This window comes from Pseudomonas sp. efr-133-TYG-103a, assembly GCF_030209235.1.
GTDB lineage: Bacteria > Pseudomonadota > Gammaproteobacteria > Pseudomonadales > Pseudomonadaceae > Aquipseudomonas.
Genome location: NZ_JARVSK010000004.1, coordinates 57524 through 170473 on the forward strand (window position 1 = coordinate 57524; position 112950 = coordinate 170473).

Sequence of the window (112950 nt, forward strand, 5' to 3'; positions counted from 1 at the left end):
GGCACGCTGATGAAGCCGTAACACCCCGGCCAATCGGGGCAGCCCAGACCTGCATGGGTGAGCCGGGTGTAGGCACCGAGCAACACGACCACCAGCGCGACTACCGTGGCGAGCAGTGCGAGACGAAATCCTGGCCGGGTCATGGCGCCTGCTCCTTAGCCGATGTTCGACAGTTTCAGCAGTTGACGAAGGTCGATGAGCACATCCTTGCCTTTGACTTGCGCGCCATAGCGCAACACCAGATTGCCATGGGGATCGACGATCCACAGTTGCGGCAGCTCGACACCCGGTGCCATGCGCCGATACCGCTTCACGTCCAGCGGGTAGCGCTGGAGCTGCGGGTATTCGCGCGCAAGCGTTGCCTCAAACTGCGCCGTAAGCGGTTGCGCCGCGCTCAACGCATGGCTGGCACGCGACGCGTCTCGGCCCAGGCCGATCTGGATTTGCCGCGCCAGGTACACCAACTGCTGGCAATCGGCGTCGCACTGTTGCGGCGCAGTCACCAGCATCTGCCAGCGCTTCTCGTCCGACTGCACGCCGAGCTCGACGCGGCTTTCGCCATTGCCGATGAGTTCGCCATGAAAACTGCGGCTCTCCGGAACCCAGAACTTGAACGTGTACATGCAGGTGGCGAGCACCATCGGCCCGACCGCCACGAGCAGCACGAGGATCAACTGCAATCGACCCCGGCGACGTCTGATCGATGAGCCAGCGTCAGACGTGCTGGCTGGATTCATGGTGGTCCCCATGCGGCGTCTCCTTGTTCTTTTTGTGTCTGGCTGTTGCCGTCTGGTTGAAGCCCAGATAGAGATAAAGACCGAACAAAGCCGTGGCCATCGCGAACCACTGCACGGCGTAGCCCACATGTTTTTCCGGCCCCATGGCGACCACAGGCCAGTCGGTGCGATAGGCCACAGGTCCCGCTTCGAGACGCAGCTCATGGGCATAGCCGTCCCGATGCAACTCAGACCAGACCGCCGCAGGATCAAGGGCCGTGATCAGCTTTGGCCAGCGCTCGCTCCTGGCGTCCGGATGCAGCTGGAAGGTCGCTCCCGGCGCCACATACACCCACGCGTCGAGGATGTAACGCTGAGCCGGCGTGTCGAACTGCGCGGGCAGCCGCCGATCCGGCCAGGGCAACCACCCTCGATTGACCATCAGCCACAGACCACTCGGCTGATCATGGAACGGCTGAATCAGCTCTACCCCGGCCTTGCCATCGCGCGTGCTGTTGTCGAGCAAGACGGTGTGTTCGGCATCGAATGTGCCGCGAAGCTGCACATGCCGATACGCCGGATCCGCCACCCCGGGCAGCAGATCGACAGCAACCGGAGGTGACGCCCGGCGCTCGGCGTAGCTGGCGAGCATCTGGCGTTTCTCTTCACCTCGGCCCAACTGCCAGAAACCCAGCCAGACCAGCAGCGGCAACAGCGCAAAAACGACCAGCGTCGGCAGCACCCCAGGGCGAAAGCGTTTCATCACGCCTCCGGTTTCCATGGGTGAGCCGCACCTATACTCCGTTGCATAGCGTTTGCTCCTGGAGTCGCACCATGCTCAAAGCCGCGATTGTTCTGATGCTCGTTGCCACAGTGGTCAGTCTGTTCAGCGGCCTGTTCTTTCTGGTCAAGGACGACGCTTCATCGACCCGCCTGGTGAAAGCCCTGACTGTGCGCGTGTGCTGCGCAGCGATCACGCTGGCGCCGATTGCCTACGGGTATTTCAGCGGGCAACTGGTCTATCACACGCCGTGGTGAGCGCGTTCACGCCTGCGGTTTTCGCGTCAGCTCAGTCACCCGGCATTCACAGCACGTAGACGAAAACGAATAACCCCACCCACACCACGTCGACAAAATGCCAATACCAACTGGCGGCCTCGAATCCGAACTGGTGCTCAGCATCGAAATGCCCGCGCAGAATGCGCATCAACATCACGAACAGAATGATCGTGCCGATGGTGACGTGTGCGCCGTGGAAGCCGGTGAGCATGAAGAACGTTGCGCCGTAGATGCCTGAATCCAGCGTCAGGCCGAGCTCTGTGTAGGCTTCGTGATATTCCATCGCTTGCAGCGCAAGAAACGCGACGCCCAACAGGATGGTTGCCGCCAGCCACAGCCTCAGCGCGCCACGATGGCCTTTTTTGAGCGCGTGATGGGCGATGGTCACGGTCACACTGGAGCTGACCAGCAGAACGGTATTGATCAGCGGCAGATGCCAGGGATCGATGACTTCCTTGGGAGGCGCGAACATCGCCGGGTCGGGGGTATGCAGCAGCGGCCAGGCGTACTGGAAGTTCGGCCAGAGCATGTGTGCGATGCCTTTTGCCCCTTCACCGCCCAACGCGGGGCCTGCAATCACACGCACATAAAACAGCGCGCCGAAGAAGGCCACGAAGAACATCACTTCCGAGAAAATGAACCACCCCATTCCCCAGCGGAACGAGCGATCCATCTGAGCGCTATAAAGCCCGGACCGACTCTCTTTGATGACGGTGCTGAACCAGCCGAACATCATGTATGCCACGATCAGCCCGCCGATGGCGAAAATGACAGGGCCATGGGAGTCACGTGCGGCCTTCATGTCGATGAACCAGGTGCCCAGCCCATACATCGTGGTGAACATGCCGATGGTGGCGATGATCGGCCATTTGCTCTGCGCGGGGACGTAATAATGCTCGTGGGTTGCCATCGTCTGTCTCTCCTGGCCTGAGGCCTAGCCGCCATTGCCCGCCGCCGTTTTAAGAACCGGCGGCATGCGAGCGGTGATATCGAACAGCGTGTAAGCGAGCGTCAGATGCTTCACGTCCGCGGGCAGATCGCGGTCGACAATGAAACGCACCGGCATTTCGATCCTCTCGCCCGGCTGCAGCATCTGCTGGGTGAAGCAGAAACATTCGGTCTTGTGGAAATACACGGCGGCGGTGCTGGGCGAAATGCTCGGCACTGCCTGCGCGGTCATCGGCCTGTCGCTGGGGTTCTGGGCCACGAACAGCATTTCGCTGACCGCACCGGGATGCACGTTCATCTCCTCGGCCTTGGGGAAGAACCCCCAGACCATGTCGGCGGAATTGGTCGACACAAACTGCACGCGCACCTGTCGGCTCTCATCGATTTGCTGCGCCTGGGTGTAGCGTTCGCCAGTCTTGCCATTGATACCCAGTGTCTTGCACATCACGTCATACAGCGGCACCAGCGCGAAACCGAACGCGAACATCGCGACCGCCAGCAGCAGCAGGCGGGTCACCAGTCGCTTGTTCGGCTGCAAGGCATGGCTCATGTCATTTCACTTCCGGTGGCGTGACGAAAGTGTGATAGGGCGCCGGCGACGGCACGGTCCACTCCAGGCCGTCGGCTCCGTCCCAGGGTTTGGCCGGAGCAGGCGGACCACCGCGAATGGTCTTGATCACGATGAACAGGAAGAAAATCTGCGTGGCGCCAAAGGTAAATGCACCGATCGAGGACACCATGTTGAAGTCGGCGAATTGCAGGTTGTAGTCCGGCACCCGACGCGGCATCCCGGCCAACCCGACAAAATGCATCGGGAAAAAAGCCATGTTCATGCCGACGAACGACAACCAGAAATGCAGCTTGCCCAGGGTTTCGTCGTACATGTGGCCCGTCCATTTCGGCAGCCAGTAGTAGGCCGAAGCGAAGATGCCGAAGATCGCGCCGGGCACCAGAACGTAGTGGAAGTGAGCCACCACGAAGTAAGTGTCCTGGTACTGAAAATCCGCCGGCGCAATGGCCAGCATGAGCCCGGAGAAGCCGCCGATGGTGAACAGGATCACGAACGCCACGGCAAACAGCATGGGCGTCTCGAACGTCAGCTCGCCCTGCCACATGGTGCTGACCCAGTTGAACACCTTCACCCCGGTCGGTACGGCAATGAGCATGGTGGCGTACATGAAGAACAGCTCGCCCACCAGCGGAATGCCCACCACAAACATATGGTGCGCCCAGACGATGAACGACAGGAAGGCGATGCTCGCCGTGGCGTAGACCATCGAGGTGTAACCGAACAGCGGCTTGCGCGAGAACGCCGGAATGATCGAACTGACCGCGCCGAACGCGGGCAGGATCATGATGTACACCTCGGGATGGCCGAAAAACCAGAATACGTGCTGGAACAGCACTGGATCACCACCGCCCGCTGCGTTGAAAAAGCTGGTGTGGAAATGGATGTCCATCAGCATCATCGTCACGCAGCCGGCCAGCACCGGCATCACCGCGATGAGCAGAAACGCCGTGATCAGCCAGGTCCAGACGAACAGCGGCATTTTCATCAGGGTCATGCCTGGCGCGCGCAGGTTGAGAATGGTGGCAATGACGTTGATCGCGCCCATGATCGAGCTGATGCCCATCAAGTGGATGGCGAGGATGAAATACGTCACGCTTTGCGGTGCGTAAGTGGTTGAAAGCGGCGCATAGAACGTCCAGCCAAAATTCGGTCCGCCGCCTGGCGTGAAGAGCGTGGAAACCAGCAACAGGAACGCCGCCGGCAGCAGCCAGAAACTGAAATTGTTCATGCGTGGCAGCGCCATGTCCGGCGCGCCGACCATCAACGGAATCATCCAGTTGGCAAGCCCGACGAAGGCGGGCATGACCGCCCCGAAGACCATCACCAGCCCATGCATCGTGGTCATCTGATTAAAGAATGCAGGTTCGACGATCTGTAAACCGGGCTGAAACAGCTCGGCACGAATCACCATCGCGAATGACCCGCCGAGCAGGAACATCGAGAAGCTAAACCACAAGTAAAGTGTGCCGATGTCCTTATGGTTGGTGGTCAGCACCCAACGCATCAGCCCCTTTGCCGGACCGTGGACATGGCCTTCGTGGCCATGGTCGTCAATCACTGCACTCATGTCCTGTCTCCTGCGAAGCCCTCGCACCTGGCTATGGCGAACGTGCTGTAGGAGCGCGCTTGCCCGCGATTGCGGTGTATCTGCGATAGATGTGTCGCCTGACACCACGCCATCGCGGGCAAGCGCGCTCCTACAATGATTTCGGTGAGCCTGTTCATTTCGCGGCCGCCTGCTTCAGCGCCAGCACGTCTTTAGGCGTGACCATATCGCCCGTGTTGTTACCCCACGCATTGCGCTCGTAGGTCACAACTGCGGCGATGTCCACTTCCGAGAGCTGCTTGCCGAAGGCCGCCATTGCTGTGCCCGGGCGGCCGTTGAAAACGGTCTTGAGATGTTCTTCTTTAGGACCGAGGGCAGTTTTGGAGCCTTTGAGCGCCGGGAACATCGGCGGCAGCCCTTGCCCTTCCGCCTGATGACAGGCTACGCAGGTTGTGTGATAGACCTTGTCGCCCTGAGCCATGAGGTCCGCCAGGGTCCAGTCCTTGCTGGTCAGCTCTTTGAGCTTCGCGACTTCTTCCTTGCGGCCGGCCAGCCATGTGTCGTAGTCGGCCTGGCTCTTGGCCTCCACCACGATGGGCATGAAACCGTGATCCTTGCCGCACAGCTCCGAGCACTGGCCGCGATAGATGCCGGGCTTTTCAATGCGGGTCCAGGCCTCGTTGACGAAACCGGGAATGGCATCGCGCTTGACCGCGAACGCCGGCACCCACCAGGAATGGATAACGTCGGCAGCGGTGACCAGAAACCGGATTTTCACGCCCACGGGCACCACCAAGGGCTGGTCGACCTCAAGCAGGTAGTGCTCGCCCTTCGCTTCCTGGTTGTGAATCTGATCGGCAGGCGTTGCCAGGTTGCTGAAAAACTCGACGTCCTGACCCAGATATTTGTAATGCCATTTCCACTGATAACCGGTGATCTGGATATCCAGTCCGGACTCAGTGTTGTCGTACATCTGAATAAGAGTTTTGGTGGCAGGGATCGCCATGACCACAAGAATCAGCAGCGGCACGATGGTCCAGAGAATCTCGATCCTGGTGCTCTCGTGAAACTTGGCGGCCACTTGGCCGGTCGAGCGGCGATGAACGATCATCGACCAGAACATCGCGCCAAACACGACGATGCCGATCACCACACAGATCCAGAAAATGGTCATGTGCAGGTCGAAGACCTTATGGCTCACCTCAGTCGCTCCAGGCGCCATATTCGTGGTCCAGGCAGCGTGTGCCTGGCCGAATACCGACCACAACAGGAGCCCCATCCAGACGTGTGGATGTCGCACCATTGCGTTTTCCCCTCTTGTTCTTCTTATCGTTGCCAGCAGTCACATGCGGGCGAGGGAGCGGTCGACAAGTTGCAAGGGGACCGGGGCCAGGCCAGCTTCACAATTCCGAGTTCATCGGACAGCCATTCACTGACCCGAGTATAGACACGGCGCAATCGGGCGCACGGGGTGGAGAATTCGCGAATTCAAGCTATACGTGTGCGGGTTTACTGGGGGAAATCACGCCAAAAGCGCCGAAACCGACGTTTTAATAGCCAATGCACATAACTGTGAAACTGTTATGACAATTACGTCTTAGCGTGTTTGATAAGCAAGCTAACGTATGACTTCCCTATAATGACGGCCTGGTTTTTTGCCCCATGGAGTATTCATGAACACCGCCGCATTGCGCGAGCAGATCACACGAGCACAGGAACACGAGACCCAAACCGGTCAGTTATTGCGCCAGCTGGAAATGCAACTTCCTCATCTGCACCCTGCCATTCATCTTCCTGACGTCGACGCCCGAGGCGTACTGGCGCGCTTTGTCGTCGCCTACATCGAACAAGTGCCCGACCTGCTCGACGCTGCCCATGAAGTGGCGCTGCAGGCCGGCATCGAGAACCAGATCAAACCGGTGCTGAAGATCGCCGAACAATTCTTCAGCGCGCCGCCGGCCATCATGGCCGGTCACGAAGGCCTGGACGGCCTGCTGGATGAAGCCTATCTGGCGCATCGTCTGGTGGAAGAGGTCAACGACCTGTACATCGTGCACTTCGGACAACCTCTGATCCCGGTGAACACTACCGTTGCCAGCGTCATTGCTCACCAGTTGATCGGGGAGGAATTTGCCAATCAACTGGACGAAGTGGTGCACCACGCCATCGATGAAATGCTCGATGAAGACAGCTTTTCGCTGGAGTCGGTCGAAGCCTATCGCGAACGCCTCGTCAGCCCGGACACCGAAGCGGCCTGGAAACGCTGGCCGAGTCTGTCGCGCCAATTGGGCGTTGGCCTTGAAATGGAATGCGCCAAGGATTGATGAGCCAGGTCGCAGCGCAAAGTTGATGCTGCCTAATGGTCCCCCATGGAAGCGAGGTTGCTGCCTCGCTCCCATAGAAGAGGGTGAAGACCCGGATCACCCTGACATCAATGCAGCGCCGCGCCACCAATCGACGTGCGAATCCGCCCTTCTACTCGCCGCTTGAGCAGGCGCTGCTCAAGCAGCAGTCGCGACCCCTGAGCCGCATTGGCGCGCCCCCATTCCTCGAGCAGCTCCAGACACGAATGATCGATGTAGCTGAGATTGCCCAGCGGCACGTGCAACATGGTGCCAGCTGGCACTGACGCCAGCGCCTGCGTCAGAGCAGGGACCTTGAGGAACGTGGCCGCACCGGTCAGACGCAATTCCATCTCGTCCTCGGCCGGGAGGTCCACCAGATTGATCTTCAGGCGCGATGCATTCAGCGCCAGCTTCACCAGCGTCAGACCGAAACCGATCAACACGCCGGTCAGCAGGTCCGTGAAGATGATGGCGGCCGCCGTCGCACCGTAGATGAACATCGGCATACGCCCGTAGCGCCCCAGACCGCGCAACGCTTTGAGGTCTACCAGCTTCACACCGGTGAAGACCAGCACACCGGCGAGGCTCGCGACGGGAATGCTTTGCAGCACGCTGGACAACAGCAGTACGAAGGCCAGCAACCACAGGCCGTGGAACATCGCAGACAGACGGGTCTTCGCACCGGCCTGGACGTTCGCGGAGCTGCGCACAATAACGCCCGTCATTGGCAAAGCGCCCACCAGACCGCACAGCATGTTGCCAACGCCTTGCGCGCTCAGTTCTTTGTCGAAGTCCGAGCGCTGGCCGTCGTGCATGCGGTCCACAGCAGCCGCCGACAAGAGCGTTTCGGCGCTGGCGATGAATGCCACTGCAATCGCTGCAATGAGAATTGCCGGATCCGCCAGGTTCAGCAGATCGGCAGGACGCAGCCAGTCGATCGCTTCGGCAAGGTTGGCCGGCACTTCCACGCGCTTGACCTGCAAGCTCATCGCAAGGCTGACCGCCGTCGCGATCCCGACGCCCAGCAAGGCGCCCGGCACGAAACGCAGCGCGTGGGGCCGGCGCTTTTCCCACAGCCACATCACGGCAATCGTGCCCAAGCCCAGCAAACCAGCCTGCATACCGCTTCCCGGCCCGATGGCGCCGAACAGCGTCTGCGGGAAGGCAATCAGGTTATCCAGCCCCGAGGGTTTCGGGCCACTGTCGAACATCACGTGGGCCTGGGAGAGCACGATCAACACGCCGATACCCGCCAGCATTCCGTACACCACAGCGGGTGCGGTGACGCGAAACCAGCATCCGAGCTTCAGCCGACCCGCCAGCAGTTGCAGCACGCCCGCCAGCACAAGGATTGGGCCCAACATCGCCATGCCGTGCTCGCGAACGAGTTCGAACACCAGCACCGCAAGACCCGCGGCCGGACCACTGACCTGCAAGGGCGAGCCGGCGAGCCAACCCACCACCAGACCACCGATGATCCCGGTGATCAAGCCTTTGGCTGGCGGCATGCCCGACGCAATCGCAATACCCATGCACAGTGGCAGCGCCACCAGAAACACCACCACGGAAGCCAGCAGCTCCCGTGGTAACAAAGCTTTCAGATCTGTAGAAGCCATGACGACTCTCCGGTAAATCTTCAGACGTGACAACGCCCGACGGCACGCGCAAAGCGCGGCCGCTACGAGCTTGAATGAGGTTCGAACCGTCAGCTGTGAAGTGGATTCACGGGCTCTTGGGTGTGATCAGCGAGTGATCGTCAATAGCGCTTTCGAGGTGTCGCCATCGGGATCGAGTGTTCGCCATCGAGGGGCAGGAATGTTCCTTTTTCGGCATCGTAGGCCCGGATTTCACTGGTTTCGATGTCGTATACCCAGCCATGGATGAACAACTGGCCACTGGCGATTTTCGACGCGACAGAAGGGTGTGTCTGCAGGTGACGCAGCTGGGCGATGACGTTCTCTTCGGTCAGCACGTGCATGGTTTCGTGCTCGCCTGTGCAACTGCAGTTGTCCTGCACCACGGTCTTGGCGACCTCGGCATGACGCAGCCAGGCTTTTACCGTCGGCATGCGTTCCAGGGTGTCTGGATTGAGAACCGCACGCATCGCGCCACAATCGGAGTGGCCGCAGATGATGATGTGGTGCACGCCCAGCGCCAGCACGGCATATTCGATGGCGGTCGACACGCCGCCGTTCATGGGGCCGTAAGGCGGCACGACGTTGCCCACGTTACGTGTGACGAACAGGTCGCCCGGCGAGCTTTGAGTAATGAGTTCGGGCACGATGCGCGAGTCGGCGCAGGTGATGAACATCGCTTTGGGGTGCTGTGCAGTAGCGAGTTTCTTGAAGAGCTCTTCCTGTTCAGGGAAGACGTCGTGGCGGAAGTGCTTGAAGCCATCAACGATGTGCTGCAGCGCTGCATCGGCGGAATCTGTAGTCGAGGTGCCTGCCGAGGCAGCCGACTGCGGTTTATCCTGGTTACTCATGTCTGATCCTCACTGTCGGATTGAAGTGGATATTCCAGTGTTCCCGGGGGATGACCCACTTTTTTCTGGCATTACGGACAATTCCCTTTGCACGCGACCAGCCGGTCACTTGCAGTTACCCTAACGGTCCAAACTTAATTGAAACTGAATGCATCGCTCTAGACCGCGGGTTCTGCTTAAGAAAATCTTAATCGATGCGAGCCAGGCGCCTATCGCCCAGCTGCAATACAGTTAAGACGCCAGCCGGGTCACAGCAACGACATCTGTCCTCCCGGCGGGCAGAAGGCTTCGCAGTCGAGTCGGAAACTCTCGCGGCGGTTCAGTCCCAGCTTCTTTACCGCGATACTGTAACGCTGCGCCAGCAACTCTGCGAACACGCCTTCGCCGCGCATGCGCGAGCCAAATCGGCTGTCGTAGACCTGACCGCCACGGCTCTGCCGGACCAGACTCATCACGTGTTCAGCCCGCTGAGGATAATGCGCCTGCAGCCACTCCTCGAACAGCGGCGCGACCTCCAGCGGTAACCTCAACATGACGTAGCTGGCGCTCAGGGCTCCAGCCTGTCTGGCCTCGGCCATGAGTTTTTCGAGTTCCATATCGTTGATCATCGGAATGATCGGCGCCAGCAGTACGCCGACCGGAATGCCCGCGTCGCGCAGCACCCGGATCGCCCGCAAGCGGGCCTTGGGCGCAGCGGCGCGCGGTTCGAGGATGCGTTTCAGCTCGTCGTCCAGCGATGTCAGGCTGATGAACACCGAGACCAGGTTCAACTTCGCCAGCTCCGCCAGCAGATCCAGGTCGCGAAGGATCAGCGAACCTTTGGTGATGATGGTTACCGGGTGCCGGAAGCGCAGCAGAACTTCCAGCGTGGCGCGAGTGATCTTGTATTCACGCTCGATGGGCTGATAGGGATCCGTGTTCGCGCCCAAGGTGATCGGCGCAACGCTGTAGCCCGGTTTCGACAGCTGCTGCTCCAGCAAAGCCGCAGCGTTCGTCTTGGCGATCAGCTTGGTCTCGAAGTCCAGCCCCGGCGACATGTCCCAATAAGCATGGCTGGGTCGGGCGTAGCAATAAATGCAGCCATGTTCGCAGCCTCTATACGGATTGATCGACCGGTCGAAGGGAATATCGGGCGAGGAATTGCGCGCAATGATGCTTTTGGCGGTTTCAAGCGTGACGGTGGTGCCTTGGGTGACCGGCACTTCCTGATACCAACCGTCGTCCTCGACGACCGAGCGATTTGGCGCAAAGCGGTTATGCGGATTCGTTGCGGTACCGCGGCCGCGTGGGGGCAATGAGATGGACATGCGAGCCTCTCGATAACTGTCTATTTATACAGTATCCCGAAACAACGCTCGCCTCCATGTGCATGGCAGAAATAATCCGCAGCGCCGATCAACGGCCCAACAAAGCTTTGACGCGTGTATTACACGATGTTGACCTCGCGCAGCACAGACTCGCCGCATCCAAACCTGCCGCCCTGCACGGTGTCTCCGATGCGAAAACGCTTGCTCGTCTCTCCTGTTCTGCCGAAGGTCATTGCATTACTGTTCGGCGTCTCGCTGGCCAGTCTCGCATCGGCCGCGGACTCCGCCTCCCTTCCGACGCCACGTCCCGATCAATGGGCTCAGCCGATCGACCCGCATTACAACCTCTACCGGATCACGCCCACGCTGTACCGCAGCCGTCAGCCTGACGTGGCCGCGCAGCCGTTGCTGGAAAAACTGGGCATACACACTGTGGTGAACTTCATCAAAGACAGTGACAGCGCATGGCTGACCGACCCCTCCGTGCGGCAAGTGCAGATCCCGCTGCAAACCGTGCACGTCGACGATGCCGACATGCTGCAAAGCCTGCGCGCGATACAGACGGCGCAGCAGAGCGGACCAGTGCTTATCCACTGCAAACACGGCCTGGATCGCACCGGACTGGTGGCCGCCATGTATCGAATCGTGATTCAGGGCTGGACCAAACAAGCCGCGCTGGATGAGATGGAACACGGCGGTTATGGCGACGCTGATAACCTGAAACACGGCATCGACTACATCAACCGGGTTGACGTGGGCGCACTGAAAGCAGCCCTCGACAGCGGCGCGTGCAGCACCAGCGCATTTGCCAGCTGCGCAATAAAGGGCTGGTTTCAGAAGACCGATGGGGTCGGGGTGCAAACGCTTCTGTGGTGGCTGTGACCGGCGAATTCATTACTGGCGGTGTCGGTAAGATTCTTATTTTGCAACAGTCCTGACCTGCCACGAGATGGCGCAAACGCTAAACATCACTACTACTTAGAACCGTGCCGATGATCGGCCGTTATTACTCATGATTTGAACCCTCTCTCGCTCGAAAAGGATTTCGACAGTGAACCTACGTTACTTATTCCTCCCGCTGGCGGCGGTCTTCGCCGTTGCCACGCAGACTGCACAAGCACTACCTATGGACTCGAAAGACAAACCGTTCAACGAGTACAGTTGGGTCACGACCCACAACGCATATGAAAAGATCAATCAGAACCTCAAGGAGATACCCACGCAGTTAAACGATGGCGTGAGAGGCTTCATGCTTGATCTTTACGTCGACGCTTTTGATTCACGCGCTGCATATCGAGTCAGAATTTGTCATAAAACGTTAGCCTGTTACGGACCGTTTTCAGCTCAGCTGAAAAATGAGTTTCTACCGTTTCTGAAAGCCAATCCAAGTGAAGTCGTGACGTTATTCCTGGAGTCATACGTTCAACGCGAGCACGTTCAAGAAGTGTTCGACACGCTTCCTGAGTTGGCAGACGTTTCCTTCGATCCGTCCAACTTTTCGGCTGAACGTTGGCCGACACTCAATGAAATGGCAGCCACGAATAATCGCCTCATCATGTTGGCCGACAATCGCCAGATTGCTGGCGATTACTGGGTCAACGGCAAAAAAATCACCGTGCTGTTCGATCAGGACTGGATTGTGCAGAACAGGTGGGACACGTTGGGCAACATCGCCAGCAGTATTGAAAGCGCCCATGACTGGTCCTGTCCGACACGCTGGAATGCGCTGCCGTTGAACACGCCGAAGGTGGCGGCCTCAACAGGTAAGCAATGGGAGCCTTTGTTCCTGATGAATCAATTCCACCCCGGCACTTCCACGATCTTCGACTCGGCCAGTTATGACAACAACCTCACCTACCTCAAGCGTCGTGAAGACAACTGCGGTGTCACACCCAACTATGTCGGTATCAATAATTACCGGAGTGGCGAAGTTAATCGCTACACCCAGGCGCTCAGCAATGGCGGGATTTATTTGCATGAAGGCCCGAGCGCGGCCAGATCTCAAGACCTGGTCTGCGTGATACCCGTTCGTGCCGGCGTGGTAAACCTTGATGCCAATGGCTGCGAAAATGATGAGGCACGGTCGATTTCCTTGTCGGGCGTGGCCAAAGGTACCCGCATCCAGCTATTTGATAACGGCAACGGCAGCACCCAAGACGATCACATCACCATCGACGTGCAACGCGACATCGGATTGCGAGAGCGCGTGGTCGTCCCGGACTTCGAGTCGGACGCCAGCAACATCCACTTCAAGGCTGTCTACATCCGCAACAACGGTCTCAACGGCAAAGTATCGCGCGTCGTCATTGGCCATACGCCTCAGGATTTCTCAGATGCCTCAATAGCGTTTTACGAAGGCAACAATGCCGGGCAAAACCTGGACTGCGTCGTTCCGTTTAACACCAGCCACACAGTAAAAATGCAGCGCAATCCATACGGTTGTTCGAATGACGAGATCCGGTCGGCGAAAATCATCAAAGCCAAGGCTGGAACATCGTTTACGCTCACTGGCGACCCGAGTGGCGATTTCAATGAGGGCAGAACCAATGTGCAGGTTCTGCGCGACATCACCACTCCAGTGATCATCCCCGGGTTTAACAGCTCTTACTCGAATGCAGACGTCAAAGTCACGAATTACACCAAGCAAATCGAAGGCAAAATTTCTTTCGGCTACATCAACGGCGCGAAATAACTGAAACCCAGACGAAAACGGGATACCTGTCGGTATCCCGTTTGCGTTTACTGGCGTCGCTTCAGCTCGGATCAATCGGCTTTTTCAGCTTCGGATTAGGGAAGAACTGCACGCCCTGCACCTTGGGGTCTGCCGGTTTGACCGGCGCCTTATTGACGCGCGTGCCCAGCTCCTTGGGAATCGACTGCCCCTGAGCGTTGAGCGTGTCCGAATACCCGCAGTGCACGCATTCACGATGAGGCACGTCGTCTTCGTTCCACATCATCAACTTGTCAGGCTCGCTGCACGCCGGGCAGACAGCCCCGGCGATGAAGCGCTTTTTGGTAATCACTGGCGGTGTATCGGTCATGCTGCCGCTTCCTCACTCAAGCCGGAATGGCGCAAGAGTGCGTCAATCGAAGGCTCGCGTCCGCGGAAGTCGACGAACAGCACCATCGGCGCCTGTGAGCCGCCACGGGCCAGGATCGCTTCGCGGAAGGCGCGGCCGGTCTCGGCATTGAGCACGCCGTCCTCTTCGAATTTCGAGAAAGCGTCGGCCGACAGCACTTCTGCCCACTTGTAGCTGTAGTAACCCGCCGCGTAACCACCCGCAAAGATGTGCGCGAAGCTGTTGGGGAAGCGGTTGTAGGCGGGCGGACGCATCACCGACACCTCGTCACGCACGCCTTCGAGCACTTGCAGCGTGCTGCGGCCATCGCCGTGCGTTGCGTGCAGTTCGAAATCGAACAGCGAGAACTCAAGCTGACGCACCATCATCAGGCCGGACTGGAAGTTCTTCGCGGCGAGCATCTTTTCCAGCAGATCCTGAGGCAGCGGCTCGCCAGTCTCATAGTGGCCGGAAATCAGCGCCAGGCCTTCAGGCTCCCAGCACCAGTTTTCCATGAACTGGCTTGGCAGCTCGACCGCGTCCCACGCCACGCCGTTGATGCCAGAAGCGCCCGCGTGCTCCACGCGCGTCAGCAAGTGGTGCAGGCCATGGCCGAACTCGTGGAACAGGGTGGTCACTTCATCGTGAGTCAGCAGCGCAGGCTTGCCGGGGGCAGCCGGGGTGAAATTGCACACCAGATTGGCAACCGGACTTTGCAAAGCGCCGGCAGAGGTGCGACGACGGTCTCGGGCGCCGTCCATCCAGGCACCGCCTCGCTTGTTGGCGCGGGCATAAAGGTCGAAGAAGAAGCGACCGACGTGCTGCCCGTTTTCCTTGATTTCAAAAAGGCGGACGTCGGGATGCCAGGTATCGAAGCCTTTCTGCTCCGCAATTTCGATGCCGTACAGTTTCTGCACGATAGCGAACAGGCCAGTGAGCACTTTGTCGATCGGGAAGTAGGCGCGCAGGGCTTCCTGTGAAACGCTGTAACGCTGCTCGCGCAGCTTCTCACCATAGAAACCGCTGTCCCAGCTTTGCAGATCCGGGCAACCCTGTTCGGCGGCATAGGCTTGGAGCTGTTGCAGATCCTGAGCGGCGAACGGCTTGCTGCGCTTGGCCAGATCGCGCAAGAAGCTGAGCACTTGATCGCTGGACTCCGCCATTTTCGTCGCCAGGCTCAATTCCGAAAAACTGGCGAAACCCAACAGCCTGGCCAGTTCCTGCCGCAAGTCGAGGATTTGCTCCATGACCGGGCCATTGTCGTTCTTGCCAGCGTTGGGGCCCTGATCAGAGGCGCGGGTGCAATACGCCGCGTAGACTTCTTCACGCAGGGCGCGGTCTTCGGCGTACGTCATGACGGCGTAGTAGCTCGGAAACTCCAGCGTGATCAGGTAGCCGTCCAGGTCCTTGGCTTTGGCAGCCGCAGCCATTTGTGCCTTGGCAGAATCGGTCAGACCGGCGAGGGCAGCCTCGTCCGTGACATGCTTGGTCCAGGCTTGAGTCGCATCGAGCAACTGGTTGGAAAACTGGCTGCCCAGCTCCGACAGCTTGCTCTGCACTTCGGCGTAACGCTTCTGTTGTTCAGGCGGCAGGTCGATGCCGGACAAGCGGAAGTCACGCAGCGAGTGTTCCAGAATGGTTTTTTGCGCGACATCGTAAGTCGCTGCTTCCGGGCTATTGGCCAGCGCTTCAAACGCCTGGAACAGCTCGCGGTTCTGGCCCATTTCGGTCGAATAGGCGCTCAGCGCGGGCAGGCACGACTCATAGGCTTCGCGCAGCTCGGCACTGTTGCACACGGCATTCAGGTGGCTGACCGGACTCCAGGCAGCGCCCAGACGATCGTTCAGCTCGTCCATCGCCAGCACCAGGCCGGCCCATGTAGGCTGCGAACCTTGCTTGGCAAGGATGTCGGCAATCGCTGCGCGGTTGTCGGCGAGAATCTGGTCAATGGCTGGTTTTACGTGCTCGGCGCGGATCGCCGAGAAAGGTGGCAGGTCGTACGATTGCAAAAGAGGGTTGTTCGCGCTCACGGTTTGGCACCTTGGCTGGAAGAAACACCCAAGCATCTTAATTACAATCGGCGCTGACCGCAGCTATCTAACGGGGATAGCCCTGCTATCAATGCCAGAGAAGGAGCCTATCGTGGCCATTCGCACATTCCAGAATCACACGCCAGCCCTTGGAGAGCGGGCGTTCGTCGACCATTCGGCCGTTGTCATCGGCGACGTCGAAATCGGGACGGACAGCTCGGTGTGGCCGCTGACGGTGATCCGCGGCGACATGCACCGCATCCGCATCGGCGCGCGCACCAGCGTTCAGGACGGCAGTGTGCTGCATATCACGCACGCCGGGCCGTTCAACCCTGATGGCTTCCCGCTGTTGATCGGTGACGAAGTCACCATCGGCCACAAAGTGATGTTGCATGGCTGCACCATCGGCAGTCGCATACTGATCGGAATGGGCAGCACGATCATGGACGGCGCGGTGGTCGAGGATGAAGTCATCATCGGGGCCGGCAGTCTGGTGCCGCCGGGCAAACGCCTTGAGAGCGGCTTCCTGTATGTCGGCCGCCCGGTGAAACAGGTTCGTGCGCTGACCGAAAAGGAAATGGCGTTCTTCCCATACAGCGCGACCAATTACGTGAAGCTCAAGGACCAGCATCTGGCCGAAGGGTTCGACAAGCCCTGATTGGCTGGACGGCTAAACATTCTTTACATGCTTCGAGAGACAACATGCATTACCAGAACATTCTGTTCGATCTGGACGGCACTCTGACCGATCCACGGGAAGGCATCACCCGTTCGATCCAGTTCGCCTTGAGCAAGCTGGGCATCGACGAACCCGACATCACCCGGCTTGAGCACTTCATCGGTCCGCCGCTGTTGCAGCAATTCATGCGCACCTATGAGTTCGACGAAGCCAAGGCATGGGAAGCGGTGGGCTTTTATCGCGAGCGCTTCAAGGTGACCGGCCTGTACGAGAATCTGGTGTTCGACGGTGTGTTCGAGCTGCTCGACCTGCTCTCGGATCAAGGCCGCACGCTGTTCATCGCGACCTCCAAACCATGGGTATTCGCCCATGAGATCGCCCGGCATTTCGACTTTGCCCGGCATTTCAAGCTGATTTACGGCAGTGAGCTGGACGGCACCCGCACCGACAAGGTCGAGCTGATCCGGCATCTGCTGGAAGAGGAAAAGCTGGACCCGAAACAGACGCTGATGATCGGCGACCGCAAACACGATTTGATCGGTGGCAAGCGCAACGGACTGGATGTCGCGGCGGTGGGTTATGGATTCGGCAGTCGCGAGGAGCTGGAAGCCGAGGCGCCGACCTATCACTTTGATTCAATCCAAGCGCTGCATCAGGCGTTTCTCAAGTCCTGAGAGCGCCCTGAACCGTGCAGGAGCGCGTTTGCCCGGAAAGGTATTCCGTTTGTGAGGATTCAGCCCAGAGCAAGCGCGCGCCTACCGTTGATCACGTCAGCCTGCTGGCTTCGCCAATCGCAGCAACGCCGCCTTGCGCGCTTCCTTGGGCAACGCACCCAGCTTTTCGACGGCTGCGTAAAACATCGTCCAGTCTCCATTCACCTGCCTGAACAACGCTTCAAACGACGGAACCCACTGGTCGTACAGACCGATGGGCAGCAAACGTGCGTTGTTCATCGGTGCGTAGACCCAACTGTCAAAGCGCTTGTCGCCACGCCACTGGCTGTCACGCATTTGTCGATAATCCTTGCGCAGCTGCTCGAACTCCGCCGCCTTGCGCTGGCGCATGACCTCTGCACTCAAAGGCTCGGCGTACAGGGCTTTCAGACGATCTCGGGTCGCCAGAACGAGCGCGGTCAGCTGATCGCGTCGCCGGGTCTCTGACGTGACGCCCTCGGCGGGCAATCCGCGCGCCGCCCGCCATTGCCGGGTTCCCTCCTGTTCCACGAAGGTGGCGTAGGACTCATTGAATTCACTGTCGTTCTTCACGTAAAAACGTTGATGCGCCAGTTCATGGAATATCAGCGTGGCCAGGCGCTCGTCGCCCCAGTTCATCATTGAACTGATGATCGGGTCGTCGAACCAGCCGAGGGTGGAGTACGCCTCGACGCCGCTGACGTAGACATCTTTGCCGTCGACTTTTTGCAGCGCCGCCTCGCCGCGCGCCGCGCCTTGGGTGTAGTAGCCGCGATAGGCGACGCACCCGGCAATCGGGAAGCAATGTGTGACCGGGTCCAGTGAAAACTCGCCCGTGGCGAAGACATTCCACACCACATATGGGCGATGGATGTCCGCGTACAGGCGATAGCTTTTGTTGTCGGGCAAATGCAGATGCTCGCTGGCAAATGCCCGCGCCTGTTGCGACTTGAGCAAATGGTCGCGCAGCGTCGGGTCGCTGTCAGGATCAGCGATGACCTGCGTCACCGGCTGACGTGCTCTGAGCAAGGCCATCTGGCCGCTGGCCAATTGCGAGTAATAGGAAAGACTGGAGCAGCCGCTGAGGAGTAAAATCGCCAGCATCGGCAGGGCACGCTGGAGCTTCGGGGTTTCAGATCGATTCATGCAGCGCCCTTGGCGTCCAGGTCGAAGATCGAAGAAAACAGCGTTATGCCGGACAGCCGGCCTTTGACGCAACCACCATTATCATCTGCCCACTGCGGAGTCTGTCATGCGCTTGCCCTTGTCGTTCATCGCCCTGAGTCTGCTGGCCGGTTGCGCAGGCCCCTTGCCTGCAGTTGATCCACAGCAGGCGTGGGTCGATCTGCACACGTTCACCGGCAAGACGCTGATGGCCGACAAACTGGACGGCAAGCGCACCGAAGACGGGCGTTATTTTCAGGTCACGCCAGGCAAGCACAAGCTGGAAGTGCGCTACGACTATGAATACGCGCCCGGCGGAATGGGGCTGTCGATGGACATTTACAACGAGCTGACCTGCTACGTCACGATCAATTACGACCACTTCGAAGCCGGCCACCGATACCGTCTGGATGTTCGACACATCGCCAATAGCATCGACGCCCAATTGCGTGACGAACAGCGCAAGGTGCTGGCGGAAGAGGGTGAGATTTTTTGTATTCCCTGAGGCTTGTCGACACGCCACCGCAATCTGCGGTGCGATGATCTGAGGCAGCTAGCGTGCTCGCGAAGCCTCATTTCCAACCATTGCATCTCCACAGCATGCACCGGCCTGTTCCCGGCGGAAGCCGCTCCTACAGACGCTGTGAGCTTTTCGTAGGACTGGCTTCAGCCGGGAAGGCGTCGGGTGTGACGCGTTGATCAACGCGGCGTTTTAGACAGTTGGCTCATGCGCATGGGGAACGCGTCCGGTACACACTCACCGATCATTCTTCTGATAGATGATCTTCCTGGTGCCGTTTTCGCAGGTGCCCACGACCATGTTCTGGTCCTGCACTTCTTCGTTGCTGACGATTTCCAGTGTGTAGGAGCTGACATTCTGCGCCTGGATCTTGGCCTCGATTTCGGCTTTGAGCTCTTCACAAGGTTTGGGGGCGGCCCACAGGCTGCTGCTCAATGCACCCAGAATCAGGGTTAGGGCGATACGTTTCATGTTCGTGTCCTCCGACGCCGAGCAATACGCATCGGCCCTTCATGTGACCGTCCAGGCCTGAGCGGGTTCTCAAGGCCATAAACGAAGATGGCCCGCATTTGCGGGCCATCGGGACAATCATTGCTCGGATCAGCTCACTAGGGTGGCGTCCAGCGTGATCTTGGCATTGAGCACTTTCGAAACCGGGCAGCCTTCTTTGGCTTTAGCGGTCAATTCATCGAATTGCGCCTGAGTAGCGCCAGGCACCTTGGCCTTGAGGATCAAATGTACGGCGGTGATCGAGAAGCCTTCGCCTTCCTGAGCGAGAGTGACCTCAGCCTGGGTGTCGATGCTGTCAGCTTTCAGATTAGCGCCGCCCAGGATCATCGACAGGGCCATCGAGAAGCAGCCAGCGTGCGCTGCGCCGATCAGTTCTTCCGGGTTCGTGCCTTTACCGCCTTCGAAGCGGGCCTTGAAGCCATAAGGCGCTTCGCGCAGAACGCCGGTTTCAGTGGAGATGCTGCCGATGCCAGACTTCAGATCACCTTCCCAGTGTGCGGATGCTTTCTTGACGATGCTCATGGTGTCTCCTCATGAAAAAGTGCGATTTCGCTCGCACGCGGACCAAAGGTCTGAGGAGTGTAGGCGCGAGTTAGTTCAACGGTTATGACTTGTGTGCTTTTTTACTCCCGTGGTGGCCGCTATTTCCGACCAAATTAGTAGGAAATTTCCTTTTACCCATTGCAACCTCAAATTACGGCCTTATCCTAGGACCTTAACGCAAATATTTAGGCTTAACGAAGGCACTGTTCTGGCGTCATGCTGATCCAGGCTGCCTGACCAAGCCCCAAGAGGATCGACAGCGGCCTATGAAACGACTAGCTGATGTGAAGATTTCCACCCTGGATCTGGTGCCCGTTCGCGAAGACACAGGCCCGGCAGTCTCTCTGCGCAACTCGCTGGATCTCGCGCAACACGTGGAGAAATGGGGTTACAACCGATTCTGGGTGGCTGAGCACCACAACATGGACGGCATCGCCAGCTCCGCAACGTCGGTGCTGCTGGCTTATCTGGCAGGCGGCACCTCGACCATTCGTGTCGGCTCCGGCGGCGTGATGCTGCCCAACCACGCGCCACTGGTGATTGCCGAGCAGTTCGGTACGCTCGCCAGTCTCTATCCCGGCCGCATCGATCTGGGTCTGGGCCGGGCGCCCGGTTCCGATCAGATGACCGCTCGTGCCCTGCGCCGCGAGCGTTCTGGCAGTGCCGACGACTTTCCGGACGATGTCACCGAGCTGATGAACTACCTCGGTCCGCGCCAGCCTCATCAGCGGGTCATTGCCGTGCCGGGCACCAACACCAATGTGCCGGTCTGGCTGCTGGGTTCGAGTCTGTTCAGCGCTCAACTGGCTGGCCAGCGCGGATTGCCCTACGCCTTCGCCTCGCACTTTGCACCGCGTTACATGCACGAGGCTATCCGCGTGTACCGCAACCACTTCCAGCCATCCGCCGTGCTCGATAAGCCTTATGTGATGCTGGGCGTTCCGCTCGCCGCCGCTGACACCGACGAACAGGCTGAATATCTGGTGACCTCGGTCTATCAGCGCATTCTCAACCTGATGCGCGGACAGAGCCTGATGCAGAAGCCGCCGGTGCAGAGCATGAACGGTCTGTGGTTGCCTCACGAGCGCGAGGCGGTGATGGATTTCCTGGGACTGGCGATGGTGGGCGGCCCGGAAAAGATCCGCGCCAAGCTCGACGTGCTGCTGGAACAGACTGACGCCGACGAACTGATTTTTACCTGCGACATGTACGAGCATGCCGATCGGCTGCGTTCGTACGAGATCCTGGCGCAGGTCGCTCGGGGCTGAATTTCATGGTCCTGCCGTTTGGCAGGCTCGAGCTTGCTCGCGCCTACGATGACCGGAGCACGCGAGCTGCCAGGTTCATCGTCCGGGCATAAAAAAACCGACGCCACGTGCGTCGGTTTTCATTTTGCGTAACGGGCTTTATCAGCCGCGTTTGTAGACGATTTCCTTGGTGCCGCCTTCGCAGGTGCCGACGACTTTTCCATCTGCCGAGCTGCCTTTGTCAACGGCTTCAAGGGTGTAAGACGCGACGCCTTTGGCTTTGATCTTCGCGTCGATGTCCGCCTTCACGTCATCGCACGACTTCCCGGCCGCCATGGCAGTGCCCGCAATACTCAACAACCCTACCGCCAAAAGAAACTTCTTCATGGGTCACACTCCCTCGTCAGGCGCTTTCAAGCGAAAAGGGCCGCTGTCATCAAGCGGCCTGGCTACCTACCTCGCACCGCGAACGTTTCGATGAACGCTCGATTGCGCGGTATGTATAGCGAAGGTTGTGGCACTCGGCCAGTCGAAAAGTTCAGCGTTTTCAGCTGTTGTCGATGCGGAAGCCAACTTTGACGGTCACCTGGAAGTGCGCCACTTTGCCGTCCTGAATGTGCCCTCGGGTTTCGAGCACCTCAAACCATTCCATGAACTTGACGGTTTTGGCCGCCTGGGCAATTGCATTTTGAATCGCATCGTCGGTGCTGGTGGTCGATGACCCCACCAGTTCGAGAATTTTGTAAGTGTGGTGATCAGTCATGGCAGTTCTCCTCAAGTGGTCTTCAATGGGAGCGTAGCAGCGAATTTGCTCCCTACGTCTGGTATGAAAACCGGCTGAAAAGTTCAGAAAAAACGGCACTTGCAAACCCGGAGTGCACTTTCTGAAAACCCTGTAGTCGGAAACAACACACGCCACTCATCACTGCAGGAGAGTCAAATCATGGCATTCACGTCATCCCGTAAAGCGTCTTTGCAAAGCATGGAAGCCGAGATCGAAAGTCTGCTCAAGTCGCTGGAGAGCCTGAAATCGGATGCTTCGGACGAGTCGCGCAAAACCCTGAAAACGCTGAAAGCCAATGCTGAAAGCGCGCTGAGCCATTCGCGCAGCCTGCTGAGCGACGTCTACGAAGACGCCAAGGTGAAAACCCGCGAAGCCAGCGTTGCCACCCGTGACTACGCTCAGGAACACCCTTGGACTACCGCTGGCGTTGCCGTTGGCGCGGTCGGTCTGCTGGCCGCTTATCTGTTGTGCAAACGCGGCAACTGATTACACCCGTCCCGATTGTTCAAGCTCCTGTTTGAGCCACTGAGCAAGCTGCTGCGCGCGTCCGTCCACAGCGCGCTTGGGCACCCATAGCGCCAGTTGCGCCGGGGTTTCGCTGAAACCCCATGGCGCAGCGAGGCGTCCTGCCTTCAGATCGTCAGCCACCAGCGGTTCCGGCGCGATTGCTATTCCCAGGCCAGCCACGGCCGCTTCCAGCAAGTAATACAGATGCTCGAAACCTTGACCGAAATGCAGGGCGTCGGGATCGATACCGTTGCTCAACGCCCAGCTGGGCCAGGCCTGCAGTCGCGAAGTCGTCTGCAACAGCGGCTCGTCGAGCAGCGCGCGGGCGGGAGATGCCTGCAACGCGTCGAAGCGGGAGAACCTGGGGCTCAATACCGGACCGATACGCTCGCTCGCCAATTCGTAGACCTGCATGTCCGCAGGCCATGGCGGCTCGGCGAATATCAGCAATGCGTCCAGGCCCGGTCGCCGAGGATCCAGGTCGCCTTCTCCAGCAGACAAGTGCAGTCGCAGATCGGGCAAATCAGCGTTCAACCGGCCCAGTCGCGGGATAAACCACCGCGCCAGGAGACTGCCGGAGCAGCCGAGCACAAACGGGGCGTCCGCGTTGCCGCGGCTTATTTCAACGCAGACGCTGCGCAGCCGGTCGAAAGCCTCGCTACTGGCGTCGCGCAATCGAGTGCCGGCATCTGTGAGTTTCAAGCCACGACCGTCTTTAGTGAACAGCGCCACGCCAAGGTGTTCTTCCAGCACTTTCAACTGCCGGCTCACGGCCCCATGGGTGACGTGAAGCTGCTCGGCAGCCTGACTGACGCTATTCAAACGCGCAGTGGCTTCAAAAGCCCGCAAGGCATTGAGAGGAGGCAGGTCGCGGCTCATGATATCTGTGAGTTTTCCTGACAGGACGTGCCGATCTTATCGGTTTTCATCAGTCTTGGCGCTGGTTAAAGTGTGATCACTGCCTCAACGGCTCACCCTATTTGTCCTCCGGAGGTCCACCATGACCCAGACTCACGACGGCAATACTCAATATCGCAACGGCCCCGACGCTCGCGGCATGTTTGGCGCGTTCGGCGGGCGCTACGTTGCCGAAACCCTGATGCCCTTGATCCTCGATCTGAACCGCGAGTACGAGGCCGCGAAAGAAGACCCGGCGTTTCTGAAGGAGCTGGCCTATTTCCAGCGTGATTATGTGGGCCGTCCGAGCCCGCTTTACTTCGCCGAGCGCCTGACCGAACACTGCGGCGGCGCCAAGATTTACCTCAAGCGCGAAGAGCTGAACCACACCGGCGCGCACAAGATCAACAACTGCATCGGCCAGATCCTGCTGGCGCGACGCATGGGCAAAAAACGCATCATCGCCGAGACCGGCGCAGGCATGCATGGCGTGGCAACGGCCACAGTTGCAGCACGTTTCGGCCTGGAATGCGTGATCTACATGGGCACCACTGACATCGAGCGTCAGCAGGCGAACGTGTTCCGCATGAAACTGCTCGGCGCAACTGTGATCCCTGTCGTTGCAGGCACCGGCACGCTGAAAGACGCAATGAACGAAGCGCTGCGTGACTGGGTGACGAACGTCGACAGCACGTTCTATCTGATCGGTACCGTTGCCGGCCCGCACCCCTACCCGGCAATGGTTCGCGACTTCCAGGCTGTGATCGGCAAGGAAACCCGCGTGCAACTGCAGGAACAGGAAGGCCGTCTGCCAGACAGCCTGGTCGCCTGCATCGGCGGCGGTTCCAACGCGATGGGCCTGTTCCACCCGTTTCTGGATGACACCACGGTTCGCATCATCGGTGTCGAAGCGGCGGGTCACGGCATCGAGACCGGCAAGCACGCTGCCAGTCTCAACGGCGGTGTGCCAGGCGTTCTGCACGGCAACCGCACGTTCCTGCTGCAGGACGACGATGGCCAGATCATCGACGCCCACTCCATCTCAGCCGGTCTGGATTACCCGGGCATCGGGCCGGAACACGCCTGGTTGCACGATATCGGCCGCGTTGAATACACCTCCGTCACCGACGATGAAGCGTTGGCCGCATTCCATCAATGCTGCCGTCTGGAAGGCATCATCCCGGCGCTCGAGAGTGCCCATGCTCTGGCCGAAGTCTTCAAGCGCGCGCCATCGCTGCCCAAGGATCACCTGATGGTGGTCAACCTCTCGGGTCGAGGCGACAAGGACATGCAAACCGTCATGCACCATCTGGATCTGTCCCAGCAGGAGAAACACTGATGAGCCGCCTGCAAACCCGTTTTGCCGAGCTGAAAGAACAAGACCGTGCCGCCCTGGTGACATTCATCACCGCAGGCGACCCGGCGTATGACACATCGCTGGCAATCCTCAAGGGTTTGCCCAAAGCCGGTGCGGACGTCATCGAGCTGGGCATGCCGTTCACCGATCCGATGGCCGACGGCCCGGCGATTCAGCTTGCCAACATCCGCGCGCTGGACGCCCGGCAGAACCTGGCGAAAACCCTGCAAATGGTCCGTGAGTTCCGCGCAGAAGACAGCAGCACGCCATTGGTGCTGATGGGTTACTACAACCCGATTCACAACTATGGCGTCGAGCGTTTCATTGCCGAGGCGCGTGAATCCGGCGTCGACGGCCTGATCGTCGTGGACCTGCCGCCCGAGCACAACAACGAGCTGTGCGACCCTGCGCAGGATGCAGGCCTTGACTTCATCCGCCTGACCACGCCGACCACCGATGATGTTCGATTGCCGACGGTTCTGAACGGCAGTTCCGGCTTCGTTTACTACGTATCGGTCGCCGGTGTCACCGGCGCTGGCTCAGCCACGGTCGATCACGTCAAAGAAGCCGTCGCACGTCTGCGTCGTCATTCCGACCTGCCGATCAGTGTCGGTTTCGGTATCCGCACGCCCGAACAGGCTGCGGCCATCGCGCGCATTGCCGACGGCGTGGTGGTGGGCTCGGCATTGATCGATCAGATCGCCAAAGCCGAGTCGCCAGATCAGGCAGTCGGCGGCGTGCTCGAGCTCTGCTCGCAATTGTCGCAGGGCGTACGTCAAGCCCGCGTATCCTGAAGGTAAAGTTCCTGATACAGAGGAATCTCGACCTTCATCAGCGGACTAAGCCGTACAGCAAAGGGGTTCAGAACCGGGTTCTGAACCCCTTTTTGCTGACTCGACATCGTTCAGGAGCGCGGTACATGAAAGTCTCGAATCGTTTGATCGCCGGATTGGGCGTACTGATGCTCGGCGCCAGCGCGCTGGTGCAGGCGGCGCCACCGGATCAACGTGGCGGCCATGAAGACAATGGCCCGGGCCAGCATCAGGACCGCGGTCCGCAAGGTGGTCCACAAGACAATCGCGGTAACGGGCACGGCAATGATCACCGCAACGACCAGCATGTGGAGAACCACGGCGGCGGGCGCCCACCGGAAGATTTCGGCGAAGTGCGCCGTACCATTCAGGAGCATCGTGAGGTGATCGGTCGCGGCCAGCCGCTGCCGCCGAACGTCCATATCGTGAAAGGCCATCCGCTGCCACGCGGCTACGGCCGTCGTCTGGATCAGCGCTCGCTGCAATACCTGCCGCGATACGACGGCTACGAATGGCGCCGCCTGGGCCCCGATATCGTGCTGGTCGCCATTGGCAGCGGCATTGTGTACGAGATTCTGGAAGGTGTCTTGAACTGATCCCGACGCAACACACCCACAGGATATGTGGCGTCGATTCATCTGTTGGCGCCGCACAACTCTGTAGGAGTGAGCTCGCTCGCGAAGACTGAGTTCCAGTCGATGCAACTTTGGCGGGGTACTCGACTATGCGTGAGCTTAGCCCCGCAAAGATAGCGCCATTGCCGCTACTTCTTGAACATCCCGACATTCAACTCCCGCACCCCGCCCATCCAGATCGCATGCTCGGTATGATCGGCCAGGTCATCGCCGGTCACCGGATGGGTGAAGATCACCAAGCCTTGACGGTTCAGCGCCAGATACAGCATCACATCGGCAAACTGCGCATGATCGAACGCCAGCTGGCAGCTCCAGTCGGGGTGTGGCCCGACCGGCCGCTCGTGAACCCGTCCCATGCGAATCCCGAATCTGGCAGCGACGCTTTCGCACAACGCCCGCGCTCGCTCGAGGGTCTGGGCATCAAAATAAACGTGGGCGTGATAGCCCTCGACAGGTGACATGGCCGGTCCTCCCCTGGCATGGAACAGCCCTGAGGCTGCTAGTCTCAATGAAAGACTAGAGTTATCCACAGACCCGGATCAATTGCCATGAAGAATGCAGAAACGCCGGTGATGAAAGTCGCGCTGTTTGGCGCCATGAGCAGCTTTGGCAGTGCGTTGATGGCCGAACTGCTGAGGCGTCAGCATGAGGTCATCGCCGTCGTCGACGATCTCAACTCTCTGGCACCACGACCCGGGCTGCGCACCAAGGTGGGTAACCTGTTCAGCGCCGATCGAGTGTGTGAAAGCATCGCCGGGTGCTCCGCAGTCATCGTCCTGCTCGACGCCAAGGTGCTTCCCGTCGGCCCCGAACATGACCACGCCCAAAAAGACCTGAGCCCTGTCGAACAACTCATCGCCACGCAGACGGTCCTGGCCTGCCTGCAGCGTGTGCAAATCCAGCGCCTGATTCTGTTAGCCGATATCCAACTGATGCTCGACCAGACGCTGCCGGATCATCAGAACCCGAACCTTGACCAGTCCCAGGCCTCAGCCCTGATCGTCGACTCGCTGCAAAAAAGCGGGGCGCAATGGACGCTGGTCAGCGCACCCCAAGGCGTCGCGGGCCTGAGCATCGAACATTTCAGCCAGACCGGAGGCACGGTCGAACCGGGTCTGGCCATCCCGCTGGAAGTGTTGTCGCGAGTGGCAGCCGGCATTGCAGATGAGCTGCAGCTCAATCTACATGTTCGTCAGTATGTGAATTTTGTGGTTTGACCGCTTGGTGAAACAGCCAGGCGCCTCTGAGATTCCTGACGCAGATCAAACAGCTATCGATGGCAACGGCTTGCCCACCAGTAAATCTCCGCTCAACGCCTGTTCGCTTTTTAACCAGTCGACGAACCGCTGAACGATCTGTACCCGACGTTTGCGTTGCGGGAGGACGATGTAATAGCCGTAGGCAGAAATGGCCGTGGCGTCGATAGGGCGGCACAGCAAGCCTTGTTCGAGCAGATCATCCACCAGATGCCGCCAGCCGATCGCCACGCCCTGGCCACCAATCGCCGCCTGGATCAGCAGCGTGTAATTGTCGAAACGCAGTTGCCCCGGCGCGGGCATCTGCGCGATGTTCAGCGCGCGGAACACGCCTCCCCAATCAAACCAGTGGTTGCCACCTTCGCCACGCAGGTGCAGGAGCGCAAACTCCTTCAGCGCCTCGACAGGCAAGGGGAGGGTGCGGTCCGTCAGCAGTTTCGGGCTGCAGACCGGAAAGACCTCCTCGCTGAATAGCCAATGACTTTCTCCCTGTTTAAAGCGCCCGTCGCCAAACAGCACCGCCACGTCGATGTCAGCACGCAGCATGCTGTGGCTGCGTTCGCTGGTCACAAGGCTGACGTCGACGTCGGGGTTTTCCTTGTGGAAACGGTGCAATCTAGGCATCAGCCAATAGGCGGCGAAGGCGAAATCCGTCGCCACTTGCAGAACCTCATGCTGATGCTGCTCGGTGATTGCGTTCAGACCCGCGTCCATCGATTGCAGCCCGGCCTGCACGTGGTTGAAGAGAATCTGCCCGGCGTCCGTGAGCTCGATTCCACGATAGATCCGGTCAAACAGGCGCGTGGCGAGTTGCTCTTCTAACCTTTTGATTTGCTGGCTGATCGCCGGCTGGGTGGTCCCAAGCTCGATGGCTGCGGCTGTGAAGCTGCGCAATCGCGCGGCAGCTTCGAAGCCGCGAAGCAGATCGAGGGACATATCACCAAACGCTTCAAACATAAGGGTGGCTTATCCTAGGCATTATGTTTCATGGGCTTTACCGCTGATCCCATGGGTCCCATTCTCTGGAACAGCAATTTCGCATAAATATTCACTATGGAATGCCGCGAAGACATGAAGCGCAAGAACATTCTTTTCATCATGGCCGATCAAATGGCCGCGCCGATGTTGCCGATTTACGCCTCATCTCCAATCAAGATGCCGAATCTGAGTCGCCTCGCCGCTGACGGCGTGGTGTTTGACGCCGCTTATTGCAACAGCCCGTTGTGCGCACCTTCGCGCTTTACCCTCGTCAGCGGACAGCTTCCGAGCAAGATAGGCGCTTACGACAACGCCGCCGAATTTCCTGGCGACATCCCGACTTACGCGCACTATCTGCGCCGCATGGGCTACCGCACGGCACTGTCGGGCAAGATGCATTTCTGCGGTCCCGATCAGCTGCACGGTTATGAAGAGCGCCTGACCAGCGATATCTACCCGGCCGACTATGGTTGGGCGGTGAACTGGGATGAGCCGGACGTACGTCCAAGCTGGTATCACAACATGTCATCGGTGCTGCAGGCTGGCCCGTGCGTGCGCACCAATCAGCTGGATTTCGATGAAGAAGTGGTGTTCAAGGCCCAGCAATACCTGTTCGACCACGTGCGCGAAGACGGCGACCAGCCGTTCTGCCTGACCGTGTCGATGACCCACCCGCACGACCCTTACACGATTCCCAAGGAATACTGGAATCTGTACAGCGACGACGACATCCCGCTGCCATCGGCGGCGCCCGCGCAGGCAGATCAAGACCCGCACTCCCAGCGCCTGCTCAAGGTCTATGACCTGTGGGACAAGCCGCTGCCGGAGAACAAGATCCGCGATGCGCGCCGTGCCTATTTCGGGGCGTGCAGCTATATCGATGACAACATCGGCAAGCTGCTGAAGACGCTCGAAGACACCGGCCTTGCCGACGACACCATCATCGTGTTCTCGGGCGATCATGGCGATATGCTTGGGGAGCGCGGTCTCTGGTACAAAATGCACTGGTTCGAGATGTCGGCTCGCGTACCATTGCTGGTGTACGCTCCGGGTCAGTTCAAGGCCGGGCGGGTGAAAGCCGCCGTGTCCACTGCTGACCTGTTGCCGACGTTCGTTGCATTGGCCGAAGGTGAACTCGATGCCGGTCTGCCGCTGGACGGGCGCTCGCTGCTGCCGCATCTGCAGGGCGCGCAGGGCCACGACGAGGTGTTCGGTGAGTACATGGCCGAAGGCACTCATAGCCCGCTGATGATGATTCGTCGCGGGGCTTACAAATTCATTTATTCGGAACAGGACCCATGTCTGCTGTATGACGTGTACAACGATCCGAAGGAACAGGAAGAACTGAGCCATTCAGAGGCTCATCGCGACCTGTTCAACGCGTTCCTGGCCGAAGCAAAGGCCAAGTGGGACATTCCGGCGATACACCATCAGGTGCTCGCCAGCCAGCGTCGCCGGCGTTTCGTCGCGCAATCGCTGGCCCTCGGCAAGCTGAAGAGTTGGGATCACCAGCCGCTGGTAGACGCCAGTCAGCAATACATGCGCAACCATATCGATCTAGACGATCTGGAGCGCAAGGCCCGTTATCCACAACCTTGAACCCTGCCAACACCTAGAAAACCAAAAAGGGGCACACCATGAATAAGTTGTTCGCTACGCTGGCGGTTGGGGTCATGAGCTTGAGCAGCGTCGTTGCATACGCCGCTGACGCAAGTTGCAGCACGGTGAAGATGGCCGATCCGGGTTGGAGCGACATCGCCGCGACCAATGCCACGGCAGGTTTCCTGCTCGATGGCATGGGTTACAAGACCAAGGTGGATACGCTGGCAGTACCGATTGCCTATGGTGGTCTCAAAGACGGGCAGATGGACGTGTTCCTGGGCAACTGGATGCCCGCGCAGCAGGGTTTCTACGACAAGTTCATCGCCACGGGCGATGTCACCCAGTACGCCAAGAACCTGGAAGGCACTGAGTTCACGCTGGCCGTGCCGGACTATGTCTACGATGCCGGCGTGCATGATTTTGCCGACCTGAACAAATTCGCCGACAAGTTCCACAAGAAGATCTACGGCATCGGTTCGGGGGCTCCGGCCAACGCATCGATTCAGGAAATCATCAAGAAGAACGAGTTCGAGCTGGGCGACTGGAAGCTGGTGGAATCCAGCGAGCAGGCGATGCTGGCCGAAGTGCAGCGCAACGTGAAGAAGAAGGAGTTCGTGGTTTTCCTGGGCTGGACGCCGCATCCGATGAACGTCCAGATCAAGGGCATGCACTACCTCAAGGGCGGCGAGAAATACTTCGGTGACACCGGCAGCGTCTTCACCGTGACCCGCAAGGGCTACGCCGAAGCCTGCCCGAACGTCGCCAAGCTGTTCTCCAATCTGACGTTCACGCAGGATATGGAAAACACCATCATGAAAAACGTGGTGGACAACAAGATCAGCAATACCGAAGCCGTGAAAGCCTGGATCAAGGCAAACCCGGCTGTGCTTGAGAAGTGGTTGAGCGGCGTTAAAACCATCGACGACAAAGATGCACTGGCAGCGGTCAAGGCCAAGCTTTAAGCGTTCTTCGGACCTTGAGATCGATTCGATCTCAAGGTTGCTGATCGATACATGAGAGCGAATTCAATCGCGAATCGGTAAGGCACAAATACCGATCCCTGGCGGATGTGCCGACCAATCGCGAACGAATTCCCGATGCTGATCAGGCCTCGGCCATCAAGCGCCGTAACTCGGCCAGCACCGGGGCCGATTCAGGGCGCACGCCGCGCCACAGGAAAAACGCTTCGGCAGCCTGTTCCACCAGCATTCCCAAGCCATCTACCGCTCGTCCGGCGCCGTGCTCGGTCGCCCAGCGGCAGAACGCGGTCGGCTCCTTGGCGTACATCATGTCGTAGCAAAAGGTTTGGCCTGGCTGAATCAGGCTCGGCGCGATCGGTGGCACCGCCCCTGAAAGACTGGCGGACGTTGCGTTGATGATGATGTCCACCGGCTCTTCAAGCCAGTCGTAACCTGCAGGCAGTACCGGCCCGAGCTCGGCAAATTCCTGCGCCAGCTGCTCAGCTTTTTCCACCGTGCGATTCGCGACGACAAGCACGTAAGGCCCTTCGGCCAGCAGCGGTTCCAGCGCCCCACGTACAGCCCCACCAGCCCCCAGCAGCAGCACGCGCTTATCCTTGAGCGTCACGCCGTGGTTGACCTTCAAGTCACGCACAAGCCCTGCGCCGTCGGTGTTATCACCCAACAAGCTGCCATCCGCCTGCCTTGCCAGGGTATTTACCGCACCGGCGCGACGGCCGCGCTCGGTCAGTTGGTCCGCCAGGCGATAGGCTTCTTCCTTGAACGGCACGGTGACGTTGGCGCCACGGCCCGTGGCGAAAAACTGTCTGGCGAACTCGGTGAAGCCCTCAAGCGGAGCCAGGGCTGTCTGGTAATCCAGTGCCTGACCGGTCTGCTCGGCAAACAGGCGATGAATCAGCGGCGACTTGCTGTGCGCAATCGGGTTGCCGAAGACGACGTAGTGGTCCATGCGTATTCCAGAACTGGAGTCAGCCTCCAGAGATCGGTGGTCTGTGCAGCCCTGCTCGCGAACAAGCTCGCGAACCGGGCGATGAGTTTCAAGCCGACGGCGGCAGCAGGCCCAGCCAGTCGCGGTCCTGCAGGAAGTACTCGGTCAGGCGCGCTTCCTCGCTGTTCGGCGCTGCTTTCCAGTCGTAGCCCCAACGAACGTGAGGCGGTAGCGACATCAGGATCGACTCGGTGCGGCCGCCCGACTGTAGGCCGAACAACGTGCCGCGGTCGTAGACCAGATTGAATTCCACGTACCGGCCACGACGGAATTCCTGAAACTCCCTTTGCTGCGGCGTGTAAGGCGTCCCTTTGCGGCGCTGCACGATGGGCAGGTAAGCCTCCACGAAGGCATCGCCGATTGCCCGCAGAAACGCAAAGCTGGTGTCGAAGTCCCACTCGTTCAAATCGTCGAAAAACAGACCGCCGATTCCGCGCGGCTCATTGCGATGCTTGATGTGGAAATAACGGTCGCACCAGGCTTTGTAGCGCGGGTAAACGTCGGCACCGAACGGCGCACACGCCTGCTCCGCGATCCGGTGCCAATGCACGCAGTCTTCTTCGACGCCGTAGTAGGGCGTGAGGTCGAAGCCACCGCCGAACCACCAGACCGGCTCTTCACCCTCTTTTTCAGCGATAAAGAAACGCACGTTGGCGTGGGAGGTCGGAACATGTGGGTTGTGCGGATGCATGACCAGTGAAACGCCAAGGGCTTCGAAGCCACGTCCGGCAAGCTCGGGACGGTGCGCGCTGGCCGAGGGAGGCAGACCAGCCCCGAACACATGGGAGAAGTTGACTCCGCCTTTCTCGATGACGTTGCCGTTTTCGATCACGCGCGTGCGGCCACCGCCACCTGCAGGGCGCTCCCAGGCGTCTTCCACAAAACGGCCGCTGCCGTCTTCCTGTTCCAGAGCGGCGCAGATCCGGTCTTGCAGATTGAGCAGGTAGGCTTTGACAGCATCGGTGCGAAAGGACATGGCAGTACCTTGAAGGTGAAACGGGGTTTTGAGCGGGCGCGTTCGTTGCTGGGTTGCAACGAGCGGCCGCTAAACAAAACGCGACTGCGAAAATTGGCGCGTAGTCTATCACTGGCTAGCCGGGTGCCGCAGTTGACGAACATCAAGCGAAGGAGTCCGATAGAGCCCTTTCGCATTTTCTTGTTTCGATCCATGACGGAGAAAGCAAATGGCAAAGCGTATCCAGTTCCGCAGCTACGGCGGCCCTGAAGTTCTTGAGTACGTCGATTTCGAACCGGCCGCGCCGGGGCCCAACGAAGTGCTCGTGCGCAACAAAGCGATTGGCGTTAACTTCATCGAAACCTACTTCCGCAGCGGCTTGTATCCGGCGCCAGCCTTTCCTTCAGCGCTGGGCAATGAGGGTGCAGGCGTGGTCGAGGCTGTCGGCAGCGACGTCACCCACGTCAAGGTCGGCGACCGCGTGGTATACGGCACCGGGCCGCTGGGCAGTTATGCGGAGCTTCACCTGATACCGGCGGCGAACCTTGCGCTGCTGCCTGACGAAATCAGTTTCGAGCAGGGCGCGGCGGTCATGCTCAAAGGTCTCACGGTGCAATATCTGTTTCGCCAGACCTACGAAATTCGTCCTGAAGAAACCATCCTTTTCCATGCCGCCGCCGGTGGCGTGGGCTCCATTGCCTGCCAATGGGCCAATGCTGCGGGCGTCAAGCTGATCGGCACGGTCAGCTCGCCGGAAAAGGCCGCGCACGCCAAGGCGCTTGGGGCATGGGAAGTGATCGACTACAGCAAGGAAGATGTCGTCAGCCGCGTACTGGAACTGACCGACGGCAAAAAAGTGCCGGTGGTGTACGACGGCGTCGGTAAAGACACCTGGGAAACGTCACTGAACTGTCTGGAACTGCGCGGCCTGCTGGTCAGCTTCGGCAACGCATCGGGTGCCGTGTCTGGCGTGAATCTGGGCATTCTGGCGCAGAAAGGCTCGCTCTACGTGACGCGTCCCACGCTGGGCTCTTACGCCAACAGCCCGGAAACCCTGCAGGCCATGGCCGACGAGGTGTTCGGCATGGTGTCGAGCGGCAAGGTCAAAGTCGATGACATCCGTAGATTCGATCTGAAAGATGCGGCTCAAGCGCATACCGAACTGGCGGGACGTCGCACGACGGGTTCGATCATTCTGGTGCCTTGAAGCTCGTTCCCGTATGAAGCGGGCTTGCTCGCGAGAACGCCGGTATATCCGACACAAAGTGTCAGTCGGTGCCTCGACACTCGCGAACAAGCTCGCCTGCAAACGGATAAGAGTCAAAGCGTCAACTCACCCCGCCCGCACAACCTCAGCCGTCACCAGATCTCGGATCACGCTGGGGTTGCGACGCCCACCGAGCGCGCCGCCGAGCACCATGTCCACCTGCTGATGAAAGTACTGCTCGACGCGAAGGCGTGAACGTGCGGCGGGTCGGCCGGCAGGGTTGGCCGAGGTGGAAACCAGAGGGCCGGTCAACGCGCACAGCTCGCGCACCTGCGGATGATCGCTCACGCGCAGCGCGACGGTGTCGTGTTTGCCGGTGATCCATTCGGGCAGAAGACCCTGATGCGGGACCAGCCAGGTGTTTGGGCCGGGCCACGTACTGGCCATCCGGTCGATCCACAGCTCGGGGAAATCTTCGAACAGAAAGTCGAACTGGCGAATGTTGTCAGCAATGAGGATGAGCCCTTTATCCACAGGACGCGCCTTGATCGCCAGCAGACGGTAAACCGCCTCGGCGTCCCAAGGATCGCACCCCAGCCCCCAGACCGCTTCGGTTGGATAGGCAATGACCGCCCCGGCCCGAACTTCTCGTGCGGCTTGTTGCACTCGCCAACTGCTGACCATCGTTCACTCTCCGAAATAACGCTGGCCGGCAGTTTAACCTCAGCGCGCCCGGGCAAACCATCGTCCCGCTTCACACGACACGCTGCTGTCCAGTTCAAGTTCCGTCAGCGCGGCCAGCACTTTGGGCAGTGGCCAGCCGCTGTTTATCGCCAGCGCCTCGCCCGTCTGCGGTGCAGCGTGCAACAACGCCAGCAAAGGATGCGACGGCGCAGACCTGGTTTTTTGCGTCGGCTGCGGCGATGTGGCATCTGAGGGACCGATGTTCTTCCAGCCTTGCAAGGCCTCGAGGATGTGATCGATCGTCTCCACCAGCACGGCGCCTTCGCGAATCAACTGATGACATCCCCGGGCGCCGGGATGATGAATCGAACCCGGAATCGCATACACCTCACGTCCTTGCTCGGCGGCAAGTCGCGCCGTGATCAGGGATCCGCTGGCAACGCTCGCCTCAACGACCAGCACGCCGAGGGAAAGTCCGCTGATGATCCGATTGCGTCGGGGAAAGTTGCTCGCATGGGGACCGGCATCCAGCGGCAGCTCGGAAATCACCGCGCCACCTTGCGCCAGCATCGCCGCTGCAAGTTGACGATGGCGCTGTGGATAAAGTTTTTCAATACCCGTCCCGAGAACGCCGATCGTGGCCCCATTGACGTCGAGTGCTCCTTGGTGAGCGGCACCGTCGATGCCCAAAGCCAACCCGCTGGTGATGACAAATCCGGCGCCCGCCAGACTCCGGGCGAACGCGGCAGCGGTATCGAGTCCTGGACGTGAAGCGCGCCGACTTCCCACCATTCCGAGCTGGGGACGATCAAGCAGTGATCGATTTCCGGCGACGAACAACAAGGGCGGCGGGTCCGCAATTTCTGCGAGCAGGGCGGGGTAGTCGGGGTCGTCCCACATCAGTAAATGCTGGCCCGGCCGCTCTAACCAGGCCAATGCGGCGCTGGCGCCGTCGCGTACTTCGGGACTGCGTCGGGCCTCGGCGCTGGCCGCGGGAAGACGCAAAGATCGCCACGCGGAAGCCGGCGCGCTCAATGCGGCAGACGCACTGCCGAATGCCTGGATGAGGGACTGGAAACGTTTGGGGCCGATCTCCGGCAAGCGATGGAGTCGCAAACGCGCCTCCAGCTCGGCAGGGGACTGACCGGCTTTTTCGAACAGCGGCATGAGATCTTCCTTGATCAGCGGCCCGCTCAATCGAGCGGGTCAACCTGTGGATAACTCTGTTGACAACAATTTGATAAGTGAAGCATGCCGGTGGAGAAAAGTGTTTTACAGCTGATACATAGCATTACGGATTGCTGACTTTATCCATCACCGCCAAAGATCTGGACGCATGCAGCACCATTGCATAGCTGAGCCTGTCGTAGGTGCGGAACACCATCAGCAAGCCTGAGCGCTCATCCGGGATCTTCACAGGCTCACCGGTGATGCGATCGCGAACGGTCTCGCCGGTCTTGAGGATTGCCAGGACATTGCCTTCTTCAAGGCCGTCCAGACGGCCACGGTCAAGGGTGACCACGTCAAACTCACCGATCTGCGTCACGCCCCGCGGGACGTCGATGATCATGCCGTTCACCGGCTGCCCAGGCTCGCTGGGGACAAACGTCGAATTGATGCCGCGCTCTTCGCTGACGAACAGCCGGTCACCCAGGCGCACTTCCTGGGTCGAGCGCTGCATTTGCAACGTCGCGACATCGCCTTCGCTGGCAATCACGTCGCCGCTGCCGATGTCATCGGCATTGATGCCCAGCAATGTGCCGGTGTCCGGATCTACATAGCTCTTGCCTTTGCGGAAAATCCCGTAGGACACATGGCCCGGTTCGAAATACCCGCGCGCATAGATCCGGTCACCGGCGCCGCTGAGTACTCGCTCGCCGTTGCCGGCCACAATGTATGGCGCGGTGTCGAATTGCTCGGGCGTGTCCACGATTCGGTTATTGAGCAGAAACGCGTTGATTGCGCCCAGAGGAATGGTGGGGATCGCTTCGGCAATCGGCGTGCTGCGCACACGCGGTGACAATTTGATGGTGCCGCGGGATTCGCCGCGGTTCACGACAATTCTCGGCTGACCGTCGACGTAAATCAGATTCAGGGTGTCGCCGGGGTAGATCAGATCCGGGTCATGGACCTGAGGATTGGCGCGCCAGATCTGCGGCCATTTCCAGGGCTGGCTGAGAAATTTGCCGGAAATGTCCCAGAGTGTGTCACCGGCGACAACGGTGTAACTCTGCGGATGACCTTCCCTGAGTTGTACTTGCGCCTGGGCAAAGCCTGTCGCGGCCAACAGCAGCAGGGCGAGTAGTGATTTCCTCATGCGGTGAATCCCTTTATCATATTGGCTTCGCGTGAAACATAGAGTCTTGCGAGACTTCGGTTTTACAAGGGCTGCCCGCTCGTGACGTCCCTAGCCTAGCAGCCGATTTTGACTTTACCCTACAAGTGCAGCTCAAACGTATATGGCCATTTTAAACATTCTCGAATTTCCCGATTCGCGCCTGCGCACCATCGCCAAGCCGGTGGCCGCTGTGGACGACGGCATTCGCCAGTTGGTCGACGACATGTTTGAAACCATGTACGAAGCGCCTGGCATCGGCCTGGCGGCGACGCAGGTTAACGTACACAAGCGTGTCGTGGTCATGGATCTCTCCGAAGACCGCAGCGAGCCCCGGGTCTTCATCAACCCTGAGCTCGAGCCACTGACTGACGAGATGGATCAGTATCAGGAAGGCTGCCTGTCGGTTCCCGGATTCTATGAAAACGTCGACCGTCCGCAGAAGGTCAAGGTCAAGGCGCTGGACCGTGAGGGTCAACCTTACGAACTGATCGCCGAAGGCTTGCTCGCGGTGTGCATTCAGCACGAGTGCGATCACCTGAACGGCAAGCTGTTCGTCGACTATCTGTCGAACCTGAAGCGTGACCGGATCAAGAAGAAGCTGGAAAAACAGCACAAGCAGAACGCCTGATCCGACCATATCTCATTACCGTGCAGGAGCGCGCTGACCGCGATCGCGACATGTCCGTGACACCTTCGTCGACTGACACAACGCAATCGCCGGCCAGCACGCTCCTGCAGTCATTTTCAGAACGAGAAGCCCATGACTGAGCCACTGCGCATCGTCTTCGCCGGCACCCCGGAATTCGCGGCCGAACACCTCAAAGCCCTGCTCGACAGCCCTTACGAGGTGATCGCGGTTTATACCCAGCCTGACCGTCCGGCAGGTCGCGGCCAGAAGTTGATGCCCAGCCCGGTCAAGCAACTCGCTCTGCAACACGACATTCCCGTGTTTCAACCGCCGACCTTGCGAGCAGCCGAAGCACAGGCCGAACTCGCAGCGCTCGAGCCTGATCTGATGATCGTGGTCGCTTACGGGCTGATTCTGCCGCAAGTGGTGCTCGACATCCCGCGGCTGGGCTGCATCAACAGCCATGCCTCATTGCTGCCTCGCTGGCGCGGGGCAGCGCCTATCCAGCGTGCGGTGCAAGCCGGTGATGCGGAAAGCGGCGTGACCGTGATGCGCATGGAAGCGGGCCTGGACACTGGCCCGATGCTGCTCAAAAGCACAACGGCGATCACCGCCGATGACACAGGCGGCACCTTGCATGATCGCCTGGCGGAACTGGGCCCGGTTGCCGTGCTGAAGGCCATCGCCGGCCTGGCAGATGGCTCGCTGGTCGGTGAAGCACAGGACGACTCCCAAGCAACTTATGCGCACAAGCTCAATAAAGACGAAGCGCGTATCGATTGGTCGCGGCCCGCCGACGAGCTCGAGCGTCTGGTGCGCGCCTTCAATCCATGGCCGGTCTGTCACAGCACGCTCAACGGCGAAGCCTTGAAAGTGCTGGCCGCTCAGGCGAGCGAAGGCGAGGGCGAACCGGGCACGATCCTCAGCGCCAGCAAAGACGGTCTGATCGTGGCCTGCGGACAAGGGGCATTGCGCCTCACGCGCCTGCAATTGCCAGGCGGCAAACCGCTGGGCTTCGCTGACCTGTTCAACAGCCGTCGTGAGAAGTTCGCGACGGGGACGGTGCTCGGCGCATCGGCGGACTGCCAATGAATCCGCGCCTGGCCGCAGCCAAGGCGTTGGCAGCCGTGCTCAGCGGCAAGGCTTCGTTGAACAGCTCTTTGCCCGCTCAACTGGACAAGGTCGAAGACCGTGATCGCGGCCTGACTCAAGACCTCGCGTTCGGCACTGCACGCTGGGAGCCTCGATTGTCCGCATTGGCGGCCAAGCTGCTGCAGAAGCCGTTCAAGGCTGCCGATACCGACGTTCAAGCGTTGCTGCTGGTGGGTCTTTATCAGTTGTTCTACTCGCGCATTCCCGCCCATGCGGCGATCGGCGAAACCGTGGGCTGCGCCGACAAGTTGAAGAAGCCATGGGCCAAAGCGCTGCTCAATGCGGTCCTGCGCCGCGCGCAGCGTGAAGGTGAAGCGCTGCTGCTCGAGCTGGAACACGATCCTGTCGTGCGCACCGCGCATCCACGCTGGCTGCAAAAAGCATTGAAAGCCGCATGGCCGGAACATTGGGAAGCCATCTGCGCGGCCAACAACGCGCATCCGCCGATGATTCTTCGGGTCAACCGTCGTCACAAGACGCGTAACCAGTACCTTCAGCTGTTGCAGGACGCAGGCATCGGCGGCGTTGCCAGCACGTTCAGCCAAGACGGCATCGTGCTGACCGAGCCTGGTGATGTCCGCGCGCTTCCCGGCTTTGCAGAGGGCTGGATCAGCGTCCAGGACGAGGCGGCGCAACTGGCTGCGGATCTGCTGGAGCTGGCGCCAGGTCAGCGCGTGCTCGACGCCTGCTGCGCACCGGGCGGCAAGACGTGCCACTTGCTGGAAGTCCAACCGGGTCTGGCGGGTGTCGTCGCTGTGGATCTGGAGGCCAAGCGCATGGTGCGGGTCAGAGAGAACCTTGATCGCCTGGGCCTGAGCGCAGAACTCATCGCCGCCGATGCCCGCGCCACCGATCAATGGTGGGACGGCAAGCCGTTCCAGCGCATCCTGCTCGACGCGCCCTGTTCGGCGACCGGCGTCATTCGTCGTCACCCGGACATCAAGCTGACACGGCAAGCAGACGACATTCCGGCACTGGCGACACTGCAGGGCGAACTGCTCGACGCGCTGTGGCCGACGCTTCAAGTGGGCGGCATGCTGCTTTACGCGACCTGCTCGACACTGCCGACCGAAAACACGGAAGTCATCGATGCGTTTCTCGCCCGCACCCCCGGCGCTCGGGAACTGGACATCGCCGGTCAGCAAGGTAATCCGCCGCCGGGGCTGAAGCAGCCTCGCGGGCGTCAACTGCTGGCGCAGGAAGGCGGGCATGACGGGTTCTATTACGCGAAGTTGATCAAGATCGCGGCAGCGTCATAATCCCTGTCTGCCGCGTGCGCGGCAGCTGCAATGACGGGTTTTCGACCAAGGCTGTCGAACCCGGTTTCACTCATTACTGCCACTTGGCGGCAGATCGCGGGACGAGCCACGTTCCTGTACAGAGGATGTGGCGCAGCGGCATCAATTCAAGGAGAGATTGATTGAAGATCATCATTCTCGGTGCAGGACAGGTGGGCGGCACGCTGGCGGAGCATCTGGCCAGCGAGGCCAATGACATCACTGTCGTGGACACCGATCAGGATCGCTTGCGTGCACTGGGTGATCGCCTGGATATTCGCACCATTCATGGACGAGGCTCATTTCCCACCGTTCTGCGCCAGGCCGGTGCGGACGACGCTGACATGCTGGTTGCCGTGACCAGCAGCGATGAAACCAACATGGTCGCCTGCCAGGTGGCCCACACGCTCTTCCACACGCCCACCAAAATCGCACGCGTGCGTGAGTCGGCCTACCTGACGCGATCCGGTCTTTTCAACAACGACGCCATCCCTGTGGACGTGTTGATCAGCCCCGAGCAAGTTGTCACCAATTACATCAAACGCCTGATCGAGTACCCAAGCGCTTTGCAGGTGATCGACTTCGCCGAGGGTAAAGTGCAGCTGGTCGCGGTGAAAGCGTATTACGGCGGGACGCTGGTCGGTCAGCAACTGCGCCAACTGCGCGCCCATATGCCCGACGTGGATACTCGGGTGGCGGCGATCTTCCGGCGTGATCGTCCGATCATTCCGCAAGGCGATACAGTCATCGAAGCCGACGACGAAGTTTTCTTCATTGCGGCCAAAGCCGATATCCGGGCAGTGATGGGCGAAATGCGTCGACTGGAGCAAAGCTACAAACGCATTGTCATCGCGGGCGGCGGGCAGATCGGTGAGCGTCTGGCCGAGGCCATCGAAAACCGCTACCAGGTGAAGATCATCGAGATGAACCCGGCGCGCTGTCGCTACCTGTCGGACACCCTCGACAATACGGTGATCCTGCAGGGCAGCTCTTCCGACCGCGACTTGCTGATGGAAGAGAACATCGACAACGCGGACCTGTTTCTCGCGCTGACCAACGATGACGAAGCCAACATCATGTCCTCGTTGCTGGCCAAGCGACTGGGCGCGAAAAAAGTGATGACCATCATTAATAACCCCGCCTACGTGGATCTGGTGCAGGGCGGGGAGATCGACATCGCCGTTAGCCCCCAGCTGGCCACCATTGGCACGTTGCTGGCGCACGTGCGCCGCGGCGACATCGTCAGCGTGCATTCACTGCGCCGCGGCGCAGCGGAGGCCATCGAGATCGTGGCGCATGGCGACGCGAAGTCGAGCAAGGTGATCGGCAAGGCCATCATGCACATCAACCTGCCGCCGGGCACCACCATCGGCGCAATCACGCGAGATGAGCAGGTGATCATCGCTCATGACAGCACCGTGATCGAATCCGGCGATCATGTGGTCATGTTCCTTGTGGATAAAAAATACATCCGCGACGTGGAGCGACTGTTTCAGGTGGGATTGAGCTTTTTTTAACGAGGAGAACGAAGTGCTCGAATCGCTGGAAAAGATGCTCGCCAAGGGCATGGACAACGCGCTGCTGCGCTTCGGCCTGGGCAAGGGCTATCTGGACCTGGGCGACAGCGCCAAGGCGATCGAACACCTTCAGCGCTGCGTCGAATTCGACCCGACATATTCGGCAGCGTGGAAGCTGCTCGGCAAGGCGTGGTTGGCGGCGCAAGACACGGCTCAGGCGCGACGGGCGTGGGAGCAAGGCATCCAGGCCGCAATCGGCCATGGGGATAAACAGGCCGAGAAAGAAATGACAGTGTTTCTGAAGAAGCTGCAAAAGCAGGATAAGTGATTGTACCTACGCTCTGCGTGGGTACGCAGCCCGGGCGCTCCGCGCCCATGTGACGCAGAGCGTCACGGGAGGTGTTCCCACGCGGAGCGTGGGAACAATCAAAGGGTGAATCAATACCAGCGCTTCTCGCCCTCGGGCCGCTTCTTGAAGCGCTTCATGGTCCACATGTACTGGCTCGGATACGCCCGCACATATTTCTCCACCACCTTGCTCATCGCCGCGGCCGAGGTTTCGGTGTCGGTGCTGTACATGTCTTCAGGCGCAGCCTCCAGCACCACTTTATAGCCCGAGCCATCGTCCAGGCGCATGGCATGCAGGAAGACGCCGACGGCCTTGCCGCCTGCCAGCATGTTGGGGACGAATTTGCTCGTCAGTGCCATGGTCCCGCAAAACGGCACGAATACACCGGCAGATTCAGCAGGCTCAGGATCAGCAGGAATCCCGACCGAGCCGCCTTTGCGCACTTCCTTGATGACACTGAGGATGCCTTCCTTGGTCGACGCCGCGACGCGATTGCCCAGCTGCACGCGCTGCTTACGCAACAATTCATCGACGGCTTTGAGCTTGGGCGGACGATAGAAAATGATCGGCTTGCACTGGCTGCAATAGAAGTGGTTCAGCACTTCCCAGTTCCCCAAGTGGCTGGTGATACCCACAACGCCTTTGCCGGACGCCAGTGCGTCCTTCAGCACCTGCAGGCCTTCGACTTCGCGCACCAGATTGATCGATTTCTGAGCAGGCCAGATCCAGGCGCAGGCGCTTTCAGTCAGCGTCTTGCCGATGTCCATCAAGCTACGGCCGACCAAAGCCTCGAGCTCGGTGGAGCTCAACTCGGGAAAGCATTTGGAAAGATTAATCCGCGCGACCTCGCGAGAACGGTTGGGCAGTTTCCACATCAGCCAGCCAATGCCGGTGCCAACCCATTGCACGGCGCGCCACGGCAGCAGCGCAAACAGTCGCAACGCCCCAACCATCATGGCGCCTTTGAACTTATCCACAGATCACTCCTGAATCGATGAGGCAGGCATTGTAACCGTCAGTTGCCCTCATGAGGGGAGTTGCAGCCCTATTGCAAGACCGCGCTTGTCCGCCCTCAATTACCCACCGGCAACCTCAATGGTGCCAATCCACCGCAATCACGGGCACCCGCGCCCTACAGACACGCGTCAACCCCTAAGCTCGGTATGAAGAATCGGGCTGACAGCCCATGACACGGAATACGACTACAGGACCAGCGGAATTCTCTGATTGTCTCCGTGCACCATCGATCCCCAGACTCTCGCTGACTCCCAAATGCTGATGCAAGGAAGCATGCAAACGGGAATACAAAAGACATCGGCAAATAACTAATCAAGCCTGAAATCTCAAAAACACATGCAGGGAGCAAGCAATCGTGGCAATGGAAGGTCATTTTTTTATGAAGGACGCGCTGTTCGGTGATTTGACTTTTCCGGAGCTTGGTACATTTCAGGCATTCTCTGGAAAAGGTATGTACAGGAACCGCGGTGGATGTCGCGCCATTCCAAACGGAGGTCCAATACCGCCAGGTAAATACTGGATCGTCGACCGAGCCGAAGGCAGCGTTTCATCAAGAATACAAACTGGTTTGAAAGACATGTACAACCGCGTCATGAGGGATGCCAAATTTACTCACGACGAGTGGTTCGCGTTATATCGAGCCGATGAAAAGATTGATGACTGGACGTGGATTGACGGAATCCGACGGGGATACTTTCGGCTGCACCCTGGCAGAATTTCAGAGGGCTGCATAACCCTACCCAATGATGGCGACTACGCGACGATGCGAAACACGCTGCTCCAAACCCCAAAGACGCCAATTCCCGGTACGAACAGTCTGATGACTTACGGAGCGATAGAGGTCATTTCTCATGATCGAAGCTGTCGTTAAATCAGCGGGGAAATTCCTGCTACTGTCAGGGTTGTTCGCAGCACTCGCGATGTTTTCGCATCAATTTTCCGATTGCTTGGTTGATCGTTATATTTCACTCGAAGACGCGATGATCATCTCAACGTTTTTTAATGGTGATCAAATATCAGAGGCTTTCGAAGTGACACGCGACTACTTGGCGTTTTTGATCAACCTGTCGTTTAGCATCATTATCTACAGCGTGATAAAGGCAATGCATGCGAAGTTTATACACCGCAATACCCCCCAGGAAAACCGTCCTCGGCTGGCTAATGTCCTTGTCTACGCAACAATGCTTCGGATGATCAAAGCACTGTTTGTGTTGGGTATATTCTGGGCATTGCTTAAGTTTCTGCCCTACGAACATCTCATAGATGAGCGTGGTGCACTGCCCATGCAAACGGTACTTACCGTAGGCTTGACGAATGCGTTCTCGACCGTGGCCATCTATCTAGGGGTGAAGCGCCTTTGGGGAAAGAGATTTCCTTGATTGCGCCCCAGAAACCGGTCAACCGAAAAACCGGTTTCAAGCGTCAGATACACAGCCCAGAAGAAGTCTGTTCATTACCCCGCCAGATCGGCGTATCGGTCGCAATCCACCGTGTGGTCCATGACCATGCCGGTGGCCTGCATGTAGGCGTAGCAGATGGTGGGGCCGACGAAGGTGAAGCCGGCCTTTTTGAGGGCTTTGCTCATCGCTTCGGCTTCCGGTGTGATAGCAGGCACGTCACTGCGGTCCTTGAAATGGTTGATCCGGGGCTGGCCGCCGACGAAGGACCAGACGAACGCCACCGGATCCTCGAGCCGTAACCAGGCCTGGGCATTTTTGCGCGCACCGTTGAGTTTCAGGCGGTTACGCACGATGCCAGGCTCTTGCATTAGCGTTTCGATCTCGGCATCGGTCATGGCGGCGATGCGCTTAACGTCGAAGTCGAACATCACCTCACGGTATCGCTCCCGCTTCCTCAGGATCGTGATCCACGACAGGCCGGCCTGGAACCCTTCGAGCAATAGAAACTCGAACAGCATCTGCGCGTCGCGCAGTGGCACGCCCCACTCCTGATCGTGATAGTCCATGTAAAGCGGATCTTCGTTGCACCAAAAGCAGCGTGGCATAGGGCTCCCAAGGGTGGAGGCGCTGCTGAATCGGGTATACTCCCGCTCTTTAAATCGCAGCCCCCCAGTACAGGTGAATTTCGTGAGCCAGCCTACGCCAGCCGTGCGTACCTTCCAAGACTTGATCCTCGCCCTCCAGCAATACTGGGCTGAGCAAGGTTGTGTGGTACTTCAGCCCTACGATATGGAAGTGGGCGCCGGCACTTTCCACACTGCCACGTTTCTGCGCGCCGTCGGCCCGGAAACCTGGAACGCAGCCTACGTACAACCGAGCCGTCGTCCTACCGATGGCCGTTACGGCGAAAACCCCAACCGTCTGCAGCATTACTACCAGTTTCAAGTCGTCCTCAAGCCGAACCCGGACAACTTTCAAGAGCTGTATCTCGGCTCGTTGAAGCACGTGGGTCTGGATCCGCTGGTGCACGATGTGCGCTTCGTCGAGGACAACTGGGAATCGCCGACCCTTGGCGCCTGGGGCCTGGGTTGGGAGATCTGGCTCAACGGCATGGAAGTCTCGCAGTTCACCTACTTCCAGCAAGTGGGCGGCATCGAGTGCTATCCGGTGACCGGCGAAATCACCTACGGCCTCGAGCGTCTGGCGATGTATCTGCAGGGCGTGGAATCGGTCTATGACCTGGTCTGGACAGACGGCCCGTTCGGCAAAGTCACCTACGGCGATGTGTTCCACCAGAACGAGGTGGAGCAATCGACCTACAACTTCGAGCACGCCAATGTCGACAAACTGTTCGAGCTATTCGATTTCTATGAAAGCGAAGCGGTACGCCTGATCGAAGCCGAGCTGCCATTGCCGAGCTACGAAATGGTCCTCAAGGCCTCGCACACCTTCAACCTGCTCGATGCCCGCCGCGCGATCTCCGTGACGGCGCGTCAGCAATACATCCTGCGCGTACGCACCCTGGCCCGTTCCGTGGCTCAGGCGTACCTGATGGCCCGGGCCCGACTTGGCTTCCCGATGGCCGCACCCGATATTCGCGATGAAGTGTTGGCTAAGCTGGAGGCTGCACAATGAGTGCTCAAGATTTCCTGGTTGAACTGGGCACCGAAGAACTGCCACCCAAGGCCCTGAATACCTTGGCCGAAGCATTCCTGGCCGGTATCGAGAAGGGCCTGCAGGCCGCTGGCCTGACTTACAGCGCCAAGCAGGTTTACGCAGCACCGCGTCGTCTGGCCGTGTTGATCACCGAGCTTGCGACCCAACAGCCCGATCGCAGCGTCAACCTGGACGGCCCGCCGCGTCAGGCTGCATTCGACGCCGACGGCAATCCGACCCAAGCGGCACTGGGCTTTGCCAAGAAGTGCGGCGTCGACCTGAGCGAAATCGACCAGAGCGGCCCGAAACTGCGCTACAGCCAGAGCATCGCTGGCAAGCCGACCGCCAGTCTGTTGCCGACCATCGTCGAAGACTCGTTGAACGATCTGCCGATTCCCAAGCGCATGCGCTGGGGTGCGCGCAAGGAAGAGTTCGTGCGTCCGACCCAGTGGCTGGTAATGCTGTTCGGCGAACAGGTCATCGACTGCACGATCCTCGCTCAGACAGCGGGTCGTGAATCGCGCGGTCACCGCTTCCATCATCCGGAAAGCGTGCGCATCACTTCTCCTGCAAGCTACGTCAGCGACCTGCGTGCCGCCCACGTGCTCGCGGATTTCAACGAGCGTCGTCAGCTGATCAGCAAGCGCATCGACGAGTTGGCGACTCAGCACGAAGGCACCGCAATCGTGCCGCCGGCATTGCTCGACGAAGTGACCGCGCTGGTCGAGTGGCCCGTGCCGCTGGTGTGCTCGTTCGAGGAGCGTTTCCTTGAAGTGCCGCAAGAAGCCCTGATCACCACCATGCAGGACAACCAGAAGTATTTCTGCCTGCTGGACGCCGAAGGCAAGCTGTTGCCGCGCTTCATCACGGTCGCCAACATCGAGAGCAAGGATCCCTCGCAGATCGTCCTGGGCAACGAGAAAGTCGTTCGTCCTCGTCTGACCGATGCCGAGTTCTTCTTCAAGCAGGACAAGAAGCAGAAACTGGAGACCTTCAACCAGCGTCTGCAGAACGTCGTGTTCCAGGCGCAACTGGGCACCGTGTTCGACAAAGCCGAGCGGGTTTCCCGACTGGCCGCGTTCATCGCACCCCGCATTGGCGGCGACGCTCAGCGTGCCGGCCGTGCGGGCCTGCTGTCCAAATGCGACCTGGCGACCGAAATGGTCGGCGAGTTCCCGGAAATGCAAGGCGTGGCGGGTTACTACTACGCGCTGGCAGACGGCGAGCCACAGGACGTCGCACTCGCGCTGAACGAGCAATACATGCCGCGCGGTGCAGGCGCTGAACTGCCATCCACATTGACGGGCGCGGCGGTAGCCATCGCTGACAAGCTCGACACGCTGGTCGGTATCTTCGGCATCGGCATGCTTCCAACCGGCAGCAAAGACCCGTATGCCCTGCGTCGTGCAGCGTTGGGCATTCTGCGTATTCTGATCGAGAAGAAGCTGGACCTGGATCTGATCAAGACCGTGCAATTCGCCGTCACCCAGTTCGGTGCAAAGGTGAAATCAGCCGGTCTGGCCGAGCAAGTCCTGGAATTCATCTTCGACCGCCTGCGTGCGCGTTACGAAGACGAAGGCGTCGACGTGTCGGTGTACCTCTCGGTGCGTGCCCTGCAGCCAGGTTCGGCGCTGGATTTCGATCAGCGCGTGCAAGCCGTTCAGGCGTTCCGCAAGTTGCCTGAGGCCGCTGCACTGGCCGCGGTGAACAAGCGTGTGTCGAACCTGCTGAGCAAGGCCGAAGGCAACATTGCCCAGACCGTCGAGCCAAAGTATTTCGACAACGCCAACGAGTTCTCACTGTATTCGGCGATTCAGCAGGCTGACCAGGCCGTGGCGCCGATGTCCGCAGGCCGTCAGTACAACGAAGCGCTGGCACGCCTGGCTGCATTGCGCGAGCCTGTCGATGCGTTCTTTGAGGCTGTAATGGTCAACGCGGAAGATGCAAGCGTGAGAGCCAACCGTTATGCGTTGCTGGCACGTCTGCGTAATCTGTTCCTCGGCGTCGCTGACATTTCCCTTCTGGGTTGAGCCGCTGAGGCAGGAGAACAGATTTGAAACTGGTGATTCTCGATCGGGACGGGGTGATCAACGAAGACTCCGACGCTTACATCAAGTCGGTGCAGGAGTGGATTCCGATTCCCGGCTCGATCGACGCAATCGCGCAATTGAGCAAAGCCGGCTGGACGGTGGCAGTGGCCACCAACCAGTCCGGCATCGCTCGCGGTTACTACGACCTGGCCACTCTCGATGCCATGCACGCGCGTTTGCGCGAACTGGTGGCGGAGCAGGGCGGCGAGGTCGGTCTGATCGTCTTCTGTCCACATGGCCCTGACCAGGGGTGCGATTGCCGCAAACCTCGGCCGGGCATGTTGAAGACCATCGCCGATCATTACGGCGTCGCATTACGCAGCCTCTGGTTCGTCGGTGACAGCAAGGGTGACCTGGAGGCGGCGGCGGCCGTCGACTCTCAGCCCGTTCTGGTCATAACGGGCAAAGGTCAGAAGACGCGAGGCGGTCCGCTGCCTGCGGGAACGTTGATTTTTGACGATCTGGCGGCAGTTGCCGCAGAACTTATCCACAAAAGCGCCACGTCCACCGACTGATCGTCGGTCTACGGTGCGCTACATCCGGGCAACGCCCGTAACGGTAAAAGCAGCTATGTCGATAGTGCAGGCCATCAGGATTTTCTTCTTTTACCTGCTGCTGGGCACCAGCGCCCTGCTGTGGTGTTCGTTGAGCTTCTTCGTCGCGCCTTTCCTGCCTTTCCGCATTCGTTATCGCTTCATCAATGTCTATTGGTGTCGCTGCGCGGTATGGCTTACCAAGGTGCTGCTCAACATCCGAGTCAATGTCACCGGCCAGGAAAACGTCCCCAAGACGCCCTGCATCATTGTTTCGAACCATCAGAGCACGTGGGAAACGTTTTTCCTTTCGGCGCATTTCCAGCCTTTGAGCCAGGTGCTCAAACGCGAATTGTTGTACGTGCCGTTCTTTGGGTGGGCCATGGCGATGCTGCGTCCGATCGCCATCGATCGCAACAACCCAAAAGCCGCGCTTAAAGTGGTCGCCAAAAAGGGCGATGAATTGCTGAAAGATGGCGTCTGGGTGCTGATTTTTCCTGAGGGAACACGCGTTCCCTATGGCCAGATCGGCAAATTCTCACGCAGCGGATCTGCAATGGCGGTCAACGCAGAGCTCCCGGTGCTGCCAGTGGCACACAACGCGGGTAGATACTGGCCAAAAGAGGGCTGGGCCAAGAAGCCGGGCACCATCGAAGTCGTTATCGGCGAGCCGATGTACGCCGAAGGCACCGGTCCACGCGCAATCGCTGCGCTTAATGACCGAGTAGCCGTATGGAACGAAGAAACGCAGAAGGCATTGGGCTCACCCGTGACACCGGCAGCCGTACCGGAAAAATCACCCGTGTGAATTGTGGATAACCTGTGCACCAAATGTGTGAGATTTTTGAGAATCCGCGCTAAGTCATTATTTCTATTACTTATTTCTGACAGCGACAAACGGACCTTAAACGTGCATAAGTTTTTTTGAGCTGACGTTTGATTCGCTGAAAACATCGGTCTTGAGCCTTCTTGGTCAAGACCGATTTTTTATGCGTGAGCGCTTGCCTGGCGAACGCTGCACAGCGTCGCAATTCCGATCAGCACCAATCCTCCGCAGGCTGCGGCGACAAACCCCATCGATGGCGACACGTTGTCGATCGCGAAACCTACCAGCGGCATGGACAACGTCTGTCCCATTCGGTTGGCCGAGTCTTGCAGCCCCATCACCTGACCTCGCACGCTGGGAGGCGCCAGCTCAGCGACCGCTTCAGAGCTCGCAGCGAGGGTTGGCGTACACAGCAGGTTAGTCGGCAGCAGCGCCAGCAATAGCCACCACCAGACATGGTCGAAGAACGCCACAGGCAGCAGCAACACGCTCATGGTCACGGCCAGTCGCGTCAATGACCAGGAGCGGTGAACGATACCGTGGACGAAGCCACCGGCGATCGAGGCGATTGAGGTGGCGGCGATGACATAGCCGGTGAACGCAATTTCCCCGTTTTCGCGCAGCACCGCAATCAAGGCCAGCTCTGTGCCGAACAGCACGAACAGCGCCCCGGAGCTCACCAGCAAGACACCGATCAACCGGGCACTCATCCACTCCCGCCATTTCAACTTGACCGATTCTTCAGCTGCAACCGCTTCATGGGGATTGCGTATCGGCCAATTCAACAGATAAAGCGCGACGTAGGACAACGCTCGCCATACGCCGATACCCACCAGCATCGAGGTCGCTGAGTATTGCGTGATCAACAGAATGCCCACGGCGGGCGTAATCACGAATGAGAGCTCCATGAGCATCGTGTTGAGCGAGTACGCGGGCCGGCGGTAATCTTCCGGCACCAGGCTGGCGATGAACTGCCGGGACAGCGACCCGGTCGGCACGGTGAACATGCCGGCAGCGAATGCCAGTGCCACGAACAGCGTGAAATCCACCAGAGGCAGCATGACCCACGCAGCAGTGGACACCGTTCCGCAAACCGCAACCACAGGACGAAGACCGTGACGGTCCATCATGCGGCCCAACAACGGCGAGCCCACTGCGAATCCTAATGCAGTGGCGGTGCCGACCAGCCCCGCATCGAAGTAACTGCGGCCCATTTCATTGAGCACCTGAAGGCTCAGGGTGAGAGTCATGATCGTAAGCGGCAAGCCTGCGACGAACATGAACAGCGTTGCAGACATCACACGAGGGATGCCCAGCACTTTCTGATATCTGCGAAACGACATCGGTTACAGCTCCTTGAACCCGTTTCTGTCCTGTGGGTAAACACATCGCCAGACCGACCGCCTGGCTTATTCCTTCGGTTGCAGCAGCAACGCGACCAGCGCACTCCAGCCAGTCTGATGAGACGCTCCCAGACCCCGGCCATTTTCTCCATGGAAGTACTCGTGAAACAGCACCAGGTCCCGGCTGTCCGGGTCCAGTTCTAGCTGTGGATAACCGGCCATTGACGGACGGTTTCCCTGCTCATCACGAAGAAAGAGCCTACAAATGCGTAGGGTCAGTCCGTCGGCCACTTCTCCCAGCGAGGCCAGATAACCTGAGCCAGTGGGGTATTCCACAGAGAAATTCGTATCGTAATAGCGATGAAACTCACGCAATGACTCGATCAGCATGTAGTTCAGCGGCATCCAGACCGGGCCGCGCCAATTGGAGTTCCCGCCAAACAGTCGGGAGTCGGACTCCGCGGGTTCGTAGTCGGCGCACAGGGTGTTGCCGTTAATGTGCATGCTGAACGGCTGATCGGCATAATGCCGCGAGAGCGAACGCACGCCGAAGGTCGAGAGAAACTCGGTCTCATCGAGCATGCGCCTGACCAGATCCTTGGTCCGCTGACCACGCAGCAGGGCGAGCAGTAACCGGTTGCCCTTGCCGGGTTCTGTCCACCGAGAGACCAGTGCGGCGAGATCCGGTCGATGTTGCAGGAACCCCAGCAGTCGCTCGCGCAGCCCGTTCAACCCCTCATGTTCCCGCTGTTCGAGCACGCGAACAGCGAATAACGGGATGAGCCCGACAAAAGAGCGCAGTCGCACTGACTCACGCAGTCCGTCTGGGCGATGCAGTACGTCATAAAAGAAGCCGTCCTGATCGTCCCAAAGGCCTGCGACGTCTTGATCGTCAACCTGATTGATCGCGCCCGCGATGTACAGGAAGTGCTCGAAAAACTTCACCGAGATATCCACATACGCTTCATTATGCTGCGCCAGCTCCAGCGCGATCCTCATCAGATCCAGCGCGTACGCGGCGACCCACGCGGTGCCGTCTGCCTGATCGAGCTGATAGCCCGGGGCGAGGGCGGCAGAACGATCAAACAGTCCGATGTTGTCGAGCCCGAGGAAGCCGCCCTGAAATATATTGTGGCCTTCCGTGTCCTTGCGATTCACCCACCAGGAAAAATTCAGCAGCAGCTTGTGGAAAACCCTTTCCAGGAAAGCCAGGTCGCCTTGGCCCCGCTGGGCTTTTTCCATCTGATAGACCCGCCAGCAGGCCCATGCGTGCACCGGCGGGTTGGCATCGTCGAAGCGCCACTCATAAGCGGGCAGTTGCCCGTTTGGGTGCATGAAGCGATCTTTGACCAATAGCAGCAACTGTTCCTTGGCGAAATCTGGATCGATCAGCGCAAAGGCAACCGCCTGAAATGCCAGATCCCATGACGCATACCACGGGTATTCCCATTTGTCCGGCATCGACACGATGTCGAAGTTGCACAGATGCCGCCATTGGCTGTTACGGACATCGGCGCGCTGAGCGGGGACAGGATCGTGAGTTGCATCACCTTCAAGCCAGGCTTTGACGTCGAAGTGATACAGCTGCTTGGACCACAGCAATCCGGCCAGCGCCTGACGTTGAACGTTGCGGGCGTCATCATCTTGAAGACCGTGTTGCAGCGCGCCGAAATACTCGTCTGCTTCAGCGCGACGTTGTTCAAACAATGCCTTGGCGTTGACGTGGGGCGAGCCGACGGGGGCGAAGCGAAGATACACCGCCTGCGATTCTCCCCCGGCCAGATTCAGGACGAAGTGCGCCGCAGCCTTGGTCCCAGCATCACGCCGGACGGCCTGGGGATCGGCTCCCACGAGGTGTTCGTTTATGCCGTCCTTGAACGGGCCATCGGCGGGCTTGCCGAAAAGTCTGGGCATGTTGGTGGCGTTCTCACAGAACAACCACTCACACGCCTCGCGCCCCCAGGCCGTGACTTCTTTTTCCGCCTCACGAGGATGGCGCGCAATGATTCGGGTTTCGTCCAGTGTAAGGGTAGGGCGCTCACATGCTTCGGGATTCCAACTCCATACATCGCGCGCCCAGATCTGCGGTAAGACGTGGAGGCTTGCAGCGCAGTCGGACCGATTGACCACCGTCACGCGCATGAAAATATCGTCAGCGGTGTGCTTGGCGTACTCGATGCTGATATCGAAATAGTGATTGTCATTGAATACGCCGGTATCGAGCACTTCATACTCTGGATCGTTCAACCCCCTGCGGGCGTTTTCCTCCACGAGGTCGGCGTAGGGAAATGCCGCGTGCGGGTATTTGTAGAGCATCCTCATATAAGCATGGCTGGGCAGGCAGTCGACGTGAAAATACAGCTCCTTCACATCTTCCCCATGATTCCCCTCGGCATTGTTGAGTCCGAACAGTCGCTCTTTGAGGATCGCGTCGCGGCCGTTCCATAGCCCCAGCGCGATGCACCAGTGTTGCGATTTATCCGAGAAACCGGCTAGCCCGTCTTCGCCCCATCGATAGGCCCGGCTGCGCGCATGATCGTGTGGGAAGTAATCCCAGGCATTGCCGTCCGGACTGTAGTCCTCGCGAACGGTGCCCCACTGACGATCACTGAGATAGGGCCCCCATTCACGCCACTGCGCTGCATCCGGTCCTTCAAGGCGCATGCCTTCAACCGTGTCTCTCAAGTTCTGACGTCTCGAATCGTCGGGCATGTCGACTTCCACACTTAGCGGACGGGGACGACGCTGATATTTCAAAATCTATCGATCAGCGACGTCGGTCAAATTATTGGCTGGCAAGTTCTTCACCTGCCGATTACCGATGGCAATTAGACGGGCCATACCTCGGGTGTATCGTTTCAAGGTCGAAACACGGTTTCGATGTGGCGCGTTGTCAGGACGAGCAGCATCACAGCGGTCAATGGATCAAAACGTCACTGCCCTGATCGCGGGAGGCAGTTTGAGTATGTTGGGTCCGGACCTCCAGACGAAACAATAACTTCAATCTGATCCAGATGCTTGCGGCAACAGCGTGATGGGTTTTCACGGTAATCCAGTGGCCAGCGGCACCCATACTGTTGAACCGCCTTGCCGCGCCATTCATTGAACAACCTGCGATGTCGGATGGCAGGTTTTTGCAGCGTATTTCGCATCACGGCTCAACGGGTTGACGGCGTTTCGGGTGGGAGCAGGGAAGGGCACCGCATGAAGGCTCATTGACGAAAAGCTGTGCCAAAACCCAACAGGATATTGCAGGGAAGGAAGCAGGCATGAAGAGGTTCCAGGTGCTGGACAGTTTCCGCGGGCTGTGTGCGCTGAGCGTCGCGATCTACCATGTGCACATTTCACAAAGCTTCGGCGAGTGGGCATTCTTTCGCAATGCTCATTATCTGGTCAGCTTCTTCTTTGTACTCAGCGGCTTCGTCATGTGTCACACATACGGTCGACGGCTGCAAGCGAACGGGCAGTTTCGGCAATTTTTCATAACGCGAACCATGCGGCTCTATCCCTTGCATGTCTTTGTGCTTGGGCTCGCTATCGGCCTCGAGTGCGTCAAACTGGCAGCCGAACATTCAGGGCTTTCGTTCAATCAGGGCAGCTTTACAGGGCAGCGGGCGCCGCAGGAGATCATTCCAAACCTATTGCTCTTGCAATCATGGTGGCCGGGCTTCAATCCGCAGTCCTTCAACTTCCCGGCGTGGAGCATCAGCGTCGAGTATTACATCTACATGATCTTCGCCGGCATTCTGCTGTTCTCATCCGCAGCAGCGCTCAAGATTTTCGCTTTGATGTCATTCATCGCAACGGCCATGCTGTTCTTGGGCATTGCGCCTTTGGCCGAACCGGTTCTGCAAGGACTCTCCTGTTTTTTTGCCGGCGTCATGACCTACCAAATCTACCTGATGATTCAGGCGTGGAGGGGCTCCGCATGGTTGTACACCGTGGCTGAAGCCACCGGGATCACACTTGTGGCCATCGCCATGGTTTCAGATCTGCCACAGAAACAGATCATGCTGACTCTGCTGTTCTGTGCCGTGATTCTGATGTTTTCGTTCGAAGGAGGTCTTTTGTCGAAGGCATTGAAAGCAAGGGCCTTTGAGCAACTGGGCACGCTGTCTTACTCGATCTACATGACGCACGCGATGATTCTGTTTACTGCCACGTTGAGCCTTCTCATGGTTGGGAAGTTCACCGGGCAATCCTGGGTGACTTACCCCACCGAAGGGCCTGGGCCTTACCTGTCGTTCAATAACCCGATCCTGGACAACCTGCTGTTGGTAGCCTTGCTCGTCGTCATCATTGCCCTCTCTGCATTGACCTACCACTTCGTCGAATTGCGGGGAATTCAGTGGGGGAAACGTTGGGCCAGGAAGGGTGATTTGATGCCTGGCGCAAAGCCGGCCAACACGCCGGTTTAGTCAGTCCACAACAAAAAAGCCCCGAATGACGCGAGTCATTCGGGGCTTTTGTTGACGCATCCGGGATCAGAAATCCAGGTTAGAAACCGCCAATGCGTTGGCTTCGATGAAGTCGCGACGTGGCTCGACTGCATCTCCCATCAAGGTGTTGAAGATCTGGTCCGCTGCGATAGCGTCCTCGATCGTGACCTTGAGCATACGACGAACAGTCGGGTCCATAGTGGTTTCCCACAGCTGATCCGGGTTCATTTCGCCCAGTCCTTTATAGCGCTGGATGGTGTGGCGCTTGGTACTTTCCGCCATCAGCCAGGCCAGCGCTTCCTTGAACTCGGTCACTGGTTTCTTGCGCTCGCCACGCTGAACGTAAGCGCCTTCCTCCAGCAGGGTACTGATCTGAGCGCCCAAGGCAGTGACTGTTTTGTAGTCATTGCTGCCGAAGAAGTCACGGTTGAACGTTACGTAGTTCGACAAGCCATGGGAGATCAATTCGACCTCTGGCAACCAGACATTCCGCTCACGGTCTTCACGCAGGCTGGCCTTGTATACCAGACCGGACTTCTCGCCGACGCGCAGACGCTCGTCAAACTTGGCGAGCCAGTCCTGCATCGCAGCGTGGTCTGACAGTTGCTCCATGGCCACCGGTGGCAGGTACACGAAATGCTCGGTCAGCTCCTGCGGATACAGGCGAGACAGACGCTTGAGCGTTTTCATCACCATCCGGAAATCGTTGACCAGTTTCTCCAAAGCGGCGCCAGAAATACCAGGGGCGGACTCGTTCAGGTGCAGGCTCGCATCTTCCAGAGCCGACTGCGTCATGTACTCTTCCATGGCGTCGTCGTCTTTGATGTACTGCTCTTGCTTGCCCTTTTTGACTTTGTACAAAGGCGGCTGAGCGATGTAGATGTAGCCGCGCTCAACCAGCTCCGGCAATTGACGGAAGAAGAAGGTCAGCAACAGGGTACGAATGTGCGAACCGTCGACGTCAGCATCCGTCATGATGATGATGTTGTGATAACGCAGTTTGTCGATGTTGTACTCTTCGCGGCCAATACCGCAGCCGAGCGCAGTGATCAACGTGCCGACTTCCTGCGAGGAAATCATCTTGTCGAAACGGGCTTTCTCAACGTTCAGGATCTTGCCCTTGAGCGGCAGGATCGCCTGAGTCTTGCGGTTGCGTCCCTGCTTGGCCGAACCGCCAGCAGAGTCACCTTCCACGAGATACAGCTCAGAAAGGGCAGGGTCTTTCTCCTGGCAGTCAGCCAGTTTCCCCGGCAGGCCGGCGATATCCAGAGCGCCCTTGCGGCGTGTCATCTCGCGCGCCTTGCGAGCCGCTTCACGGGCGCGGGCGGCGTCGATCATCTTGCCCACGACGGCCTTGGCTTCGTTCGGATTTTCCAGCAGGAAGTCAGAGAAGTATTTACCCATCTCCTGTTCAACTGCGGTCTTCACTTCGGACGAGACCAGTTTGTCTTTGGTCTGGGAACTGAATTTCGGATCTGGCACCTTGACCGAAATGATAGCGGTCAGGCCTTCACGGGCATCGTCACCGGTGGTGGCGACTTTATGCTTCTTCGCCAGACCTTCCTGCTCGATGTAGTTGTTCAGGTTGCGAGTCAGCGCCGAACGGAAACCAACGAGGTGAGTACCGCCGTCGCGCTGAGGAATGTTGTTCGTGAAGCACAACAGGTTTTCGTTGAAGCTGTCATTCCATTGCAGAGCGATCTCGACGCCCACGCCATCGTCACGCTGAACGTTGAAGTGGAATACCTGGTTGACCGCAGTCTTGTTGGTGTTGAGGTATTCGACAAAAGCGCGCAACCCGCCTTCATACTTGAACAGCTCTTCCTTACCGCTGCGCTCGTCCTTGAGAACGATGCCCACGCCGGAGTTCAGGAAGGAAAGTTCGCGAATACGCTTCGCCAGAATGTCCCAGCTGAAGTGAATATTCTTGAAGGTGTCGGCAGATGGCTTGAAGTGGATCTGCGTGCCTGTGGTGTCGCTGTCACCCACAATTTTCATCGGTTCCTGTGGAACACCGTGAACGTAGGTCTGCTCCCAGATTTTTCCGCTACGACGCACCGTCAGTTTCAGCTCTTCCGACAGGGCGTTCACAACAGAAACGCCGACGCCGTGAAGACCGCCAGACACCTTGTACGAGTTGTCGTCGAACTTACCGCCAGCGTGCAGGACCGTCATGATGACTTCTGCTGCCGAAACGCCTTCTTCTTTATGCACATCCACCGGAATGCCGCGACCGTTGTCGCGTACGGTGATCGACTCGTCCGGATGGATAATGATGCTGATGTCATCGCAGTGACCTGCGAGCGCCTCATCAATCGAGTTATCCACCACTTCAAAAACCATGTGGTGGAGACCGCTGCCATCGTCCGTATCGCCGATGTACATACCGGGACGCTTGCGTACGGCATCAAGTCCTTTCAGCACCTTAATGCTGGACGAGTCGTACGTTTGATTTTCGCTCATGCATTCACTCCCGATGGTCGTGGGTCTGGGTGATACAGCCGTGTTCCACGTGGAACAAAGCAACCGGCGTATCCGTCTGCCAGCCTTCCCTCAACAATTCATGATCTACACAGGTGATGAACACCTGGCAGCGTAATTCTTCCAGCAAGCGACATAGTGCGCTGCGGTGGTGCTCGTCGAGTTCTGAAGGCAGATCGTCGACGAGATAAATACATTGGCCGCGACGGGCCTGGCTCACTAAATGGCCTTGGGCAATACGTAGCGCGCAGACCACCAGTTTCTGCTGTCCGCGCGACAGAATATCCGCTGCGTTGTGACCGCCGAGCCGCAGCCGCAAATCAGCCCGTTGGGGTCCCGCTTGGGTATGGCCGATCTGCTGGTCCCGATGAAGAGACGAAGCGAGCACCGAGCCGAGATCTTTCTCTTTGTCCCAGCCGCGGTAGTAACTAAGGGTCAAGCCCTCGAGCTGGACTAACTCGCTAAGGGTTTGCTCAAAAACCGGCTTGAGTGCTTTGATGTACGCGCGCCGAAACTCGTCGATCTCATCGCTCGCCAAACACAGTTCTCGGTCCCACGCAGCTTGTGAAGCGACGTCAAGTGTACCATGTCGAAGCCACGAGTTTCGCTGCCTCAGGGCCTTCTGCAAGCGCTGCCAAGTGGCCATAAATCGAGGTTCCACGTGGAACACTCCCCAATCCAGGAATTGCCGACGAATCTTCGGCGCGCCTTCCAGCAGTCGGAAGCTGTCAGGATTGATCAACTGAAGTGGCAGGGTTTCCGCAAGCTGCGCTGCGCTCTTTGCGCTTTGACCATCGATGCGGATTTGAAACTCGCCTTGGCGATCACGCGAGATTCCGAGGCTGCTATGCCCACCTTCAGCTAACTCGACCTGTCCAAATACCGTGCACGCGGGTTGCTCATATTGAATGACAGGTTGCAGCCGCACGCTTCGAAATGATCTGGCGAGACCAAGCAGATGTATGGCTTCAAGGACACTGGTTTTACCACTGCCATTGGCGCCATAAAGGATGTTGATGCGGGGAGAAGGAGAGAAGGTCACCGGTTGCAGATTGCGCACCCCGGTGACCGAGACGCGACTAAGAGACATCTATTGGCTGCTGATTACAGGCGCATCGGCATGACAACATAAGCCGAATCGTCGTTGCCGGATTCCTGCACCAACGCGCTGCTGTTCGAGTCGGACAAAATCAAACGCACTTGCTCGGTGGTCATGACGCCCAATACGTCCAGCAGGTAGCTGACGTTGAAGCCGATCTCCAGAGAACTGCCGTTGTAATCGACGCTGATTTCTTCTTCCGCTTCTTCCTGTTCAGGGTTGTTCGCCTGAATCTTCAGCTGACCGCTTGCGAGTTGCAGGCGAATACCGCGGTATTTCTCGTTGGAGAGAATAGCGGTGCGGCTGAACGCTTCGCGCAGTGCCTGGCGATCGCCAACAACCAGCTTGTCGCCGCCTTTAGGCAACACACGTTCGTAGTCCGGGAATTTGCCGTCCACCAGCTTCGAGGTAAATGTGAACTCACCCGTCGTTGCACGAATGTGATGCTGACCCAGCACAATGCTGACCAGGCCATCCTGCTCAGTCAGAAGACGCGCGAGTTCCAGAATACCCTTACGTGGAACGATCACCTGATGACGATCGGCCTGCTCGATTTCCGCCGCCATTGAACACATCGCCAGGCGGTGACCGTCGGTTGCGACCGCGCGAAGCACGCCCGACTGCACTTCAAGCAACATGCCGTTGAGGTAGTAGCGGACGTCCTGCTGAGCCATCGCAAAGCTGGTGCGCTCGATCAAACGACGCATCTTGCTCTGCACAAGGTTGAAGGTCAGTGAGCCCGGGCCTTCTTCAACTGTCGGGAAATCGTTGGCTGGCAGCGTGGACAGGGTGAATCGACTGCGGCCTGCTTTGACAACCAGCTTCTGTTCATCGACTTTGACGTCGATCAGCGCGTCGTTCGGCAGGCTTTTGCAGATGTCCATCAGCTTGCGAGCGGGTACGGTGATTTCGCCCGGTTCTGCAGGCTCTTCCAGTTGGACACGACCTACCAGTTCGACTTCCAGGTCAGTACCCGTCAAGGACAGTTGCTGGCCCTCGACGACCAACAGCACGTTCGACAGAACCGGCAAGGTCTGGCGGCGTTCAACAACGCCTGCGACCAGTTGCAGGGGTTTCAACAGGGCTTCGCGTTGAATGGTGAAATGCATGGTCTAGTCCCTTGCCTTGATAAGCTGCGTCGGCATCACGTAGTCAAAGTACGCAGCAGGTTCTTGTAGTCCTCGCGGATGTCCGCATCGGATTCTTTAAGCTCGTTGATCTTGCGGCATGCGTGCAGCACGGTGGTATGGTCGCGGCCGCCAAACACATCGCCGATCTCCGGGAGACTGTGGTTGGTCAACTCCTTGGACAATGCCATCGCCACCTGCCGTGGCCGGGCGACCGATCTCGAACGACGTTTCGACAAAAGGTCGGAGATCTTGATCTTGTAGTATTCAGCGACTGTACGCTGAATGTTATCCACACTCACCAGCTTGTCTTGCAACGCCAGCAGGTCCTTGAGGGACTCGCGTATCAGTTCGATGGTGATGTCGCGGCCCATGAAGTGCGAGTGAGCGATGACGCGCTTGAGCGCACCCTCGAGCTCACGCACGTTGGACCGGATCCGCTGGGCGATGAAAAACGCTGCGTCGTGGGGCAGTTCGACCTTCGCCTGATCCGCCTTTTTCATCAGGATCGCTACGCGAGTTTCCAGCTCGGGTGGTTCCACAGCAACCGTCAGTCCCCAGCCGAAACGCGATTTCAGACGTTCCTCGAGGCCTTCGATTTCTTTTGGATAACGGTCACTGGTCAGGATCACCTGCTGACCACCCTCCAGCAACGCGTTGAAGGTGTGGAAAAACTCTTCCTGAGAACGTTCCTTGCGCGCAAAGAACTGGATATCGTCGATCAGCAATGCGTCGACAGAGCGGTAGAACCGCTTGAATTCGTTGATCGCATTTAACTGCAGCGCCTTGACCATGTCGGCAACGAAGCGCTCGGAATGCAGATAGACAACTTTCGCATTCGGATTCTTCTTGAGCAGATGATTGCCGACAGCGTGCATCAAGTGCGTTTTACCCAGGCCAACACCGCCATAAAGGAAAAGCGGGTTATAGCCATGCTTGGGGTTATCCGCTACCTGCCAGGCGGCCGCACGAGCCAGCTGGTTGGATTTACCCTCGACGAAATTCTCGAAGGTAAACGTGCGATTCAGGTAGCTGGTGTGCTTGAGCGCGCCTTCAACCTGAACATTACGCTGCTCGGCACGCGCCGGAGCCTGCTGAGAGCTGGCACCCGCCATAGGGTCGAAGCTTGCGCGCGAAGGCTCGTCATCCACATCCAGAGAGGCTTGAACGGTAGGAGCAGGGGCCACAACGGGTGCAGTGACCGGCGCAGAGGCGCTGACTTCGCTGCTCGCGGCGGCCTGCGCGGCGTGAGCCTGAGAAGCAGCGGCGGCGGCAGCCAGTGGTGCGTTGGGCGCAGCCCGAGGCGCAGAGCTGCGTTTGCTGCCTATTAATAAGGAAAGCGCAGGCGCGATGCCCTGACCGTGCTCACCCAGCAATTCAAGCAGCCGGCTCAGGTACTTCTCGTTGACCCAATCGAGCACAAAACGGTTGGGCGCGTAGACACGCAATTCGTCGCCTTCGGCTTCGACCTGTAGCGGACGGATCCAGGTGTTGAATTGCTGGGCAGGCAGCTCATCGCGCAATAGCTCTACGCACTGCTGCCAAAGTTCCACTGACACGGACATCCCCTAAGTTCAAAAGCCGGTGAGGCAAAATCAAGCGCCCATTGTAACCACCCGACGTGGACTTATCCACATGTAGGACGCTAAGAGACACCTCAAAATCAAGCGTTTATCAAAAAGGAAGCCGACAAACGGCACGCCCGTAAGCTATGTGGATAACTCGATCTCAGGGCTTTGCATAACTCGGGGTCGAAATCTGTGGATAAGCGCCCTGTGGATAAATAGCCTTTTCACCCACAGGTTTTCCGACTGCGAAGCACAGTCGCCGCACCGCTTGTGGACAGAGTTCAGTTTCTCTGTACATCAGGCATGATGGGGCTCTCAGAGTGTTATCCACAGATAGGCCGCGCTTAAGCTTTTATAAGCTTTACAGAAAAGCTTTAAATACTCTCCTTCTTTATTTCTATGTCTATGCCATGTTCAGGCTGCGTTCGGTTTGCGCAGCGAGCCTAGGAATCCCTATAAGAAGTAAATGCAGGAAACGCTGGTTGGAAATTGACCTACGGGCCTGCTTTCTCTAGAATCCCCGGTCTCTTAAAACGGGGGCCATTCCGGCCCGTTGTGGACGAACCAGGTAACACGCCATGAAACGTACTTTCCAACCCAGCACTATCAAGCGCGCTCGCACCCACGGTTTCCGTGCTCGCATGGCCACCAAGAACGGTCGCGCAGTTCTGTCGCGTCGTCGCGCCAAAGGCCGTAAGCGTCTGGCAGTTTGATTAATCGGCACAGGTGGTGAGTCGAGACTTCAGTCGGGAAAAGCGTTTGCTGACACCCCGGCATTTCAAGGCAGTCTTTGACTCCCCTACCGGCAAGGTTCCGGGGAAAAATCTCCTGCTCCTTGTGCGCAATAACGACCTTGATCACCCCCGTCTCGGATTGGTGATCGGTAAAAAGAGCGTCAAGCTCTCCGTCGAGCGCAATCGCTTGAAGCGCCTGATGCGCGAATCGTTTCGCCTCCACCAGGACAATCTGGTTGGTTGGGATATCGTCGTTGTCGCGCGTAAAGGCTTGGGTGACATTGAAAACCCCGAATTGATTCAGCATTTCGGCAAGCTCTGGAAACGTCTGGCGCGCAGCCGGCCAACAGAAGTCAAAACCGAAACTGCGGGGGTAGACAGTCCTGATGCGTAAACTGGCACTCGTTCCGATCCAGTTTTACCGCTATGCCATTAGTCCCCTGATGGCCAGTCACTGTCGTTTCTACCCCAGTTGCTCCTGCTACGCGTACGAAGCCATCGAAAATCATGGCCTGGTACGCGGCGGCTGGCTGACCTTACGTCGCTTAGGTCGCTGTCATCCGTGGAATCCCGGTGGTTTCGACCCGGTTCCACCAGCTCCCACCTCCCGTTCCTCTTCGATGGCCGAGTAATCATGGATATTAAACGCACGATCCTGATCGTCGCCCTGGCAATCGTGACCTATGTCGGTGTCCTCAAATGGAACCAGGACTACGGTCAGGCAGCCTTGCCGACTCAGAATGTTGCTGCCAACACCAATACATCCGCTATTCCCGATGCTCCACAAGGTTCTACTGCTGCAAACGCAGACGTTCCAAGTGCCACCGGAGAAGTCGCTGCGCCAGCTGAAACCCCTGTTGTTGCCAGCAAAGATCTCATCCAGGTGAAGACGGACGTTCTGAATCTGGAAATCGACCCGGTCGGCGGTGATGTGGTGCAGCTGCGCCTGCCGCTTTACCCGCGCCGTCAGGACCATCCTGAGATTCCATTTCAGTTGTTTGATAACGGTGGCGAGCGCGTTTTCCTCGCGCAGAGCGGTTTGACAGGTGTTAATGGTCCTGATGCCCGCGCGTCCGGTCGCCCTGTTTACGCAGCCACCCAGAAAAGTTATCAACTGGCCGACGGTCAGAATGATCTGGTCGTGGATCTGAAATTCAGCGATGCCGGCGTCAACTACATCAAGCGCTTCACGTTCAAACGCGGCTTGTATGACCTGACCGTCAGTTATCTGATCGATAACCAAAGCGCTCAGGCCTGGAACGGTAATCTGTTCGCGCAACTGAAACGCGACGCCAGTGCCGACCCATCGTCCACCACTGCCACCGGTACCGCTACCTACCTGGGTGCTGCCATGTGGACACCTTCGGAACCTTACAAAAAGGTTTCGATGAAGGACATCGACAAAGGCTCCATTAAAGATACCGTTCAAGGTGGCTGGGTTGCCTGGTTGCAGCACTATTTCGTAACCGCCTGGATCCCGAACAAGGCTGACAACAACACTGTCACCACGCGTAAAGACAGTGCCGGCAATTACATCATTGGTTTTACCGGCCCGGCAGTGACTGTAGCGCCGGGCGCCAAGGCTGAAACAACGACCACGTTGTACGCCGGTCCGAAAAGTCAGGCTGTCCTGAAAGAGTTGTCCCCAGGTCTGGAGTTGACCGTCGACTACGGCATTCTGTGGTTCATTGCCCAGCCTATTTTCTGGCTGCTGCAACATATCCACAGCATCGTGGGTAACTGGGGCTGGTCGATCATCTTCCTGACCATGCTGATCAAAGGGCTTTTCTTCCCTCTGTCGGCCGCCAGTTACAAGTCGATGGCCCGCATGCGTGCTGTTGCACCTCGTCTGGCTGCACTGAAAGAGCAACATGGCGATGACCGTCAGAAGCTTTCTCAGTCGATGATGGAGCTGTACAAGAAGGAGAAGATCAACCCGCTGGGCGGATGCTTGCCGATTCTTGTTCAGATGCCGGTATTCCTCTCGTTGTACTGGGTACTGCTGGAAAGCGTCGAGATGCGTCAGGCGCCTTGGCTGCTGTGGATAACCGACCTGTCGATCAAGGATCCGTTCTTCATCCTGCCGATCATCATGGGTGCGACGATGTTCATTCAGCAGCGACTGAACCCGACACCGCCGGATCCGATGCAGGCCAAGGTGATGAAGCTGATGCCGATCATCTTCACCTTTTTCTTCCTGTGGTTCCCTGCAGGTCTGGTGCTGTACTGGGTTGTGAACAACACCTTGTCCATCACGCAACAGTGGTACATCACCCGCAGCATCGAGGCGAAAGCCAAGAAAGCCGCCGCCTGATCTACCCTGTTGATAAGTAAATCAGAACGCCCCCTCGTGGGGCGTTTTGCTATCTGACAGTTATTCAGGAGCAGGACCATGAACGTCCCTCGTGAAACCATTGCAGCGATCGCGACTGCCCAAGGCCGCGGCGGCGTGGGCATCGTGCGTATATCCGGTCCGTTAGCCAGCACGTGCGCCAAAGAGATCGTGGGCAAACAGCCCCAGCCGCGTTACGCGCATTACGGAGCCTTCCACGACCAGCAAGGCCTGGTGATCGATGAAGGGATTGCCCTTTATTTTCCCGGTCCGAATTCTTTCACCGGGGAAGACGTCCTTGAGCTGCAAGGGCATGGCGGACCCGTTGTGCTCGACATGTTGCTGCAACGCTGCGTACAGCTGGGCAGCCGACTGGCGCGTCCGGGAGAGTTCAGTGAGCGAGCGTTCCTCAACGACAAGCTCGATCTGGCTCAGGCGGAAGCCATCGCGGATCTGATCGAGGCAAGTTCTGCACAGGCTGCCCGAAATGCGCTGCGATCTCTGCAGGGCGCCTTTTCCACCCGTGTGCATAACTTGACCGAGCAACTGATCAGCTTGCGGATCTATGTGGAAGCGGCGATTGATTTTCCTGAAGAGGAGATCGACTTCCTTGCAGATGGCCACGTCTTGCGCATGCTTGATGACGTGAGGCAACAGTTATCCACAGTGGTGCGCGAAGCCAGTCAGGGCGCCTTGCTGCGGGACGGCATGACCGTGGTGATTGCGGGGCGACCCAACGCCGGCAAATCGAGCCTGCTCAACGCTCTGGCAGGCAGGGAAGCGGCGATCGTTACGGAAATCGCGGGTACGACGCGGGACATCCTGCGCGAACATATCCACATCGATGGCATGCCCCTGCACGTTGTAGATACTGCTGGTCTGCGCGACACCCAGGACCAGGTCGAACGGATCGGCGTCGAACGCGCATTGAAGGCGATCGGTGAAGCTGATCGCATTCTGCTGGTCGTCGACGCAACCGCGCCGGAGGCCACCGATCCATTTGCGTTATGGCCGGAATTTCTCGATCAACGCCCTGATCCGTCGAACGTTACGCTCATTCGTAACAAGGCAGATCTGAGCGGTGATCCAGTAGGTCTGCTAGTGAGCAGCGATGGTCATGTGACGATCAACCTGAGCGCCAAGGCTGGCGGTGAGGGCCTTGAGTTGCTTCGTGAGCATTTGAAGGCCTGCATGGGTTATCAACAGACTTCTGAAAGCAGCTTCAGCGCACGTCGACGTCATCTGGAGGCGCTCAACAAGGCCAGCGCTTCCCTCGAGCATGGCAGGTCTCAACTGACGCTTGCAGGCGCCGGCGAGTTATTGGCCGAAGATCTGCGACTGGCCCAGCAATACTTGGGCGAAATTACCGGCGCATTCAGCTCCGACGATCTGCTGGGACGCATTTTCTCCAGCTTCTGCATCGGCAAGTAAATACCCTTCCCCAGCAGGCCCACCTCCCGGGCCTGCTTCCTTTCTCCTGTGACGCCCTCTCTTCATACCGGTCTCCATGGCCGAGGGCGTCTGCACGTCTTGATTGATTCCCCCCCGAGATATTCAGCGCAGGAGCCCTGTGCATAACCAACGTTCAGCTCAGTTGATAACTGGGCTTCTGACCTGAGGATAATCGCGACTGTGGGTAACCTGCTATTTAATCCACAGGCTTAAACGGGTTATCCAAGCCCCTCATGCTTATCTGATCACAGGCTTTTGATTCTCTGTACATCACGTATATCAAGGGCTGTGGCTGTTTATCCACAGATATCTGTCTCTCTAAACATAAACATAAAAACAAAGATTTTATAAATTTCTTTCTTTTTTACTTTTTTAACCGCCTTCCATCCACAGCTGGTTAAATTTTGCGCAAAAGGTTCCTTTCAGGGGGGCGAAGTCCCTATACTTGCCGCCAATTTCCTATTCCCCCCAAAAAACAGGCACGAGGTGCGTGGTGGATTTCCCTTCCCGTTTTGAAGTGATCGTCATCGGCGGCGGTCATGCCGGTACCGAGGCAGCACTTGCGTCTGCTCGCATGGGTGCAAAAACCCTGCTGTTGACGCACAACGTGGAAACCCTCGGGCAGATGAGTTGTAACCCCGCCATTGGTGGCATTGGTAAAAGCCATCTGGTTAAAGAGATCGACGCCTTGGGCGGCGCGATGGCAATGGCTACCGACCTGGGCGGCATTCAGTTTCGCGTGCTCAACAGCCGCAAAGGCCCGGCCGTGCGCGCGACGCGTGCACAGGCAGACCGCATTCTCTATAAGGCGGCGATTCGCGAGATCATCGAAAATCAGCCGAATCTGTGGATATTCCAGCAATCCTGCGATGACCTGATCGTCGAACAGGACCAGGTCCGTGGCGTTGTGACCCAGATGGGTCTGCGTTTCATGGCAGATTCCGTGGTACTGACGACCGGCACCTTCCTGGGTGGACTTATCCACATCGGTTTGCAGAATTACTCCGGTGGTCGCGCCGGCGATCCTCCGTCGATCGCCCTCGCGCGTCGCTTGCGTGAACTGCCGTTGCGCGTTGGCAGGCTGAAAACAGGTACACCTCCGCGCATCGACGGTCGGTCTGTAGATTTTTCGGTGATGACCGAGCAGCCTGGCGATACACCGATTCCGGTGATGTCGTTTCTGGGTTCCAAAGAACAGCATCCGCGCCAGGTCAGTTGCTGGATCACCCACACCAATGCCCGAACGCACGAAATCATCGCCGCGAATCTTGATCGCTCGCCGATGTATTCCGCAGCCGGTGAAATCGAAGGGGTCGGTCCTCGCTACTGCCCGTCGATCGAAGACAAGATTCATCGGTTCGCCGATAAGGAAAGCCATCAGGTTTTCATCGAACCGGAAGGCCTGACCACCCATGAGCTGTACCCGAACGGCATCTCGACGTCGCTGCCGTTCGATGTCCAGCTGCAGATCGTCCGTTCGATCCGCGGGATGGAAAACGCGCACATCGTGCGTCCGGGCTACGCCATCGAATACGACTATTTCGATCCTCGAGATCTGAAATACAGCCTGGAAACCAAGGTCATCGGCGGTCTTTTCTTCGCTGGACAGATCAACGGCACCACCGGTTACGAAGAAGCCGGTGCGCAAGGTCTGCTCGCCGGGGCCAACGCCGCGTTGCGTGCGCAAGGCAAGGAAAGCTGGTGCCCGCGCCGGGATGAGGCCTACATCGGCGTACTCGTGGACGATCTGATCACGCTGGGCACACAAGAGCCTTATCGGATGTTTACCTCACGGGCCGAATACCGTCTGATCCTGCGCGAGGACAATGCCGACCTGCGGCTGACCGAGAAGGGCCGCGAACTGGGCCTGGTCGATGATGCGCGCTGGGCAGCGTTCTGCGCCAAGCGCGAAGGCATCGAACAGGAAGAGCAGCGTTTGAAATCCACCTGGATTCGTCCGGGGACCGAGCAGGGCGATGCGGTTTCTGCCCATTTCGGCACACCGCTGACTCACGAATACAACCTGCTCAATCTGCTGAGTCGTCCGGAAGTGGATTACGCCAGTCTGGTTGGACTGACCGGAAACGGCTCGACCGACCCACAGGTCGCCGAGCAGGTTGAGATCAAGACCAAATACGCCGGCTACATCGACCGCCAGCAAGATGAGATCGCTCGGCTGCGCGCCAGCGAAGACACCAAGCTGCCAGCCGATATCGACTACACCGGTATTTCGGGACTTTCCAAAGAAATTCAGAGCAAGCTGGGGATAACTCGTCCGGAAACTCTCGGTCAGGCGTCCAGAATCCCGGGCGTCACGCCTGCGGCGATTTCTCTGTTGATGATTCACTTGAAAAAACGCGGCGCGGGCCGTCAGTTGGAGCAAAGCGCTTGAGTTCGTTGGTCACCCCGCAGCACGCAGAAGAACTGACCCGAGGCGCCCGCGAACTGGGCGTCGAGTTGAGCGACAGCCAGCATAGCCAGCTACTTGGCTATCTGGGCTTGCTCATCAAATGGAACAAGGCCTACAACCTGACTGCCGTCCGCGATCCCGATGAAATGGTCTCGCGTCATCTGCTCGACAGCCTGAGCGTCGTGCCCTTCATCGAGGGCGAGCGTCAGCTGGACGTCGGCAGTGGCGGCGGTATGCCCGGTATTCCACTGGCCATTCTGTTCCCGGACATGAACGTCACGTGTCTGGACAGCAACGGCAAGAAGACCCGCTTTCTCACCCAGGTAAAGCTCGAGCTCAAACTCGCGAACCTTGAAGTTATCCACAGTCGTGCGGAAGCCTTCCAGCCCGAGCTGCCGTTCACAGGGATCATCTCTCGCGCCTTCAGCAGCCTCGAGGACTTCACGCAGTGGACTCGTCACATGGGCGACGGCAAAACGCGTTGGCTTGCGATGAAAGGTCTGCATCCGGCGGACGAACTGGTAGCATTGCCCGCAGATTTTCATCTGGAAAGCGCGCAAGCCTTGGCCGTACCGGGTTGCCAAGGTCAACGGCATCTGCTGATACTGCGCCGCACGGCATGACAGGGAACACACGCAAGAATGGCTAAGGTATTCGCGATAGCGAACCAAAAAGGGGGTGTGGGTAAAACCACCACCTGCATCAACCTCGCTGCATCGCTGGTTGCTACCAAGCGTCGGGTGTTGTTGATCGATCTCGATCCACAGGGCAACGCCACCATGGGTAGCGGTGTGGATAAACACGCGCTGGAACACTCTGTCTATGATTTGCTGATCGGAGAATGCGACCTCAATCAGGCCATGCACTTTTCCGAGCACGGCGGCTATCAACTGTTGCCTGCCAACCGCGACCTCACTGCAGCGGAAGTCGTTCTGCTGGAAATGCAGATGAAAGAAGCGCGGCTGCGCACGGCGCTGGCGCCGATTCGCGATAACTACGATTACATCCTCATCGACTGTCCACCGTCGCTGTCGATGTTGACGCTCAACGCGTTGGTCGCCGCAGACGGCGTGATCATTCCCATGCAGTGCGAGTACTTCGCACTCGAAGGTCTGAGCGACCTTGTGGATAACATCAAGCGCATCGCCGAACTGCTTAATCCACAGCTGAAGATCGAAGGTCTGCTGCGCACGATGTACGACCCGCGTTTGAGCCTCATCAACGACGTGTCTGCGCAGTTGAAAGAGCATTTCGGCGATCAGCTGTATGACACCGTGATCCCGCGCAACATTCGGTTGGCCGAGGCTCCGAGCTTCGGTATGCCTGCTCTGGCGTATGACAAGACTTCCCGTGGCGCGCTCGCCTACCTGGCGCTGGCCGGGGAAATGGTCCGCCGTCAGCGTCGCTCTTCACGCGCCGCAGCGCAGCCCACTTAAGGAAATCCCATGGCCGTCAAGAAACGAGGACTCGGACGTGGGCTGGACGCACTTCTGAGTAGCCCCACCGTCAGTGCGCTGGAAGAACAGGCTGTTCAAGCCGATCAGCGTGAGTTGCAACACATCCCGCTGGACTTGATTCAGCGTGGCAAGTATCAGCCACGCCGCGACATGGATCCGCAGGCGCTGGAAGAACTGGCCAATTCGATCAAGGCTCAAGGCGTGATGCAGCCGATCGTTGTGCGACCGATCGCGGACAATCGTTTTGAAATCATTGCGGGTGAGCGTCGTTGGCGAGCCAGCCAGCAGGCGGGAATCGATACCATCCCTGCCATGGTTCGCGATGTGCCTGACGAAGCGGCCATCGCCATGGCGCTGATCGAGAACATCCAGCGCGAAGACCTCAATCCGATCGAAGAAGCCATCGCGCTGCAGCGACTGCAGCACGAGTTCCAGCTGACCCAGCAGCAAGTTGCCGAGGCTGTGGGTAAGTCCCGCGTGAGCGTGGCTAATCTGCTGCGTCTGATCGCCCTGCCTGAAGTCATCAAGACGATGCTTTCCCATGGCGATCTTGAAATGGGCCATGCGCGTGCCTTGCTGGGTTTGCCGGAAGATCAACAGGTTGAAGGGGCGCGACACGTTGTCGCACGTGGACTGACCGTGCGCCAGACCGAGGCACTGGTTCGCCAGTGGCTGAGCGGCAAACAGGAGCCTGCGGCCCCGGTCAAAGCCGACCCGGACATCACTCGCCTGGAGCAGCGTCTGGCCGAGCGCCTAGGCTCTGCGGTGCAGATCCGCCACGGACAGAAGGGAAAAGGCCAGCTGGTTATTCGTTATAACTCGCTGGACGAGCTCCAAGGCGTCCTCGCTCACATTCGCTGAAACATATCGTCCGTAGCGCGTAGTCGGAAATCACTACCCGGCAGTTGAATAGGGGCTGAACCGCCCCTATACTCTGCGCGCATTTTGTCGGCACAAATTATGCCAAGTTATTGATTTTGGCGGCCGGCTTACGAGGAGCCCATGTGATGGAGACACGCACGCCAAACCGCTTGCCGTTCCATCGTCTGGCTGTTTTCCCGGTACTGCTGGCTCAATTGATCGTCCTGCTGCTGGCAGCGGTGGCGCTTTGGCAGTGGCACGGAGTCGTAGCTGGATACTCAGGACTTTGCGGAGGCCTGATAGCGTGGCTGCCCAATGTGTATTTTGCCCATAAGGCTTTCCGGTTTACCGGTGCCAGGGCAGCGCAAGCCATCGTTCGGTCGTTCTACGCCGGCGAGGCGGGCAAACTGATTTTTACGGCAGTGCTGTTTGCACTGACCTTCGCAGGTATAAAGCCGCTGGCTCCGCTGGCGGTTTTTGGCGTGTTCATGCTGACCCAGTTGGTTAGCTGGTTCGCACCCCTGCTAATGAGAACAAGACTTTCGAGACCTTAGGGCGTTTGAGGCAACCATGGCAGAGCAGACAGCTTCGGGCTATATCCAGCACCACTTGCAGAACTTGACCTTCGGTCATTTGCCTGACGGCACTTGGGGCTTCGCGCATTCCGCAGCAGAAGCAAAAGAAATGGGCTTTTGGGCTTTCCACCTCGATACTCTCGGCTGGTCGGTAGCTCTGGGTCTGATTTTCGTCCTGATCTTCCGCATGGCAGCCAAGAAGGCGACCTCCGGGCAGCCCGGCGCTCTGCAGAACTTCGTTGAAGTCCTCGTCGAGTTCGTCGACGGCAGCGTCAAGGACAGCTTCCACGGTCGCAGTGCCGTCATCGCCCCGCTGGCGCTGACCATCTTCGCCTGGGTGTTCCTGATGAACGCCGTCGACCTCATCCCGGTCGACTGGATTCCTCAACTGGCAATCATGATCACCGGCGATCACCACATTCCGTTCCGCGCGGTGTCGACCACCGACCCGAACGCGACACTGGGTATGGCGCTGTCCGTTTTCGCTCTGATCATTTTCTACAGCATCAAGATCAAGGGCATTGGCGGCTTTATCGGTGAACTGACCCTTCATCCTTTCGGCAGCAAGAATATTTTCGTTCAGGCGCTGTTGATTCCGGTCAACTTCCTGCTTGAATTCGTAACTCTGGTTGCTAAACCGATCTCTCTGGCACTGCGTCTTTTCGGCAACATGTATGCCGGCGAGCTGGTGTTCATCCTGATCGCGGTCATGTTCGGCAGCGGCCTGCTCTGGCTGAGTGGCCTGGGCGTGGTCCTGCAGTGGGCTTGGGCTGTGTTCCACATCCTGATCATCACCCTGCAAGCGTTCATCTTCATGATGCTGACCATCGTTTACCTGTCGATGGCTCACGAAGATAACCATTAAGACACGCCTGGCGAGTCTGATGATCCCCTCGCCAAGGTGAGGGGGTGCCCGCAAGGGCTGATGTAAAAAACGATTTTGTTTTACCGCTTTAATCTAAGAAAACCTAACCAATACGACGTAAAAGTCGGGAGGAAAGATGGAAACTGTAGTTGGTCTAACTGCTATCGCTGTTGCACTGCTGATCGGCCTGGGCGCTCTGGGTACCGCAATCGGTTTCGGCCTGCTGGGCGGTAAATTCCTGGAAGGCGCAGCGCGTCAGCCAGAAATGGTTCCAATGCTGCAAGTTAAAATGTTCATCGTGGCTGGTCTGCTCGACGCCGTAACCATGATCGGTGTTGGTATCGCTCTGTTCTTCACTTTTGCGAACCCCTTCGTTGGTCAACTCGCTGGCTGATCGCTCGAATTTTCGAGTTGATTGGTGTGATGGACAACGAACGAGCGAGGTGTTGGCGTGAACATTAATGCAACCCTGATTGGCCAGTCCGTTGCGTTCTTCATTTTTGTGCTGTTCTGCATGAAGTTCGTGTGGCCTCCGGTCATCGCGGCTTTGCACGAACGTCAGAAGAAGATCGCGGATGGACTGGACGCTGCCACCCGAGCAGCTCGCGACCTGGAGCTGGCCCAAGATAAAGCGGGTCAGCAACTGCGCGAAGCAAAAGCTCAGGCAGCTGAAATCATTGAGCAGGCCAAGAAACGCGGTACTCAGATTGTCGACGAAGCCCGTGAACAGGCTCGTGTCGATGCTGACCGCATCAAGGCTCAGGCTCAGGCCGAGATCGAGCAGGAACTGAACGGCGTCAAAGACGTGCTGCGCGCCCAGCTGGGCAGCCTGGCAGTCAACGGCGCAGAGAAGATCCTGGGTGCCACAATCGATCAAAACGCGCACGCGGAGCTGGTTAACAAACTGGCTGCAGAAATTTAAGCGAGGGCGATCATGGCAGAACTGACCACGTTGGCCCGACCTTACGCTAAGGCAGCCTTCGAGCATGCCCAGGCCCACCAGCAGCTGGCCAATTGGTCAGCCATGCTCGGCCTGGCTGCTGCAGTGTCGCAAGACGACACAATGCAGCGCATGCTCAAGGCCCCGCGACTGACGAGCGCAGACAAGGCCGCCACTTTTATTGAAGTGTGCGGCGACAAGTTCGATGCCAAGGCACAGAATTTCATCCACGTCGTTGCTGAAAACGACCGTCTCCAGCTTCTGCCGGAGATCTCCGAACTGTTCGAGCTGTACAAGGCCGAGCAGGAAAAATCGGTAGATGTGGATGTGACCAGTGCTTTTGCATTGAACCAAGAACAGCAAGACAAACTCGCCAAGGTTCTCAGTGCACGGCTCGGCCGGGAAGTGCGCCTGCACGCTGCGGAGGATGCTGCCCTGATAGGTGGTGTCATCATCCGCGCCGGCGACCTGGTTATCGATGGCTCAGTTCGCGGCAAACTCGCGCAACTAGCCGAAGCATTGAAATCTTGAGTTTGAAGGGGCAGCAGAGCAATGCAGCAACTCAATCCTTCCGAAATAAGTGAAATCATCAAGGGTCGCATCGAGAAACTCGATGTGGCTTCCCAAGCCCGTAACGAAGGCACTGTCGTCAGCGTGTCTGACGGTATCGTGCGGATTCACGGTCTGGCCGACGCTATGTACGGCGAAATGATCGAGTTCCCGGGCGGCGTTTACGGTATGGCACTGAACCTGGAGCAAGACTCCGTGGGTGCGGTGGTACTGGGCGCTTACACCTCTCTGGCTGAAGGCATGAGTGCCAAGTGCACCGGCCGCATCCTGGAAGTTCCGGTTGGTAAGGAACTGCTGGGTCGCGTTGTCGACGCACTGGGTAACCCGGTCGACGGCAAAGGTCCGCTGAACAACACCGAGACCGATGCGGTCGAGAAAGTTGCTCCAGGCGTGATCTGGCGTAAGTCGGTAGACCAGCCTGTACAGACTGGCTACAAGGCTGTCGATGCGATGATCCCTGTCGGCCGTGGCCAGCGTGAGCTGATCATCGGTGACCGTCAGATCGGTAAAACCGCTCTGGCGATCGACGCGATCATCAACCAGAAAGACAGCGGTATTTTCTGCGTCTACGTAGCTGTTGGTCAGAAGCAATCGACCATCGCCAACGTTGTGCGCAAGCTGGAAGAAAACGGCGCTCTGGCCAACACCATCATCGTGGCTGCCAGTGCTTCGGAATCTCCTGCGCTGCAATTCCTGGCACCTTATGCCGGTTGCACCATGGGCGAATACTTCCGCGACCGCGGTGAAGACGCGCTGATCGTTTATGACGATCTGTCCAAGCAGGCCGTGGCTTACCGCCAGATCTCCCTGCTGCTGCGTCGTCCACCAGGACGTGAAGCTTACCCAGGTGACGTGTTCTATCTCCACTCCCGTCTGCTGGAGCGCGCATCCCGCGTTTCGGAAGAATACGTAGAGAAGTTCACCAACGGCGCAGTGACCGGCAAAACCGGTTCCCTGACCGCACTGCCGATCATCGAAACCCAGGCTGGCGACGTTTCCGCGTTCGTTCCGACCAACGTGATTTCCATCACCGACGGTCAGATCTTCCTGGAATCGGCCATGTTCAACTCCGGCATCCGCCCGGCAGTGAACGCCGGTGTTTCGGTATCCCGTGTAGGTGGTGCCGCTCAGACCAAGATCATCAAGAAGCTGTCCGGTGGTATCCGTACCGCTCTGGCTCAGTACCGTGAACTGGCGGCATTCGCCCAGTTCGCTTCTGACCTGGACGAAGCGACCCGCAAGCAACTTGAGCATGGTCAGCGCGTTACCGAGCTGATGAAGCAGAAGCAATACGCGCCAATGTCGATCGCTGACATGTCGCTGTCGCTGTATGCCGCTGAGCGTGGGTTCCTGACTGACGTCGAAATCGCCAAGGTCGGCAGCTTTGAACAAGCGCTGATTGCTTACTTCAACCGCGATCACGCCGATTTGATGGCCAAGATCAACGTGAAGGGTGACTTCAATGACGAAATCGATTCTGGCCTCAAAGCCGGTATCGAGAAGTTCAAGGCCACCCAAACCTGGTAAGCCGCAGCGGGAGTCGCGAGGCTCCCGCTTGCTAACCTGATAGGTGTTACATGGCAGGCGCAAAAGAGATTCGCAGCAAGATTGCGAGCATCAAAAGCACGCAAAAGATCACCAGCGCCATGGAAAAAGTGGCGGTCAGCAAAATGCGCAAGGCTCAAATGCGCATGGCTGCTAGCCGTCCTTACGCGGAGCGCATCCGCCAGGTGATTGGTCATCTTGCCAACGCTAACCCGGAATACCGCCACCCGTTCATGATCGACCGCGAAGTAAAGCGTGCCGGTTATATCGTGGTGAGCAGTGACCGTGGTCTTTGCGGTGGCTTGAATACCAACCTGTTCAAGGCTTTGGTCAAGGACATGGCGAAGAACCGTGAAAACGGCGTAGAGATCGATCTGTGCGTGGTCGGCAGCAAAGGTGCGGCGTTTTTCCGCAACTTCGGCGGTAACGTCGTCGCTGCGATCAGCCACTTGGGCGAAGAGCCATCGATCAACGATTTGATCGGCAGCGTCAAGGTGATGCTGGATGCCTACCTGGAGGGCCGTATTGACCGCCTGTCCGTGGTATCCAACAAGTTCATCAACACCATGACTCAGCAGCCAACGGTCGAGCAGTTGATTCCGTTGGTCGCCACCCAGGATCAAGAACTCAAGCACCACTGGGATTACCTGTACGAACCCGACGCCAAAGAGCTGCTGGACGGCTTGATGGTCCGTTACGTGGAGTCGCAGGTCTATCAGGCGGTGGTCGAGAACAACGCGGCTGAACAAGCTGCGCGGATGATCGCAATGAAGAACGCCACTGACAACGCCGGTGACCTGATCAGCGATTTGCAGCTGATCTACAACAAGGCGCGTCAGGCAGCGATCACCCAAGAGATCTCGGAAATCGTCGGCGGCGCTGCCGCGGTTTAACGGTTCAAATATTCAGAGGATCCAGCTAATGAGTAGCGGACGTATCGTTCAAATCATCGGCGCCGTGATCGACGTGGAATTTCCACGCGACAGCGTACCGAGCATCTACAACGCGCTGAAAGTACAAGGCGCGGAAACTACCCTGGAAGTTCAGCAGCAGCTGGGCGACGGCGTAGTTCGTACCATTGCGATGGGTTCCACCGAAGGCTTGAAGCGCGGTCTGGACGTCATCGACAGCGGCGCAGCCATCTCCGTACCGGTCGGTAAAGCGACGCTGGGCCGGATCATGGACGTTCTGGGTAACCCGATTGACGAAGCCGGTCCGATCGACACCGAAGAGCGTTGGGGCATTCACCGTCCTGCGCCTTCGTTCGCTGACCAGGCAGGCGGTAACGACCTGCTGGAAACCGGCATCAAGGTTATCGACCTGGTTTGCCCGTTCGCCAAGGGCGGTAAAGTCGGTCTGTTCGGTGGTGCCGGTGTCGGCAAGACCGTAAACATGATGGAACTGATCCGTAACATCGCCATCGAGCACAGCGGTTATTCCGTGTTCGCCGGTGTGGGTGAGCGTACTCGTGAGGGTAACGACTTCTACCACGAGATGAAGGACTCCAACGTTCTGGACAAAGTGGCACTGGTATACGGCCAGATGAACGAGCCGCCGGGAAACCGTCTGCGCGTTGCTTTGACCGGTCTGACCATGGCCGAGAAATTCCGTGACGAAGGTAACGACGTTCTGCTGTTCGTCGACAACATCTACCGTTACACACTGGCCGGTACCGAAGTATCCGCACTGCTGGGCCGTATGCCTTCGGCAGTAGGTTACCAGCCGACTCTGGCTGAAGAGATGGGCGTGCTGCAAGAGCGCATCACTTCGACCAAGGAAGGTTCGATCACCTCGATCCAGGCGGTATACGTACCAGCGGACGACTTGACCGACCCGTCGCCAGCGACCACCTTCGCCCACCTGGACGCCACCGTCGTTCTGTCCCGTGACATCGCTTCCCTGGGTATCTACCCGGCGGTCGATCCACTGGACTCCACTTCGCGCCAGCTGGACCCGAACGTGATCGGCCAGGACCACTACGACACCGCTCGCGGCGTCCAGTACGTTCTGCAGCGTTACAAAGAGCTGAAAGACATCATCGCGATCCTGGGTATGGACGAGCTGTCGGAAACCGACAAGCAGTTGGTATCCCGCGCTCGTAAGATTCAGCGCTTCCTGTCGCAGCCGTTCTTCGTGGCTGAAGTCTTCACCGGTGCATCGGGTAAATACGTTTCCCTGAAAGACACCATTGCTGGCTTCAAAGGCATCCTCGCCGGTGAGTACGACCATCTGCCAGAACAAGCGTTCTACATGGTCGGCGGCATCGAAGAAGCGATCGAGAAAGCCAAGAAACTGTAATCCAGGCGCCCGGCAACGGGCGCTAATCAGGTTGAGGCAGGCAAATGGCTATGACAGTCCATTGCGATATCGTCAGCGCGGAAGGAGAGATTTTCTCCGGTCTGGTCGAGATGGTGATTGCACACGGTAACCTGGGTGATATCGGTATTGCTCCAGGTCACGCGCCGTTGATCACTGATCTGAAGCCGGGTCCGATCCGTCTGATCAAGCAGGGTGGAGAAGCCGAGGTGTTTTACATCTCCGGTGGTTTCCTTGAGGTTCAACCGAACATGGTCAAAGTGCTTGCCGATACCGTGCAACGCGCTGCTGACCTGGACGAAGCCTCTGCTCAGGAAGCCGTCAAGGCGGCCGAGAAAGCCCTGAATGAAAAGGGCGCAGATTTCGATTACGGATCTGCTGCTGCACGTCTGGCGGAAGCCGCAGCCCAGCTGCGCACCGTTCAGCAAATTCGCAAGAAGTTTGGCGGCTAAGGCCGGCAGCTTTCATGCGCGATTGAGTAAAAGGGTAGCCTCGGCTACCCTTTTTCTTTTTTCGGCTTTCTTCTGAATCACCAGCCCGGATACTGCCGCGGCTCGCCTGCCTGGAACCTTCTTAATGTCACTCGATATCGTCATTCTCGCGGCCGGTCAGGGCACTCGTATGCGCTCCGCTTTGCCCAAGGTTCTGCATCCCGTTGCTGGCAACAGCATGCTCGGCCATGTTATCCACAGCGCTCGCCAGCTTTCGCCTCAGGGTATTCACGTCGTCATCGGTCATGGCGCTGAACGAGTGCGCGAACAGCTGGCAGCCGAGGACCTGAATTTCGTACTCCAAGACAAACAGCTGGGCACTGGCCACGCCGTGGCTCAAGCGCTGCCGGTGTTGAGTGCGGACACTGTGCTGATTCTTTACGGCGACGTGCCGCTGATCGAAGTGGAAACCCTGCAGCGTTTGCTCACTCTGGTGAATGACCGGCAGCTGGGCCTGCTGACCGTCAGCCTCGATGACCCTACGGGCTATGGCCGGATCGTCCGTGATGAGCAAAACAATGTTTCGGCCATTGTGGAGCACAAGGACGCAACTGAGGCGCAGCGGACGATCAAGGAAGGCAACACCGGCATCCTGGCGGTGCCTGGCAAGCGCCTGGCCGATTGGCTCGGTCGTCTGTCGAACAACAATGCTCAGGGTGAGTACTACCTGACGGACGTCATCGCGATGGCCGTCAATGATGGTCTGAGGGTCGCGACAGCCCAGCCCCATGATGCGATGGAAGTGCAGGGCGCCAATGACCGCAAGCAGTTGGCCGAGCTCGAGCGTCATTATCAGCTGCGCGAGGCACGCCGTCTGATGGCGCTCGGGGTCACGCTGCGTGATCCGGCTCGCCTTGATGTACGCGGAGAAGTCACAGTCGGTCGAGACGTGATGATCGACGTGAACGTGATTCTCGAAGGTCGTGTGGTCATCGAGGACGACGTCTCCATTGGCCCGAACTGCGTGATCAAGGACTCGACGCTGCGCAAAGGCTCGATCATCAAGGCCAACAGTCATCTGGAAGGTGCTGTCGTTGGAGAAGCAGCCGATGCGGGCCCGTTTGCCCGACTGCGACCGGGCAGCGTTCTTGAAGCGCGAGCGCATGTGGGTAACTTCGTCGAACTCAAGAACGCTCACCTGGGCGAGGGAGCCAAGGCCGGGCATCTCACTTATCTGGGAGATGCAGTGATCGGAGCGCGAACCAACATTGGCGCCGGCACCATCACCTGCAACTATGACGGCGCTAACAAACACAAAACCGTGATGGGCGAGGACGTGTTCATCGGCTCCAACAATTCGCTGGTGGCGCCTGTGAATATCTCATCCGGCGCCAGCACGGCTGCGGGCTCGACCATCAATCAGGACATTGCGCCCGCGCAACTGGCCGTGGCCCGTGCTCGTCAACGCAACATCGACGGCTGGAAGCGGCCGGTAAAGATCAAGAAAGACTGACTTATCCACACGCGAATCTGGCCTGACCCCAGTTATGCACGTCAGGCCTATTCACCTCCCAGCCGGATCGTAAGTTATTCACAGCCGTCCGCTGAGTACAATCGCACCCTCGACACTTGACGAATACCTTTCGATAGGTTTCTATTGCCTTCGTTATCTTTCGAAACGAAACTTAAGCTCATCATGTCGAAACGCAATACTCCTCAACGTCGCCATAACATCCTCGCGCTGCTTAACGAGCAGGGCGAGGTCAGTGTGGATGAATTGGCCAAGCGTTTTGAAACCTCCGAAGTTACGGTTCGAAAGGATCTGGCTGCACTGGAAAGTAATGGCCTGCTACTCAGGCGTTACGGCGGCGCGGTGCCCATGCCTCAAGAACTGATCGGCGAGCCTGGCCAGCCCGTTTCTCGTCATAAGCAAGCCATCGCCCGAGCCGCTGTTGCCCGAATCCGCGAACATGCTCGAATCATTATCGACAGTGGCAGCACGACCGCCGCAATGATTCCAGAACTGGGGATGCAGCCGGGCCTGGTGGTGATGACCAACTCTTTGCACGTCGCAAATGCGTTGGGCGAGCTGGAGCATGAGCCGGTGTTGCTGATGACGGGAGGCACCTGGGACCCGCATTCGGAGTCGTTCCAGGGGCAAGTTGCCGAGCAGGTGTTGCGTTCCTACGATTTCGATCAGTTGTTCATCGGCGCCGATGGAATCGATCTGGCGCGTGGCACCACCACCTTCAACGAGCTCCTGGGTCTTAGCCGCGTGATGGCTGAGGTCGCCCGCGAAGTGATCGTGATGGTCGAAGCCGACAAAGTCGGCCGCAAAATTCCCAATCTGGAGCTGCCCTGGAGCAGCGTCCATACCCTAATTACCGATGATCGCCTGCCTCAGGAGGCGCGCGACCAAATTCAGGCTCGCGGCGTGACGTTGATCTGCGCCGCTGTTTCCTAGGAGAAGACCATGTGTGGAATTGTTGGCGCCGTCGCTGAACGTAATGTCACTGCCATCCTGCTCGAAGGCCTCAAGCGCCTGGAGTACCGCGGCTACGATAGCGCCGGTGTGGCGCTCTTCAGCAACGCCGGTGTGCTCGAGCGCCGTCGTCGTGTGGGCAAGGTCAACGAGTTGGAACAGTCGCTGGCGGGCGAACCGCTGGGCGGCCGTCTTGGCATCGCGCATACCCGCTGGGCCACTCACGGCGCGCCGGTTGAACACAACGCTCACCCGCATTTTTCCAGCGGCGAGCTGGCTGTCGTCCACAACGGCATCATTGAAAACCACGAGCCACTTCGTGAGCGCTTGAAGGCATTGGGCTATCTGTTCACTTCCGACACCGACACCGAAGTCATCGTGCATCTGCTGCACCATAAGCTGCAGGACACGCCTGATCTGACTGCCGCGCTGAAGGCGACGGTCAAGGAACTGCATGGTGCTTATGGCCTGGCGGTGATCAGCGCCAAGCAACCGGATCGTCTGGTTGCAGCGCGCAGCGGCAGCCCGCTGGTGGTGGGCCTGGGGCTGGGCGAAAACTTCCTGGCATCGGATCAGTTGGCGTTGCGTCAGGTCACTGACCGCTTCATGTACTTGGAGGAGGGCGACATTGCCGAGATCCGCCGCGACAGCGTGCAGATCTGGACCGTTGCAGGCCTGTCCGTCGAGCGTGAAGTCGTGCAATACCGCGAAGGCGCCGAGGCCGCCGACAAGGGCGAGTTCCGCCACTTCATGCTCAAGGAAATCCACGAGCAGCCAAAAGTCGTACAGCGCACGCTGGAAGGACGTCTGGGTCAGCAGCAGGTGCTGGTCCAGGCGTTCGGTCCGCAGGCGGCGGAACTGTTCGCCAAAGTGCGCAACGTGCAAATCGTTGCCTGCGGCACCAGTTACCACGCCGGGATGGTCGCGCGGTACTGGCTGGAAGGGCTGGCGGGCATCCCGTGCCAGGTCGAAGTCGCCAGCGAGTTCCGCTATCGCAAAGTCGTGGTTCAGCCAGACACGCTGTTCGTATCGATCTCACAGTCGGGTGAAACCGCCGACACGCTGGCAGCGCTGCGCAACGCCAAAGACTTGGGTTTCCTGGCCAGCCTCGCAATCTGCAACGTCAGCATCAGCTCGCTGGTTCGTGAGTCCGACCTGACACTGCTGACTCAGGCCGGACCGGAAATCGGTGTCGCGTCAACCAAAGCCTTCACCACCCAATTGGTTGCGCTGATGCTGTTGACGCTGTCGCTGGGTCAGGTCAAAGGTACGCTGGCTGCCGGCGTAGAGGCGGAACTGGTCGAGGAGCTGCGTCGCCTGCCGACGCGTCTGGGCGAAGCGCTGGCGATGGACAGCACTGTGGAAAAAGTGGCCGAGCTGTTCGCAGAGAAAAACCACACCTTGTTCCTGGGTCGCGGCGCGCAGTTCCCCGTAGCGATGGAAGGGGCGCTGAAGCTCAAAGAGATTTCCTACATTCATGCCGAAGCCTATCCCGCCGGCGAGCTGAAACACGGCCCATTGGCATTGGTGGACAGCGACATGCCGGTGGTGACGGTTGCCCCGAATAACGAACTGCTGGAGAAGCTTAAATCCAACCTGCAGGAAGTCCGCGCCCGTGGCGGCGAACTCATCGTGTTCGCCGATGAACAAGCAGGCATGAGCAACGGCGAAGGCACCCACGTGATCTCGATGCCGCACATCCTCGATGCCCTGACACCGATCCTGTACACCATCCCGCTGCAGCTGCTGTCGTACTACGTCGCCGTGCTTAAAGGCACGGATGTGGACCAGCCTCGCAATCTGGCGAAGTCGGTGACGGTGGAGTGAGTTATCCACAGTGAGGGATTGAATGATTTTCGAGAATTAAAGCTGTCGCAGAAGCCGATGAGAGTCACCCACCTTAAGGCTATGCACCGACCCTGATGTCAGCCGCTGGACATCAGGCAATCTGTCGGTGCTGGATTAGTTCGTGCAGCCATTCCCTAGTACTTGATATTCCATGATGTGCCAGTTGCCTTTGGAATCGTCGTACGTCAGCTGGACGGGCACTACCTTGCAGACATTGGGCACCTGAGTGACTGCCACAACGTGCGCGATATCCAGATTCTGGGAATAGCTGTACTTCTCAACGCTGACATTCGCGGTCTGTGTGGAGGCTTCGCCGGCGACAGCCAGGGAGGCAAGGCCACTGAGGAGTAGAAAAAGTAACGGTTTCATATCAATTCACCTGTATTGAGGGCGTAGAGAGGCCCGACCACGACAGGCGCGGCCAAGCGAAAAAAGCGGTCTGGGGAAGCCCAGCCGCCGTTAAGCGCTGGGCCGATTCACATCACGATCAGAAAGGCTTGGTAGGCAGGTACTTGCCATCCAAGGTGATCACGGCGCGGTGGCCACCGTCCGGATCTTCGACTTTCTTGATGTCCAGCTTGAAGTTGATGGCGCTGATGATGCCGTCGCCGAACTTCTCGTGAACCAGAGCTTTGAGGGTGGTGCCATACACCGACATCATTTCGTAGAAGCGGTAGATGGTCGGGTCGCTCGGGATGCCTTCGAAAAAGCTGCCGCGGATGGGCATCGATTGCAGCAGGGCGACTTCATCAGCATCGAGGTCGAGCTTCTTGCCTACAACTTTCGCAGCATCGACAGGCAGCGGGTGCTGGCCCAGCAGAGCAGCGGTGACGAACGCTTCGGACAGGCCGGTGCCTTCAACGATCTGTGCGAAGGAGAGGTCCTTGCGGGCTTTGGCCCGAATGATGGTTTCGGTCAGTTCCTGGCGAGCGGTGCGGGTAGCTTGAGTCTGGATCATGATGATGTTCCTGGTTGGCTTGGGTGTGGAACAAAGATTAAGCAACGCATGGCATAAGGTAAAAGTCTCATTTATTATGAGGTGCATCAGATTACCTTATGGGTGAAAGCATGCTGGCTCGACACATCCAATATTTCCTCGCGGTTGCGGAGCACCTCAGCTTCACCAAGGCCGCAGCGGCGCTACACGTATCTCAGCCAGCCCTTTCTCAGCAGGTGAAGCAGTTGGAAGAAAGCCTTGGAGCCCAATTGTTCGACCGCTCAGGCCGCACCACGCGTCTTACTGACGCGGGAGACGTTTATCTGTTGTACGCGCGCCGCGCGTATCAGGAGCTGCGGGAAGCGAAAAGCGCAATTCATGACGTGAGCGACCTAACTCGCGGCTCTCTACGAGTAGCTGTGACGCCGACGTTCACGACCTATCTAATTGGGCCGGTGATCGAGGCATTTCACTCCCGGTACCCAAAAATCACTCTCAACCTGAGAGAGCTCTCCCAGGAACGTATCGAAGAGCTGCTTTTGGCTGGAGAGTTGGACATCGGGATCGCGTTCGATGAAATAAACACACCCGACATTGATGCCATCCCGTTGCTGAAAGAAACCATGGCTTTAGTGGTCAGTCGTAAACATCGCCTGGCCGACAAGAAATTCATTGGGCTGCAGGGCTTGAGTGCCGAATCTCTGGTTCTGCTCAGTGAAGAGTTTGCCACTCGCGAACAGATCGACCGTTACTGCCGCAGACATGTGATTCGCCCCAAGGTGCAGATGGAAGCAAACGCGCTTGGAGCAGTGATCGAAATCGTTCGCCGGACGAGTCTGGCGACCTTATTGCCGGCCAAGATCACCCTGGCTCATGACGATCTAGTAGCGATCGCACTGGAGCCGAAGCGCTTGGAGCGAACTGCGGCCCTTTTGCGGCGCAAAGACGCCTTTCAGAGCGCAGCAGTGCGAGTTTTCATTGAGCTGGCTAAGGAAGTATCCGCCGAACTAGATGAGTGAGGTTGTGCGCGACAGCATCTGTTGCGTTCACGAACGATATCGCTCAGTACGAGCCATCTGGTAATTGTGTGGGCTAGGTGTATTGCCACTGAGCTTGATGCGCGGCGTGGCGCTCATTTGGGTGGTGGGAACAGAGAGCGTGCGGAAGACTTGGCACGATTGCCATGGCAACGCAACGAGGAGACTGGATAGAGCCATTAAAACGGATTGCGATAATGGGATTCTGCAACGCAAGAAACCTGATCCTCTCGGCGTAAAAGGATCAGGTTCAGGACCATTTACAGACCCAGATCACTCAGACTCGGGTGATCATCAGGGCGGCGACCCAGTGGCCAGAAGAACTTACGTTCACTTTCCTTGATCGGCATGTCGTTGATGCAGGCGAAGCGGCGGTGCATCAGACCATCAGCCTCAAACTCCCAGTTTTCGTTGCCGTAGGAACGGAACCAGTTGCCCGAATCGTCGTGCCATTCGTAGGCGTAACGAACGGCGATACGGTTGTCGGTAAAGGCCCAGAGCTCTTTGATCAGACGGTAGTCCAGCTCTTTCTTCCACTTGCGAGTCAGGAAGCCTTGGGCTTCTTCGCGGTTGGTTGCGAACTCGGCGCGGTTACGCCACTGGGTATCCAGCGTGTAGGCCAGTGCAATTTTTTCAGGATTTCGGGTGTTCCAGCCATCTTCAGCGAGGCGGACTTTTTCAATCGCCGATGCACGAGTGAAGGGAGGAAGTGGCGGACGAGGTTGTTCGTTAGACATGGCGGTGCCTCCAGAATAAGTGGATATATCAATAGAGTTAGCATTCATTAAACTAGGCCAGATTAGTTAGACCCAGTTGGAGCGATGTTTCAGAACTTAAATCGATGGCTGGATGAGCGCAGCCGACTACTACATCAGTGGTAGAAGTTGTCTTCCCACCCTGACGGTCTATCAGAAATTAGAGCAACTTTAGCGATTAGAGACCCAGATCACTCAGGCTTGGGTGATCGTCCGGACGGCGACCCAGTGGCCAGAAGAACTTACGTTCGCTTTCCTTGATCGGCATGTCGTTGATGCAGGCGAAGCGGCGTTGCATCAGACCATCAGCCTCGAACTCCCAGTTTTCATTGCCATAGGAGCGGAACCAGTTGCCCGAATCATCGTGCCATTCGTAGGCATAGCGGACGGCGATGCGGTTGTCGGTGAAGGCCCAGAGCTCTTTGATCAGACGGTAGTCCAGCTCCTTCTTCCACTTGCGAGTCAAGAAGCCTTGGGCTTCTTCGCGGTTGGTTGCGAACTCGGCGCGGTTACGCCACTGGGTATCCAGCGTGTAGGCCAGTGCAATCTTTTCAGGATTGCGGGTGTTCCAGCCATCTTCAGCGAGGCGGACTTTTTCAATCGCTGACTCGCGAGTGAAAGGAGGAAGTGGCGGACGCGGTTGTTCGTAAGACATGGTGGTGCCTCCAATCTTTTGGATGATTCATTCAAGTTAGTGTTTCTAAAACTTCAGGCGCTTGGGCGCTGTACTTCTTTAAGCAAAACTGTGGCAGCTTCTTTTGCGCTATCAAGGGCTGTGTAGTCGCCCATGACGCGGGCCACGGTTATCGTGCCCTCTATCAGTACAAAAAACTGTTTAGCCAAAGACTTCGGATCTTCGATATCTAACTGGCCGGTCAGCTCTAGCGTATAATCGAGCAACTTCTGTTTGTGCAGCTTCGCGATATGACGAATTGGATCGTCTACGTCGCCAACCTCTCCGGCTGTGTTAATAAACGCACACCCCCGGAAACCATCTGACTCAAACCAGCTCTTGAGTACAGCAAAAACGCTGATAATTCGCTCTTGTGGAGTTTCAGCCTTTTCGCATTCACTTCTAAACCACTGCATCCAGCGTACATCTCGTGCATTTAATGCCGCTGCTGCTATGTCGTCTTTGTTCGCAAAGTAGCGATAAATGCTTTTGCGTGCTACGCCGGAGGTCTTTACCAAAAGATCCATGCCAGTAGCGTGGATACCATTTTCATAAATCAGCTTCTCGGCAGTAGCCAGAATCTTTTCACGTGTATCGGTCATTTGCTTCTCCATGGACTCAGAGTAGAACGATCGTTCTCCCTGGTCAAGCATCTGTGGAAATTATTTTCGATTGCGGGTTTCGGGGGGAGTTTTCAAGGTTCCCGCGCTTATCTGTCCAAGGACTTAACCACAGCATCTACCTGACTCTAAGTCTTTCAGGATCGGACAATCGGGGCGGTGATCGCCGTGACAGTTCGCAACCAGATCCTGCAAGGTATCGCGCAGCCCGGTGAGCTCGGCGATTTTCTGGTTCAGTTCATCGATGTGCTGGCGGGCCAGGCCTTTCACGTCGGCGCTGGCGCGCTCGCGGTCCTGCCATAGGGCTAGCAGCTTGCCGACTTCTTCCAGCGAAAAACCCAGATCCCGTGAGCGTTTGATGAAAGCCAAGGTGTGAAGGTCTTTCGCGTTATAGATGCGATAGCCGCTGTCTGTACGATTCGCAGCTTCAAGCAGGCCGGTGGATTCGTAGTACCGAATCATCTTGGCGCTCAGCCCACTGCTTTTTGCGGCTTGGCCGATGTTCATTGTGCGTCTCCTCGGGTTTCAGGCTTCCACGTTTTGAGCAGCAAAGCGTTGCTCACCACGCTAACACTGGACAGCGCCATGGCCGCTCCTGCGAAAACCGGGTTGAGCAGGCCGAAAGCGGCGAGCGGGATGCCGATCAGGTTGTAGACGAATGCCCAGAAGAGGTTCTGGCGAATTTTGGCGTAGGTCTTGCGGCTGATGTCCAGCGCGGCAGGAATCATACGCGGGTCGCCGCGCATCAGGGTGATGCCTGAAGCGTGCATCGCCACATCGGTGCCGCCGCCCATGGCGATGCCTATATCAGCGGCAGCCAATGCAGGGGCATCGTTGATGCCGTCACCGACCATCGCCACAACGCCGGTCTTCTTCAGCGCGACGACGGTCGCGGCCTTTTCGGCGGGCAGGACCTCGGCGTGAACATCTTCAATACCTAAAGCTTCGGCCACGACATTGGCGCTGCCGCGATTGTCGCCGGTGAGCAGGTGGCTGCTGATTTTTCGCTGAGTCAGGTGCTCGATGGCCTGCGCGGCGCCAGGCTTGAGGGTGTCACCAAAAGCAAACAGACCAAGCACCCGGGCATTTGGAGCGGACTCAATCAGCCATGACAGCGTACGGCCTTCGGCTTCCCAGACTCGGGCAGCTTCAGCCAGCGAGCCAGGTGCAAGGCCAATTTCGTCCAGCAAGCGTTTATTGCCCAGTGCTAGTTCGCGGTTTTCGAATGTGCCTGCGATGCCACGACCGGCCAGAGAGCGACTGTTGCTCACGTTTTTAAGCTTCAAGCCTTGCTCGGCGCAGGCATCCAGCACAGCCTTCGCCAATGGGTGTTCGCTACCGCGTTGCAGCGCGCCAGCGATCAGCAAGATTGAATTCTCGTCACCATCCAGAGCGGTCATATGCGCAATGCGCGGGGTGCCACTGGTCAATGTGCCGGTCTTGTCGAAGACCACGGCGGTGACTTCATGGGCACGTTCCAATGCTTCGGCGTCCTTGATCAGAATGCCGTGGCGTGCTGCGACACCTGTCCCGGCCATGATCGCGGTCGGCGTCGCCAGACCCAATGCACAAGGGCAGGCGATCACGAGCACAGCCACGGCATTGATGAGTGCGATTTCCAACGATGCACCGACCAGCAACCAGCCCGTCAGCGTCGCCAAGGCCAGCAACAGCACGACTGGTACAAACACCTGGCTGACTTTATCCACAAGCTTTTGAATTGGCGCCTTGGCCGATTGCGCGTCTTCAACCAGACGAATGATGCGCGCCAATACTGTTTCGGCCCCCAGCGCCTCAGTGCGAACCAGCAAACGACCTTCGCCATTGATCGCGCCGCCTGTCACATTATCGCCTGATTGTTTGGGTATGGGCAGGCTCTCGCCGCTGATCAAAGCCTCATCGGCGTGACTTTGGCCCTCAATTACGACGCCATCCACCGGGAAGCGCTCGCCGGGTTTGACCAGCACTAGATCTCCCAGCGTAAGGGTACTGATTGCTACGTCTTGCTCCTGCCCGTCGATGACCTGAATGGCCCGTTCCGGCCGCAATGCCTCCAACGCACGAATAGCGCTGGCGGTCTGACGCTTTGCGCTGCTTTCCAGGTATTTGCCCAGCAGCACCAGCGTGATAACGACCGCCGACGCCTCAAAATACAGGTGCGGCATCTCATTGCGCGCAGCGATTAACCACTGATAGACACTCAACCCGTACCCAGCACTGGTGCCCAGCGCAACCAGCAAGTCCATATTCCCGGCGCCCGCGCGCACGGCCTTGTAGGCCGCAATGTAGAAACGAGCGCCAAGAAAAAATTGCACGGGCGTTGCCAGCGCGAGCTGGACCCAGGCGGGCAGCATCCAGTCGATGCCAAAGGGCTGCAGCAGCATTGGCATGATCAATGGGATCGCCAGAATGATCGCCGCCACTAGGTACAAGCGCTCGCTGCCATGCCGCTTGAGTTGGTCGGCCTGCTGCGTGGCGCGATCCTGCTCAAGGCTTGCGCCATATCCTGCTTTATCCACTGCAGCGATCAGGGAGGCGGGATCGGTCCGCTCATCCACTTCGACATGGGCGCGCTCGTTGGCGAGGTTCACTGTGGCGTTTTTAACGCCTGGGACTTTGCGCAAAGCGCGCTCGACGCGACCTGCGCAACTGGCGCAGGTCATGCCGGAAATGGGCAAATCGAACGTCTGGGAAATGGGCATCGCGAACACTCCTGGAAGGTTAATGCCAGCGAGGATCAACCTTGCCACTCTGGCAAGGTCAAGGTCCCATTGTTCAATTTTGATCTTTTAGCGAATTCGCGCTCCAGTAACTCGTCGACGATTTCTTCAGTGGTCCGTAACCCCGTGGAAATGCTGGGTGTACGGAGCAAGCGTGCTCCATCGCATAAGATAATCTGATCCACCTCATAATAAATGAGACTTTTACCTTATGTGATGCCTTGCTTAATGTTCGTTCCACACCCAACACACATTGAGCCAACAACCATGAAAGCGATCATCGACGGTTTTCTGAAATTCCAAAAAAACGCCTTCCCTGAGCGCGTTAAGCTGTTCAAGGACCTGGCTAATCAGCAGGCCCCGAAGGCGCTGTTCATCTCCTGCTCCGACAGCCGACTGGTGCCTGAACTGGTCACCCAGCGCGAACCAGGCGATCTGTTCGTCATCCGCAACGCCGGCAACATCGTGCCTTCGTACGGGCCAGAGCCAGGTGGTGTTTCGGCCTCGGTCGAATACGCGGTGGCCGGCCTCAACGTCGCCGACATCGTGATCTGCGGCCACTCCGACTGCGGCGCGATGACCGCCATCGCCACCTGCAAATGCCTGGATCACATGCCCGCCGTCGCCGGCTGGTTGCGGTACGCCGACTCGGCCAAGGTGGTCAACGAAGCCCGCAAACACGCTGATCAGCCGAGCAAAGTTTCGTCCATGGTGCGCGAAAACGTCATCGCGCAGCTGGCCAATATCCAGACCCACCCGTCCGTTCGCCTGGCGCTCGAAGAAGGCCGCGTGACCCTGCACGGCTGGATCTACGACATCGAGAGCGGCCGTATCGACGCCTTCGACGGCAGCACCGGGACTTTCGTCTCCCTTGCAGAAAATCCAGAAGTCCACGCCGTTTCCCATCAAGCCAGGCACGTTGCCTGAGCCCGAACCTGAACCTTTGTTTGCACGCTTACTTATCTAGGAGATTCATCATGATCCAGACTCAAGCTACCCGTACCGCTCGCCAGGAACTGACCGAAACCATCATTCTGGCCAAAGCCCGCAAGGACCTCTCCTTCGCACAGATCGTTGAAGGCACCGGCCTGTCCGAAGCGTTCGTCACTGCTGCTCTGCTGGGCCAGCACCCGCTGCCTGCCGTCGCCGCCAAGGTCGTGGGCAAGAAGCTGGACCTCGATGCCGATGAGGTCGCCTTGCTGCAATCGATGCCCATCCGCGGCAGCTTCTTCGAAGGCATCCCGAGCGACCCAACCATCTACCGTTTCTACGAGATGATGTCGGTCTACGGCACCACCCTTAAGGCGCTGGTTCATGAGAAGTTCGGTGACGGCATCATCAGCGCCATCAACTTCAAGCTGGACATACAGAAGGTTGAAGATCCGGACGGTGGCCACCGCGCCGTGATCACCCTGAACGGCAAGTACCTGCCGACCAAGCCTTTCTGATGTAACTCAGCCCGGCGTCCAACGGCGCCGGGCCATACCCAACCCTTGAATACGACTGAGCACCACTCAAGTGCTTCGGTCTTCTCACGCCCTCAATAAGGTGATTGCTATGAAACTGTTACTCGTTTTGTTCCTTGGCTGCTTCGGTTCTGTCTCTATGGCAGCCGAGCAGGATACTCAGACCGCACAGGTCAAGGTCGAGTCTTATCGGTACGCTCAACACTTGGATATCGCCAACGTGGTCGCGGCGACTGAGGTACCTAATGTCTGCAATGTGGTGCCGGTCCAGCTGACATATGACGACTCTAAAGGCGACCGCCACATTATGGAGTACCTAGTTGTAGGGAATGGGTGTACGAACTAATGCAACATCGAGACTCTGCCTGAGGCCAGTGCTTGGCCTCAGGGTAGGTGCCACTGCCCGAGCCTTCACAGACAGGCCCGTGTTGCAGGCAAACCTTTATACCCGCATGCCCGATATCAACGCGATGAGATGAAGCGTCGGCAGCAATCGCTACCTGAAACGCAATTTACGGTCCCGCCGCTGGGCAGAGCCTGCGGGATAGCACGTTCTCCGAAGGACTTGTGTTGCCAGTTCCCCGACTCGCTGGATGTTCGACAAAAGTCTTCAGCTAGGCTGCCGTCGACTCATCCAACCTGGACATAGCCGACGGTAGGCCCCGAGTGAATACAGGTCAGTGAAAAATCGGCCCCCGGGTGCAGGATTTTGAAATTATGCGACGATCTAATTGGTTTCCTTTATCATCAGAAGCCCTCATTCTCAAGAGGGGGGGGTGAGCCGCTTCCAATGACTCTTGGGCAACACACTTACCGGTAGGGACGTCGTTTGCACCACTACGGCTTCGACCCTGTGAACCTCAATCGATTCGAGCTCAAGCCGAAGCGCGTGCTCACGATGTCTTACCGGTAGCGTAGATATCTGGTGCGCATCGATGCTAGAGAAACGATGCATATGCATCGGCACCAAATCATCTAACTCTGATACTGAATCCGTAGTGATTTCATATTCTGGATAACTGTCTCCGGTCTCGTAGTCGACTCCTCGTGTCGACGCGGAGACCACTTTTTTTCCGGCCGTATCTAGTGGCTCAACCAATGCTGCTTTGTGAAAAAGCACCACGTTCACTCCTTTGCCATCCTGAACGGACGGAAACAATATGCCGTCCAGATGAGGCTCAGGCATACCCGCCAGATAATCAGCTACAGCCTGCGTCGTCAGATATTCTCGGTCCTGTTCACCAGGCATGACTGGAACGGTCAAACGCTCGGTCAAGGTTTCCAAGAAACCCATACGCTGTTTTTCTTCAGCAAAATCTGGATCGAAAACACTTCCCGTGAGGCCGATGACCTCCAGTGCTCTTAGGTCGAGCAACTGCAGTGGACGAGTAATCGAAAACTTTGCAACGATGACATCACTACCGACCACTGGGCGCACCTCCGAAATAGCAGCGTGAGCCTGTTCGGCACCATAAAACACAGATATGCCTGAAGGATTCATTCGTCCAGCACGAGCCAACGGCCCAGGGGGCGGCCCCAGCTCAGCGACGGGATGTTCGAGTGCTTTTTGTAGAGCGCTCAACGATTGGAACTCTCTTGCTCTGTAAAGGGATTCCAACTCGGTACCGGGCCCGATCTGAGCCAAGGCGACGTGAAATGTCCGGGACCGAACCTGATGAAGGTTATTGAATACCGACTTCAATATGTCGAGCACCTCTTGATTGAAGAACCTCGCCTCACTTTTGAGTACTACCTCCAGCCTCTGCCACTTCTGATCCCAGTCATTATGCGAGAGGGGTTTTTCTTCGTAGAAAGAGGTTGCGGAAAACTCTGTCTCCCCCTCGTCTGGATCACCAGGTGCTCGGCAATCAAAACGCTCATCTAGCAGTTCCAGTACGTCCGAAGCGATTTCTTCCTCCACCCCTAGCATATAGGTCACGACATCCAGGATGGGCTCTCCTTCGCGGCTCCAGTCGTAGTCCGACTCCCTATCGCGTAATAGAGCATTCTGATAATCGTCAGGACCGTCGGACGTCCTTGTGTAGTGCTGCCCTACAGCCGCTTGAACCCGGTCAGCTAGCTCAGCGACCGTAACGCAAGGGATCTCGAGATCCGCGCAGTAGCTGCAACAGCCCATACGCGCATCAGCCTCAATCCGTGATGAAAGATATTTTTCACCTATGCAATCCTGGCATACCAGCTTCTCAGCCAGATCGCCTAATTGGGCAAACTCACCATGCATCGCTTGTGCTCCTGTGTTGGCGCCGCCGCCGAATTGGCCCAGTTGCCAAGAATTCACAGACCCAGTCTGATTCCTCGCGAATCAATGTCTGTGCTGAATTTGCGTAGGTCGGAGATGGGTCAGTCTTACACCGGCGCGTGGTTCAATTCGGCGTCGGCGTCCAAACCTCCCTCCATCTAGCGCATCTTTAAACGACATTCTCGATCGTGACTAGCATCGATTGCTGTCAACCATCAGGGCTTGGCTCGGACATAGTTATTGCATAGTGCCAGCTCAATAGGATTTCATCCGCTAAACAAGGATGGAGACGGATATGTACCTCGCTGAGCTGACGATCAAAAACTTCCGAAAGCTGCGTGACACCAAGCTGAAGTTTCAGCCTGGTCTGAACGTGTTGGTCGGTCCGAATAACGTAGGGAAAAGCGCGGTAGTCGATGCGATACGGACCCTTCTTGCGGGCCATGACGAACCTTATCCCCGTCTCGATACCTCTGATCGACACCGCCCGCGCGAAGGCGAACCGGCGGGTGACATCACCTTCCACTTCCTTTTCAAAGGACTCAGTCACGAGGATGAAGCAGATTTCATTGCGGCGCTCAAACCGTGTAAAGACAAAACCATGGAAGCTCATATCCATGTTCGATACACCGATGCCGACTCGACGGGACGCTTCAAAGTAAAAAGATGGTGTGGTGACCACCAAGAGGTGGTACTCAGCTCCGACATGATGGAAAACCTACGTGGCGTCTACTTGCAACCTCTACGTGATGCCGCGCAAGGCCTGCGTCCTGGCCGCAACAGCCAAATGGCCCGGCTGCTTCATCTTTTGACCGATGACGTTGGCCGCAAAGCTATCGATGAGGCGCTGAAAAAACTGGACGATGAGCTTCAACTGAATGAGTCGATCAAAAATACTCATGCTGCAATCTCTTTACGTCATGGCTTGATGATGGGAGAGCAGTTGGCTCAGGTCCTCGCTATTGGGCTAACCGCTACTGATTTTCAGCGTCTCTCTGCAAGGCTTTCCATTACCGCTGAGGCGCTAGAGATCGAGCAGAACGGGCTTGGATTTAACAACCTGATTTTCATGGCGGTGGTGCTCAGCGAGTTGTCCAAAAGCCCTGACGCAGCCTATAGAAGCTTGATTGTTGAAGAGCCTGAAGCGCACCTACACCCGCAGTTGCAGCGAGTACTCCTTCGCTACCTCGCGGGCGTGCCAACAGGTGAGGGGGAAAAATCAGTTCAACTGTTCGTCACCAGCCACTCACCCAACTTCGCTAGCAACTCAGAGCTTGAGTCATTGGCCTGCCTGGTCGAAAACGAGGCCGGTGTAGAGACCTTCTTCCCCCGTGAAGTCACCTTTAAAAAGGGGAAACGGGAGAAGCTGGAACGTTATCTTGACGTCACGAGAGCTGAGCTGTTCTTCGCCCGTCGAGTGATCTTTGTCGAAGGTGCGGCCGAACTCATGCTGATCGACGCACTCGCAAAGCTGATCAATCTCGACCTCCGTGAGTACGGTGTTAGCCTCATCAGTGTGGAGGGGCTAAATTTCGACTCCTTCCTGCCACTGTTCGGCGACAAAGGCCTTCGGATTCCGGTTTCAGTCATTACTGACGCCGATCCTTTCGAAGAAATTGAGATCCAGCGCGATGTACAGGGCGAGCTAAACGAGGAAACAATCGAAGATCTTCTCAGTGAGGCCAGCTATCTGGAGGAGACTGATGACCCCGAGGACGAAGAGCCAGTTGAAGTCGTAGCGGCTAAGAAAAAAGTCAAACGTGTAGAGGTATATCCAGCCCTTGGGGATGAGGTCAGGATCTCCAGCAATACAGCCAAGATGAAAGGCATGGAAGACGCATTTGTGAACGTCTTCTACGGCTTGAAAACCTTGGAATACGACTTGGCACTGCTTGAGCCCAATCGCAAAGTCATGCTGGCAGCTCTTAGCGACCCCCATCCACGAATCGCAAAAACGCTGGGTAAGATTGTCGATGCTCAGCCAGATAACGCAGCGAAGGCTAAAGCACTTTTTTGCGGGATGTTCGAGCGCAAGGACAGCAGCAGTAATGTGCAAAAAGGCCGATACGCTCAAGCGCTCGCGGAGCGAATTGCCAAGGAGCCAGGCTTCATCGTACCCGAATATCTGAAGTTGGCGATCCAGCACGTCTGCAAGAGAGTGAATGACAATGAGGCTGTCTGATGAACAGAGAAATGTCATCGACGCCGAGTTGGGTCCAATCTCGGTAACGGCATGCGCCGGAAGCGGAAAGACGGCTACGGCCATTCGGCGCCTGATCGAAGTTCGACGGAAGATGAAAAGGAGTCGTGGCCGTGTCGTGCTGTTGTCATTTTCCAATGTGGCCGTCAACACCTTCAATAAGGGATTTCAACAGCTCGCATCGGCGCTGCCGGATGATGCCAATCGCAGGCTTGTAGAGGTTGATACGCTGGATGGTTTTTTTACCCAGCACGTACTCCGACCTCATGCCTATCGGACGATGACAGCGACCAAAGCTGCATACCTAGTAGCAGGTTCTGAGCCATTTCTGAGCAACTATCAGTATTGGCCGGGAGGCGACGCTCGCCCGTTACCGGTCAAAGATTTCAAGGTGGGGATGGAGGACGGGAATCTATTTTTCTTCGTCGATACCCACACAGGACCCGAGCAGCTGATTACCTGGAAGGCGCAAGATTCGGTCAAACGGCTTGGCGGCACAGGCGCCTACACCCATGAGCTTGGTCGCTACTGGGTTTATCGGACCTTGGTCGAGCAGCCGGCTGTGCTTCGAGCTTTGACTGCGCGTTATCCCCAGATCCTCGTTGATGAGTCTCAGGATCTGGGCACGTTACATCAGGCTATCTTGGAATTACTCATAGGCGCAGGAGCAACCGTTTCGCTCATCGGGGATGTAAACCAAGGGATCTTCGCCTTCGCCGGTGCTGACGGCATATTTTTGAAAACCTATGAGGACCGGCACGGCGTTAAGCCGTTCAAGCTCACTCGCAACTATCGCTCGCTGCCGCCGATTATCGACATCGCAAACCGGCTCTGTGGTCGGAAGGATCACGCAGATCGCGCTCCCGAGCCCGGAGGTGCATATTTCGTTGGGTACAAAGAAGCTGAATTACCCAAGCTTTTTGACTCATTCAAAGCACGTATCGACGGGTTGAAAATCCAGCATGACGATGCCGTGATCCTTAGTAGGTCATCCGATCGAGCGGCTGTGCTCGCCGGGAAAGTCTCTCCTCCGGGGCAAGGTTCGATAGCAGTGTTCAGTGAAGCTGCGCTGCTCAGAGATCAGCATGGGCGTTATCTCGAAAGCTTCAAACTCGTATGTAGAGCTGTAGTCGGTTTACTGGACAACCCTCCAAATGGGCTCAGCTCTGAGCTACAAGGGGCGCCACCTGAAGGCTGGATGCTGAGGTTAAGGCGGTTGCTTTGGAGATTTGTCCGCGACGAAAAGGCGGGGCTTCCATCCTCGGCGCTTGTCGCCAAAACAGAATGGCATTCCACGTTAGTGAAAAATCTCAGAATCTTACTCACAGCTATCGAAAATCAGTTTGGATTGAAGGCGGCTAGCACCTTAGGAAATAAGTTAGCGAAAACCAAGCTCCTGGAGCTTCCGCTTGGCGGTGACGTAGCAGATGACAAAGAGGACATAGGTCTAAGGGTCGAGACGGTCCATCAGGTAAAAGGGGAGTCCATTGGTGCGGTGCTGTACGTAGCAAAAAAGCCCAACGTTCAAGCGTTGTTGGCGGGCACCGTTGATGAAGAAGGCCGCATCGGTTATGTCGCGGTCACCAGGGCAAGAAACCTCTTCTGGTTGGCAGTACCCCACTCTTGTCTCAAAGAGTTGCGCGAGGATTTGGTTACCGCGGGTTTTCAAGAGCTTCCAGCACTGAGGTAGCGATGGCGCCTGCGGCTGATAGGCCGTTCAATCATCACGGTCAAGGAGTTTGAGCATGGCTTTGTATACTAAAAATGGGATACCGCTTCAGGTCTCTGGCACCACGGTTTACAGCCGCTCAGGCAAGGTTGTCGGTCGTATTCGGGGTGACAAGGTGTTTGGTACTGACGGCCGCTATGTTGGCTCGATAGTTGGAGATCGTCTGGTGTATCGAACAACTCATAGCTCGGCAGTCGGTTCATCATTTGCGTCAGCCAGTCGTGCAGGAACGGCTAAGGCGCAGCGAGCAGGCTCGGCCATATCGGGTGAGGAGCCAACCATTCCGACATAGGCGCTTACTACCCAAAAAGCAGTGTGGAATACTGCCTGCGAGGTGCCGATGATCCAGATGACCAAGTCATTGCTGTTGGAGAGTAACGATGGGGCAAGCGAAACAACGAGGGACTCTAGCTGAGCGGCTAACCCAGTCGGTCGCCGAGAAACGTAAGAAAGCGGAAGATCTGGGGCTGGTAAGGCGTGATTTAAGCGAAATTCGAGAGGAGTTTGACCTACCTCCTGATACCCCCTTTCACGGGTATGTGATTCATTCCGGCCAGTGATGAGTTCTTGGCTCACTGTAAAAATGGTCCACACGCTACTTCTAGAACTTGGACTAAAAATCCTGGTCTCGCTCAGCGTTTTGAGCATTTTACTGACGCGTATGAGCTCGTGCGGCCGGATCAAGAAATCGTTGTTGGGCTTTTCGAAACCGGAACGCAGTTCGTCGTTGCCGAAGTCCTATAGGGAACAGCAATTCCACGTATCAGCCTAAGTAACAGTCTTCGAGACTGGTGTAAGAGATGGGAGCTTGAAGGCGATGTCCTCGGGTGCAAGGCATGCCATACGGCAAGCCGTGCAAGCGAACCCGATCGACCGTTCGTGCGCGGTTATGGCTGCCCCCAGCAGCTTACGACGCCGCAGTATCCATGGCGGGACCTGGCTTCTTTGATGGGTAGATTGCCTAAACCTCTAACAAGGTAGGAGCGTCACATGACCATGCGCACATACGAGTACTTCGTCTGCCCCAACGGGCACCAAGGCGAGGAAAAAACGTCCGAGAACGACCAGCCCTACTCTAAAAGCTGGGAACGAGTGTCGATTAGGCGCGTCAATGACACTCTTAGCTGCTACACATCGAGTTGTTGTTGTGGGGGCAGGCAGGTGTCGCGGGCCTTTCCATTAGATTTCAGCATGCGTATTGCGCTAGCGCTGTTTCGAGTTGCTCGCGGACATGACAGCGAAGGTGCAGGGGCGACACGACTTCGACGTCTGCGGCATTGCTCATCAGGAATAATCTGAGACCCTGAGTGTCGAGCAATTCACACCGCAGCAACCAGCTATCGCCATCTCTTTCGACCTGTTGATTCGCCGCAAGCGCGTTTTCCGTGAGGCGATTATGAAGGTTATCCTTCAACCGCAACACCAACTCTATCGTCTCGTTCGCGTGGACAGAAATTAGGTCTCGCTGAACCTCGATGGAGCGAACGTCATAGCCTTCAGGTTCTTGGATAGCATCCCTCGCCACCCGCACGTCCACCATCCGATGCAACATCAGTGCACAGGTTTTACCAATCCCGTTGCTGCTGTACTTTCCTCTTGGCAAGCCAGGATCAGGCGCGTCTCCATGCCACGTCTCCTTTGCTACAAATGCTGACAGGTAGATGTTGCTGTCCTGATACGCGAGCGCGAGCGGTTTCAGAAGGTAGGAGCACTCCACGCCGTTGGCATCTCGAGGTCTATAACGCACGGTCAGACTATGATCGTCGATCATTGCACCTTGTATGAGCTTGAGGTGCTCATGGTCATGTTGCCCATGCTGCAGCACAGTGAACCGCGTGCCAGTGATGATGCGACCTTCGGCGACCAAATGCCGGGCTGATCGAGACTTCAGCTCCCAGGCCGCGTACTCCCGCAGCTTTGTAAGCTCTTTCGTGTCCATCCAGAAACCGAAGCGTTCAGCATGTTGGAAAATAGCGCTAAGAGTCATCGATTCTTGCGGCGAAAGCGCCAAGTCAAAACTGCCCTTGCCCAATTTCCAGCGATGCGCTCTGCGTCGCTGTCCTGATTCTTCGGGTACTTTTTCTACAAACCCTTCCGCCTTCAACTCAAACAGGTCACGCCGAGTTGTTCTCGGATTGGCGGTACCGTCCGCCCATTCGAGCATCTCTTGATGCAACTCCTCGGTCGACAACGCGCGGCCTGCGCGTTGGAGAATCTTTCGCAAATGTTTGCGCCGCTTTTCCCGGTGTTCAGTTTCATCTGATGTAATTCGCATAATTTTCGTGCTCGGACAAATTAGTGTCTAGTAGTGCTGCATCATAGCCCCGCTGGCACGCAATTGGGCGTTGAATCTGCCAGCCCACAGGAGCATTCATGAACACTAAACACCCCTACGCTAAGCTTGATCACGTCTCCGAATTCATCGACTGGTTGGCGGGTCATCTTGATTCGGACACGCTCATTACGCATGAGTACGTTGATCGTCGCTCGGGAGTACGGTGGTCGTGTAACAGCCTGTACGGCGCGTTTACCTCGTATAGCTGGAATCACCCGGGGAATACCCGCCTCGCGTTCAACCCAGGGGTTAGCGCTGCCAGCAACGAAATGGCGCTGTCCGCACTGCGCGCAGACTTGATCGCTGCTGGCAGCAGCGATGCGTTGATCCTCCAGGCGTCCCTCGACGTCATGGTCTGGGGAGGTGTCGCCTCCCGCAACAACGAATGGTTGAAAGCCAACAAGACTGGCCTTGCAAAGATGATTTCGGATGTCGCTACAGCATTGGTAGACAATGATCCCGACGCCCCGATTCTTCGTAATCAATCGCTGCGCTTCAATTCGGGAATGACCAAAATCTATTCGTTGCTTTGCCCTGATTTCATCATCTACGACAGCCGGGTAGCCGCTGCATTGGGATTGCTGGTGGTCAAATACTGCAATGTCAAATGCCTGACGAAAATTCCGCCGGCGCTTAATTTCCCTTGGGCCGGAGCGAAAGAGTCGACCACTGCTCTCGCACCTAAACGCCGTAACCCAAGTATCGGAAGTCTACAGTTCAAACGCCTGCGCTCAGGGTCGCATCACGCACGTTGGAACATGCACGCCAGCTACGTGCTCAGCCAAGTGGCAAAACATCCTCTCTGTTCTGAGAGTCCTTTCCGGGTCGGTAAAACAACCCAACAAACACTTCGCAGCATCGAACAGGCTCTGTTCAGTATTGGGTATGACTTGCCGGTGAACGACTGACCACCATTGCTTGGTGAAACGATCTCACAAGTCACCCTGCTGGAGGAGGCGAGGGGGCGTCCTGCGCCCTTGCGCCCCCACTTACTTAAATCGGAGGCTCTAATGGCCGAGATGACCTCGCTGCAACTCATGATTGTCGAGTTGGCGAAAAGCGGTATTAGTTCGTCGTCGCTCAAATCTGCTGTCCTTAGCGTTCACCCACACCTGAACGATGGTGCTTACTTGGGGGAATTGGCTACCTTGCAAGTCGAAGGCCGGCTTGTTGGTGAAGAGACGGAGGGCGCTTGGTTTTTCACGTCTTTCATCGACGACGTGGTCGCTGACCGGGTACCTGAGTACAGCCCGGAGTTCGCCGAAATGATTGTGGCCGCGGATTGTGGCAACTGGACCGAATTGGACCCGGATGAACTCATAGCGCAGTTGGATGAAATTCTCAGAAAGGCAAACGCCCGGCGTTCGGGAAAAGCGTAGCGTTGGATTTACAGAGCTCCGTTGTTGTCTTCGCCCTGACAACGCACAGAATAATGGAGTGACAACGCTCCAGTCACCATCGGGATATCTTAAAAATGGAGTGACAGTGCTCCAGTTAGGCCTGTTGCTACGCTAAAAATATTACTAAAGTGCCACCATCTAATAGCGAGATGATGGCAATGAATATCCTCACGCCTCAACCCATTCAGGTTTCGCTCGGCCAATGGTTTAGCCGCAACCTATCCTCCGTTCTCGCTGTCGCAGGTGCGCAGCGGGAAACGCAACACGATGCCGACGGCCCCGGGCCTTTGTCCGCGGTGCAGATCCAGCAGCAAACCGGCATCGCTCGTAGCACGCTGCGGGCCCTGAAATCACCAGCGCAAGGTAGCGATGCCAACCCGGACCTGAGCACTATCGAGCGTCTTGCCCAGGCTCTGGGGGTACCACCTGCTTTCCTGTTGATGCGCCCCCAGGACTGGGCACTGCTGGCCAGCGCGATCGGCAACAGTGGCGATTACTTGGTTGCAGCTCACAAGTTGGAGGCCGATGAGCGGCTTCAAGAGATTAATCCGGTGGAAAAGGTCTTGCGCGAATGCAAGGTCCATCCGGATCAGCGCCCCAGTATTGTGGGTGCCTCGCCGGAAGTTGCCCGGGCCAATGCCCGCGATGAGTGGCGTAGACGCGCATGTCTCAAGCTCGATGCGCTGATGCTGCGCGAGATTTCAAAATCCGGCCCACGCAAGTGGTTGGCCGCGATAGCGGGCGCCTGGGTCAGCCAGACCACGCCACACGATCCATCTTCTAGCGAACAATAAGGAGTGCCGGGATGCCGATCATTCACGACCCTGATCTTGCCGATGTATTGATGAGTGCCAGCGCCGACGACGTGGGCCTGTTGATAGATGTGATCACCGACAACGGCAAGGGCCGCATCTCCCTGTCATCTTCAGTCTGTCGTCAGTTGATGTCCGACAAGGACAAGGGTGTCGGCGAGTCGACCCGGGCTATTTTCGCCGAGGAGCTGACCCGCTTTGGCGGCAACTCACTGGTCAACCTGTTCCGCGGTGGCAGTGGTGTGCCGTACCGCGAGCTGTTGGCTGATGTGGCCGGGCACGTCGGCGCGAAGAACGAGGCGAGCGCCAACTGCGCCGAGATGGAAATGGCGATCATCACCAAGGTATTCGCCCAGTCCCTGGCACGGATGAGCGAGGAAGACCGCAAAACACTGTTCGAATCCCTGGGCGGACTGGCGTACCGACCCGGCATGGGGCCAGGGGCATTGGCGGCTTTGCTGGCTTCACTCGGTAGTTCCGGGTTGGCTTCCTACAACGTGGCGGCGGTGGTCGCCAGCGCGACCATGAGCAGCCTGGTAGGGCGTGGCGTGGTGCTGGCGGGTTCGAGCACCCTGGGTCGTGGTCTAGCAGTGCTGGCTGGCCCGGTGGGCTGGGCCATCACCGGGATCTGGACGGCATTCGACCTAGCAAGCCCGGCGTACCGGGTCACCGTGCCCTGCGTCATCCAGATCGGCCATATGCGCCAGAAGATGTTGCTCAAACCCACCTGTCCCGGTTGCCACGCGATAGTCGCGGTCGGCGCCAACTTCTGTGGCAAATGCGGGATACGCCTGGGCGCCTGATGCCCACTTTAGACGACCAAGGAGTGAGTCAATGAACCCTGTGATTTCCCCTCTCGAATTTCTCCTGACCAACGTCATCTGCTTCGCCGCTGGCGCGGCCACGGTGGTCGCGCTGAACCTTGCGGCGAAAGCCGTGCATGCCTCCGGCAAACGCGCCGCGCAGAGCGCCACCTGAACCAACGGATTGAGTAGGAGCGAGAACCGTGTACAGCAACCATCACGCCAAGCGACTGGTATCCCTCAAGGGGGAAATCATAAAGATCAATGCAGACATCCAGAATCTGCGTGCAGACCTCGAATGGTTCGAGCGATTCGACCAGGAGAGCAACCATAGCAGGCTCGCTCAGTTGCAACGGGAAACTCTCGCCGCGCGGGAGCAGCTTGCAAGGGTCGAACAGAGCATCAAGGCCAGCCGCGCTGAGCTGAACAGCGCCAAGGGCGTTGCCGAGGCGGGCTGGTCGCCGTTGCACTGGTTTTCCAGTGAACGGCGCGTGGCTGAGCGCCAGGTCAGCACCCTGCAGGAGCGGCTGTCGCAGTTCAAGAGTCGACAAGAGGGCTTGGTATCCGGCCTCGGCGAAAGCCAGCGGGAGGAGCTGTGCCTGAGCGCCAATTCGCGGCGTTACCGGGGCTTCGATTCATTGCAGGCCAAGGCCACCATCACGCAACTGGACAACGACGTGCAACGCCTGCAGGGCGTCGCCGACGAAGTCAGAAAGGCCAGCGCCCACTGGGAGGCGGTGGCCGGAGAGGTGTATCGCAATTGGAAAACTACTCATGACCAGTTGCGGGCGACGGAGCGGGACATCATCGATGCCCAGTGCTTCATCAACCAGTTGGACAACGCGCAAAGCCCATTCGATAGAAAGATGGTCCATGACGATTGCGAAGCTCATTTTGGTGCCGGGCAGCGCGGTCCGGATAGAGTGTTGAAGGACCGGCAATTCCACCAGCGCAAACTGGAACGGGAAGAGGAAAAACGCAAGCGGCGCCTGCGCGACACCATTCGCCTGCTTGAAAACGAAATCCGCAACTTGGTGGTAGATGGCAATAATCTTTGCTACCTGAACGAAGCGGGCGGAAAACGGCGCTTCATCGGTCTGGAGGTGCTCAAGACACTTGTGCCTCACCTGGCCGCGACTTATGGCGTGACCTTGGTCTTTGATCCAGGCATCCGCCGCCAGCTCGATATGAGCGACAACGCACTCCAAGCGATGTTTCCGCAGGCCCGGGTACTGGTTATGCCGCCCACCCTCACCGCCGACCATCCGGTGCTGGCCGCCGCGGAGTTCGATGTCGAGACCTATGTGATCAGCAACGACCACTACAGCGATTACCCGGACATGGCTGCGGTCCGAGAGGATCGGGTACTGCATACAGTGGTCCATCGCGACTCCGTGCAGATCCCGCAACTGCAGGTATTGCAGCCTTACTGATGCCCCACTCGACCGGTGCCTACCGGTCATGTGCAACCCACGCCTGTGCGCTCGTACAGGCTAGCAACGAGTCAAGAAAGATGGATCTGAAAGGCCACCTGCTGTACATCGATATCACCCAAATCTGCGGCATCGGTTGCACGTTCTGCATGTACGCCGACAAGCACAAGACGGGGATGAGCATGGAGTTATCGAGCCTCGCTCGGGAGAACCTGGCGGCGCTGATCAACGCCCCCGACGTCAAGCGCATCTCCATCAGCGGAGAGGGCGAACCCCTCAACAACGCCAGCGTCTTCCACCAGATTCTCGAGCTTTCCCAAGGCGGCAAGCGTTTCGAGTTCATCACAAGCGGCTTCTTTCCCCACGAGAAGATGGCGGAGTTCTATGACACCACCAATCGCATCGTGGTCAGCCGCGGCGACACCTGCAATATCCGCCTGAGCTCGGATAGCCACCATATCGACAAGGTGAAATGGCGGGCGCATGGCTTCAGTCTGGATTACCTGCGACGAAACAGACCGGCCGGGCTGAGCTTCTCGTTCCGCTCGATCGACACTGATCGGGAGTTCACCCGCGACTACTTACGGGAGGAATTGGCGCGCTGGGGCCTCGACGCCGAGATAGTCCCGGGCAATGCCCTGGAAGATACGCTGGTGGTCGGCGAGGAACGGTTCGGTATCGACTACAAGAACCTCGTCCACCCGGCGGCCGACACGCCACCAGGTTACCTGGACCTGCATGGCTACATCGACGCGATCGAAGCCCGGGTCAACAAGCGCTTCACCCTCGGCAGCCTCAACCCGCCTCCCCACGCCAACGGCATGGACCTGACGGTGAAACCTAATGGTGACGTCTACCTGTACGGCATCGAGCACCAGCGCCTGGGCAATATCCACTTTGACCGGATTTGCTGGGAGCGACTGGCCAGCCATGTACGCGACACGCCCCTGGTCCGCGCCCTTTACAGCCAACCGCTGAGGGACCTGCTGGCGCGTCTCGACGACCTCGAACTGGTGCACAAAATCCTGCGCAAGGCGAATAATCCCTACTGGCTGGTCAAGGAACTGGCTAATCACGATGGTCTGTTGGAACGAATGGTGTCAGCATGATCGACTCCCACAGCCATACCTTTTATTCCAAGCATGCCGTCGGTACGGTGGATGAGTTGGTGCGGGCGTCAATCGCCGCCGGAGTGAAGATCCTCACCATCACCGATCACGCGCCGTTTCCGGTGGACAGCGACAATCGCCTGTTGGAGGCGGAACTGGAGCGCTATTTCGCCGATATTGAGCGGACACGACAGGAGCACCAGGGGAAGATCAAGATCCTGCGCGGACTGGAGTTCGACTACATGCCGGGTGCGGATGCCTACAACCGCGAGATACTGGCCCGGTACGAGCTGGATTTCGCCATCGGCTCGATCCACTACGTCGAGTTGCCGGGCGAGCCCATGGCCAAGGTCTGGGAGTTGCCCCGGCTGTCCGCGCCGGCCTTTCTCGACCGTTATTTCGCCCAACTGCACGCCTTACTGGAGTGCGGGTTATTCGACGCAGTTGGGCATGCCGACACGCTGCTGCGCGGCGTGGCGGAAGACGTAGTGCTGCGCCGGATGGAACCGCTGCTGCCGCTGTTCGCCCGCAATGGTGTGGCCTACGAACTGAATGCCTCGGGTATTCGCAAGTCGAGCCTGTTGCCCGGTTCGACTCGTGAGGTTCAGGGCGTCTGGAGCTATCCATCACGCACCCTGCTGCCCCAATTGATCGCCCACGGCGCGGCCTTCACCATAGGTTCCGACGCCCACGATCCGCTGGACGCGGGGGCCGGCATCCGCACCCTGGTCGATGAACTGCAACCGCTGGGCCTGGACCGGATCAGCTACTTCGAAGGGCGTAGGCGCATCGACATGCCCCTGGATTTCTTCAGCCTGTCGTCTGGCACCGATACAAGGACTGTCCCGTGAACTCCCGATCGAATGACTGGAAACTACTCGCCACGGCTCCTGTCAACGAACAGCTGGCGCGCTTTCGCGAGGCCGTGGCCCGGCCGCAGGCGGAGGACGTGAATGGAGGTCTGCGCGCGTTCGCTGGCGGCTTGCTTGCGCAAGACCTGATCGATATGGACAGCTATGTCGCGGTGCTCGGTGGTCATGCACTGAACTGTCTTACGCCCGACGGCACCAACGGATTCCGCGACATGAGCAGTGGCGCAAGCGCCTCCGAGCTTACGGCCATCTATAGCCGTGCCAAGTACGGCAGCCAGAAGGACATCCGTTTTCTCGCCGGTCTGGTGATCAACTATCTGGAGCGGCAGCTGGATGATCCGGAGTCACACTGGGCACGGCTGTTCACCAGCGCGCGGGAGCACGACGACAATGTGGTGCTGATGACCACTGGCTGGCGCAACGTGCCTTCGACGGCCAACGTGCTCTACGACATCGTGGTGGAGGAGATCAACGTCAAGCTCGCCCATATGGGCCTGCCCACCCTGATCAACGTCAAGCTGCCGCGCATCGCCCCTCCCTGCGAGAACTACGCAAGCCTGAGTACTGAAGAGCGTGAGCGGGTCAATCTTGTCCAGGACCATGTGATTCCCTCGGAGAACTTTTATCGATGGAGCGGCGTGCACGTCATCTTCGGTGACGATGTGCTGGTGACGGGATCAACCGCCGACAAGGTGTTGCGTGAGTCGCTGCTAGCCGGTGCCCGCTCGTTCCAGGCGATCTACCCGGTTGCCATCGATCCGCGGGTCGCCCTGACGGATGCCACCGTCGAGGAGCGCCTGAACATGGTGGAAATCAGCCACCAGCTGGACGACACATTGGCCAAACTGCTTGGGGCCGAGGATTACCAACCGATCCTGCGCACGTTGCGTCTACTGTTTTCGACGGAAAATTACCAAGCCTTGCCGGCATTTCTGGCGCGGGTGCCGGCGGCCAATTGGTTGCGGCTGTACAAGGCGGCTCTGGGGAACGAGTTCCTGCGCCAAGTCGAATGCATACCCTCGCTGACGCTGCTGCGGCACTATCTGGAGGACCTCGGGCTGCTGGGCAGTAGCGGCGTGACGGCAGAGAGGACCCCGTTGTGCGTGTGAACTACGTGAGCTACTGGGAAACGGCGGCGGGGCAAAGCATGCCGCCGTGGATCGCCTTGGCCCTGGTCTCCATGCAACGGGCGCTGGGGGACAATTTCACCCTGCTAACCCCGGGCAGCCTGGAGCATTGCATAGATGCTTCTATCCTCGGCAAGGATTGGCGCTTCGAGCCGCTTACCTTCAGCATGGACAAGGGGATCGAGGCGATCGTCGCCAGGAGCGACTTCATCCGCATGGCCTACGTTCATCGCCATGGCGGGGCCTGGATCGACGCGGACAGCATCCTGCTGCGCGACCCGACCTCCCTGTTGTTCCCGACGGGACTCGACGAGCGACTGCACTGGCACAGCGAATGCCTGTTCGCCTCACTGCCGGGAAACGCCGATCTCGCTGAGGCACTGGCGACCGGGCTCGCGGTCGAGACACATGCCTGGGGCAACCCGGGAGGGATCAAGGAGCTTGTCGCCAGGTCGCCGCATCAGCTGGTGCCAATTTCGCCCTCGGTATGCGACCCGGGTTATCGACCGGTTTACAACTTCGACAGTTGCGCGGTGATGAGGCGCACGGACATTGCAGTGAGCGATTTCCTGCTCCACGACGTAAGCCTGCTGAAGCTGTACAACACCTGGTTCAAGCGGACAGTGACACGCGACGAAACGGTGGCGGAATTCCTTGACGAGGGTACCCTGCTGTCACGCATCTTCCTGCATATCCAACCCGATCGTGGCTATTGGCTGGGCGAGAGTGAGCGCTTGATCGAACGCTGCGGCTGAGGGTGTTTAGGCCAGTTCCACCGCATGCGCCGGCAGGTGCACGCGGCAACGTTGGGCCCCGTTTAGCTCCAGGCGAGTCGCGATCACCTCGTGCACCGTCGGGGTCTGCCGGTGTGGCGAGCCGTGGGCGACGTACAGCCAGGCCGGCACGCGGTGGGCAAGGTGGTCGAATTCCAGCTCGATGCGCAGCAAGTCGAACACCTCACTGGTACGTCCGCTCGGTGTCCAAGCCAGCGGAGCGCTGCGGTGATGAGGATGGATCAAACGCAGCGGTCGTGACAGTTGCAAGTTCAGCGTGCCCGGATGGCAATCGGCGACTTCAGGAAAAGACTGGCTGATCAAGGGCAACTGGCGGGCCAGCGTGCCAGTGGCCACGCCCAGACCTGAAACGATATGTGCATCCACTGCGAGGGCCGCATCGATCGACTCTTGGAGCAGTTCGGCGACGGGTTGAATCACGTCGACATCAGAGAATTCATTCATGTTTTTCCTGCCGGTGTGCGGGTATTGACGAGGTTTCTGGCGGCTGAAGACAACACGGGTATGGGGGGAAAGCGGCGGCAGCCAGGGATTGGAAGAGTTACTGGCCGGATAGATCGCGACCAATGCAGCCTTCAGTCCGACGGCCATGTGCACGATGGCAGTATCGACACTGACAACCACTCTGGCCCGTTGGATGGCACCGGCGACCGCGCGGGGTGTATCCAGTTCGACCAGTGTTCGGACGTTGCTGCGGGCGATGGCGTGCTCGAGCTGCAGTGCCTCGACACTGCTGGCCGGACTGCACAGAATGCCAATATGGTGCTGCGGCCAGGCATCCGCCAGGGCACGTACCAGCGAGAGCGCTCTGGCGAACCCAAGGCTTTTATCAGGTCTGCTGGCATAGGGGTTGACCAGGATGTGCGCGACGGTGTCGCAGTCCTGCCGTTCGGGGAGAGGGACGATATAATCGCGGTTGATCCGGGTCGCACCGAGGTCGAGCAGGACCCGGGTGTAGCGCTCGACCACGTTGAGCTTCGCGGTGGCTTCACCCAGCTTGCCGCTGACGCAGTGCAAGACATCATCCAACGAGTAGACCCGGGCGGGCTTAAGCATGCGGATGAACAGCATCTCGATGGGTTGGATACGGCCAACTAGGTGGACAAATACATCGACCGAACCCAATTCCCGTACGAGTGGGCCCAGCCCGGTCAGCGTGGGTGCGCAAGCGACAGGGATGACCCGGTCGACACCGAAATCGAGCCGATGCAGGCCAACCAACTCCGGTACGGTGAGTACAGTGACCCGGGCACCGAGCTTGTGCGCTTCGCGAAAGAAGAATGAAGAAACGATCGCGTCGCCCAGTTTGGCGTCCCAGCGGGGAAGCACGATATGCAGAGGTTGGGCAAGGTCGCGAGGTGCCAGCTGGCGGTCCACCAGGCAGCGCATCAACAGGCGCGCCATAACCTTCCGATGGTTCTGAAAAATCGGCATCAGCTCGCACTTTCGGGAATAGCTGACGATGATATCTATGGCACGGGGCCGTTACCAGTACTGGCCCTAAGGGGGGGTAGTCAGTACAAGCTTGGAGAGTGTCTACAAAACCAGGGACGATTCAACAGTCTGCTGCTGACGATGCACAGTGCCAACCATATGGTGCGAAACCTGGAAGCGATGCCTACGTTGGTTGTCGAGTGCGACTGAACGCCCGGCTTGATCAGGCGGGTCAGTGGCTATAAGCCACCCATCAGATTATCGTGAGAAACTAATCAAGTTTTTCTTAATCACCCTGACACAACCTGTCAGTGACGCAAATTACAGTTGTGACTCACCGCCCATTTAAAGCAGGACGCAGTATGGCTCCCCAGAAGCATGATGCACTCGCATTTCGACTGGCAGAAACTCTTCGTTTGCTACACGCCGGGGAGCGTCCTACTCGCTTGCAGCTGGCCGAGCGCTTTGCAGTGAACGAGCGAACAATCTATCGTGATCTCAATAGGTTGGGAGATGTCGTCGAGGCAGGCGCTGATGGGACATACCAGCTGGCAATTCATCATCGAAGCAACTTGTCGCCTGCCGACTTGCATACCTTTGCCAAAACTTCCGGGGTGGAGCAGCTGTTTCCAACGACCGATCGACGTTCTTGGCTGGATCTCCTCGGATCGAACAACAGCAGTTTTTTAGTGCGCGACAGTCATTTCGAAGTGAGCCGCCCCGACAGTCTTGCGTTCCGACAGCTTTCTCAGGCCATTGAGCAGAAGCGCTGCTGTTCATTGACCTACACCGGCAAATCTCGCCGAATCGAGCCCTACCGCCTTGTTCATAACAAAGGTATCTGGTATCTCGCCGCAACCGAGTCCAGCAAGCTGAAGAGCTTCGCCTTGGGACGTATTACCGACCTACGCATACAAGACCAGACCTTCGAGGCGGCTCCCCTCATCTATGCGCAGATTGAAGATGACGATGACATTTGGTTCGGCCAGGACCGAATCGACGTCAGAGTGCATGTATCTGCCAGCAACGCCCACTACTTCCTGCGCCGAAACGTATTGCCACACCAGCGGGTGATCGAGCAGCGAGATGATGGCCAGCTGTTGCTGGCCTGTGTCGTCAGCCATCACAACCAGCTTTTACCGATTGTTCGTTACTGGATCCCGCATATCCGCATCCTCGAACCCGCATGGCTGCAGCAAAAGCTACGCGATGAACTCACTGACTACCTGGACTGAATAGGGACGAAATACATGACTGATATGGAAAAGCCGCTTGGCGACAACTATGACAAGGACGCCAGCATTGATTTCGATAAGATCGAGCAGGTGCAGGCAGACGCAATCAATAGCGCGCTGTTCGAGGGTGAGTCGGATGCGACTAAAACGACTGAGGTAGTCGCCGCGTTCGTTGCGTCATGCAACGCACGGGGTGAGCAGCCGCTTGATCAATGGCTGAGTGGGGAGTTCCGAAAATACCCGGACCTGTGGAAAAACGAGGAGGAGTTGCTAGAGGCTACTCGCGAGGTAATGCGCTCCGCTGACGCATTTAACCGCTCTCGAGACTCTCTACAACAGTATCTGGACAAGGGCCGAAGCCGGGACTCCTGGCTGGCGAACGAGATTGAAAAGAATGCGGCCATCACTGGATCGATAAACGTCGGGCACTACGCAGGCAGCCTCGATCAGGCTCTTGCGGACGCTAGCGAGAACGCACGCCGGCTCATCCTGACCCGTGCCGGCGAAGTGAACCAGAACTGGAACCTGGACGGCTTCATTGCCGAGCAGCATCACGTCGATACATTCAACATTGATGCGACCACGAAGGGTAGTTCCTACCGGGCGCGGGCCGTCAATTCCCGTGATCTGAACTCCGTTGATATAGAGATCGTGGATGGCAACGGGGATGTCGTCGCCAAGTATCAATCCAAGTACGGGGCGAATGCCGGGGAGACCATCAAACAGTTGGATCGAGGCGACTATGCCGACCAAGAACGACTGGTTCCTGAAGGACATGCCTCTGAAGTTCCGAACAGTACGGAAGTGATTGAGGTTGACGGCGTGAAATCCCGGCCGCTTTCCAAGGAGGAGGCCAAGAATCTTCAGAGAAAAGCCCAACAGGAAGCCGAAGCCCGTCAATACGAATGGAAAGATACGAATCGCATCGATATCGCCAAGCAGATAGGCAAACAGGCTTTAGTCGGCGCTTGTATCGCTGCTGGCATGCAGGGCGCTCGCATACTCGCACGGCGTGCATGGAACCGACTCAATGGCAGAGAAAACCCAACTGGTAACGAGGATCTCAAAGAATTTTTCGAAAGCTCATTGAGCGCGACTACCCAGACTGCCGCCCAGGTTGCGGTGTCTGGTGCGATCGTGGTTGCGGCGAAAAATGGCTGGCTTGGAACAATGCTGCGTAACACGCCTGCCGGCTTGATCACCAATATCGCCTGTGTCGGTCTTCAGAATGCCAAAGTCCTGTACAAGCTCGGCAAGGGGGAACTCACTCAAGGTGAGGCAATTGATGCAATCGGCAACACTACTGTTACCACTTCAATGGCCATCGCGGGTGCTACGAAAGGTGCCGCGATCGGAGCGGCAATCGGGACTGTGTTCGGTCCTGTTGGCACCGCCCTGGGTGGCTTTGTGGGGGGAGTGGCGGGAGGAATTGCTGGCGGACAGGTCGGTGAGGTGGTCTACAAGGCCGGGAAGGCCCTGGCCAATACTGCGGTCAAGGCAGTTGCCAGAATTGCCCAAGGCGTTGGTCGGGGACTTGAGGCAGTGGGCCGGGGCATCAAAGATGTCGCATCGTCTTTTCTGTCGATTTTCGAGTAATAATCTATGAACCTCTTAGACCTGAAGCAAAAAATCAAATCCCACTTGGTTGCAGGTTATCCAGGTCTGTACATCCATTCTGGAGAAGACGCGCGGATAGATACCATGCTTCGAGAGGTTTCGGCCGATCTTGCCCTAAGCCCCAAAGAGTGGAACCTGGGTTACGGGTGGGTGGACTTTTTTAACAAGCAACCGCGCCCTAGCCAAAACCAGAACGTAGAGCTGGCCAATAGCTTGCCGGAGCTTCTGGACGATGATTTGGACGGCAAGTTGTTCATCATCAAAGATGCGCGGGGAGCGTTGGAGAATCAGCCTCTGGGTGTGGCCAGGCTCAAACAACTTCTGAATCGTATTCAGCGCCATCATCGCGGCAAGTCGGCTGTTCTGCTTGTGGCGGAGACAGTACATATTCCAGCCTCCATAGAAGCACAAGTCACTCTTCTTCCTCTTTCACTGCCCCATGGTAATGAAATCCAGGATCAGGTGGAGAAGTCCTGCACGCAGTTGAAAATGCCTGTACCGAATGATATCCGTCAGCGGTTGCACGCAGCCTGCAGCGGTTTGACTCAAGAAGAAATTCATTCGGCCCTTGCGATCGTTCGTATCCAGTACGAACAGATCAACGATGATGCTCTCGCCTTGATCCAGCGCGAGAAAGAGCAAATCATCGCCAAGAGCGGCGTGCTGGAAATGATCAAGGTCAGCGAAAGTGCGAGTGATATTGGGGGACTCGAAAATCTTAAAGAATGGCTAGGCCGGCGTTCTCAGATATTCGGTCGCCTGGACGAGGCACAAGCATCAGGAATCCAGGCGCCTAAGGGTGTACTGATTGCGGGGATGCCTGGATGCGGTAAGTCACTGACCGCCAAGGCTGCCGCGAGT

At 57.9% G+C, this 112950-nt stretch carries 112 protein-coding genes (2 of these 112 only partly in view); 69 read left to right on the forward strand and 43 right to left on the reverse strand.

Features of this window, described 5'->3' with window-relative positions:
• The 3 genes in view from QRN36_RS02960 to QRN36_RS02970 are tightly spaced (at most 12 nt apart) and all read right to left on the reverse strand, a layout consistent with a single transcriptional unit that may run on beyond the window.
• On the reverse strand, positions 1-143 hold the start of the coding sequence (locus QRN36_RS02960; RefSeq protein ID WP_306470191.1) for a heme A synthase. It extends 925 nt beyond the left edge of the window; only the first 143 of its 1068 coding nucleotides appear in the window; its start codon is at positions 141-143; its stop codon lies beyond the left edge, outside the window.
• A 12-nt stretch (positions 144-155) separates the two neighbouring features.
• The gene (locus tag QRN36_RS02965) at positions 156-749 is read right to left on the reverse strand and encodes a hypothetical protein (protein ID WP_285422746.1); all 594 of its coding nucleotides are present in this window, start codon (positions 747-749) and stop codon (positions 156-158) included.
• Complete coding sequence (locus tag QRN36_RS02970) at positions 715-1479, reverse strand: SURF1 family protein (RefSeq protein WP_285422747.1); 765 nt, start codon at positions 1477-1479, stop codon at positions 715-717. The genes QRN36_RS02965 and QRN36_RS02970 overlap by 35 nt, the downstream gene beginning before the upstream one ends.
• A gap of 71 nt (positions 1480-1550) precedes the next feature.
• On the opposite strand from QRN36_RS02970, the gene QRN36_RS02975 reads away from it, so the two are divergent.
• The gene (locus tag QRN36_RS02975) at positions 1551-1754 is read left to right on the forward strand and encodes a twin transmembrane helix small protein (protein WP_285422748.1); all 204 of its coding nucleotides are present in this window, start codon (positions 1551-1553) and stop codon (positions 1752-1754) included.
• Between the two features lie 46 nt (positions 1755-1800).
• Here the strand turns inward: QRN36_RS02975 and QRN36_RS02980 are convergent, their stop codons facing one another.
• The 4 genes from QRN36_RS02980 to coxB form a co-directional block, all read right to left on the reverse strand.
• Entirely contained in the window at positions 1801-2685 is an 885-nt protein-coding gene (locus QRN36_RS02980; protein ID WP_285422749.1) for a cytochrome c oxidase subunit 3, read from the reverse strand.
• 24 nt (positions 2686-2709) lie between these two features.
• On the reverse strand, positions 2710-3273 hold the full coding sequence (locus QRN36_RS02985) for a cytochrome c oxidase assembly protein (protein WP_285422750.1): 564 nt from the start codon (positions 3271-3273) through the stop codon (positions 2710-2712).
• A gap of 1 nt (position 3274) precedes the next feature.
• Complete coding sequence (gene ctaD / locus QRN36_RS02990) at positions 3275-4861, reverse strand: cytochrome c oxidase subunit I (RefSeq protein WP_285422751.1); 1587 nt, start codon at positions 4859-4861, stop codon at positions 3275-3277.
• A gap of 154 nt (positions 4862-5015) precedes the next feature.
• A complete protein-coding gene (gene coxB, locus QRN36_RS02995) occupies positions 5016-6143 on the reverse strand; it encodes a cytochrome c oxidase subunit II (RefSeq protein WP_285422752.1) in 1128 nt (375 codons plus the stop codon).
• A 370-nt stretch (positions 6144-6513) separates the two neighbouring features.
• Here coxB and QRN36_RS03000 point away from each other — a divergent pair, with 370 nt between their 5' ends.
• Positions 6514-7164 (forward strand): hypothetical protein, encoded by a 651-nt coding sequence (locus tag QRN36_RS03000; RefSeq protein ID WP_285422753.1) that lies wholly within the window; start codon positions 6514-6516, stop codon positions 7162-7164.
• A 107-nt stretch (positions 7165-7271) separates the two neighbouring features.
• Here the strand turns inward: QRN36_RS03000 and QRN36_RS03005 are convergent, their stop codons facing one another.
• From QRN36_RS03005 to QRN36_RS03015, 3 genes are all read right to left on the reverse strand, one after another.
• Positions 7272-8801 carry a SulP family inorganic anion transporter gene (locus tag QRN36_RS03005; protein ID WP_285422754.1) on the reverse strand — a complete coding sequence of 510 codons (1530 nt, stop codon included), beginning with the start codon at positions 8799-8801 and terminating at the stop codon, positions 7272-7274.
• A 140-nt stretch (positions 8802-8941) separates the two neighbouring features.
• Positions 8942-9670 carry a carbonic anhydrase gene (locus QRN36_RS03010; RefSeq protein ID WP_285422755.1) on the reverse strand — a complete coding sequence of 243 codons (729 nt, stop codon included), beginning with the start codon at positions 9668-9670 and terminating at the stop codon, positions 8942-8944.
• 248 nt (positions 9671-9918) lie between these two features.
• On the reverse strand, positions 9919-10977 hold the full coding sequence (locus QRN36_RS03015) for a PA0069 family radical SAM protein (protein ID WP_285422756.1): 1059 nt from the start codon (positions 10975-10977) through the stop codon (positions 9919-9921).
• Positions 10978-11166: 189 nt separating this feature from the next.
• On the opposite strand from QRN36_RS03015, the gene QRN36_RS03020 reads away from it, so the two are divergent.
• Positions 11167-11859, forward strand: a complete 693-nt coding sequence (locus QRN36_RS03020; RefSeq protein ID WP_285422757.1) for a dual specificity protein phosphatase family protein — start codon at positions 11167-11169, stop codon at positions 11857-11859.
• Positions 11860-12028: 169 nt separating this feature from the next.
• Complete coding sequence (locus QRN36_RS03025; RefSeq protein ID WP_285422758.1) at positions 12029-13669, forward strand: hypothetical protein; 1641 nt, start codon at positions 12029-12031, stop codon at positions 13667-13669.
• Positions 13670-13730: 61 nt separating this feature from the next.
• Here the strand turns inward: QRN36_RS03025 and QRN36_RS03030 are convergent, their stop codons facing one another.
• A complete protein-coding gene (locus tag QRN36_RS03030) occupies positions 13731-14018 on the reverse strand; it encodes a YheV family putative zinc ribbon protein (protein ID WP_093466617.1) in 288 nt (95 codons plus the stop codon).
• Positions 14015-16066, reverse strand: a complete 2052-nt coding sequence (gene prlC / locus QRN36_RS03035) for an oligopeptidase A (RefSeq protein ID WP_285422759.1) — start codon at positions 16064-16066, stop codon at positions 14015-14017. Before prlC ends, QRN36_RS03030 begins: the two co-directional genes overlap by 4 nt.
• A gap of 112 nt (positions 16067-16178) precedes the next feature.
• Between prlC and QRN36_RS03040 the strand changes: the two genes are divergently transcribed.
• A complete protein-coding gene (locus QRN36_RS03040) occupies positions 16179-16724 on the forward strand; it encodes a gamma carbonic anhydrase family protein (protein WP_285422760.1) in 546 nt (181 codons plus the stop codon).
• A 44-nt stretch (positions 16725-16768) separates the two neighbouring features.
• Positions 16769-17419 (forward strand): HAD family hydrolase, encoded by a 651-nt coding sequence (locus QRN36_RS03045; protein ID WP_285422761.1) that lies wholly within the window; start codon positions 16769-16771, stop codon positions 17417-17419.
• A 96-nt stretch (positions 17420-17515) separates the two neighbouring features.
• On the opposite strand, the gene QRN36_RS03050 is transcribed toward QRN36_RS03045, so the two are convergent.
• Positions 17516-18583: an aminopeptidase gene (locus QRN36_RS03050; protein WP_285422762.1), complete on the reverse strand. Its 1068-nt coding sequence runs from the start codon at positions 18581-18583 to the stop codon at positions 17516-17518.
• Between the two features lie 106 nt (positions 18584-18689).
• On the opposite strand from QRN36_RS03050, the gene QRN36_RS03055 reads away from it, so the two are divergent.
• Positions 18690-19106: a hypothetical protein gene (locus QRN36_RS03055; RefSeq protein WP_285422763.1), complete on the forward strand. Its 417-nt coding sequence runs from the start codon at positions 18690-18692 to the stop codon at positions 19104-19106.
• A 252-nt stretch (positions 19107-19358) separates the two neighbouring features.
• Here the strand turns inward: QRN36_RS03055 and QRN36_RS03060 are convergent, their stop codons facing one another.
• Together QRN36_RS03060 and QRN36_RS03065 are read right to left on the reverse strand one after the other, a co-directional pair.
• Entirely contained in the window at positions 19359-19592 is a 234-nt protein-coding gene (locus QRN36_RS03060; protein ID WP_285422764.1) for a DUF1161 domain-containing protein, read from the reverse strand.
• A gap of 129 nt (positions 19593-19721) precedes the next feature.
• Complete coding sequence (locus QRN36_RS03065) at positions 19722-20153, reverse strand: OsmC family protein (RefSeq protein ID WP_285422765.1); 432 nt, start codon at positions 20151-20153, stop codon at positions 19722-19724.
• A gap of 287 nt (positions 20154-20440) precedes the next feature.
• On the opposite strand from QRN36_RS03065, the gene QRN36_RS03070 reads away from it, so the two are divergent.
• Positions 20441-21442, forward strand: coding sequence for an LLM class flavin-dependent oxidoreductase (locus tag QRN36_RS03070; protein WP_285422766.1), 1002 nt, complete (start codon positions 20441-20443; stop codon positions 21440-21442).
• 141 nt (positions 21443-21583) lie between these two features.
• On the opposite strand, the gene QRN36_RS03075 is transcribed toward QRN36_RS03070, so the two are convergent.
• Entirely contained in the window at positions 21584-21808 is a 225-nt protein-coding gene (locus QRN36_RS03075) for a DUF1161 domain-containing protein (protein ID WP_285422767.1), read from the reverse strand.
• Positions 21809-21968: 160 nt separating this feature from the next.
• Positions 21969-22184: a dodecin gene (locus QRN36_RS03080; protein ID WP_093466597.1), complete on the reverse strand. Its 216-nt coding sequence runs from the start codon at positions 22182-22184 to the stop codon at positions 21969-21971.
• A 180-nt stretch (positions 22185-22364) separates the two neighbouring features.
• Here QRN36_RS03080 and QRN36_RS03085 point away from each other — a divergent pair, with 180 nt between their 5' ends.
• Positions 22365-22691 (forward strand): YqjD family protein, encoded by a 327-nt coding sequence (locus QRN36_RS03085; protein ID WP_166593894.1) that lies wholly within the window; start codon positions 22365-22367, stop codon positions 22689-22691.
• Here QRN36_RS03085 and QRN36_RS03090 read toward each other — a convergent pair whose 3' ends face one another.
• Positions 22692-23591 (reverse strand): LysR family transcriptional regulator, encoded by a 900-nt coding sequence (locus QRN36_RS03090; RefSeq protein ID WP_285422768.1) that lies wholly within the window; start codon positions 23589-23591, stop codon positions 22692-22694. It abuts the gene before it with no gap.
• Positions 23592-23712: 121 nt separating this feature from the next.
• Between QRN36_RS03090 and trpB the strand changes: the two genes are divergently transcribed.
• From trpB to QRN36_RS03105, 3 genes are all read left to right on the forward strand, one after another.
• Positions 23713-24948, forward strand: coding sequence for a tryptophan synthase subunit beta (gene trpB / locus QRN36_RS03095; protein ID WP_285422769.1), 1236 nt, complete (start codon positions 23713-23715; stop codon positions 24946-24948).
• Complete coding sequence (gene trpA / locus QRN36_RS03100) at positions 24948-25760, forward strand: tryptophan synthase subunit alpha (RefSeq protein WP_093466589.1); 813 nt, start codon at positions 24948-24950, stop codon at positions 25758-25760. Before trpB ends, trpA begins: the two co-directional genes overlap by 1 nt.
• 125 nt (positions 25761-25885) lie before the next feature.
• Entirely contained in the window at positions 25886-26374 is a 489-nt protein-coding gene (locus QRN36_RS03105) for an anti-virulence regulator CigR family protein (RefSeq protein WP_285422770.1), read from the forward strand.
• 167 nt (positions 26375-26541) lie between these two features.
• Here the strand turns inward: QRN36_RS03105 and QRN36_RS03110 are convergent, their stop codons facing one another.
• Positions 26542-26874 (reverse strand): DOPA 4,5-dioxygenase family protein, encoded by a 333-nt coding sequence (locus QRN36_RS03110; protein ID WP_285422771.1) that lies wholly within the window; start codon positions 26872-26874, stop codon positions 26542-26544.
• A gap of 87 nt (positions 26875-26961) precedes the next feature.
• On the opposite strand from QRN36_RS03110, the gene QRN36_RS03115 reads away from it, so the two are divergent.
• Complete coding sequence (locus QRN36_RS03115) at positions 26962-27630, forward strand: NAD(P)-dependent oxidoreductase (RefSeq protein ID WP_285422772.1); 669 nt, start codon at positions 26962-26964, stop codon at positions 27628-27630.
• Positions 27631-27675: 45 nt separating this feature from the next.
• Here QRN36_RS03115 and QRN36_RS03120 read toward each other — a convergent pair whose 3' ends face one another.
• Entirely contained in the window at positions 27676-28626 is a 951-nt protein-coding gene (locus QRN36_RS03120; RefSeq protein WP_285422773.1) for a LysR family transcriptional regulator, read from the reverse strand.
• Positions 28627-28740: 114 nt separating this feature from the next.
• Here QRN36_RS03120 and betC point away from each other — a divergent pair, with 114 nt between their 5' ends.
• Positions 28741-30246, forward strand: coding sequence for a choline-sulfatase (gene betC, locus QRN36_RS03125; protein ID WP_285422774.1), 1506 nt, complete (start codon positions 28741-28743; stop codon positions 30244-30246).
• A 38-nt stretch (positions 30247-30284) separates the two neighbouring features.
• Positions 30285-31211 (forward strand): choline ABC transporter substrate-binding protein, encoded by a 927-nt coding sequence (choX, locus tag QRN36_RS03130; protein WP_285422775.1) that lies wholly within the window; start codon positions 30285-30287, stop codon positions 31209-31211.
• Between the two features lie 142 nt (positions 31212-31353).
• Here the strand turns inward: choX and aroE are convergent, their stop codons facing one another.
• Together aroE and hemF are read right to left on the reverse strand one after the other, a co-directional pair.
• Positions 31354-32178: a shikimate dehydrogenase gene (gene aroE / locus QRN36_RS03135; RefSeq protein ID WP_285422776.1), complete on the reverse strand. Its 825-nt coding sequence runs from the start codon at positions 32176-32178 to the stop codon at positions 31354-31356.
• A gap of 88 nt (positions 32179-32266) precedes the next feature.
• Positions 32267-33193, reverse strand: a complete 927-nt coding sequence (gene hemF, locus QRN36_RS03140; RefSeq protein WP_285422777.1) for an oxygen-dependent coproporphyrinogen oxidase — start codon at positions 33191-33193, stop codon at positions 32267-32269.
• Between the two features lie 208 nt (positions 33194-33401).
• Between hemF and QRN36_RS03145 the strand changes: the two genes are divergently transcribed.
• A complete protein-coding gene (locus QRN36_RS03145; RefSeq protein ID WP_285422778.1) occupies positions 33402-34379 on the forward strand; it encodes an NADPH:quinone reductase in 978 nt (325 codons plus the stop codon).
• 126 nt (positions 34380-34505) lie between these two features.
• Here QRN36_RS03145 and QRN36_RS03150 read toward each other — a convergent pair whose 3' ends face one another.
• From QRN36_RS03150 to QRN36_RS03160, 3 genes are all read right to left on the reverse strand, one after another.
• The gene (locus QRN36_RS03150) at positions 34506-35063 is read right to left on the reverse strand and encodes an L-threonylcarbamoyladenylate synthase (protein WP_093466571.1); all 558 of its coding nucleotides are present in this window, start codon (positions 35061-35063) and stop codon (positions 34506-34508) included.
• A gap of 39 nt (positions 35064-35102) precedes the next feature.
• On the reverse strand, positions 35103-36230 hold the full coding sequence (dprA, locus tag QRN36_RS03155) for a DNA-processing protein DprA (protein ID WP_285422779.1): 1128 nt from the start codon (positions 36228-36230) through the stop codon (positions 35103-35105).
• A 124-nt stretch (positions 36231-36354) separates the two neighbouring features.
• Positions 36355-37380 (reverse strand): LysM peptidoglycan-binding domain-containing protein, encoded by a 1026-nt coding sequence (locus QRN36_RS03160; protein WP_285422780.1) that lies wholly within the window; start codon positions 37378-37380, stop codon positions 36355-36357.
• A 142-nt stretch (positions 37381-37522) separates the two neighbouring features.
• Between QRN36_RS03160 and def the strand changes: the two genes are divergently transcribed.
• From def to QRN36_RS03185, 5 genes are all read left to right on the forward strand, one after another.
• Entirely contained in the window at positions 37523-38029 is a 507-nt protein-coding gene (def, locus tag QRN36_RS03165; protein WP_093466565.1) for a peptide deformylase, read from the forward strand.
• Positions 38030-38161: 132 nt separating this feature from the next.
• A complete protein-coding gene (gene fmt, locus QRN36_RS03170; protein WP_285422781.1) occupies positions 38162-39121 on the forward strand; it encodes a methionyl-tRNA formyltransferase in 960 nt (319 codons plus the stop codon).
• Positions 39118-40440 (forward strand): 16S rRNA (cytosine(967)-C(5))-methyltransferase RsmB, encoded by a 1323-nt coding sequence (gene rsmB, locus QRN36_RS03175; RefSeq protein ID WP_285422782.1) that lies wholly within the window; start codon positions 39118-39120, stop codon positions 40438-40440. The genes fmt and rsmB overlap by 4 nt, the downstream gene beginning before the upstream one ends.
• 161 nt (positions 40441-40601) lie before the next feature.
• Positions 40602-41975, forward strand: coding sequence for a Trk system potassium transporter TrkA (trkA, locus tag QRN36_RS03180; RefSeq protein WP_285422783.1), 1374 nt, complete (start codon positions 40602-40604; stop codon positions 41973-41975).
• 13 nt (positions 41976-41988) lie between these two features.
• A complete protein-coding gene (locus QRN36_RS03185) occupies positions 41989-42303 on the forward strand; it encodes a tetratricopeptide repeat protein (protein ID WP_285422784.1) in 315 nt (104 codons plus the stop codon).
• Positions 42304-42413: 110 nt separating this feature from the next.
• Here QRN36_RS03185 and QRN36_RS03190 read toward each other — a convergent pair whose 3' ends face one another.
• Positions 42414-43301, reverse strand: a complete 888-nt coding sequence (locus tag QRN36_RS03190) for a lysophospholipid acyltransferase (RefSeq protein ID WP_093466556.1) — start codon at positions 43299-43301, stop codon at positions 42414-42416.
• Positions 43302-43702: 401 nt separating this feature from the next.
• Between QRN36_RS03190 and QRN36_RS03195 the strand changes: the two genes are divergently transcribed.
• Entirely contained in the window at positions 43703-44212 is a 510-nt protein-coding gene (locus QRN36_RS03195) for a DUF2778 domain-containing protein (protein ID WP_285422939.1), read from the forward strand.
• A complete protein-coding gene (locus tag QRN36_RS03200; protein ID WP_285422785.1) occupies positions 44193-44720 on the forward strand; it encodes a hypothetical protein in 528 nt (175 codons plus the stop codon). The genes QRN36_RS03195 and QRN36_RS03200 overlap by 20 nt, the downstream gene beginning before the upstream one ends.
• Positions 44721-44794: 74 nt before the next feature.
• On the opposite strand, the gene QRN36_RS03205 is transcribed toward QRN36_RS03200, so the two are convergent.
• Positions 44795-45346, reverse strand: coding sequence for a DNA-3-methyladenine glycosylase I (locus QRN36_RS03205; RefSeq protein ID WP_285422786.1), 552 nt, complete (start codon positions 45344-45346; stop codon positions 44795-44797).
• Between the two features lie 82 nt (positions 45347-45428).
• Here QRN36_RS03205 and glyQ point away from each other — a divergent pair, with 82 nt between their 5' ends.
• From glyQ to QRN36_RS03225, 4 genes are read left to right on the forward strand one after another with little or no spacing between them, the layout of a single operon-like run.
• Positions 45429-46376 (forward strand): glycine--tRNA ligase subunit alpha, encoded by a 948-nt coding sequence (glyQ, locus tag QRN36_RS03210; protein WP_093466546.1) that lies wholly within the window; start codon positions 45429-45431, stop codon positions 46374-46376.
• Positions 46373-48427, forward strand: a complete 2055-nt coding sequence (glyS, locus tag QRN36_RS03215) for a glycine--tRNA ligase subunit beta (RefSeq protein ID WP_285422787.1) — start codon at positions 46373-46375, stop codon at positions 48425-48427. The genes glyQ and glyS overlap by 4 nt, the downstream gene beginning before the upstream one ends.
• A 23-nt stretch (positions 48428-48450) precedes the next feature.
• Positions 48451-49002 carry a D-glycero-beta-D-manno-heptose 1,7-bisphosphate 7-phosphatase gene (gmhB, locus tag QRN36_RS03220; protein ID WP_285422788.1) on the forward strand — a complete coding sequence of 184 codons (552 nt, stop codon included), beginning with the start codon at positions 48451-48453 and terminating at the stop codon, positions 49000-49002.
• Positions 49003-49057: 55 nt separating this feature from the next.
• On the forward strand, positions 49058-49828 hold the full coding sequence (locus tag QRN36_RS03225; protein ID WP_285422940.1) for a 1-acyl-sn-glycerol-3-phosphate acyltransferase: 771 nt from the start codon (positions 49058-49060) through the stop codon (positions 49826-49828).
• Between the two features lie 179 nt (positions 49829-50007).
• Here QRN36_RS03225 and QRN36_RS03230 read toward each other — a convergent pair whose 3' ends face one another.
• Both QRN36_RS03230 and QRN36_RS03235 read right to left on the reverse strand, forming a co-directional pair.
• Positions 50008-51189, reverse strand: coding sequence for an MFS transporter (locus QRN36_RS03230; protein WP_285422789.1), 1182 nt, complete (start codon positions 51187-51189; stop codon positions 50008-50010).
• Positions 51190-51255: 66 nt separating this feature from the next.
• Positions 51256-53901, reverse strand: a complete 2646-nt coding sequence (locus QRN36_RS03235; RefSeq protein WP_373568690.1) for a glucosidase — start codon at positions 53899-53901, stop codon at positions 51256-51258.
• Positions 53902-54458: 557 nt separating this feature from the next.
• Here QRN36_RS03235 and QRN36_RS03240 point away from each other — a divergent pair.
• Positions 54459-55607, forward strand: a complete 1149-nt coding sequence (locus QRN36_RS03240; protein WP_285422790.1) for an acyltransferase — start codon at positions 54459-54461, stop codon at positions 55605-55607.
• A gap of 66 nt (positions 55608-55673) precedes the next feature.
• Here the strand turns inward: QRN36_RS03240 and gyrB are convergent, their stop codons facing one another.
• Genes gyrB through dnaA form a run of 4 tightly spaced genes read right to left on the reverse strand, consistent with a single transcriptional unit; the run spans position 55674 to position 61894 of the window.
• On the reverse strand, positions 55674-58091 hold the full coding sequence (gene gyrB, locus QRN36_RS03245; protein WP_093466531.1) for a DNA topoisomerase (ATP-hydrolyzing) subunit B: 2418 nt from the start codon (positions 58089-58091) through the stop codon (positions 55674-55676).
• A gap of 4 nt (positions 58092-58095) precedes the next feature.
• On the reverse strand, positions 58096-59199 hold the full coding sequence (gene recF, locus QRN36_RS03250) for a DNA replication/repair protein RecF (protein WP_285422791.1): 1104 nt from the start codon (positions 59197-59199) through the stop codon (positions 58096-58098).
• 14 nt (positions 59200-59213) lie between these two features.
• Positions 59214-60317: a DNA polymerase III subunit beta gene (gene dnaN, locus QRN36_RS03255; RefSeq protein ID WP_093466527.1), complete on the reverse strand. Its 1104-nt coding sequence runs from the start codon at positions 60315-60317 to the stop codon at positions 59214-59216.
• A gap of 35 nt (positions 60318-60352) precedes the next feature.
• The gene (gene dnaA / locus QRN36_RS03260) at positions 60353-61894 is read right to left on the reverse strand and encodes a chromosomal replication initiator protein DnaA (protein ID WP_285422792.1); all 1542 of its coding nucleotides are present in this window, start codon (positions 61892-61894) and stop codon (positions 60353-60355) included.
• 587 nt (positions 61895-62481) lie between these two features.
• Between dnaA and rpmH the strand changes: the two genes are divergently transcribed.
• The 21 genes from rpmH (at position 62482) to glmS (ending at position 82700) form a co-directional block, all read left to right on the forward strand.
• Entirely contained in the window at positions 62482-62616 is a 135-nt protein-coding gene (gene rpmH, locus QRN36_RS03265) for a 50S ribosomal protein L34 (RefSeq protein ID WP_002551315.1), read from the forward strand.
• Between the two features lie 16 nt (positions 62617-62632).
• Positions 62633-63031, forward strand: a complete 399-nt coding sequence (gene rnpA / locus QRN36_RS03270) for a ribonuclease P protein component (protein ID WP_093466525.1) — start codon at positions 62633-62635, stop codon at positions 63029-63031.
• A complete protein-coding gene (yidD, locus tag QRN36_RS03275; RefSeq protein ID WP_062386233.1) occupies positions 63024-63269 on the forward strand; it encodes a membrane protein insertion efficiency factor YidD in 246 nt (81 codons plus the stop codon). The genes rnpA and yidD overlap by 8 nt, the downstream gene beginning before the upstream one ends.
• 2 nt (positions 63270-63271) lie before the next feature.
• Positions 63272-64951 carry a membrane protein insertase YidC gene (gene yidC, locus QRN36_RS03280; protein WP_285422793.1) on the forward strand — a complete coding sequence of 560 codons (1680 nt, stop codon included), beginning with the start codon at positions 63272-63274 and terminating at the stop codon, positions 64949-64951.
• Positions 64952-65029: 78 nt separating this feature from the next.
• Positions 65030-66400 (forward strand): tRNA uridine-5-carboxymethylaminomethyl(34) synthesis GTPase MnmE, encoded by a 1371-nt coding sequence (mnmE, locus tag QRN36_RS03285; RefSeq protein WP_285422794.1) that lies wholly within the window; start codon positions 65030-65032, stop codon positions 66398-66400.
• A 514-nt stretch (positions 66401-66914) separates the two neighbouring features.
• Positions 66915-68813: a tRNA uridine-5-carboxymethylaminomethyl(34) synthesis enzyme MnmG gene (gene mnmG / locus QRN36_RS03290; protein WP_285422795.1), complete on the forward strand. Its 1899-nt coding sequence runs from the start codon at positions 66915-66917 to the stop codon at positions 68811-68813.
• Positions 68810-69454 (forward strand): 16S rRNA (guanine(527)-N(7))-methyltransferase RsmG, encoded by a 645-nt coding sequence (rsmG, locus tag QRN36_RS03295; protein WP_285422797.1) that lies wholly within the window; start codon positions 68810-68812, stop codon positions 69452-69454. Before mnmG ends, rsmG begins: the two co-directional genes overlap by 4 nt.
• An 18-nt stretch (positions 69455-69472) precedes the next feature.
• Positions 69473-70267 carry a ParA family protein gene (locus tag QRN36_RS03300; RefSeq protein WP_093466515.1) on the forward strand — a complete coding sequence of 265 codons (795 nt, stop codon included), beginning with the start codon at positions 69473-69475 and terminating at the stop codon, positions 70265-70267.
• Between the two features lie 9 nt (positions 70268-70276).
• Positions 70277-71149 carry a ParB/RepB/Spo0J family partition protein gene (locus QRN36_RS03305; RefSeq protein ID WP_285422798.1) on the forward strand — a complete coding sequence of 291 codons (873 nt, stop codon included), beginning with the start codon at positions 70277-70279 and terminating at the stop codon, positions 71147-71149.
• Between the two features lie 146 nt (positions 71150-71295).
• Positions 71296-71703: a F0F1 ATP synthase subunit I gene (locus tag QRN36_RS03310; RefSeq protein ID WP_285422799.1), complete on the forward strand. Its 408-nt coding sequence runs from the start codon at positions 71296-71298 to the stop codon at positions 71701-71703.
• Between the two features lie 16 nt (positions 71704-71719).
• Positions 71720-72589: a F0F1 ATP synthase subunit A gene (gene atpB / locus QRN36_RS03315; protein WP_285422800.1), complete on the forward strand. Its 870-nt coding sequence runs from the start codon at positions 71720-71722 to the stop codon at positions 72587-72589.
• Positions 72590-72725: 136 nt separating this feature from the next.
• Positions 72726-72983, forward strand: a complete 258-nt coding sequence (gene atpE / locus QRN36_RS03320) for a F0F1 ATP synthase subunit C (RefSeq protein WP_002555987.1) — start codon at positions 72726-72728, stop codon at positions 72981-72983.
• Positions 72984-73040: 57 nt separating this feature from the next.
• Positions 73041-73511: a F0F1 ATP synthase subunit B gene (locus tag QRN36_RS03325; protein ID WP_285422801.1), complete on the forward strand. Its 471-nt coding sequence runs from the start codon at positions 73041-73043 to the stop codon at positions 73509-73511.
• A 12-nt stretch (positions 73512-73523) separates the two neighbouring features.
• Positions 73524-74060 carry a F0F1 ATP synthase subunit delta gene (locus QRN36_RS03330; protein WP_037016920.1) on the forward strand — a complete coding sequence of 179 codons (537 nt, stop codon included), beginning with the start codon at positions 73524-73526 and terminating at the stop codon, positions 74058-74060.
• A gap of 21 nt (positions 74061-74081) precedes the next feature.
• A complete protein-coding gene (atpA, locus tag QRN36_RS03335) occupies positions 74082-75626 on the forward strand; it encodes a F0F1 ATP synthase subunit alpha (protein WP_062386207.1) in 1545 nt (514 codons plus the stop codon).
• Positions 75627-75676: 50 nt separating this feature from the next.
• Positions 75677-76537 carry a F0F1 ATP synthase subunit gamma gene (gene atpG / locus QRN36_RS03340; RefSeq protein WP_093466507.1) on the forward strand — a complete coding sequence of 287 codons (861 nt, stop codon included), beginning with the start codon at positions 75677-75679 and terminating at the stop codon, positions 76535-76537.
• 28 nt (positions 76538-76565) lie between these two features.
• Positions 76566-77942 (forward strand): F0F1 ATP synthase subunit beta, encoded by a 1377-nt coding sequence (gene atpD / locus QRN36_RS03345; RefSeq protein WP_062386203.1) that lies wholly within the window; start codon positions 76566-76568, stop codon positions 77940-77942.
• Positions 77943-77986: 44 nt separating this feature from the next.
• On the forward strand, positions 77987-78412 hold the full coding sequence (locus QRN36_RS03350; RefSeq protein ID WP_043192055.1) for a F0F1 ATP synthase subunit epsilon: 426 nt from the start codon (positions 77987-77989) through the stop codon (positions 78410-78412).
• Positions 78413-78536: 124 nt separating this feature from the next.
• Positions 78537-79904 (forward strand): bifunctional UDP-N-acetylglucosamine diphosphorylase/glucosamine-1-phosphate N-acetyltransferase GlmU, encoded by a 1368-nt coding sequence (gene glmU, locus QRN36_RS03355; protein ID WP_285422802.1) that lies wholly within the window; start codon positions 78537-78539, stop codon positions 79902-79904.
• Between the two features lie 180 nt (positions 79905-80084).
• On the forward strand, positions 80085-80855 hold the full coding sequence (locus QRN36_RS03360) for a DeoR family transcriptional regulator (protein WP_285422942.1): 771 nt from the start codon (positions 80085-80087) through the stop codon (positions 80853-80855).
• A gap of 9 nt (positions 80856-80864) precedes the next feature.
• Positions 80865-82700, forward strand: coding sequence for a glutamine--fructose-6-phosphate transaminase (isomerizing) (gene glmS, locus QRN36_RS03365; RefSeq protein ID WP_285422803.1), 1836 nt, complete (start codon positions 80865-80867; stop codon positions 82698-82700).
• Positions 82701-82835: 135 nt separating this feature from the next.
• Here the strand turns inward: glmS and QRN36_RS03370 are convergent, their stop codons facing one another.
• On the reverse strand, positions 82836-83090 hold the full coding sequence (locus tag QRN36_RS03370; RefSeq protein WP_285422804.1) for a DUF2790 domain-containing protein: 255 nt from the start codon (positions 83088-83090) through the stop codon (positions 82836-82838).
• 118 nt (positions 83091-83208) lie between these two features.
• On the reverse strand, positions 83209-83679 hold the full coding sequence (cynS, locus tag QRN36_RS03375; RefSeq protein ID WP_285422805.1) for a cyanase: 471 nt from the start codon (positions 83677-83679) through the stop codon (positions 83209-83211).
• Positions 83680-83789: 110 nt separating this feature from the next.
• Here cynS (QRN36_RS03375) and cynR point away from each other — a divergent pair, with 110 nt between their 5' ends.
• Positions 83790-84677 (forward strand): transcriptional regulator CynR, encoded by an 888-nt coding sequence (gene cynR / locus QRN36_RS03380; protein WP_285422943.1) that lies wholly within the window; start codon positions 83790-83792, stop codon positions 84675-84677.
• Positions 84678-84955: 278 nt separating this feature from the next.
• Here cynR and QRN36_RS03385 read toward each other — a convergent pair whose 3' ends face one another.
• The 5 genes from QRN36_RS03385 to QRN36_RS03405 all read right to left on the reverse strand — a co-directional run bounded on the left by QRN36_RS03385 (position 84956) and on the right by QRN36_RS03405 (position 89445).
• Entirely contained in the window at positions 84956-85432 is a 477-nt protein-coding gene (locus tag QRN36_RS03385; protein ID WP_285422806.1) for a nuclear transport factor 2 family protein, read from the reverse strand.
• A gap of 196 nt (positions 85433-85628) precedes the next feature.
• Positions 85629-86105, reverse strand: coding sequence for a nuclear transport factor 2 family protein (locus tag QRN36_RS03390; protein WP_285422807.1), 477 nt, complete (start codon positions 86103-86105; stop codon positions 85629-85631).
• Positions 86106-86158: 53 nt separating this feature from the next.
• Positions 86159-86725, reverse strand: coding sequence for a TetR/AcrR family transcriptional regulator (locus QRN36_RS03395; RefSeq protein ID WP_285422808.1), 567 nt, complete (start codon positions 86723-86725; stop codon positions 86159-86161).
• Between the two features lie 123 nt (positions 86726-86848).
• On the reverse strand, positions 86849-87250 hold the full coding sequence (gene cueR / locus QRN36_RS03400) for a Cu(I)-responsive transcriptional regulator (protein ID WP_285422809.1): 402 nt from the start codon (positions 87248-87250) through the stop codon (positions 86849-86851).
• Positions 87247-89445 (reverse strand): cation-translocating P-type ATPase, encoded by a 2199-nt coding sequence (locus QRN36_RS03405; protein ID WP_285422810.1) that lies wholly within the window; start codon positions 89443-89445, stop codon positions 87247-87249. Before QRN36_RS03405 ends, cueR begins: the two co-directional genes overlap by 4 nt.
• Positions 89446-89730: 285 nt before the next feature.
• Between QRN36_RS03405 and QRN36_RS03410 the strand changes: the two genes are divergently transcribed.
• The 3 genes from QRN36_RS03410 (at position 89731) to QRN36_RS03420 (ending at position 91275) form a co-directional block, all read left to right on the forward strand.
• Positions 89731-90390, forward strand: a complete 660-nt coding sequence (locus QRN36_RS03410; protein ID WP_285422811.1) for a carbonic anhydrase — start codon at positions 89731-89733, stop codon at positions 90388-90390.
• 50 nt (positions 90391-90440) lie between these two features.
• Entirely contained in the window at positions 90441-90911 is a 471-nt protein-coding gene (cynS, locus tag QRN36_RS03415; RefSeq protein WP_285422812.1) for a cyanase, read from the forward strand.
• A 109-nt stretch (positions 90912-91020) separates the two neighbouring features.
• Positions 91021-91275, forward strand: coding sequence for a DUF2790 domain-containing protein (locus QRN36_RS03420; RefSeq protein ID WP_285422813.1), 255 nt, complete (start codon positions 91021-91023; stop codon positions 91273-91275).
• A gap of 417 nt (positions 91276-91692) precedes the next feature.
• Here the strand turns inward: QRN36_RS03420 and QRN36_RS03425 are convergent, their stop codons facing one another.
• A complete protein-coding gene (locus QRN36_RS03425) occupies positions 91693-93228 on the reverse strand; it encodes an RES family NAD+ phosphorylase (protein WP_285422814.1) in 1536 nt (511 codons plus the stop codon).
• A gap of 256 nt (positions 93229-93484) precedes the next feature.
• On the opposite strand from QRN36_RS03425, the gene QRN36_RS03430 reads away from it, so the two are divergent.
• Genes QRN36_RS03430 through QRN36_RS27485 form a run of 3 tightly spaced genes read left to right on the forward strand, consistent with a single transcriptional unit; the run spans position 93485 to position 97410 of the window.
• Complete coding sequence (locus tag QRN36_RS03430) at positions 93485-95371, forward strand: ATP-dependent endonuclease (RefSeq protein WP_285422815.1); 1887 nt, start codon at positions 93485-93487, stop codon at positions 95369-95371.
• On the forward strand, positions 95358-97079 hold the full coding sequence (locus tag QRN36_RS03435) for a UvrD-helicase domain-containing protein (RefSeq protein WP_285422816.1): 1722 nt from the start codon (positions 95358-95360) through the stop codon (positions 97077-97079). Before QRN36_RS03430 ends, QRN36_RS03435 begins: the two co-directional genes overlap by 14 nt.
• Before the next feature lie 55 nt (positions 97080-97134).
• Positions 97135-97410 (forward strand): 4-fold beta flower protein, encoded by a 276-nt coding sequence (locus QRN36_RS27485; protein WP_373568691.1) that lies wholly within the window; start codon positions 97135-97137, stop codon positions 97408-97410.
• Positions 97411-98304: 894 nt separating this feature from the next.
• On the opposite strand, the gene QRN36_RS03440 is transcribed toward QRN36_RS27485, so the two are convergent.
• Entirely contained in the window at positions 98305-99393 is a 1089-nt protein-coding gene (locus QRN36_RS03440) for a YafY family protein (RefSeq protein WP_285422817.1), read from the reverse strand.
• A 98-nt stretch (positions 99394-99491) separates the two neighbouring features.
• On the opposite strand from QRN36_RS03440, the gene QRN36_RS03445 reads away from it, so the two are divergent.
• The 10 genes from QRN36_RS03445 to QRN36_RS03490 all read left to right on the forward strand — a co-directional run bounded on the left by QRN36_RS03445 (position 99492) and on the right by QRN36_RS03490 (position 107764).
• Positions 99492-100361 (forward strand): hypothetical protein, encoded by an 870-nt coding sequence (locus QRN36_RS03445; RefSeq protein ID WP_285422818.1) that lies wholly within the window; start codon positions 99492-99494, stop codon positions 100359-100361.
• A 102-nt stretch (positions 100362-100463) separates the two neighbouring features.
• The gene (locus tag QRN36_RS03450) at positions 100464-100832 is read left to right on the forward strand and encodes a hypothetical protein (protein ID WP_285422819.1); all 369 of its coding nucleotides are present in this window, start codon (positions 100464-100466) and stop codon (positions 100830-100832) included.
• Between the two features lie 179 nt (positions 100833-101011).
• Positions 101012-101647, forward strand: coding sequence for a helix-turn-helix transcriptional regulator (locus tag QRN36_RS03455; RefSeq protein WP_198799709.1), 636 nt, complete (start codon positions 101012-101014; stop codon positions 101645-101647).
• Between the two features lie 11 nt (positions 101648-101658).
• Complete coding sequence (locus QRN36_RS03460; protein WP_285422820.1) at positions 101659-102468, forward strand: ubiquinol-cytochrome C chaperone family protein; 810 nt, start codon at positions 101659-101661, stop codon at positions 102466-102468.
• A 31-nt stretch (positions 102469-102499) separates the two neighbouring features.
• Positions 102500-102643, forward strand: coding sequence for a hypothetical protein (locus tag QRN36_RS03465; RefSeq protein ID WP_164488184.1), 144 nt, complete (start codon positions 102500-102502; stop codon positions 102641-102643).
• Positions 102644-102671: 28 nt separating this feature from the next.
• Positions 102672-103901, forward strand: coding sequence for a hypothetical protein (locus tag QRN36_RS03470; RefSeq protein ID WP_285422821.1), 1230 nt, complete (start codon positions 102672-102674; stop codon positions 103899-103901).
• Positions 103902-103981: 80 nt separating this feature from the next.
• Positions 103982-105010, forward strand: coding sequence for a radical SAM protein (locus QRN36_RS03475; protein WP_285422822.1), 1029 nt, complete (start codon positions 103982-103984; stop codon positions 105008-105010).
• Positions 105007-105861, forward strand: a complete 855-nt coding sequence (locus QRN36_RS03480) for a histidinol-phosphatase (protein WP_285422823.1) — start codon at positions 105007-105009, stop codon at positions 105859-105861. The genes QRN36_RS03475 and QRN36_RS03480 overlap by 4 nt, the downstream gene beginning before the upstream one ends.
• On the forward strand, positions 105858-106991 hold the full coding sequence (locus tag QRN36_RS03485; RefSeq protein WP_198799714.1) for a hypothetical protein: 1134 nt from the start codon (positions 105858-105860) through the stop codon (positions 106989-106991). The genes QRN36_RS03480 and QRN36_RS03485 overlap by 4 nt, the downstream gene beginning before the upstream one ends.
• Positions 106982-107764 carry a glycosyltransferase gene (locus QRN36_RS03490; protein ID WP_198799715.1) on the forward strand — a complete coding sequence of 261 codons (783 nt, stop codon included), beginning with the start codon at positions 106982-106984 and terminating at the stop codon, positions 107762-107764. The genes QRN36_RS03485 and QRN36_RS03490 overlap by 10 nt, the downstream gene beginning before the upstream one ends.
• A gap of 6 nt (positions 107765-107770) precedes the next feature.
• On the opposite strand, the gene QRN36_RS03495 is transcribed toward QRN36_RS03490, so the two are convergent.
• Positions 107771-109237, reverse strand: a complete 1467-nt coding sequence (locus tag QRN36_RS03495; RefSeq protein WP_285422824.1) for a glycosyltransferase family 9 protein — start codon at positions 109235-109237, stop codon at positions 107771-107773.
• Positions 109238-109599: 362 nt separating this feature from the next.
• Between QRN36_RS03495 and QRN36_RS03500 the strand changes: the two genes are divergently transcribed.
• The 3 genes in view from QRN36_RS03500 to QRN36_RS03510 are tightly spaced (at most 15 nt apart) and all read left to right on the forward strand, a layout consistent with a single transcriptional unit that may run on beyond the window.
• Entirely contained in the window at positions 109600-110472 is an 873-nt protein-coding gene (locus tag QRN36_RS03500; protein ID WP_285422825.1) for a YafY family protein, read from the forward strand.
• A 15-nt stretch (positions 110473-110487) separates the two neighbouring features.
• Complete coding sequence (locus QRN36_RS03505) at positions 110488-112068, forward strand: hypothetical protein (protein ID WP_285422826.1); 1581 nt, start codon at positions 110488-110490, stop codon at positions 112066-112068.
• Positions 112069-112074: 6 nt separating this feature from the next.
• Positions 112075-112950, forward strand: partial view of an AAA family ATPase gene (locus QRN36_RS03510; RefSeq protein ID WP_285422827.1) — the start only. 1701 nt of this gene lie beyond the right edge of the window; only the first 876 of its 2577 coding nucleotides appear in the window; its start codon is at positions 112075-112077; its stop codon lies off the right edge, out of view.

Excerpts from the sequence above, each read along its gene's own strand:
- mnmE (WP_285422794.1), top strand. The coding sequence starts at position 65,030 with ATGAACGTCCCTCGTGAAACCATTGCAGCGATCGCGACTGCCCAAGGC.
- QRN36_RS03390 (WP_285422807.1), bottom strand. The coding sequence starts at position 86,105 with ATGTCTTACGAACAACCGCGTCCGCCACTTCCTCCTTTCACTCGCGAG.
- QRN36_RS03235 (WP_373568690.1), bottom strand. The coding sequence starts at position 53,901 with ATGCCCGACGATTCGAGACGTCAGAACTTGAGAGACACGGTTGAAGGC.
- QRN36_RS03045 (WP_285422761.1), top strand. The coding sequence starts at position 16,769 with ATGCATTACCAGAACATTCTGTTCGATCTGGACGGCACTCTGACCGAT.
- QRN36_RS03055 (WP_285422763.1), top strand. The coding sequence starts at position 18,690 with ATGCGCTTGCCCTTGTCGTTCATCGCCCTGAGTCTGCTGGCCGGTTGC.
- QRN36_RS03060 (WP_285422764.1), bottom strand. The coding sequence starts at position 19,592 with ATGAAACGTATCGCCCTAACCCTGATTCTGGGTGCATTGAGCAGCAGC.
- QRN36_RS03150 (WP_093466571.1), bottom strand. The coding sequence starts at position 35,063 with ATGGTCAGCAGTTGGCGAGTGCAACAAGCCGCACGAGAAGTTCGGGCC.
- QRN36_RS03445 (WP_285422818.1), top strand. The coding sequence starts at position 99,492 with ATGAACACTAAACACCCCTACGCTAAGCTTGATCACGTCTCCGAATTC.
- hemF (WP_285422777.1), bottom strand. The coding sequence starts at position 33,193 with ATGTCCTTTCGCACCGATGCTGTCAAAGCCTACCTGCTCAATCTGCAA.
- QRN36_RS03160 (WP_285422780.1), bottom strand. The coding sequence starts at position 37,380 with ATGAGGAAATCACTACTCGCCCTGCTGCTGTTGGCCGCGACAGGCTTT.
- glmU (WP_285422802.1), top strand. The coding sequence starts at position 78,537 with ATGTCACTCGATATCGTCATTCTCGCGGCCGGTCAGGGCACTCGTATG.
- gyrB (WP_093466531.1), bottom strand. The coding sequence starts at position 58,091 with ATGAGCGAAAATCAAACGTACGACTCGTCCAGCATTAAGGTGCTGAAA.
- QRN36_RS03050 (WP_285422762.1), bottom strand. The coding sequence starts at position 18,583 with ATGAATCGATCTGAAACCCCGAAGCTCCAGCGTGCCCTGCCGATGCTG.
- ctaD (WP_285422751.1), bottom strand. The coding sequence starts at position 4,861 with ATGAGTGCAGTGATTGACGACCATGGCCACGAAGGCCATGTCCACGGT.
- cynS (WP_285422805.1), bottom strand. The coding sequence starts at position 83,679 with ATGATCCAGACTCAAGCTACCCGCACCGCTCGCCAGGAACTGACCGAA.
- atpG (WP_093466507.1), top strand. The coding sequence starts at position 75,677 with ATGGCAGGCGCAAAAGAGATTCGCAGCAAGATTGCGAGCATCAAAAGC.
- QRN36_RS03450 (WP_285422819.1), top strand. The coding sequence starts at position 100,464 with ATGGCCGAGATGACCTCGCTGCAACTCATGATTGTCGAGTTGGCGAAA.
- QRN36_RS03120 (WP_285422773.1), bottom strand. The coding sequence starts at position 28,626 with ATGTTTGAAGCGTTTGGTGATATGTCCCTCGATCTGCTTCGCGGCTTC.
- yidC (WP_285422793.1), top strand. The coding sequence starts at position 63,272 with ATGGATATTAAACGCACGATCCTGATCGTCGCCCTGGCAATCGTGACC.
- QRN36_RS03480 (WP_285422823.1), top strand. The coding sequence starts at position 105,007 with ATGATCGACTCCCACAGCCATACCTTTTATTCCAAGCATGCCGTCGGT.
- atpD (WP_062386203.1), top strand. The coding sequence starts at position 76,566 with ATGAGTAGCGGACGTATCGTTCAAATCATCGGCGCCGTGATCGACGTG.
- QRN36_RS03225 (WP_285422940.1), top strand. The coding sequence starts at position 49,058 with ATGTCGATAGTGCAGGCCATCAGGATTTTCTTCTTTTACCTGCTGCTG.
- QRN36_RS03370 (WP_285422804.1), bottom strand. The coding sequence starts at position 83,090 with ATGAAACCGTTACTTTTTCTACTCCTCAGTGGCCTTGCCTCCCTGGCT.
- rpmH (WP_002551315.1), top strand. The coding sequence starts at position 62,482 with ATGAAACGTACTTTCCAACCCAGCACTATCAAGCGCGCTCGCACCCAC.
- cueR (WP_285422809.1), bottom strand. The coding sequence starts at position 87,250 with ATGAACATCGGCCAAGCCGCAAAAAGCAGTGGGCTGAGCGCCAAGATG.
- QRN36_RS03070 (WP_285422766.1), top strand. The coding sequence starts at position 20,441 with ATGAAACGACTAGCTGATGTGAAGATTTCCACCCTGGATCTGGTGCCC.
- QRN36_RS03000 (WP_285422753.1), top strand. The coding sequence starts at position 6,514 with ATGAACACCGCCGCATTGCGCGAGCAGATCACACGAGCACAGGAACAC.
- yidD (WP_062386233.1), top strand. The coding sequence starts at position 63,024 with ATGCGTAAACTGGCACTCGTTCCGATCCAGTTTTACCGCTATGCCATT.
- QRN36_RS02980 (WP_285422749.1), bottom strand. The coding sequence starts at position 2,685 with ATGGCAACCCACGAGCATTATTACGTCCCCGCGCAGAGCAAATGGCCG.
- atpB (WP_285422800.1), top strand. The coding sequence starts at position 71,720 with ATGGCAGAGCAGACAGCTTCGGGCTATATCCAGCACCACTTGCAGAAC.
- QRN36_RS02985 (WP_285422750.1), bottom strand. The coding sequence starts at position 3,273 with ATGAGCCATGCCTTGCAGCCGAACAAGCGACTGGTGACCCGCCTGCTG.
- QRN36_RS02970 (WP_285422747.1), bottom strand. The coding sequence starts at position 1,479 with ATGAAACGCTTTCGCCCTGGGGTGCTGCCGACGCTGGTCGTTTTTGCG.
- QRN36_RS03440 (WP_285422817.1), bottom strand. The coding sequence starts at position 99,393 with ATGCGAATTACATCAGATGAAACTGAACACCGGGAAAAGCGGCGCAAA.
- betC (WP_285422774.1), top strand. The coding sequence starts at position 28,741 with ATGAAGCGCAAGAACATTCTTTTCATCATGGCCGATCAAATGGCCGCG.
- atpA (WP_062386207.1), top strand. The coding sequence starts at position 74,082 with ATGCAGCAACTCAATCCTTCCGAAATAAGTGAAATCATCAAGGGTCGC.
- dprA (WP_285422779.1), bottom strand. The coding sequence starts at position 36,230 with ATGCCGCTGTTCGAAAAAGCCGGTCAGTCCCCTGCCGAGCTGGAGGCG.
- QRN36_RS02975 (WP_285422748.1), top strand. The coding sequence starts at position 1,551 with ATGCTCAAAGCCGCGATTGTTCTGATGCTCGTTGCCACAGTGGTCAGT.
- QRN36_RS03090 (WP_285422768.1), bottom strand. The coding sequence starts at position 23,591 with ATGAGCCGCGACCTGCCTCCTCTCAATGCCTTGCGGGCTTTTGAAGCC.
- choX (WP_285422775.1), top strand. The coding sequence starts at position 30,285 with ATGAATAAGTTGTTCGCTACGCTGGCGGTTGGGGTCATGAGCTTGAGC.
- QRN36_RS03145 (WP_285422778.1), top strand. The coding sequence starts at position 33,402 with ATGGCAAAGCGTATCCAGTTCCGCAGCTACGGCGGCCCTGAAGTTCTT.
- QRN36_RS03110 (WP_285422771.1), bottom strand. The coding sequence starts at position 26,874 with ATGTCACCTGTCGAGGGCTATCACGCCCACGTTTATTTTGATGCCCAG.
- QRN36_RS03015 (WP_285422756.1), bottom strand. The coding sequence starts at position 10,977 with ATGTCCATCTCATTGCCCCCACGCGGCCGCGGTACCGCAACGAATCCG.
- trpA (WP_093466589.1), top strand. The coding sequence starts at position 24,948 with ATGAGCCGCCTGCAAACCCGTTTTGCCGAGCTGAAAGAACAAGACCGT.
- trpB (WP_285422769.1), top strand. The coding sequence starts at position 23,713 with ATGACCCAGACTCACGACGGCAATACTCAATATCGCAACGGCCCCGAC.
- QRN36_RS03405 (WP_285422810.1), bottom strand. The coding sequence starts at position 89,445 with ATGCCCATTTCCCAGACGTTCGATTTGCCCATTTCCGGCATGACCTGC.
- QRN36_RS03305 (WP_285422798.1), top strand. The coding sequence starts at position 70,277 with ATGGCCGTCAAGAAACGAGGACTCGGACGTGGGCTGGACGCACTTCTG.
- QRN36_RS02965 (WP_285422746.1), bottom strand. The coding sequence starts at position 749 with ATGGGGACCACCATGAATCCAGCCAGCACGTCTGACGCTGGCTCATCG.
- QRN36_RS03005 (WP_285422754.1), bottom strand. The coding sequence starts at position 8,801 with ATGGCTTCTACAGATCTGAAAGCTTTGTTACCACGGGAGCTGCTGGCT.
- QRN36_RS03300 (WP_093466515.1), top strand. The coding sequence starts at position 69,473 with ATGGCTAAGGTATTCGCGATAGCGAACCAAAAAGGGGGTGTGGGTAAA.
- def (WP_093466565.1), top strand. The coding sequence starts at position 37,523 with ATGGCCATTTTAAACATTCTCGAATTTCCCGATTCGCGCCTGCGCACC.
- QRN36_RS03455 (WP_198799709.1), top strand. The coding sequence starts at position 101,012 with ATGAATATCCTCACGCCTCAACCCATTCAGGTTTCGCTCGGCCAATGG.
- glyS (WP_285422787.1), top strand. The coding sequence starts at position 46,373 with ATGAGTGCTCAAGATTTCCTGGTTGAACTGGGCACCGAAGAACTGCCA.
- QRN36_RS03460 (WP_285422820.1), top strand. The coding sequence starts at position 101,659 with ATGCCGATCATTCACGACCCTGATCTTGCCGATGTATTGATGAGTGCC.
- QRN36_RS03080 (WP_093466597.1), bottom strand. The coding sequence starts at position 22,184 with ATGACTGATCACCACACTTACAAAATTCTCGAACTGGTGGGGTCATCG.
- fmt (WP_285422781.1), top strand. The coding sequence starts at position 38,162 with ATGACTGAGCCACTGCGCATCGTCTTCGCCGGCACCCCGGAATTCGCG.
- QRN36_RS03435 (WP_285422816.1), top strand. The coding sequence starts at position 95,358 with ATGAGGCTGTCTGATGAACAGAGAAATGTCATCGACGCCGAGTTGGGT.
- QRN36_RS03495 (WP_285422824.1), bottom strand. The coding sequence starts at position 109,237 with ATGCCGATTTTTCAGAACCATCGGAAGGTTATGGCGCGCCTGTTGATG.
- QRN36_RS03310 (WP_285422799.1), top strand. The coding sequence starts at position 71,296 with ATGGAGACACGCACGCCAAACCGCTTGCCGTTCCATCGTCTGGCTGTT.
- QRN36_RS03330 (WP_037016920.1), top strand. The coding sequence starts at position 73,524 with ATGGCAGAACTGACCACGTTGGCCCGACCTTACGCTAAGGCAGCCTTC.
- QRN36_RS03085 (WP_166593894.1), top strand. The coding sequence starts at position 22,365 with ATGGCATTCACGTCATCCCGTAAAGCGTCTTTGCAAAGCATGGAAGCC.
- cynS (WP_285422812.1), top strand. The coding sequence starts at position 90,441 with ATGATCCAGACTCAAGCTACCCGTACCGCTCGCCAGGAACTGACCGAA.
- QRN36_RS03505 (WP_285422826.1), top strand. The coding sequence starts at position 110,488 with ATGACTGATATGGAAAAGCCGCTTGGCGACAACTATGACAAGGACGCC.
- QRN36_RS03205 (WP_285422786.1), bottom strand. The coding sequence starts at position 45,346 with ATGCCACGCTGCTTTTGGTGCAACGAAGATCCGCTTTACATGGACTAT.
- QRN36_RS03115 (WP_285422772.1), top strand. The coding sequence starts at position 26,962 with ATGAAGAATGCAGAAACGCCGGTGATGAAAGTCGCGCTGTTTGGCGCC.
- QRN36_RS03350 (WP_043192055.1), top strand. The coding sequence starts at position 77,987 with ATGGCTATGACAGTCCATTGCGATATCGTCAGCGCGGAAGGAGAGATT.
- QRN36_RS03465 (WP_164488184.1), top strand. The coding sequence starts at position 102,500 with ATGAACCCTGTGATTTCCCCTCTCGAATTTCTCCTGACCAACGTCATC.
- glmS (WP_285422803.1), top strand. The coding sequence starts at position 80,865 with ATGTGTGGAATTGTTGGCGCCGTCGCTGAACGTAATGTCACTGCCATC.
- QRN36_RS03500 (WP_285422825.1), top strand. The coding sequence starts at position 109,600 with ATGGCTCCCCAGAAGCATGATGCACTCGCATTTCGACTGGCAGAAACT.
- QRN36_RS03075 (WP_285422767.1), bottom strand. The coding sequence starts at position 21,808 with ATGAAGAAGTTTCTTTTGGCGGTAGGGTTGTTGAGTATTGCGGGCACT.
- recF (WP_285422791.1), bottom strand. The coding sequence starts at position 59,199 with ATGTCTCTTAGTCGCGTCTCGGTCACCGGGGTGCGCAATCTGCAACCG.
- dnaN (WP_093466527.1), bottom strand. The coding sequence starts at position 60,317 with ATGCATTTCACCATTCAACGCGAAGCCCTGTTGAAACCCCTGCAACTG.
- rsmB (WP_285422782.1), top strand. The coding sequence starts at position 39,118 with ATGAATCCGCGCCTGGCCGCAGCCAAGGCGTTGGCAGCCGTGCTCAGC.
- cynR (WP_285422943.1), top strand. The coding sequence starts at position 83,790 with ATGCTGGCTCGACACATCCAATATTTCCTCGCGGTTGCGGAGCACCTC.
- QRN36_RS03230 (WP_285422789.1), bottom strand. The coding sequence starts at position 51,189 with ATGTCGTTTCGCAGATATCAGAAAGTGCTGGGCATCCCTCGTGTGATG.
- QRN36_RS03200 (WP_285422785.1), top strand. The coding sequence starts at position 44,193 with ATGATCGAAGCTGTCGTTAAATCAGCGGGGAAATTCCTGCTACTGTCA.
- QRN36_RS03420 (WP_285422813.1), top strand. The coding sequence starts at position 91,021 with ATGAAACTGTTACTCGTTTTGTTCCTTGGCTGCTTCGGTTCTGTCTCT.
- QRN36_RS03240 (WP_285422790.1), top strand. The coding sequence starts at position 54,459 with ATGAAGAGGTTCCAGGTGCTGGACAGTTTCCGCGGGCTGTGTGCGCTG.
- QRN36_RS03475 (WP_285422822.1), top strand. The coding sequence starts at position 103,982 with ATGGATCTGAAAGGCCACCTGCTGTACATCGATATCACCCAAATCTGC.
- QRN36_RS03020 (WP_285422757.1), top strand. The coding sequence starts at position 11,167 with ATGCGAAAACGCTTGCTCGTCTCTCCTGTTCTGCCGAAGGTCATTGCA.
- atpE (WP_002555987.1), top strand. The coding sequence starts at position 72,726 with ATGGAAACTGTAGTTGGTCTAACTGCTATCGCTGTTGCACTGCTGATC.
- QRN36_RS03395 (WP_285422808.1), bottom strand. The coding sequence starts at position 86,725 with ATGACCGATACACGTGAAAAGATTCTGGCTACTGCCGAGAAGCTGATT.
- QRN36_RS03010 (WP_285422755.1), bottom strand. The coding sequence starts at position 9,670 with ATGAGTAACCAGGATAAACCGCAGTCGGCTGCCTCGGCAGGCACCTCG.
- QRN36_RS03410 (WP_285422811.1), top strand. The coding sequence starts at position 89,731 with ATGAAAGCGATCATCGACGGTTTTCTGAAATTCCAAAAAAACGCCTTC.
- coxB (WP_285422752.1), bottom strand. The coding sequence starts at position 6,143 with ATGGTGCGACATCCACACGTCTGGATGGGGCTCCTGTTGTGGTCGGTA.
- QRN36_RS03105 (WP_285422770.1), top strand. The coding sequence starts at position 25,886 with ATGAAAGTCTCGAATCGTTTGATCGCCGGATTGGGCGTACTGATGCTC.
- QRN36_RS03030 (WP_093466617.1), bottom strand. The coding sequence starts at position 14,018 with ATGACCGATACACCGCCAGTGATTACCAAAAAGCGCTTCATCGCCGGG.
- QRN36_RS03065 (WP_285422765.1), bottom strand. The coding sequence starts at position 20,153 with ATGAGCATCGTCAAGAAAGCATCCGCACACTGGGAAGGTGATCTGAAG.
- QRN36_RS27485 (WP_373568691.1), top strand. The coding sequence starts at position 97,135 with ATGGCTTTGTATACTAAAAATGGGATACCGCTTCAGGTCTCTGGCACC.
- QRN36_RS03385 (WP_285422806.1), bottom strand. The coding sequence starts at position 85,432 with ATGTCTAACGAACAACCTCGTCCGCCACTTCCTCCCTTCACTCGTGCA.
- aroE (WP_285422776.1), bottom strand. The coding sequence starts at position 32,178 with ATGGACCACTACGTCGTCTTCGGCAACCCGATTGCGCACAGCAAGTCG.
- QRN36_RS03195 (WP_285422939.1), top strand. The coding sequence starts at position 43,703 with ATGGAAGGTCATTTTTTTATGAAGGACGCGCTGTTCGGTGATTTGACT.
- QRN36_RS03430 (WP_285422815.1), top strand. The coding sequence starts at position 93,485 with ATGTACCTCGCTGAGCTGACGATCAAAAACTTCCGAAAGCTGCGTGAC.